The sequence below is a fragment of the Novispirillum itersonii subsp. itersonii ATCC 12639 genome (genome assembly GCF_000381985.1).
GTDB classification, from domain to species: Bacteria; Pseudomonadota; Alphaproteobacteria; order Rhodospirillales; family Rhodospirillaceae; genus Novispirillum; species Novispirillum itersonii.
The window spans coordinates 172595-286789 of the sequence record NZ_KB907341.1 but is presented as its reverse complement, the minus strand read 5'-3'; the positions used below and the strand labels follow the sequence as shown (position 1 = coordinate 286789).

The 114195-nt window shown below is 62.9% G+C and carries 101 protein-coding genes and 2 tRNA genes (2 of these 103 only partly in view); 48 read left to right on the top strand and 55 right to left on the bottom strand.

The features are described 5' to 3' along the window. Nucleotides 1–207 carry the 5' end (the start) of a TonB-dependent hemoglobin/transferrin/lactoferrin family receptor gene (locus tag G365_RS0110035; RefSeq protein ID WP_019645393.1) on the bottom strand. Its footprint begins 1881 nt before the window's first position, so the window shows 207 of its 2088 coding nt (coding positions 1–207); it begins with the start codon at nucleotides 205–207; the stop codon falls past the left edge of the window. A 342-nt stretch (nucleotides 208–549) separates the two neighbouring features. On the opposite strand from G365_RS0110035, the gene G365_RS0110025 reads away from it, so the two are divergent. The 5 genes from G365_RS0110025 to G365_RS0110005 are packed head-to-tail and all read left to right on the top strand — an operon-like array spanning nucleotide 550 to nucleotide 5415. Continuing rightward, nucleotides 550–1500, top strand: coding sequence for an energy transducer TonB (locus G365_RS0110025; RefSeq protein WP_019645391.1), 951 nt, complete (start codon nucleotides 550–552; stop codon nucleotides 1498–1500). A gap of 44 nt (nucleotides 1501–1544) precedes the next feature. Further along, a complete protein-coding gene (locus G365_RS0110020; RefSeq protein WP_019645390.1) occupies nucleotides 1545–2636 on the top strand; it encodes a hemin-degrading factor in 1092 nt (363 codons plus the stop codon). A gap of 11 nt (nucleotides 2637–2647) precedes the next feature. Beyond that, a complete protein-coding gene (locus G365_RS21060; RefSeq protein WP_019645389.1) occupies nucleotides 2648–3538 on the top strand; it encodes a heme/hemin ABC transporter substrate-binding protein in 891 nt (296 codons plus the stop codon). Next, nucleotides 3535–4626 carry a FecCD family ABC transporter permease gene (locus G365_RS0110010; RefSeq protein ID WP_019645388.1) on the top strand — a complete coding sequence of 364 codons (1092 nt, stop codon included), beginning with the start codon at nucleotides 3535–3537 and terminating at the stop codon, nucleotides 4624–4626. Before G365_RS21060 ends, G365_RS0110010 begins: the two co-directional genes overlap by 4 nt. A gap of 12 nt (nucleotides 4627–4638) precedes the next feature. Further along, nucleotides 4639–5415: a heme ABC transporter ATP-binding protein gene (locus tag G365_RS0110005; RefSeq protein ID WP_019645387.1), complete on the top strand. Its 777-nt coding sequence runs from the start codon at nucleotides 4639–4641 to the stop codon at nucleotides 5413–5415. Nucleotides 5416–5521: 106 nt separating this feature from the next. On the opposite strand, the gene G365_RS0110000 is transcribed toward G365_RS0110005, so the two are convergent. Further along, nucleotides 5522–5794, bottom strand: coding sequence for an HU family DNA-binding protein (locus G365_RS0110000; protein ID WP_019645386.1), 273 nt, complete (start codon nucleotides 5792–5794; stop codon nucleotides 5522–5524). 651 nt (nucleotides 5795–6445) lie between these two features. Here G365_RS0110000 and G365_RS0109995 point away from each other — a divergent pair. The 3 genes from G365_RS0109995 (at nucleotide 6446) to G365_RS22900 (ending at nucleotide 11751) form a co-directional block, all read left to right on the top strand. Then, entirely contained in the window at nucleotides 6446–8221 is a 1776-nt protein-coding gene (locus tag G365_RS0109995) for a flagellar hook-length control protein FliK (protein ID WP_019645385.1), read from the top strand. An 80-nt stretch (nucleotides 8222–8301) separates the two neighbouring features. Further along, complete coding sequence (locus tag G365_RS22905; protein ID WP_019645384.1) at nucleotides 8302–9411, top strand: FlgD immunoglobulin-like domain containing protein; 1110 nt, start codon at nucleotides 8302–8304, stop codon at nucleotides 9409–9411. Nucleotides 9412–9552: 141 nt separating this feature from the next. Next, nucleotides 9553–11751: a flagellar hook-basal body complex protein gene (locus G365_RS22900; protein ID WP_019645383.1), complete on the top strand. Its 2199-nt coding sequence runs from the start codon at nucleotides 9553–9555 to the stop codon at nucleotides 11749–11751. Between the two features lie 117 nt (nucleotides 11752–11868). Here G365_RS22900 and G365_RS0109980 read toward each other — a convergent pair whose 3' ends face one another. Then, nucleotides 11869–12768, bottom strand: coding sequence for a LysR family transcriptional regulator (locus G365_RS0109980; RefSeq protein ID WP_211217677.1), 900 nt, complete (start codon nucleotides 12766–12768; stop codon nucleotides 11869–11871). 106 nt (nucleotides 12769–12874) lie between these two features. Between G365_RS0109980 and G365_RS0109975 the strand changes: the two genes are divergently transcribed. Beyond that, on the top strand, nucleotides 12875–13735 hold the full coding sequence (locus G365_RS0109975) for an urea carboxylase-associated family protein (protein WP_019645381.1): 861 nt from the start codon (nucleotides 12875–12877) through the stop codon (nucleotides 13733–13735). A 157-nt stretch (nucleotides 13736–13892) separates the two neighbouring features. On the opposite strand, the gene G365_RS0109970 is transcribed toward G365_RS0109975, so the two are convergent. Continuing rightward, entirely contained in the window at nucleotides 13893–14525 is a 633-nt protein-coding gene (locus G365_RS0109970) for a ribonuclease HII (RefSeq protein ID WP_019645380.1), read from the bottom strand. Between the two features lie 23 nt (nucleotides 14526–14548). After that, the gene (locus G365_RS0109965; protein WP_019645379.1) at nucleotides 14549–15916 is read right to left on the bottom strand and encodes a cation:proton antiporter; all 1368 of its coding nucleotides are present in this window, start codon (nucleotides 15914–15916) and stop codon (nucleotides 14549–14551) included. Nucleotides 15917–16263: 347 nt separating this feature from the next. Here G365_RS0109965 and G365_RS22895 point away from each other — a divergent pair, with 347 nt between their 5' ends. Further along, complete coding sequence (locus G365_RS22895) at nucleotides 16264–18468, top strand: right-handed parallel beta-helix repeat-containing protein (RefSeq protein WP_019645378.1); 2205 nt, start codon at nucleotides 16264–16266, stop codon at nucleotides 18466–18468. A gap of 44 nt (nucleotides 18469–18512) precedes the next feature. Here G365_RS22895 and G365_RS0109955 read toward each other — a convergent pair whose 3' ends face one another. Together G365_RS0109955 and G365_RS0109950 are read right to left on the bottom strand one after the other, a co-directional pair. Beyond that, nucleotides 18513–20117, bottom strand: a complete 1605-nt coding sequence (locus G365_RS0109955) for a DHA2 family efflux MFS transporter permease subunit (protein ID WP_019645377.1) — start codon at nucleotides 20115–20117, stop codon at nucleotides 18513–18515. A gap of 48 nt (nucleotides 20118–20165) precedes the next feature. After that, entirely contained in the window at nucleotides 20166–21239 is a 1074-nt protein-coding gene (locus tag G365_RS0109950; RefSeq protein WP_019645376.1) for an HlyD family secretion protein, read from the bottom strand. A gap of 405 nt (nucleotides 21240–21644) precedes the next feature. Between G365_RS0109950 and G365_RS0109940 the strand changes: the two genes are divergently transcribed. After that, complete coding sequence (locus G365_RS0109940) at nucleotides 21645–22379, top strand: TetR/AcrR family transcriptional regulator (protein WP_019645374.1); 735 nt, start codon at nucleotides 21645–21647, stop codon at nucleotides 22377–22379. A 175-nt stretch (nucleotides 22380–22554) separates the two neighbouring features. On the opposite strand, the gene G365_RS21040 is transcribed toward G365_RS0109940, so the two are convergent. From G365_RS21040 to G365_RS0109925, 3 genes are read right to left on the bottom strand one after another with little or no spacing between them, the layout of a single operon-like run. Continuing rightward, entirely contained in the window at nucleotides 22555–23979 is a 1425-nt protein-coding gene (locus tag G365_RS21040; RefSeq protein ID WP_043742058.1) for an efflux transporter outer membrane subunit, read from the bottom strand. Nucleotides 23980–24020: 41 nt separating this feature from the next. Next, nucleotides 24021–27155 carry an efflux RND transporter permease subunit gene (locus tag G365_RS0109930; RefSeq protein WP_019645372.1) on the bottom strand — a complete coding sequence of 1045 codons (3135 nt, stop codon included), beginning with the start codon at nucleotides 27153–27155 and terminating at the stop codon, nucleotides 24021–24023. A 12-nt stretch (nucleotides 27156–27167) separates the two neighbouring features. After that, the gene (locus G365_RS0109925; RefSeq protein ID WP_019645371.1) at nucleotides 27168–28331 is read right to left on the bottom strand and encodes an efflux RND transporter periplasmic adaptor subunit; all 1164 of its coding nucleotides are present in this window, start codon (nucleotides 28329–28331) and stop codon (nucleotides 27168–27170) included. Between the two features lie 147 nt (nucleotides 28332–28478). Between G365_RS0109925 and G365_RS21035 the strand changes: the two genes are divergently transcribed. Next, a complete protein-coding gene (locus G365_RS21035; RefSeq protein ID WP_043742055.1) occupies nucleotides 28479–29126 on the top strand; it encodes a TetR/AcrR family transcriptional regulator in 648 nt (215 codons plus the stop codon). Nucleotides 29127–29235: 109 nt separating this feature from the next. On the opposite strand, the gene G365_RS0109915 is transcribed toward G365_RS21035, so the two are convergent. From G365_RS0109915 to G365_RS0109885, 7 genes are read right to left on the bottom strand one after another with little or no spacing between them, the layout of a single operon-like run. Then, a complete protein-coding gene (locus G365_RS0109915) occupies nucleotides 29236–30279 on the bottom strand; it encodes an ABC transporter substrate-binding protein (RefSeq protein WP_019645369.1) in 1044 nt (347 codons plus the stop codon). 46 nt (nucleotides 30280–30325) lie between these two features. Next, nucleotides 30326–31477 carry an NAD(P)/FAD-dependent oxidoreductase gene (locus G365_RS0109910; protein ID WP_019645368.1) on the bottom strand — a complete coding sequence of 384 codons (1152 nt, stop codon included), beginning with the start codon at nucleotides 31475–31477 and terminating at the stop codon, nucleotides 30326–30328. Then, nucleotides 31474–32895, bottom strand: coding sequence for an FAD/NAD(P)-dependent oxidoreductase (locus tag G365_RS0109905; protein ID WP_019645367.1), 1422 nt, complete (start codon nucleotides 32893–32895; stop codon nucleotides 31474–31476). Before G365_RS0109905 ends, G365_RS0109910 begins: the two co-directional genes overlap by 4 nt. Next, complete coding sequence (locus G365_RS21030) at nucleotides 32892–33215, bottom strand: (2Fe-2S)-binding protein (protein WP_019645366.1); 324 nt, start codon at nucleotides 33213–33215, stop codon at nucleotides 32892–32894. The genes G365_RS0109905 and G365_RS21030 overlap by 4 nt, the downstream gene beginning before the upstream one ends. Before the next feature lie 45 nt (nucleotides 33216–33260). Continuing rightward, entirely contained in the window at nucleotides 33261–34055 is a 795-nt protein-coding gene (locus G365_RS0109895) for an ABC transporter permease (protein ID WP_019645365.1), read from the bottom strand. Between the two features lie 6 nt (nucleotides 34056–34061). After that, entirely contained in the window at nucleotides 34062–34925 is an 864-nt protein-coding gene (locus G365_RS0109890; protein ID WP_019645364.1) for an ABC transporter permease, read from the bottom strand. Next, the gene (locus G365_RS0109885) at nucleotides 34922–35905 is read right to left on the bottom strand and encodes an ABC transporter ATP-binding protein (protein WP_019645363.1); all 984 of its coding nucleotides are present in this window, start codon (nucleotides 35903–35905) and stop codon (nucleotides 34922–34924) included. Before G365_RS0109885 ends, G365_RS0109890 begins: the two co-directional genes overlap by 4 nt. A 249-nt stretch (nucleotides 35906–36154) precedes the next feature. On the opposite strand from G365_RS0109885, the gene G365_RS0109880 reads away from it, so the two are divergent. The 3 genes from G365_RS0109880 (at nucleotide 36155) to G365_RS0109870 (ending at nucleotide 38294) form a co-directional block, all read left to right on the top strand. Further along, on the top strand, nucleotides 36155–36982 hold the full coding sequence (locus tag G365_RS0109880) for an IclR family transcriptional regulator (RefSeq protein ID WP_019645362.1): 828 nt from the start codon (nucleotides 36155–36157) through the stop codon (nucleotides 36980–36982). Nucleotides 36983–37212: 230 nt separating this feature from the next. Beyond that, entirely contained in the window at nucleotides 37213–37758 is a 546-nt protein-coding gene (locus tag G365_RS0109875; protein WP_019645361.1) for a chromate transporter, read from the top strand. Continuing rightward, nucleotides 37758–38294 (top strand): chromate transporter, encoded by a 537-nt coding sequence (locus G365_RS0109870; RefSeq protein WP_019645360.1) that lies wholly within the window; start codon nucleotides 37758–37760, stop codon nucleotides 38292–38294. The genes G365_RS0109875 and G365_RS0109870 overlap by 1 nt, the downstream gene beginning before the upstream one ends. Before the next feature lie 6 nt (nucleotides 38295–38300). Here G365_RS0109870 and uvrB read toward each other — a convergent pair whose 3' ends face one another. Further along, the gene (uvrB, locus tag G365_RS21025) at nucleotides 38301–40433 is read right to left on the bottom strand and encodes an excinuclease ABC subunit UvrB (protein ID WP_081628507.1); all 2133 of its coding nucleotides are present in this window, start codon (nucleotides 40431–40433) and stop codon (nucleotides 38301–38303) included. 175 nt (nucleotides 40434–40608) lie between these two features. Then, the gene (gene recA / locus G365_RS0109860) at nucleotides 40609–41691 is read right to left on the bottom strand and encodes a recombinase RecA (RefSeq protein WP_026345239.1); all 1083 of its coding nucleotides are present in this window, start codon (nucleotides 41689–41691) and stop codon (nucleotides 40609–40611) included. A gap of 236 nt (nucleotides 41692–41927) precedes the next feature. Here recA and G365_RS0109855 point away from each other — a divergent pair, with 236 nt between their 5' ends. Continuing rightward, complete coding sequence (locus tag G365_RS0109855) at nucleotides 41928–42815, top strand: DMT family transporter (RefSeq protein WP_019645358.1); 888 nt, start codon at nucleotides 41928–41930, stop codon at nucleotides 42813–42815. Nucleotides 42816–42821: 6 nt separating this feature from the next. Here the strand turns inward: G365_RS0109855 and G365_RS21020 are convergent, their stop codons facing one another. From G365_RS21020 to G365_RS0109820, 7 genes are all read right to left on the bottom strand, one after another. Further along, complete coding sequence (locus G365_RS21020) at nucleotides 42822–45302, bottom strand: PAS domain-containing protein (protein WP_019645357.1); 2481 nt, start codon at nucleotides 45300–45302, stop codon at nucleotides 42822–42824. Between the two features lie 55 nt (nucleotides 45303–45357). After that, nucleotides 45358–46479, bottom strand: a complete 1122-nt coding sequence (gene flhB, locus G365_RS0109845; protein WP_019645356.1) for a flagellar biosynthesis protein FlhB — start codon at nucleotides 46477–46479, stop codon at nucleotides 45358–45360. A 5-nt stretch (nucleotides 46480–46484) separates the two neighbouring features. Continuing rightward, the gene (fliR, locus tag G365_RS0109840) at nucleotides 46485–47246 is read right to left on the bottom strand and encodes a flagellar biosynthetic protein FliR (RefSeq protein WP_019645355.1); all 762 of its coding nucleotides are present in this window, start codon (nucleotides 47244–47246) and stop codon (nucleotides 46485–46487) included. A gap of 11 nt (nucleotides 47247–47257) precedes the next feature. Then, the gene (gene fliQ / locus G365_RS0109835; protein ID WP_026345237.1) at nucleotides 47258–47524 is read right to left on the bottom strand and encodes a flagellar biosynthesis protein FliQ; all 267 of its coding nucleotides are present in this window, start codon (nucleotides 47522–47524) and stop codon (nucleotides 47258–47260) included. Between the two features lie 213 nt (nucleotides 47525–47737). After that, nucleotides 47738–48070, bottom strand: a complete 333-nt coding sequence (locus tag G365_RS0109830; RefSeq protein ID WP_019645353.1) for a flagellar hook-basal body complex protein FliE — start codon at nucleotides 48068–48070, stop codon at nucleotides 47738–47740. A gap of 51 nt (nucleotides 48071–48121) precedes the next feature. Continuing rightward, on the bottom strand, nucleotides 48122–48532 hold the full coding sequence (flgC, locus tag G365_RS0109825) for a flagellar basal body rod protein FlgC (protein ID WP_019645352.1): 411 nt from the start codon (nucleotides 48530–48532) through the stop codon (nucleotides 48122–48124). 53 nt (nucleotides 48533–48585) lie between these two features. After that, complete coding sequence (locus G365_RS0109820) at nucleotides 48586–48996, bottom strand: flagellar basal body rod protein FlgB (RefSeq protein WP_019645351.1); 411 nt, start codon at nucleotides 48994–48996, stop codon at nucleotides 48586–48588. Nucleotides 48997–49208: 212 nt separating this feature from the next. Here G365_RS0109820 and G365_RS21015 point away from each other — a divergent pair, with 212 nt between their 5' ends. The 4 genes from G365_RS21015 to fliP all read left to right on the top strand — a co-directional run bounded on the left by G365_RS21015 (nucleotide 49209) and on the right by fliP (nucleotide 51656). Next, on the top strand, nucleotides 49209–49646 hold the full coding sequence (locus G365_RS21015; RefSeq protein WP_019645350.1) for an EscU/YscU/HrcU family type III secretion system export apparatus switch protein: 438 nt from the start codon (nucleotides 49209–49211) through the stop codon (nucleotides 49644–49646). 177 nt (nucleotides 49647–49823) lie between these two features. Further along, a complete protein-coding gene (locus G365_RS0109810; protein WP_019645349.1) occupies nucleotides 49824–50393 on the top strand; it encodes a hypothetical protein in 570 nt (189 codons plus the stop codon). Nucleotides 50394–50526: 133 nt separating this feature from the next. Continuing rightward, nucleotides 50527–50895: a flagellar biosynthetic protein FliO gene (locus G365_RS21010; protein WP_019645348.1), complete on the top strand. Its 369-nt coding sequence runs from the start codon at nucleotides 50527–50529 to the stop codon at nucleotides 50893–50895. Next, nucleotides 50895–51656, top strand: coding sequence for a flagellar type III secretion system pore protein FliP (fliP, locus tag G365_RS0109800; RefSeq protein ID WP_019645347.1), 762 nt, complete (start codon nucleotides 50895–50897; stop codon nucleotides 51654–51656). The genes G365_RS21010 and fliP overlap by 1 nt, the downstream gene beginning before the upstream one ends. Here the strand turns inward: fliP and G365_RS0109795 are convergent. After that, nucleotides 51646–52128: a DUF4442 domain-containing protein gene (locus G365_RS0109795; protein WP_019645346.1), complete on the bottom strand. Its 483-nt coding sequence runs from the start codon at nucleotides 52126–52128 to the stop codon at nucleotides 51646–51648. The genes fliP and G365_RS0109795 overlap by 11 nt on opposite strands. Before the next feature lie 146 nt (nucleotides 52129–52274). Here G365_RS0109795 and G365_RS0109790 point away from each other — a divergent pair, with 146 nt between their 5' ends. From G365_RS0109790 to G365_RS0109765, 6 genes are all read left to right on the top strand, one after another. Further along, on the top strand, nucleotides 52275–53162 hold the full coding sequence (locus G365_RS0109790; protein ID WP_019645345.1) for an S-methyl-5'-thioadenosine phosphorylase: 888 nt from the start codon (nucleotides 52275–52277) through the stop codon (nucleotides 53160–53162). 5 nt (nucleotides 53163–53167) lie between these two features. Beyond that, nucleotides 53168–54268, top strand: coding sequence for an S-methyl-5-thioribose-1-phosphate isomerase (gene mtnA / locus G365_RS0109785; protein ID WP_019645344.1), 1101 nt, complete (start codon nucleotides 53168–53170; stop codon nucleotides 54266–54268). After that, nucleotides 54268–54918: a class II aldolase/adducin family protein gene (locus G365_RS0109780; RefSeq protein WP_019645343.1), complete on the top strand. Its 651-nt coding sequence runs from the start codon at nucleotides 54268–54270 to the stop codon at nucleotides 54916–54918. Before mtnA ends, G365_RS0109780 begins: the two co-directional genes overlap by 1 nt. A gap of 926 nt (nucleotides 54919–55844) precedes the next feature. Further along, nucleotides 55845–56933 (top strand): methyl-accepting chemotaxis protein, encoded by a 1089-nt coding sequence (locus G365_RS24330; protein WP_245554732.1) that lies wholly within the window; start codon nucleotides 55845–55847, stop codon nucleotides 56931–56933. Between the two features lie 275 nt (nucleotides 56934–57208). Beyond that, nucleotides 57209–58894, top strand: coding sequence for a methyl-accepting chemotaxis protein (locus tag G365_RS0109770; protein WP_026345235.1), 1686 nt, complete (start codon nucleotides 57209–57211; stop codon nucleotides 58892–58894). A 218-nt stretch (nucleotides 58895–59112) separates the two neighbouring features. Beyond that, nucleotides 59113–60798: a methyl-accepting chemotaxis protein gene (locus tag G365_RS0109765; RefSeq protein WP_019645340.1), complete on the top strand. Its 1686-nt coding sequence runs from the start codon at nucleotides 59113–59115 to the stop codon at nucleotides 60796–60798. A gap of 94 nt (nucleotides 60799–60892) precedes the next feature. On the opposite strand, the gene G365_RS22890 is transcribed toward G365_RS0109765, so the two are convergent. Beyond that, nucleotides 60893–61387: a helix-turn-helix domain-containing protein gene (locus G365_RS22890; RefSeq protein ID WP_019645339.1), complete on the bottom strand. Its 495-nt coding sequence runs from the start codon at nucleotides 61385–61387 to the stop codon at nucleotides 60893–60895. A gap of 577 nt (nucleotides 61388–61964) precedes the next feature. On the opposite strand from G365_RS22890, the gene G365_RS0109755 reads away from it, so the two are divergent. After that, nucleotides 61965–63650, top strand: a complete 1686-nt coding sequence (locus tag G365_RS0109755; RefSeq protein ID WP_019645338.1) for a methyl-accepting chemotaxis protein — start codon at nucleotides 61965–61967, stop codon at nucleotides 63648–63650. Nucleotides 63651–63692: 42 nt separating this feature from the next. Beyond that, nucleotides 63693–64829: a PA0069 family radical SAM protein gene (locus tag G365_RS0109750; RefSeq protein ID WP_019645337.1), complete on the top strand. Its 1137-nt coding sequence runs from the start codon at nucleotides 63693–63695 to the stop codon at nucleotides 64827–64829. Nucleotides 64830–65130: 301 nt separating this feature from the next. On the opposite strand, the gene G365_RS0109745 is transcribed toward G365_RS0109750, so the two are convergent. Next, nucleotides 65131–65646 (bottom strand): adenine phosphoribosyltransferase, encoded by a 516-nt coding sequence (locus G365_RS0109745; RefSeq protein WP_019645336.1) that lies wholly within the window; start codon nucleotides 65644–65646, stop codon nucleotides 65131–65133. Between the two features lie 288 nt (nucleotides 65647–65934). On the opposite strand from G365_RS0109745, the gene G365_RS0109740 reads away from it, so the two are divergent. Beyond that, nucleotides 65935–67056 carry a DUF2336 domain-containing protein gene (locus tag G365_RS0109740; protein ID WP_019645335.1) on the top strand — a complete coding sequence of 374 codons (1122 nt, stop codon included), beginning with the start codon at nucleotides 65935–65937 and terminating at the stop codon, nucleotides 67054–67056. A gap of 417 nt (nucleotides 67057–67473) precedes the next feature. Further along, nucleotides 67474–68151 (top strand): class I SAM-dependent methyltransferase, encoded by a 678-nt coding sequence (locus G365_RS0109735; RefSeq protein ID WP_019645334.1) that lies wholly within the window; start codon nucleotides 67474–67476, stop codon nucleotides 68149–68151. A gap of 87 nt (nucleotides 68152–68238) precedes the next feature. Here the strand turns inward: G365_RS0109735 and G365_RS0109730 are convergent, their stop codons facing one another. Continuing rightward, on the bottom strand, nucleotides 68239–68667 hold the full coding sequence (locus G365_RS0109730; RefSeq protein ID WP_019645333.1) for an Lrp/AsnC family transcriptional regulator: 429 nt from the start codon (nucleotides 68665–68667) through the stop codon (nucleotides 68239–68241). A gap of 153 nt (nucleotides 68668–68820) precedes the next feature. On the opposite strand from G365_RS0109730, the gene G365_RS0109725 reads away from it, so the two are divergent. The 4 genes from G365_RS0109725 to G365_RS0109710 all read left to right on the top strand — a co-directional run bounded on the left by G365_RS0109725 (nucleotide 68821) and on the right by G365_RS0109710 (nucleotide 72192). After that, nucleotides 68821–69948, top strand: coding sequence for a saccharopine dehydrogenase family protein (locus tag G365_RS0109725; RefSeq protein WP_019645332.1), 1128 nt, complete (start codon nucleotides 68821–68823; stop codon nucleotides 69946–69948). Nucleotides 69949–70076: 128 nt separating this feature from the next. Continuing rightward, nucleotides 70077–70403, top strand: a complete 327-nt coding sequence (locus tag G365_RS21000; protein ID WP_019645331.1) for a DUF3088 family protein — start codon at nucleotides 70077–70079, stop codon at nucleotides 70401–70403. A gap of 89 nt (nucleotides 70404–70492) precedes the next feature. Further along, the gene (locus G365_RS0109715; RefSeq protein WP_019645330.1) at nucleotides 70493–71635 is read left to right on the top strand and encodes an MFS transporter; all 1143 of its coding nucleotides are present in this window, start codon (nucleotides 70493–70495) and stop codon (nucleotides 71633–71635) included. Nucleotides 71636–71667: 32 nt separating this feature from the next. Beyond that, a complete protein-coding gene (locus G365_RS0109710; RefSeq protein ID WP_019645329.1) occupies nucleotides 71668–72192 on the top strand; it encodes a DUF2867 domain-containing protein in 525 nt (174 codons plus the stop codon). On the opposite strand, the gene meaB is transcribed toward G365_RS0109710, so the two are convergent. Then, a complete protein-coding gene (gene meaB / locus G365_RS0109705) occupies nucleotides 72193–73194 on the bottom strand; it encodes a methylmalonyl Co-A mutase-associated GTPase MeaB (protein WP_019645328.1) in 1002 nt (333 codons plus the stop codon). A gap of 262 nt (nucleotides 73195–73456) precedes the next feature. On the opposite strand from meaB, the gene G365_RS0109700 reads away from it, so the two are divergent. After that, a complete protein-coding gene (locus G365_RS0109700) occupies nucleotides 73457–74233 on the top strand; it encodes a substrate-binding periplasmic protein (RefSeq protein WP_155976214.1) in 777 nt (258 codons plus the stop codon). A 57-nt stretch (nucleotides 74234–74290) separates the two neighbouring features. On the opposite strand, the gene scpA is transcribed toward G365_RS0109700, so the two are convergent. Both scpA and G365_RS0109690 read right to left on the bottom strand, forming a co-directional pair. Then, nucleotides 74291–76483, bottom strand: a complete 2193-nt coding sequence (gene scpA, locus G365_RS0109695) for a methylmalonyl-CoA mutase (protein WP_019645326.1) — start codon at nucleotides 76481–76483, stop codon at nucleotides 74291–74293. Between the two features lie 3 nt (nucleotides 76484–76486). Further along, nucleotides 76487–78559, bottom strand: a complete 2073-nt coding sequence (locus G365_RS0109690) for a methylmalonyl-CoA mutase family protein (protein ID WP_019645325.1) — start codon at nucleotides 78557–78559, stop codon at nucleotides 76487–76489. A gap of 348 nt (nucleotides 78560–78907) precedes the next feature. Here G365_RS0109690 and G365_RS22885 point away from each other — a divergent pair, with 348 nt between their 5' ends. The 3 genes from G365_RS22885 (at nucleotide 78908) to G365_RS0109675 (ending at nucleotide 80520) form a co-directional block, all read left to right on the top strand. After that, a complete protein-coding gene (locus G365_RS22885; protein ID WP_019645324.1) occupies nucleotides 78908–79501 on the top strand; it encodes a TetR/AcrR family transcriptional regulator in 594 nt (197 codons plus the stop codon). Nucleotides 79502–79558: 57 nt separating this feature from the next. Further along, the gene (locus G365_RS0109680; RefSeq protein WP_155976212.1) at nucleotides 79559–80380 is read left to right on the top strand and encodes an SAM-dependent methyltransferase; all 822 of its coding nucleotides are present in this window, start codon (nucleotides 79559–79561) and stop codon (nucleotides 80378–80380) included. Nucleotides 80381–80443: 63 nt separating this feature from the next. After that, a tRNA-His gene (locus G365_RS0109675) sits at nucleotides 80444–80520 on the top strand. Nucleotides 80521–80640: 120 nt separating this feature from the next. Here G365_RS0109675 and G365_RS0109670 read toward each other — a convergent pair. Continuing rightward, a complete protein-coding gene (locus G365_RS0109670; RefSeq protein WP_019645322.1) occupies nucleotides 80641–81477 on the bottom strand; it encodes a sulfite exporter TauE/SafE family protein in 837 nt (278 codons plus the stop codon). 131 nt (nucleotides 81478–81608) lie between these two features. After that, entirely contained in the window at nucleotides 81609–83138 is a 1530-nt protein-coding gene (locus G365_RS0109665) for a malonate--CoA ligase (protein ID WP_019645321.1), read from the bottom strand. Nucleotides 83139–83409: 271 nt separating this feature from the next. Between G365_RS0109665 and dgcA the strand changes: the two genes are divergently transcribed. Continuing rightward, a complete protein-coding gene (dgcA, locus tag G365_RS0109660; RefSeq protein ID WP_019645320.1) occupies nucleotides 83410–84444 on the top strand; it encodes an N-acetyl-D-Glu racemase DgcA in 1035 nt (344 codons plus the stop codon). Between the two features lie 316 nt (nucleotides 84445–84760). Continuing rightward, the gene (locus G365_RS0109655; protein WP_019645319.1) at nucleotides 84761–85882 is read left to right on the top strand and encodes a GGDEF domain-containing protein; all 1122 of its coding nucleotides are present in this window, start codon (nucleotides 84761–84763) and stop codon (nucleotides 85880–85882) included. Nucleotides 85883–85909: 27 nt separating this feature from the next. On the opposite strand, the gene G365_RS0109650 is transcribed toward G365_RS0109655, so the two are convergent. Together G365_RS0109650 and G365_RS0109645 are read right to left on the bottom strand one after the other, a co-directional pair. Continuing rightward, nucleotides 85910–87109, bottom strand: a complete 1200-nt coding sequence (locus G365_RS0109650; RefSeq protein ID WP_019645318.1) for a CaiB/BaiF CoA transferase family protein — start codon at nucleotides 87107–87109, stop codon at nucleotides 85910–85912. Next, nucleotides 87109–87753: a YdcF family protein gene (locus G365_RS0109645; protein ID WP_081628505.1), complete on the bottom strand. Its 645-nt coding sequence runs from the start codon at nucleotides 87751–87753 to the stop codon at nucleotides 87109–87111. The genes G365_RS0109650 and G365_RS0109645 overlap by 1 nt, the downstream gene beginning before the upstream one ends. A gap of 162 nt (nucleotides 87754–87915) precedes the next feature. On the opposite strand from G365_RS0109645, the gene G365_RS0109640 reads away from it, so the two are divergent. Further along, entirely contained in the window at nucleotides 87916–88770 is an 855-nt protein-coding gene (locus G365_RS0109640; protein ID WP_019645316.1) for a hypothetical protein, read from the top strand. 157 nt (nucleotides 88771–88927) lie between these two features. Here the strand turns inward: G365_RS0109640 and G365_RS22880 are convergent, their stop codons facing one another. The 7 genes from G365_RS22880 to efp form a co-directional block, all read right to left on the bottom strand. Beyond that, nucleotides 88928–91048, bottom strand: coding sequence for an adenylate/guanylate cyclase domain-containing protein (locus G365_RS22880; protein WP_019645315.1), 2121 nt, complete (start codon nucleotides 91046–91048; stop codon nucleotides 88928–88930). 205 nt (nucleotides 91049–91253) lie between these two features. Continuing rightward, complete coding sequence (gene rpmE, locus G365_RS0109630; protein ID WP_019645314.1) at nucleotides 91254–91472, bottom strand: 50S ribosomal protein L31; 219 nt, start codon at nucleotides 91470–91472, stop codon at nucleotides 91254–91256. 113 nt (nucleotides 91473–91585) lie between these two features. Then, complete coding sequence (locus G365_RS0109625; protein ID WP_019645313.1) at nucleotides 91586–92668, bottom strand: peptidoglycan -binding protein; 1083 nt, start codon at nucleotides 92666–92668, stop codon at nucleotides 91586–91588. Between the two features lie 45 nt (nucleotides 92669–92713). After that, nucleotides 92714–93877, bottom strand: coding sequence for a hypothetical protein (locus tag G365_RS0109620; protein WP_043742026.1), 1164 nt, complete (start codon nucleotides 93875–93877; stop codon nucleotides 92714–92716). 70 nt (nucleotides 93878–93947) lie between these two features. Next, nucleotides 93948–94889, bottom strand: a complete 942-nt coding sequence (locus G365_RS22875) for an OmpA family protein (protein ID WP_155976210.1) — start codon at nucleotides 94887–94889, stop codon at nucleotides 93948–93950. Nucleotides 94890–95110: 221 nt separating this feature from the next. Then, entirely contained in the window at nucleotides 95111–95956 is an 846-nt protein-coding gene (locus G365_RS0109610; RefSeq protein WP_019645310.1) for an inositol monophosphatase family protein, read from the bottom strand. A gap of 182 nt (nucleotides 95957–96138) precedes the next feature. Continuing rightward, on the bottom strand, nucleotides 96139–96705 hold the full coding sequence (gene efp / locus G365_RS0109600; RefSeq protein ID WP_019645309.1) for an elongation factor P: 567 nt from the start codon (nucleotides 96703–96705) through the stop codon (nucleotides 96139–96141). A 103-nt stretch (nucleotides 96706–96808) separates the two neighbouring features. Between efp and epmA the strand changes: the two genes are divergently transcribed. Beyond that, nucleotides 96809–97852: an EF-P lysine aminoacylase EpmA gene (gene epmA / locus G365_RS0109595; protein ID WP_051089871.1), complete on the top strand. Its 1044-nt coding sequence runs from the start codon at nucleotides 96809–96811 to the stop codon at nucleotides 97850–97852. A gap of 37 nt (nucleotides 97853–97889) precedes the next feature. Here the strand turns inward: epmA and G365_RS0109590 are convergent, their stop codons facing one another. From G365_RS0109590 to G365_RS0109565, 6 genes are all read right to left on the bottom strand, one after another. Next, nucleotides 97890–98231, bottom strand: coding sequence for a helix-turn-helix domain-containing protein (locus G365_RS0109590; RefSeq protein WP_019645307.1), 342 nt, complete (start codon nucleotides 98229–98231; stop codon nucleotides 97890–97892). 46 nt (nucleotides 98232–98277) lie between these two features. Continuing rightward, nucleotides 98278–98532 carry a hypothetical protein gene (locus G365_RS0109585; RefSeq protein ID WP_019645306.1) on the bottom strand — a complete coding sequence of 85 codons (255 nt, stop codon included), beginning with the start codon at nucleotides 98530–98532 and terminating at the stop codon, nucleotides 98278–98280. A gap of 28 nt (nucleotides 98533–98560) precedes the next feature. Further along, entirely contained in the window at nucleotides 98561–99277 is a 717-nt protein-coding gene (locus G365_RS20980; protein ID WP_019645305.1) for a hypothetical protein, read from the bottom strand. An 86-nt stretch (nucleotides 99278–99363) separates the two neighbouring features. Next, the gene (locus G365_RS0109575; RefSeq protein ID WP_019645304.1) at nucleotides 99364–100032 is read right to left on the bottom strand and encodes a hypothetical protein; all 669 of its coding nucleotides are present in this window, start codon (nucleotides 100030–100032) and stop codon (nucleotides 99364–99366) included. 381 nt (nucleotides 100033–100413) lie between these two features. Then, the gene (locus G365_RS0109570) at nucleotides 100414–101571 is read right to left on the bottom strand and encodes a cytochrome-c peroxidase (RefSeq protein ID WP_019645303.1); all 1158 of its coding nucleotides are present in this window, start codon (nucleotides 101569–101571) and stop codon (nucleotides 100414–100416) included. A 90-nt stretch (nucleotides 101572–101661) separates the two neighbouring features. Next, nucleotides 101662–102645: a YbgA family protein gene (locus G365_RS0109565; RefSeq protein WP_019645302.1), complete on the bottom strand. Its 984-nt coding sequence runs from the start codon at nucleotides 102643–102645 to the stop codon at nucleotides 101662–101664. 134 nt (nucleotides 102646–102779) lie between these two features. On the opposite strand from G365_RS0109565, the gene G365_RS20975 reads away from it, so the two are divergent. Continuing rightward, nucleotides 102780–104099 (top strand): diguanylate cyclase, encoded by a 1320-nt coding sequence (locus tag G365_RS20975; RefSeq protein ID WP_081628504.1) that lies wholly within the window; start codon nucleotides 102780–102782, stop codon nucleotides 104097–104099. Here the strand turns inward: G365_RS20975 and thiI are convergent. Both thiI and G365_RS0109550 read right to left on the bottom strand, forming a co-directional pair. After that, the gene (thiI, locus tag G365_RS0109555; protein ID WP_019645300.1) at nucleotides 104079–105590 is read right to left on the bottom strand and encodes a tRNA uracil 4-sulfurtransferase ThiI; all 1512 of its coding nucleotides are present in this window, start codon (nucleotides 105588–105590) and stop codon (nucleotides 104079–104081) included. The genes G365_RS20975 and thiI overlap by 21 nt on opposite strands. Before the next feature lie 110 nt (nucleotides 105591–105700). Next, nucleotides 105701–105774: transfer RNA gene (locus tag G365_RS0109550), tRNA-Gln, on the bottom strand. A 358-nt stretch (nucleotides 105775–106132) separates the two neighbouring features. On the opposite strand from G365_RS0109550, the gene G365_RS20970 reads away from it, so the two are divergent. Together G365_RS20970 and G365_RS0109540 are read left to right on the top strand one after the other, a co-directional pair. Next, nucleotides 106133–107269, top strand: coding sequence for a Ppx/GppA phosphatase family protein (locus G365_RS20970; protein WP_019645299.1), 1137 nt, complete (start codon nucleotides 106133–106135; stop codon nucleotides 107267–107269). A gap of 5 nt (nucleotides 107270–107274) precedes the next feature. Then, the gene (locus G365_RS0109540) at nucleotides 107275–108057 is read left to right on the top strand and encodes an RlmE family RNA methyltransferase (RefSeq protein WP_169545108.1); all 783 of its coding nucleotides are present in this window, start codon (nucleotides 107275–107277) and stop codon (nucleotides 108055–108057) included. Between the two features lie 116 nt (nucleotides 108058–108173). On the opposite strand, the gene G365_RS0109535 is transcribed toward G365_RS0109540, so the two are convergent. From G365_RS0109535 to G365_RS0109525, 3 genes are all read right to left on the bottom strand, one after another. Then, nucleotides 108174–108662, bottom strand: a complete 489-nt coding sequence (locus tag G365_RS0109535; protein WP_019645297.1) for a DnaJ domain-containing protein — start codon at nucleotides 108660–108662, stop codon at nucleotides 108174–108176. Between the two features lie 13 nt (nucleotides 108663–108675). Further along, nucleotides 108676–109488, bottom strand: a complete 813-nt coding sequence (locus G365_RS0109530) for a division plane positioning ATPase MipZ (protein WP_019645296.1) — start codon at nucleotides 109486–109488, stop codon at nucleotides 108676–108678. Nucleotides 109489–109575: 87 nt separating this feature from the next. Continuing rightward, nucleotides 109576–111648: a molybdopterin-dependent oxidoreductase gene (locus G365_RS0109525; protein ID WP_019645295.1), complete on the bottom strand. Its 2073-nt coding sequence runs from the start codon at nucleotides 111646–111648 to the stop codon at nucleotides 109576–109578. A gap of 201 nt (nucleotides 111649–111849) precedes the next feature. Between G365_RS0109525 and G365_RS20965 the strand changes: the two genes are divergently transcribed. The 3 genes from G365_RS20965 to G365_RS0109510 all read left to right on the top strand — a co-directional run. Next, nucleotides 111850–112413, top strand: a complete 564-nt coding sequence (locus G365_RS20965) for a hypothetical protein (RefSeq protein WP_019645294.1) — start codon at nucleotides 111850–111852, stop codon at nucleotides 112411–112413. A 39-nt stretch (nucleotides 112414–112452) separates the two neighbouring features. Continuing rightward, complete coding sequence (locus tag G365_RS0109515; RefSeq protein WP_051089870.1) at nucleotides 112453–113571, top strand: NAD(P)/FAD-dependent oxidoreductase; 1119 nt, start codon at nucleotides 112453–112455, stop codon at nucleotides 113569–113571. A gap of 74 nt (nucleotides 113572–113645) precedes the next feature. Next, nucleotides 113646–114195, top strand: partial view of a hypothetical protein gene (locus tag G365_RS0109510; protein ID WP_019645292.1) — the 5' portion only. The gene runs 500 nt beyond the window's last position; the window shows 550 of its 1050 coding nt (coding positions 1–550); its start codon is at nucleotides 113646–113648; its stop codon lies beyond the right edge, outside the window.

Here is a 114195-nt window from a genome sequence, read left to right as displayed (position 1 = left end):
GGCGGCTTTTTCAGTGCGGTCGGCGGTGGCGGTCACGGCCCCCATGGAATAGGTCGGAACCGCCGCAGGGGCGGCCTGTGTGGTGGCACTCTGCCCTGTGGGGCTTTGTGCAGTGGCACTCTGGGCCAGGGCCGGGGCGGCAGTCAGCAGGGGCGACAGAAGCGCCATGGCGGTTGAGGCACGCAGGAGGCGGGCAGTGCGGGTCATTGCAGATGGATCTCTTGACCAGACAGGAAGACATGCGGGTCTGCGCGGTGCGCATCGGCACGGCAGGCGCGGTGAAGGGGTCTGGAAAGGGGAGGTTGGGGCGGACCGGGTCTCTCCTCCGGTCCGTGGCCTGCCACAGGGATAGCGGCCCAATTCTGTAAATGCAAGTCATTTTCATTTGCAAAGTATGAAAAAGCGTTTTACTCTCCCTTCATCCCAGCCAGCCCGGACCCGATGGTCCTTCCCGCCAGCCCGGATCAGGCCGCCCGATGCGACAGAACGCAGGGCGCCTGAGGGTTCATCCGTCTGCCCCGTTGCCGGGGCGGATCACCTGCGGGGAGAATGGCAGTGGCACAGGCCATGGCGACAGCACAGGGATTTTATGGCGCGGCGGCGTCCGGTCCGCTGTTTGGGTCCGGGGCGGGGCTGCCGCCGCTGACCTGCCCGCTTCCGGGCGAGGCGCGAGGCCGCAATCCACGGATCACCACAGCGACGGCGCTGCTGTCGGTTCTGGTTCATGCCGGGGCGGCGGTTCTGCTGCTGCGGGATCCGTTTCCGGCCCAGCCGGATGCAGCGGCCCCGACCTCGGCAGCCCCGGTGCTGACCCTGACGTGGGAGCAGCCCGCCCCAGTTCCAGCCCCCATCCCGACCCCGGTTACGCCTTCTGTGGCGGCCCCGGTGGACCCTGTGCCCCCGATGCCTGCCGAGCCGGAGTCGGTGGTGGTCCCGTCCGTTGACCCCGCGCCGCCGGTTCTGTCATCGGTGGCGGCAGCAGCCCCTGCGGCGGTTGCGGTGCCTGCTGCCGTGAAGGCAACCCCGCTGGTGCCGCCCCTGCGGCAGAAACCGGCGGTCCCCCGGCCTGCCCCCCGCCCGCATCCTGCCGCTCCGGCGGCGGCGATGGCAGAGGCCCCGGCTTTGGCGGCCTCAGCCCCAACCTCAGCCCCTGTTTCTACTGTTTCTTCTGCTTCTTCTGTTCCCTCTCCAGTCACCCCGGAGCCGTCTCTCCTCCGGGGTGAGGAGGGTATCCCGGTCAGCCGGGATGCCCGGTATCTCGAACCCCCGAAGCCGCCGGAATACCCGCGCCGCGCCGTCCAGCTTGGTCTGGAAGGGACGGTGGTGGTGCAGGCTCTGGTCGAAGGGGGCGGGGTGCCCCGGACAGTCCGTATCGTGACCGGCAGCGGGGTTGACAGCCTTGATGCCGCCGCCGTCAGGGCGGTGTCCGGCTGGAAGTTTGCCGTCTCTGACCGCGGAAGCCTGTGGGTGGAGATTCCGGTGCAGTTCCGCCTGCGCTGACCGTTCAACCAAATCAAAACCGTCTTTCTGAACAGGACACGTCCATGACTGCCTCTGCTTTTATTGCTGCGCCTGATGCGGCGCTGACCGCCACTCTGACCGCCCTGTGGACTGCCGCTGCTGCGGGAACCGGCAATGGCCGCCTGCGCGATGTTGCCGCCCAGCACCATGTGTCGGAAGCGCACATTGTCGCCTGTGGCTGTGCCGACGGGTCGGTGCGCCGCCTGCGCACCGACTGGAAGCCGCTGCTGGAAGGCCTGCCCGCCTGCGGCGATGTGATGGTGCTGACCCGCAATGAATGGGCGGTGCATGAAAAGGTCGGCACCTTTGGCAACATGACCATTTCCCCGGCGATGGGGCTGGTGCTGAACCGTACCATCGACCTGCGGATGTTCCTTGGCAAGTGGGCGGTGGCTTTTGCCGTCACCACCCAGACCAAGACCGGGCCGCGCCACAGCATTCAGGTGTTTGACGCCCACGGGGATTCCATCCTGAAGATTTTTGCCCGTGACACCACCGATCTGGCGGCGTTTCAGGCCCTGACGGCGGCCCACGTGGCTGAGGATCAGACCCCCGGTTTTGTTGCCGATCTGGTGCCCGCGCGGGCCAGTGACCCTGCCGATGACAGCGTGGATGTCGAGACCCTGCTGTCGTCGTGGCGCGGCATGACCGATGTGCATCAGTTCCACGGTATCGTCAAAAAGGCCGGGGTCGGCCGCCATCAGGCCCTGCGTCTGGCCCCGGAATTTGCCGAGGAAGTGCAGACCGATGCCCTGCGGCAGGTGGTGCAGGGCGCGGTGGATGGCGCGGTGCCGATCATGGTGTTTGTCGGCAACCGGGGTAATGTGCAGATCCATACCGGGGCGGTGCAGACGGTCCGTATTATTGATAACTGGTTCAACATCATGGATCCCGGCTTTACCCTGCACCTGCGGGAAGACGGCATCGCCTCGGCCTGGGTCGTGCGTAAGCCCCATGCCGATGGTCATGTGACCTCGCTGGAACTGTACGACGCCAACGGTGACAACTTCTGCATCCTGTTTGGCGAGCGCCGGGAAGGGGAGCCGGAGCGGGACGACTGGCGCGCCCTGCTGGATGCCCTGCCGCGCCGCGCCGTGGCGCAGGCTGCCGAGTAAGGGGGGCGGTGATGGCTGTGTCCGCCGGGCGGGGTCTGTCCCGCCGTCATCTGCTGGGGCTGCTGGCTGCCGGGGGCGTCGTTTTCACCGGCGGGGGGCTGTTTACCCCCCGGGCCGGGGCAGCGGTGCCCGTGCCGCAACGGGTTGTCACACTGGGTGGCCCGGTGTCCGAAATCGCTGAGGCCCTGATCGGCCCGGCACGGATTGTCGGGGTGGATACCACCACCACCACACCGGCGACACTGGCGGACAAGCCACGCACCGGCTATCTGCGTCAGCTGGCGGCGGAAGGTGTGCTGTCGCTGCGGCCCGATCTGATTCTGGCCCAGCATGATGCCGGTCCGCCGGAGGTTCTGGCGCAGGTGCGTGCTGCCGGGGTGCGGGTGGAACAGTTGCCCCCCGCCGTCGATGGCACCGGTCTGATCGCCACCATCCACCGCTGCGGTGCGGCGCTGGGGGCAACGGCGGCGGCTGATGCGCTGGCGGCACGGATGACGGCAGATCTGTTGGCCCTGCCGGGCTCGGGGACGGGGGGGCGGTCCGTGCTGTTCCTGCTGATCGGGCATTCGACCCCGATGGCGGCAGGGGGGCAGACCCCGATTGACGGGTTGATCAGCATGGCCGGGGCCCGCAATGCCTTTGCCGGACAGACCGGCTGGAAGCCGGTCTCGGCGGAAGCCCTGCTGCCTTTGAACCCGGATGTGCTGCTGGTGTCTGATCAGGCGCTGAAGCAGACCGGCGGGATCGCCGGGTTGCAGGCCATGCCGCTGCTGGCGGGCAGTGCCGCCGTGCGCCGGGGCCGGGTGCTGACGGTGGAAGCCAGCCTGCTGCAGGGGCTGGGGCCACGCACCCCCGCCGCCGCGCGGGATCTGGCGGACCGTCTGGCCGAGATTCCGGCATGACGGCGCTGTTGCTGGGCTGGCGGCGGGGCGGCGGCCTGTCGGCGCTGCGATCGCCCCGTGTCTGGGTGACACCGGGCCTGCTGCTGGGGGTGGCCGGGGTCGCGGTGCTGGCGGCGATGACCGGGGCGGTGGCGGTGCCTGCCGCTGCGGTGTTGCAGGTGCTGTTCGGCTGGACCGGCCTGTGGGACGGTGCGCCGCTGGATGAGACAACCGCCACCGTTCTGGCGGTGATCCGTCTGCCCCGGGTGGCGATGGCGGCCCTGATCGGGGCCACGCTGGCGGTGATGGGGGCGGTGATGCAGGCGCTGTTCCGCAATCCGCTGGCGGATCCGGGGCTGATCGGGGTGTCGTCCGGGGCGGCGGTTGCCGCCGCCGGGGCGATTGTGCTGGGCGGCAGTCTGCCGGTGGCGGTTTTTTTGCCCGCCGGGCTGCTGCTGCCGGTGGCGGCTTTTCTGGGTGGGTTGTCGGTCACGGCGTTGGTTTATGCGTTTTCTGTCCGTGACGGCCAGCCGTCGCTGTCGCTGATGCTGCTGGCCGGGATCGCGCTGAATGCGCTGGGCGGGGCGGTGATCGGCCTGTTCGTCTATCTGGCCGATGATGCCCAGATGCGGCAGCTGACGTTCTGGACCATGGGTGGACTGGGGGGGCTGACCCCCGGCACGCTGATTCCGGCGGCAATGCTGATGGTGCTGGCGCTGGGCGGGGTGCTGTTCACCGCCCGGTCCCTGAACCTGCTGCTGCTGGGCGAGGCGGAGGCCTATCACCTTGGGGTGCGGGTCGAGGCCCTGAAGCGCCTGTGCATCGTGCTGGTGGCGCTGGGGGTCGGTGCCGGGGTGGCGGTGGCGGGCACCATTGCCTTTGTCGGGCTGGTGGCACCGCATCTGGTGCGGCTGATGACCGGACCGGATCATCGCCGGGTGCTGCCCGGTTCGGCCTGCATGGGGGCGATGCTGCTGACCGGATCAGACCTGATCGCCCGCACCATCGCCGTCCCGGCGGAAATGCCGGTCGGGCTGGTGATGGCCGGGATCGGCGGTCCGTTCTTTCTGATCATGCTGCTGCGCGTCCGCGCTGCCAGTGCGGTATAGCAGGGGGCAATTATGCTGACAGTACAGGGGGTGACCGTGCGCCGGGGCGGACGGGCGCTGATTGAGGATCATCACTGGACGGTACCGGACGGGGCCGTGACAGTGGTGCTGGGGCCAAACGGCGCGGGAAAAACCACGGCCCTGAAAGTGCTGAGCGGCGATCTGCGGCCCGATGCCGGGCAGGTGTGGCTGAATGACCGCCCCCTGACCGACTGGTCGGCGCAGGATCTGGCCTGCCGCCGGGCGGTGGTGCCGCAGGCCGGGGCGCTGGCCTTTCCCTTTACGGTGGAAGAGGTGGTGGCGATGGGCCGCGCCCCGCACCGGAAACGGTCGTGGGCAGCGCGGGATGCCGCCGTGGTGGCCGATGCCCTGACGGCGACGGATCTGACGGCGCTGGCGCAGCGGCCCTATCCCGGCCTGTCGGGGGGGGAAAAACAGCGGGTCCATCTGGCCCGGGCGCTGGCCCAGCTGGATGGCGCCCCTGACGGTCAGCGTGTGCTGCTGCTCGACGAGCCGACGGCGGCGCTGGACCCGGCCCACCAGCACCAGTGTATGCGACTGGCCCGGCGGATGGCTGATGACGGTGCGGCGGTGGCGGTGATTCTGCACGATCTGGCGCTGGCCCTGCGCTATGCCGACCGGTTGGTGCTGCTGCGGCAGGGGCGGGTGGCGGCAGAAGGCCCGGTGGCGGTGACGGCAACAGCCGAGACGCTGTCGGCGGTTTATGACTGTCCGGTGCGGTTGCTGACCATTCCGGGCGAGGCGATGCCGGTGATCGTCACTGGCTGATGTCTTAGGGGCCCGCAAACAAGCAAAAAGCCCTCCTCCGGGTGCCGGAGGAGGGCTTTTCTGCGTGAGGCGCGTAAGGTTTACCGGATCAAAAGCAGATCCGGTATCAGCCGACAGCGTCCTTCAGGGCCTTGCCGGGCTTGAACTTCGGCTGCTTGGAGGCAGCGATTTCCAGCGGCTCGCCGGTGCGCGGGTTCTTGCCGGTACGGGCAGCGCGCTCGGACACAGCGAAGGTGCCGAAGCCGACCAGACGCACTTCGTCGCCCTTCTTCAGGGCGTCGGTCACAGCGTTGAACACCGCGTCAACGGCCTTGGCGGCATCCGCCTTGGTCAGGCCGGACTCGGCAGCGACGGCATCGACCAGATCGCTCTTGTTCATGCTCAGGGTCTCCTTAGGTTCATCAACCAAATGGAAAAAGAAAAATCTGAAACCCGGAAACGGTCCAGCAGGCTGACGTCCCCTTTGCGGCCAGTGGCTGCCCAGCAGCCCCGTCCGCAGCATCCTGTCCTGCGTGCCCCAAATCCCCGGTGCGGGCGCAGTTTCTTCCGCTTCCCTCGCTAAAGCAAGCGTTTCCGCCATTTTCACATCAGCTTTATTAGCTTGACAGACGCCCGCAAACCCGCACAGCAGGCCGGTTTGCGGGCGGGTGCCCTGTCTTTTCTTTCCTTGGTAGACGCGGATACATGCTGCCGGAAATTAATATGTGCTGATACTGGCGGGGAGCGGGAAAATCCTGAATGAGATCCGTGTATTCGCGCCCGGTGGCAAGGGATTGCGGCAGGGGCGGCGGGTTTCCTTTCTGCGAAACGTACAGGCGGGCATTGATCGTCTGTTTTCGGTGCCGGTGCCGAGATCATGCCAGAACCATCCGCCCGCCCCGGCGATACACGGTGCGGGCCCTGAGCAGTCAGAGTGGCGGGGCCGGGTGTCGGCGGTTGTGGCCCGGTGTTTGCATAAACCACCGGCAATTCTTTTATCCGTGGCACCGGAAGGCCGGTCGCCGCCGAAGCAGACAGCGAGGATACGACCATGACTATTCGTGGCATCCAGCGGGGGCAGCAGGTTATCCCCGGCATCCAGCCGACGGATGCATCCACTGATGCACAGGCTTCTGACGGAGCGGTCACAGACTTTTCTGCCCTGCTGTCACAGATGGCCTCGCAGGTCGGGACCTCGACCTCTGACAGTGCCGGGGTGGCCCTGATCAAGACCCTGAATGCTACGGCTGCCAACCGGCAGGACACGAAGGCGCCTGAACCGACCCGTCCCCGCCCGGAGCGGGACCGTCCGGAGCGGGCGGAACCGGCATCGCGGAGTGGGGAAAAGGCTGACCGTTCCGACGCCCGTGCGGCAGAGGATGACAAGGCTGCCGCAGCTTCTGATGCTGTTGATACCACACAGAAAACCGATCCGTCTGCGGCTGATGCCGCCGTGGCGCAGGCTGTGGCGCAGGTGGCTGTCGCCGCCCCGGTGGTGACCGATGCTGACGCCGCTGCGGCAGCGGCTGATGCTGCGGCAGCCCAGCCGGAGCAGATTGAGGTCGCGGCGGCGGCGCAGGCCCAGAGCCAGACGGTGGCACAGGATGCCCGCCCGGCAGGGCAGGCCCAGCAGGGGGCGACCCAGCAGGGCCGGGTCCAGCGGGACGACGTGCAGACCCAGACCGCGCAGGCGGTGCAGGGGGCCGCTGATGGCCAGCAGGCCCAGTCCGATCTGACGGATCAGGGGGCCGGGCAGCGGGATCAGACCGGCAACCGTCCGCACCTTGCCGAGCATCAGGCCAAGGCGGCAAAAACTGCCTCGGCTGAGGTGCAGGCGGCAACTAATGCCGATGCGGCCGCTGATACTGCCAAGGCATCTGAAGGGCCGCTGACCACGGTCAATGCCGCCCAGTCGAAGGGGCTGGCGAAGGCGATCGGTGATGACCGTCAGGCGTCGGTGCAGGTGCAGGTCGCGGCCCCGTTGCAGCAGGCTGTGTCGCAGCAGGCCGCCCCGGCGGATGACGCCCCGGCTCCGTCGGCCTGGTATGATCTGGCCAAAGCCTCGGCCCAGGCCCCGTCCGGCGGTGCGTCTGCTGCCGGGCAGGTCGCCGATGCAACCCAGCCGCAGCCCCTGACCGGGCTGGGGGCGGTGGCGGCGGCAATGGCCCCCGGGGGGGCGGCAAATTCTGCCGCGACATCCTCGGCCGCTGCGTCGGGTGGTGTTGATGGCGTTGAGGGGGTAAAGGCCACCTCCGGCACCTCGCAGACCTCTTCTTCCTCCGCCCCGGCTTCGGCAGGGTCGGCGACGGCCCAGCAGCAGGCCCAGCATGCGGGCAAAGCCCAGCAGGCCAAGGCCGCCGCCCGGGCGCAGCAGGCGGAAGAGCCGGACCCGGTGGAACAGATCCGCGTGCGGATTCAACAGGATGCCACCAAGGGCGAGACCATCAAGATTGCTCTGCGGCCCGATAACCTCGGCAAGGTCGAGGTCAAACTCGACATCCGCGAGGGCAAAGTCAACGCGCAGGTGGTCGCCGAGACCTCTGAAGCGCTGGAAATGATGAAGACCGACGCGCGTGGGCTGGAAAAAGCCCTCAACGATGCCGGTCTGAAGGCTGATCCCGGCAGTGTCACCTTCTCGCTGAAGGACAACGGCACCCAGCAGCAGATGGCCCAGCAGGATCAGGGTCAGGGCAGCCGTCAGGGCGGGACCCCGTATGACCGGGTCGGTCATTCGCTGGAAGATGATCTGGCCCCGGAAGTTGGCACGATTGATGCATTAAGATCTATGCAGGCTGCGGCCCGCGGTGGGGTGGACGTCAAGATCTGACGTCCTTCCGGCTTCCGTCCCGATGGGGGTTTCCCGGTGGGGCGGTGTTTCAGGTCTGCTGTCTTTAAGGAATTCGCCCGATGCCTTCAGTCAACGCATCCGCAAACGACAAGGCCCTGTACGATCAGGTCACCAATGCCAATGGCGGGACCTCCAGCACGTCGCGTAACAAGCTGGCGAAAGACCTCAATACCTTCCTGACGCTGCTGACCAATCAGCTGAAGAATCAGGACCCGACCTCGCCGATGGACTCCTCGCAGTTCACCCAGCAGCTGGTGCAGTACGCACAGGTCGAACAGCAGATCAGCCAGAACGAAAAACTCGATAAGATCCTGACCGCCAACAACAACACTCTGTCGGCGATGGGCGTTAACTACATCGGCAAGTATGTCGAGGCGGAAAGCTCCTCGGTGCCGCTGCAGGATGGGACGGCCCGCTTTGCTTACGGGGTTGCCTCCAACGCTAAAACCGTCGGGATCCTGATTAAGGACTCCACCGGCAAGGTGGTGCGCGGTATTGACGGTGACCCGTCTGCGGGCGTGCATGAGTTCCGTTGGGACGGCAAGGACGACAGCGGCAATCAGCTGCCGGACGGCTCTTACGCTCTGTCGGTCACCGCCATCGGTGATAACGGGACCATTGAGACCTACACCACCGCCTTCGGCCGCGTCACCGGCGTGACCAATAAGGATGGTGAGGTCAACCTGATCATGGACAAGCTGGCCGCGCCGATGTCGAAGATCCTGTCGGCCTCTGACAGTGTGGCGGCCAACACCCAGACCCTCGCCAATTCGGCGATCCAGTATCTGGGCAAGACGGTTGAGACCAAGACCAATACGCTGGCGTTGCAGGATAAGGTTGCGACCTTCCGCTACACCATGCCGGACCGTACCGACAAGACCACCATTGTCATCAAGAATGCCGCTGGCAATACCGTCCGCACCATTGACGGCGCGACCACCAAGGGCGAGGCCAATGTCACCTGGGACGGCAAGGATGATGCCGGGAACCAGCTGCCCGACGGCGCCTATTCGGTGGCGGTGTCCGGCAAGCTCGGCACCCAGACGGTTACCCCCAGTGTCCTGACCACCTTCGGCAAGGTGACCGGTGTGGTGACCCGCAACGGTATCGCCACCCTGCAGATGGGCAAGGCTGAGTCTGCTGTTTCCACCGTCGTCGGCGCCACCTGAGGCCCCCCCCGGCGGGATAATCGATTAAAACGATAATAAGCTGCGGTATCTGCAGAAGACAGGCGTCCCCGGAGAAACCGGCCCCCAACGGGTCAGACGCAGCCGCAAAACCAAAGAATTCCTTGAGCAAGGAGTCACACGATGTCGCTTTACGGAGCCTTGTTTGCTGGCGTTTCCGGTCTTGCCGCGCAGTCCAGCGCCATGGGGGCCATTTCCGATAACGTGACCAACGTCAACACCATCGGGTACAAGGGGTCGAAGGTTAACTTCCAGACCCTGGTGACCAAGCAGGTGTCGTCCACCGCCTACAGCGCCGGCGGTGTGCAGTCCCGCCCGCGGGCCGGGGTTGACGTGCAGGGTCTGTTGCAGGCCACCACATCGTCCACCGACGTCGGCATTTCCGGCAGCGGGTTCTTCATCGTGTCGGAACAGGCAACCAGCCCGGTTGGCTATGCCTATTCCCGCGCCGGGTCCTTCAAGGTTGATAAGGACGGCTATCTGCAGAACGTCGGGGGCTCTTACCTGCAGGGGTGGCCGCTGGATAACTGGGATGGCACCGCCACCGCCTCCACCGTCACCAAAGACGGCAGCATCTATATGAAGTCATATAAGAATGCGGCGGGTGAAACCTATTACATGAACGACAATGCGGTTGACAGCATCAACCTGCAGCCGCTCAACCTGACCAACATCGGCGGTACCGCGCGCGCCACCTCCACGCTGGGCATCGCCGCCAACCTGCCGTCCGGTGCGCTGGTCGGGGCGACGGAAAAGACCAACGCGCTGATTTATGACAGCCTTGGCAACGCCCATAACCTGAACTACACGTGGTCGAAGCGCGCTGCCAACTCGTGGGATTACGAAGTGATGCCCCCGGCAGGCTCCACCTATGTGGCGCTGGATGATCAGACCTCGGCCCGGCAGACCTCTTTCGCCGCCGGTCGTCTGGATTTCAACAGCGTGCCGCAGGCCGGGACCAACATGTCCCTGACCCTCGGTGGCCAGTCTTATACCTTTAACTTCGTCAATACCGACGACAGCAACAACAACTTCCTGCAGAACGGCGGCACCAACGCCAGCACCGTCGGCAGCACCGGTGCGGCCGGTGATACCGTGGTGATCGGCGGGGTGACCTTTACGCTGGTGTCGGGCGCAGCCTCCAACACCACCGAAATCGACATCACCGGCGTCACCACTGCCGCTGACCTTGCCAGCCGTGTCTCGCAGACCGCTGAGTCCTACTTCGATACCCGCCTCGGTGCAGGCAACTGGGTGAAGGCCAGCGGCGCGACCATCCAGAGCTCGCTGCCGCTGACGGCTGTCACCGGCACCACCTTCGGCGCCCCGGCGACTGATGCCACCATCAACGACAACGGCACCAACACCCCCGGCGCCCGCGTCTTTAACATCAACGTCACCGCCAAGTCGCTGAGCCAGGTTCTGGATCAGCTGGGGGCGCAGATCAACACCGCCTTCGCCTTTGAGTCGATCAACGGCGGTTATGGTCTGCCGCCGAGCCCGCCGTCCAACCTGGGTGGCCGTGTTGCCGGTGAAAACGCGATCTGGTTCCGCCAGTTCTCGTCCAACAGCAGCCAGGGGATTCAGGTCAACGCCTCCGGCCTGACCAATGTCAACGGTGCCAAGTCGGTGCAGCAGAACGCCATCTACACGGTGCCGCCGCTGTCGAGCAACGTCGCCTGGAACCGTACCAGCGCTACCGGCAACAACACCCTGAAGTTCAACGGTGACGGTACCATCGATAAGATCCATGGCTACGATGAGACCTCGGCCAACGATCCGCGCCTGCGGGTCCGGATCGGCTGGTCGAACGGTGCGCTGAACATGGATGGCTCGACCGTCACCTCCGGCGGCAGCCCGGCGATCAGCCTGTTCCTCGGCAACTACAACTCCACCGCCGGCGGGATGCAGCAGAAGGCCGGTGATTACCAGCTGACCAGCCTGACCCAGAACGGGAACAAGTTCGGTAACTTCGCCGGTGTCACCATCGGGGAAGACGGTATCGTCATCGCCCGCTTCGACAACGGTGTGACCACCCCGATCTTCATGATCCCGGTTGCCACCTTCGTGAACCCGAACGGCATGTCGTCCTCGACCGGCAACGTCTTCAACCAGACCAGCCTGTCCGGCCTGCCGACCGTGCGTGAAGCGGGCTCCGGCGGGTCCGGCAAGATTGCCGGTGGCTCGCTGGAAAGCTCCACCGTCGATCTGGGGGAAGAGTTCACCAACATGATCACCACCCAGCGCGCCTATTCGGCGGCGGCGAAGATCATCACCACCTCTGACCAGATGCTGGAAGAGCTGGTGAACATCAAGCGGTAAGGTTTTCCGCTGCTTTCAACAGTGTATGATTTCTTTGCTCAAGCACAGACTGACCCCGGAAGGCAACTTCCGGGGTTCTTTTTTGTCTGAAGGGGCAGGGGGATAAAGGGTGCGGCGTTACCGTCCGGCTTCGTCCATCAGCCATCGTCGCATCAGCTCGGCTTCCGGCGAGGGGCGGGGGCGGCTGATCAGCCAGTAGTCTTTGGCGGTATCACTGGCATGGTCAGAGACCACCGACAGCGCGCCGCTGCGCAGCTGGTCTTCCACCAGTGCCACCGGGCACAGGCCGACCCCCAGACCGGCAACGACCGAGCTGACCAGCAGGCTGAAGTCAGCAAAAATGGGCCCGGTGCCCTGTGGCATCACCAGACGGTGGTCGGCAAACCACCCCCGCCAGGCGTCTTCGGTGGCATCATGCAGCAGCTCTGCCCGCAGCAGCGCTTCCGGTGTGGTAAGGGGGCCGGAGCGGGCCAGATAGGCCGGGGCGGCGATTGGCCGGGTGGCGGCGCTGAGGATGGCATCCGCCGGGCGGTCCGGGCGCAGGCCGTGGCCGATCAGCAGATCTGATCCGGCATCCTCGGGGGTTCTGGCCCCCAGCGGATAGACGATTGACACCTGAATATCCGGGTTGGCCGCCCGGAAGCGGGGCAGCCGGTGCGCCAGCCACAGGCTGACGATCGACGGCTGACAGGCCAGACTGACCCGGCGGCCCCGGCTGCGGCCGGTCAGGCGGGCGGCGGCCCGGGCGATTTCCTCCAGTCCGCGCTGGCAGGCCGCCCCGAAATCCTGCCCGGCGGCGGTCAGGGTCACGCCACGGGGATGGCGGTCGAAAAGGGCAAGCCCCATCCACGCCTCCAGCGCTTTAACATGCTGGCTGACGGCGGCGGGGGTCATCCCGAGTTCGGCGGCGGCCCGCAGAAAACTGCCGTGGCGGGCGGCAGCCTCAAAGGCACGCAGGTGGGTCAAAGGGGGGATCGTCATCACACTATGGCTAAGCCTGACTTGGTCTTCGGTCAAGAAGAAACCCGGTTGTCAGCCGGGGGGTGTGCAGGCAGGCTGATGGCAGGAAGCGACCCCCGCCCGTGACAGACTCCCCAGCTGCACGTAACCCCGGAGAGAGAGAATGACGGTTTCATCCCGCGTGACCCCGCCCGCCGATGCCGCTGCCCGCCGGGCGGTCAAGCCGGTGGTGGTTTACCCCAACGGGACCCTGCCGCAGCCGGATATGGCCCGGCTGGAAACGGTGCGGGCGACACTGGAAAAGACGGACGAGGTGATCGTACCGCCGCGCAGCGGGCGGACTTTCCGGGTCCCGAAGGGCCACTTCTTCCGGATTGTCAGCATCGAAGGGCCGCAGGTCGGCGACCTGAACCTGTGGAATGCCGATAACCTGTCAGAACGGTTTTTCAGCGGCAAGACCCGGGCCCTGCACGCCACCCACGTCACCACCGGCGACCGCCTGTGGAGCACGATGCCCAGCCTGCGCCCGATGGCGACCATCACCCATGATACCCTCGGCTGGTATGGCTTTGATGAAGACGGCGGCGGTGTGCATGATGTGATCGGCACCCGCTGCGACCCCTATACGCACCGCCTGCTGTCGGGGGGCACCTATGACCACTGCTGTCATTCCAACCTGACGGATGCACTGGCGGAAACCACCGGCCTGCCGTTCCGGGAGGCGGAGCCCTATGTGCATGACGTGCTGAACGTTTTCATGTGTACCGGGTTCACCAAAGACACCAAGCAGTATTTCATGAAGGCCAGCCCGGTGCGGCCGGGGGATTTTCTGGAGTTTTTTGCCGAGATCGACCTGCTGGGTGGTCTGTCGGCCTGTCCGGGCGGCGATTGCAGCGCCACCCATTCCAGCGATGTCGCGGCCTGCTACCCGCTGAAGGTCGAGATTTTCCGCCCCGACCTGTCGCTGCTGGCTGACTGGCCGTTCCCCGGGGTTAACGGTTATCAGCCGCCGTCCTGCCGCTAAGCCTTTCCTGCTCCGGTTCCGGCGGCCCCTGTGGCTGTCCTGCCCCTGTGGCTGTCCTGAGTGCGTGTGGCAAAACCGTATCAGACCGGATCAGACAGGACCGGCAGAAGGCAGCTTCTGCCGGTCCGGCTTTGTGGCCACAGCTGCGGGCGGGGTGTCAGAACAGCTCCCGCTGACCGCCGAAGCTCAGGCGGTGATGCGGGCTCAGGCCATGGCTGCGCATGGCGGCCCGGTGTTCGGCAGTGCCGTACCCCATGTTTTTTGCCCAGTTGTAAACCGGGAAGGCGGCGTGCAGATCCAGCATCAGCCGGTCGCGGTGGACCTTGGCGATCACCGATGCGGCGGCGATGGACAGGCTGATGCCGTCGCCTTTCACCACCGCCTGCATCGCACAGGGAAAGCTGCGCGGCATCTGGTTGCCGTCGATCAGGGCCAGCGCCGGGGCAACCGGCAGGGCCTCCACCGCCCGCTGCATGGCCAGATGGGTGGCCCGCAGAATGTTCAGGCTGTCGATTTCGGCGACGCTGGCAAGGCCCAGCCCCCACAGAACGCCGGGGGTGCCGGGGTCAGTCAGCAGCGCAAACAGGGTGTCGCGCTTTTTGGCTGACAGCTTTTTAGAATCATCAAGCCCGTCCCGCAGGGCCACGGGCAGGGTGGCGGGATCAAGAATGGCGGCCCCGGCCACCACCGGCCCGGCCAGCGGGCCGCGCCCGGCTTCATCGACCCCGCAGACCACCACGGGTCCGGCGGCGGTGGTCCGGCAGGCATCTTCCAGCGAAAAATCAGGCATCAGGGGTCCGTCGCTCCGGCGTGTCAGCAGGGGGGGGAAGGCGCCGCACTGTCGTCAGAACCGGCCCGGCTGTCCAGTGTTTCCGGTGCGGCGTCTGCCGGGGCGCTGAACCGCCGTGGCCCGCGCCAGCGCTGACGCAGCCGCACCAGCAGGCGGCAGGATCCGCCCCACATCAGGCCAACCCGGCGGGCTTCCGGCCCATAGACCGCCCCCAGCAACTGCCCGAGGGTGGAGAACCCGTTGCCGGAGGCTTCCAGCCGTCGTGCGCTGGCCAGCCACAGCGGGCTGATCATCAGCGACATCACCGTCACCGCCACCACCAGCTGGGCTTCGTGCCCGGTGATCACCTTGCGGGCAACGCCGGTGCTGGCCAGCAGGAAGGAAAATTCCCCGATCTGGGCCAGCGCCACCCCGACCAGAAAGGCCTGACTCCAGCCGATCCTCTGGATCCGCAGGGCGGCGATGTTCAGTACGGTCTTGAACAGGGTGACCGCCGCCAGCATCAGCAGCACGGTGCCAAGGTTGTTCCACAGGAAGCTGAGATCCAGCAGCAGGCCGACGGACAGGAAAAACACCATCAGCAACAGGGCCTGAATCGGGTGGGCGTGATGGCGCAGGCGTTTGCCGTCCCCGGAATTGCCCAGCACCATTCCTGCCAGAAAGGCCCCGTATCCGGGGGACAGGTCCAGCAGACCGGCCAGTGTCGCCGCGCCGAAACAGGCGGCAAAGGCCGCCAGCGGCCCAAGGTCGGAATGGGTGGAAATCATATGCATGAACGGCAGGCGCACCGTGCGTTTCAGCAGAAGGAACACCACGGCGGCCAGAATCAGCACCGATCCGGCGACGCGCAGGCCGTCCAGCGGGTCCATCCCCTTGCCGGACAGGGCTGACAGCGACAGCAGCATCGGCACCACCGCCATATCCTGCGCGATCAGGATGCCAACGGTCATCCGCCCGGCCGGGCTGTTGCTTTCCCCCAGCTGTTCCAGCAGCTTGATCACCACGGCGGTGGAAGACAGGGCGACGGCAAAGCCCAGCAGAATGGCGGCGCCGGGGCTCCAGCCCAACCACTGGCGCACCAGCAGCATCAGGCCGACGCTGCCACCGATCTGCAGCAGGGTGGTGGTCAGGGCAATCCGCCAGACCTTGGAAAAGCGCTGGACCGACAGTTCCAGCCCGATCACGAACAGCAGCATGATCACGCCAAGCTCGGCCAGCAGCGAAATACTTTTGCGGTCAGAGACCAGACCCAGCAACGATGGCCCCAGCAGCACCCCGGCGAGAATATAGCCGACGATTGCCGGTTGCTTCAGGCGGACAAACAGAATGCCGCAGCTCATCGCCGCCAGGGCAACCGTGGCGATGCCGGTGAAATCGTGATGAACGTCCATGGGCCCCTTAATCCTGCCGGTCTGGCCTGCCGGTTATTCTTACGGGTGGGTGACAGTCTGACGCAAAACGGTGTGATGCAAAAGGGTGCGGCGCAAAAGAATGTGACACAACAGGCCGGGCCGGAAAGGTCTGGCCGGTAAAACCCGTTCCGGCCGTACACCACCCGATAAAGGTGGCGGCAGTGTGGCGTTTTTCACGCCGGTGTCTGTGACGGCGGTATCAGCGGGGCCGGATTTATTCTGAATGACCGTTGATTTCCACAAAATTCTATTACCGGTAGAGTGCTGTCCTCGGCCCTTCTCTCCGAAGTGTTTTTCCCCTCGCGACAGGTCAGGTCTGATCCCCGATGCGTCCTTATCCTTTCCGTCATGCCCTGCTGGCCGCCACGGCTCTTCCGTTCCTGCTGTCTGCCGCAGCGCTGGCGGCAGAAGACAAGTGGGGGCCGTCTGTCGAGGCCGGAGCCAAGATCGGCAGCAAGCGCAAAATCGGGGAGAGCGACCTGTTCCTGCCACTGGCGCAGGATGAACAGCGGCTTCTGTTTGCCGATATCCGTGGCAGTATCGATGAGGACAGTCAGCGCGAGGGCAATTTTGGCCTTGGCTACCGGCAGATGCTGGACAGCGGCTGGAACCTTGGCGGCTACGGTTATTTCGACCGCCGCCGGTCAGAGACCGGGCACTATTACAGTCAGGCCACCGTTGGCCTTGAGGCCTTGGGCACGGATTTCGATGTCCGCCTGAACGGCTATCTGCCGCTGGGCACCAAGGAGCGGGACGTGCCGGGCAGCACGGCGGTGGAGCTGACCGACACCTCGATCCGTATGAGCAACGCGGTTGAACGGTCCTATCATGGCGGGGATGCTGAGATCGGCTGGCGGGTGCCAGTGTTCGCGGCGGAAGAAGATCGGGAGCTGCGGCTGTACGGCGGTGGCTACTGGTTTGATGCCGCTGACAGCAAAGAGGTGGCCGGGCCGCGCCTGCGGATGGAGCTGCGCCTGTATGACCTGACCGAAGACCTGCCGGGGTCCCGCCTGACCCTGAGCGGGGAAGTGCAGCATGACAGGCCGCGTGGCACCCAGGAATTCTTTGGCTTCCGGCTGCGGCTGCCCCTGCAGGCGGAGGCATCTGACCGCCGCCTGACCGCGCAGGAACGGCGGATGACGGATCCGGTGGTGCGCGATGTTGACATCGTCACGCAGGCGGCCCGGGTCGAGGAAGCGGTGACCATGGACGGTCAGGCCATTGATCAGGTCCGGCAACTGAGCGGCAGCACTCTTCAGGCCCAGCTGAACAGCGCCCCGGCCGGAACCCTGCTGCTGCTGAACGGCAACGCCACCGTGTCCGCCCCGGTGACGCTGGTTGCCGGGCAGGTCGTGCGCGGGGGTGGGGCGACCCTGACGCTGACCGGGGCCTCCTCCGGCCGGACGGTGCAGTACGTAATTCCGGGCAGCAGCGGCACCATCCGGGGGGCGGTGGCCGGGGATGCGGTGGTCAAGATGGGGACAGACAGCACGCTGCGCGATGTACGGGTGGAAAACACATCCGCCGCCGCCGGGTCGTGGGCGGTCAGCGCCAGCAATACCAGCGGGGCCGCCCTGCGCAATGTCACCATGGTTTCCTCAGGCGGGGGCCTGCAGGCCAGCAATGCCACCAACCTGACCGTCACCGGCAGCCGGATCACCGCCGCGCAGGACAGTGCCGCCCGCATCACCGGGGGCAGCGGCCTGAGTTTCACCGATAACACCCTGACCCAGAACGGGGCCAGCAGTATGGGGTTCCGGGCGGATAACGCTGCCGGAACCCTGCGCGGTAACACCATCACCACCAACGGCAACGGCAACGGGCTGGAGGATACCAACGGCTCTGCCCTGCCGTCCCATGCGGTGCAGCTGAACAACAGCGCCGGTCTGACGGTCTCGGGCAATACCATCACCACCAATGGCACGCAGGCCAATGGTCTTCATGTGACCAACAGCGGCGGCATCACCCTGTCGGGCAACACCATCACCACCAATAACTACATGAGCCGGGGCATCCATCTGCAAAACAGCAACGGCTCGACCCTGTCGGGCAACACCATTACCACCAACACCACCGATGACAGCAACTGGTCGATCCTGACCATTTCCTTCGGGATCCTGAGTTCTGACAGCACCAACCTGACCATCAGCGATAATACCATTTCAACCCAGATGCGTGGCGCCTACGGCATTAACCTGCGCTCTGGCGACAACAGCACTTTGTCAGGGAACACGGTGACGGTGCGCGGCACCGACACCGCCGCCGTCAACGTGCTGCGGTCAGAGACTGTCACGGTGCGTAACAACACCCTGACCGCCAATGGCACCGGGGCATCCAGCGGTCTGCTGTTTGGCGTCAACAGCCATAACGGGCTGGTGGAAAACAACACCATCACCGCCACCGGGGCTAAATCGGTGGCCACCAATGCCGCCAACGGACTGGTGGTGCGCAACAACCGGCTGGTCGGGCAGGGCAACAGCGGGGTCTATGACAGCGTCGGGGATGCCACCGTCACCGGTAACACCCCCTGATCACAGCCGGAAGGGGCGATCACAGCGGGAAGGGACCCGGGCGGTCAGTGGGCATCCTTGCCCGCTGACCCCAGATCGACTTTGCGCATCACCGGCAGGAACAGAAGCCCGGCAACAAACGGGATCGCCATCAGCTGGAACACATCGCCGAACGACAGCACCCAGGCTTCCCGCTCGGCCAGGCGGCCAAGGGTTTTGACCGCCATCTGATGGGCATCGCTGCCCATCACCGGGCCAAGCATGGCTGTCATGCCGTTCAGGGCATTGGTCACGCTGTCGCGGGCGGCGGTCAGGTTTTCCTTCAGGTGCCACAGGTGCAGATCATGGCGGTTGGTCAGCAGGGTGTTGATCACCGCCAGCCCGATGGCTCCGCCCAGATTGCGCATCAGATTGTACAGCCCGGCCCCGCCTTTCAGCAGGTGTGGCGGCAGGGTGCCCAGGGCCAGCGCGTTGACCGGAATGAAGATGAACATCAGCGAAATGCCGCGCACCGCCTGCGGCAGGAAAAATTCCCAGTAGCTCCAGTCAGCGGTCAGCGTATGCGACAGGTACAAACCCAGCCCGAAGAACACCAGCCCCAGCCCCAGCATCAGCCGGGGATCAAGCTTTTTCGACAGTGCCCCCGCCAGCGGCGCGGACAGGAACTGGAACCCCCCGGTGACCATCAGCACCCAGCCGATTTCCAGCGCGTTGTAGCCGCGCACCATCGACAGGAACAGCGGCATCACATAGACCGATCCGTACAGGCCGATGCCGACAATAAAGCTGAACAGGCACCCCAGCGCAAAGTTAGGATTGGCAAAGGCGCGCAGATCCACCACCGGGTGGGGGGTGGTCAGCTCCCGCCAGAAGAACAGGATGGCGGAAACGGCGCAGACCACGCACAGCAGGGCAATTTCATCAGACTGCAGCCAGTCATCGCCGGGCCCTTCCTCCAGCACATATTGCAGACAGCCGAGGAACAGCGCGACAAACAGGATGCCGGGCAGGTCAAAGCCTTTCAGCAGGTTCAGGTTGGGGCGGTCAACATCCAGCTGGGTCCAGACCACGATGGTGACGATGATCCCCGGCAGCACGTTCATCAGGAACAGCCAGTGCCATGAGAAGGTATCGGTCAGGTATCCGCCCAGCGTCGGGCCGATGGTCGGGGCCATGGTCGCGACCAGCCCGATGAACACGGTGACCATGCCCTGTTTAGGCCCCCGGAACAGCAGATAGGATGTGGCGAACACCGTCGGGATCATCGCCCCGCCAAGAAACCCCTGCAACACGCGGAACAGGATCATGCTTTCCAGATTCCACGCCACCGCGCAGGCCATCGAGGCGATGGTGAACATGCCCGCCGACACCGCGAACAGCACCCGGGTTGACAGCACATGCGACAGCCAGCCCGACAGCGGGATCATCACCACTTCAGCAATCAGATAACTGGTCTGCACCCACGAGATTTCCTCGCGGCTGGCCGAGATCCCGGCCTGAATTTCCGACAGGGAGCTGGCGACGATCTGAATGTCGAGGATCGCCATAAACATCCCGACCACCATGGCGACAAAACCGATGGTGTTGGAAGATTTCACTTCCGGGTGATCGACAAGGATGGTGCCCTCGTCATCGGTGTGGGTGGCCGCGCCGCTGTCGATGGCGGTCATGACGGATGCTCCTGTGCCCCGTAAACCGGGTGAGGGAAAAGGGGACGGTTAGCGTTCGGCGGCGTTGGCGCTGCCGGTGCCCCCGGCGCCGGTCTGCACATCAACCACCACCGACAGCCCGGGGCGGAGCTGACCGCGCAGCGGGTTATCGGCTGACAGGCTGATCCGCACCGGAATGCGCTGCACCACTTTGGTAAAGTTGCCGGTGGCATTTTCCGGCGGCAACAGGCTGAACTGGGCCCCCGAGGCCGGGGAGAAACTGGCGACCGCGCCGGTCAGCCGCAGGTCGGGGTAGGCATCGACGGTGACGGTCACCGGCTGGCCGGGGCGCATGGCACCGATCTGGGTTTCCTTAAAGTTGGCCTCAATCCACACGGTGTCCAGCGGCACCACGCTCAGCAGATGGCTGCCGGCGGTGATGAACTGACCAAGCTGAACCGCCCGGTTGCCGACAACCCCGTCAACCGGGCTGGTGACTTCGGTATTGGCCAGATTGATTGTGGCGGCATCCAGTTTGGCGCGGGCTTCAGCCACCGCCGCCTGCTGGCGGACCCGGTCCGCCTCCAGCACCGCACTCTGGGCGCGGGATGATTCGACTTTGGCGCGGGCCTGATCCAGCCCGGCCCGGGCCTTTGACAGCGCGGCCTGATTGCTGTCCAGCCGCTGGCGGGATGCGGCCTCTTCTTTGACCAGACTGGCGGTCCGTCCCAGTTCCCGCTGGGCGAGGTCAAGTTCGGCCTGCCAGGTGCGGATTCCGGCCTCGGCTTCCTCGATGACGGTTTTCTGGGCGTCAATGCGTCTGTCGATGCCAAGGATGGCGGCTTCGGCCCCCTGCAGGGCCGCCGCGGCTTCGTCCACCTTCACCTGAAAGTCGCGGGCGTCGATGCGCAGCAGGACCTGCCCGGCCCGGACCGGCTGGTTATCTTCCACCGCCAGATCGACCACATGGCCGCTGATCTTCGGGCTGATGACGGTCAGGTCGCCGTGGACATAGGCGTTGTCGGTATGCTCATGCCCCTGCCGGGATTTCCAGAACCATGCCGCCCCGCCGACAAGGCCGGTCAGCACGCCGGTTAACACCAACACTCGGAGAACACGCTTGGCCATCTGTTTGCTCGTCATGACATCCGGTCAGGGCCGGGGATGTGGGGCGTCCGGTTTCCGGTCCGTGTCAGCCCGTTCTGTGCCGGGGGTCCGTACCACTGCGGACCGGGCGAGAAGGAGATTGACAGGTGAAACTGAACGGTTCAGTTTTGTGAACAGTGCCGACTTGCATGTCAGCCGTCAAGAAGAATGCTGAACTTGAGAGTTCAGTTAGGCAAAAAAAGAGACCGGACAGCCGGTCCGGCCCGGCCACCGTTGCCTGTCCCTGCTGCGTATAGGGTGGATCAGCGGCGGGGCAGATGTCATAACAGGGGCAGATCCATCAGCGGACTGCCGTTTTTGTCCGGCTTTCCATCAGGTCCCGGTCTGCCCGTCAGGGAAAAGGCCGGTGCATCCCCCAGACAGAAAAGGAAACCTCCGATCATGGCGGAGACCACGCCGACCCCCGACTCCTCTGTTGCCACCTGTGAACCGGATCAGGTGCATGGGGACTGTTGCGGTGATGACGCCGGGGCAACCGGCGCCGGGCCCGCTGCGGGGCTGGACTGTGGCGGGGCCCGTCCGGCCCGGCGGTCGAAAAAGCGCGAGGCGATTCTCGATGCCGCCCGGTCCCTGTTCTGTCAGGAAGGGGTGACCAACACCAGCATGGATGCGGTTGCCGCCCGGGCCGGGGTGTCTAAGGCAACGCTGTACGCGCACTTCCCGTCGAAGGTTGATCTGTTTGGCGAGGTGCTGCGCCAGTTTGCCGCGGCCCGGATGCCGGTGTCGGAAGATCTGGTGGTGCTGCCGGTGGAAGAGGCCCTGCGCCGTCTGGCGTGGCGGTTCCTTGATCTGGTGCTGACGCCCGAGGCTCTGGCGACCTACCGCACCCTGATGGTGCAGGGTCAGCATTTCCCCGAACTGGTCGCCGCCTTCCGCGCTGCCGGGCCGGAAATCGTCTGCGCCTCGGTTGGCCGTTTCTTCGACACGCTGGCCCGGCGGGGTGATCTGGTGCTGGAGAATCCGGTGCTGGCGGCGGAAATCTTCCTGCATCTGGTCAAGGGCGACCCGCATGCCCATGCCCTGATCGGCGCCCCCCTTAGCCGGGAGCAGACCGCCTGCTGGGTGGAGGAAGCCATTACGGTGTTCCTGCGGGCCTATGCGCCCAAATCCGCCTGAAGGATGCGCCTTTAAGACGCCGTGCACGTGGGGGGCCCTCCAGCCGGGAAAATGCCCTTATCGCAGACTGAATTTCCAAAAAACAAACCCCGCTGAAAAACAACGGGGTTTGTCACCACTCTGGGCGGAGACTTTGCGGTCTCCGCCCTTTTTCCTGAACAGGACAGGGTGGGTGTTACTTCACCCCGCCGCCCAGAGTCTTATACAGGGTGACCATGGTGGACAGACGCGCCACCTCGGTCGAGACCTGTTCCTGCTGGGCCGAGAACAGCGACCGCTGGGCATCCAGAACGTTCAGATAGCTGTCGATCCCGCGGTCATAGCGGGCCTGTGACAGTTGCAGGCTGCTGGCATAAGCATCGACCAGTGCATTCTGGGCCTGAAGCTGCTCGCCATAGGTACCACGGGCTGCCAGAGAGTCCGCCACTTCCCGGAAGGCGGTCTGAATTGCCTTCTCATAACGGGCAACGGCGATATCCTTGCTGGCTTTGGCGCTGTCGAGCTCGGCCTCGTTTTTACCGTTGTCAAAGATCGGCAGGCTGATCGACGGGGCAAAGGCCCAGGCCCCAGAGCCGGACTGGAACAGGTTCTGCAGGGTGCTGCTCGACAGACCGAAGGACCCGGTCAGCGAGATGGTCGGGAAGAACGCCGCCCGGGCCGCGCCGATGTTGGCATTGGCTGACTTCAGGGTGTGTTCGGCCTGTGCGATATCCGGGCGGCGCAGCAGCACGTCAGACGACAGCCCGACCGGAATGTCTTCCATCAGTTTCACGGTGCGCAGGTCGCCTGGCACCGAGACATCGACCGGCTGCCCGACCAGCAGGGCCAGTGCGTTACGGTCCTGCTCCACCTGACGCAGGTAACGCAGGCGGCTGGCGCGGGCGGTCTCGACCGAAGACCGCGCCTGCGACACATCCAGCTGTGACCCGACACCCAGCTGGAAGCTGCGCTCGATCAGTTGCAGCGACTGCTGGCGGCTTTGCAGGGTTTCCTCGGTCAGGGCCAGCAGTTTGCGGTCCCCGAGCAGGGTCAGGTAAGCATTGGCGACCTCGGCGATCAGCGAGATCTGGGCCGAGGTGCGGGCTTCCTCAGTGGCGAGGTAGCTTTCCAGCGCCGCATCCTCAAGGCTGCGGACCCGCCCGAACAGATCCAGCTCGAACGAGGTCACCGCCAGATTGGCCGAATAGCGGCGGGTGATGGTGTCCCGTGCCGGGCTGGCGGTGCTGGCGTTACGCGGGGTGCGCTGGGCGCTTTCCCCGGCGGTGGCGTTCACCTCCGGCAGGGTATCGGCTTCCCGCACGCGGTAGGTGGCGCGTGCCACCTCCACGTTCAGGGCGGCCACCCGCAGGTCGCGGTTATGCTCCAGCGCCTGACGGATCAGGCCCTGCAGCGTGCTGTCGGTGAAAAACTGCTGCCACGGGATATCGGCCCACACCGGGGCATCCGCCGCCACCGGACCGACCCCGGCAAGGGTCGATCCGGCCTGTGGCAGGGCGGCCGGAACCGGCGCCTGCGGGCGCTCGTAATCCGGGGTAAAGGAGCAGCCCGCCAGCAGCAGGGCCGCCGCCGCGGTCATCAGCGGCAAACGCAAAGAGGTCATGGTCGTCTCACGGACTGGGGACTGAAGGGAACGGGCGGCCATTATTCAGCCTCCGCGACCAGATGCAGGCGCTTCGGCTTTTTACCGAACCAGCGCTGCACGACAACGTAAAACACCGGCACAAAGAAGATGGCAAGGAAGGTGGAGGCAATCATCCCGCCCATCACCCCGATGCCGATGGCGTTCTGCGCCCCTGATCCGGCACCGTTGGCAATCGCCAGCGGCATCACGCCAAGGATGAAGGCCAGCGAGGTCATCAGGATCGGGCGCAGACGCTGCTGGGCCGCTTCGATGATCGCGCCGCGCAGGGCCCGGCCGTTGTCATACAGGTGCTTGGCAAATTCCACGATCAGGATGGCGTTTTTGGCGGCCAGACCGATGGTGGTCAGCAGACCGACCTGAAAATAGATGTCGTTGGTCAGTCCGCGTACGGTGACGGCTGCCACCGCCCCCAGCACGCCCAGCGGCACCACCAGCATGACCGCGAACGGCACCGACCAGCTTTCATACAGGGCGGCAAGACACAGGAACACCACCAGAATGGACAGGGCATACAGCGCCGGGGCCTGCGACCCCGCCAGCCGTTCTTCATACGACAGGCCGTTCCACGCGAAGCTGATGCCGGGCGGCAGTTTCGCAGCCAGTTCTTCCATCACCTTCATGGCCTCGCCGGAGCTGTGGCCCGGAGCGGCGGCACCGTTGATGTTGCGCGACGGCACACCGTTGAAGCGTTCCAGCTGCGGTGATCCATAGCTCCATGAGCCGGTGGCGAAGGTGGCGAACGGGATCATCTCGCCGCTCTTGTTCCGCACTTCCCAGCGGTTCAGGTCATCCGGTGACATGCGGTACGGCGCGTCGGCCTGCAGGTACACTTTCTTGACGCGGCCCTTGTCGATGAAGTCGTTGACATAGGCCGACCCCCACGCCGCTGTCAGCGTGCTGTTGATGTCAGACAGCGACAGGCCCAGCGCCTGGGCTTTTTCCCGGTCCACTGACACCCGGTACTGCGGGGTGTCTTCCAGACCGTTGGGGCGCACCGCCATCAGTGCCGGGTTCTGTGCTGCCATGCCAAGCAGCTGGTTGCGCGCGGCCATCAGGGCCTGATGACCAACCCCGCCACGGTCCTGCAGCTGGAAGTCAAAGCCGCTGGCGTTGCCGAGTTCGATCACCGACGGCGGCACAAAGGCAAACACCATCGCTTCCTTGATCTGCGACAGAGCCCCCATCGCCCGCCCGGCGACGGCCTTCACCTTTTGCGACGGATCTTTGCGCAGGGACCAGTCCTTCATGCGGACGAAGGCCATCCCGGCGTTCTGACCCCGGCCGGAGAAGTTGAAGCCCGACAGGGTGAACACGCTTTCCACCGTGTCCGTTTCTTTCTCCTGGAAGTATTTCTGTACCCGGGTCATCACCTCGGCGGTCTGTTCGCGGGTGGTTGAGGCCGGGGTGGACACCTGCACGAACATGATGCCCTGATCTTCGTCCGGCAGGAACGCGGTCGGCATCCGCACGAACAGGAAGCCCAGCAGCGCGACAAAGGCGACATAGATCAGCAGCATGCGCCCGGCGCGGTACACCACATAGCGGACCGAGCTGGTGTAGGCACGGCGGCTGCGTTCGAAGCCACGGTTGAACCAGCCGAAGAAGCCTTTCTCCGACCAGCCGTGTCCTTTATGCACCGGCTTGAGCATGGTGGCGCACAGGGCCGGGGTCAGCACCAGTGCCACCACCACCGACAGCGCCATCGCCGACACCAGTGTCAGCGAGAACTGACGGTAGATCGCCCCGGTTGAGCCGGTGAAGAACGCCATCGGCACAAACACCGCCGACAGCACCAGCGCGATACCGATCAGCGCGCCGGTGATCTGCTCCATGGACCGCCGGGTGGCTTCCTTCGGTGGCAGCCCGGTTTCCGACATCACACGTTCAACGTTTTCCACCACCACGATGGCGTCATCGACCAGCAGGCCGATTGCCAGCACCATGGCGAACATGGTCAGGGTATTGATGGTAAAGCCGCAGGCCGCAAGCACGCCAAAGGTTCCCAGCAGCACCACCGGCACGGCAATGGTCGGGATCAGCGTGGCGCGGAAGTTCTGCAGGAACACAAACATCACCACAAACACCAGCACGATGGCTTCGGCCAGTGTCTTCACCACTTCCTCAATCGACAGGCGGACGAAGGGGGTGGTGTCATAAGGGTAGACCACCTCAACGCCTTCCGGGAAGAAGGATTTCATGGCCTCAAATTCCTGCCGCACCAGATCGGCGGTGGTCAGCGCGTTGGCCCCGGTCGCCAGCTTGACCGCCAGCGCCCCGGCAGGCATCCCGTTGTAGCGGGCGTCGATTTCATAGCTTTCCGAGCCCAGCTCAATCCGGGCGACATCGCGCAGGCGGACCTGTGATCCGTCAGCGTTGACACGCAGCAGGATCGCGCCGAACTGATCGACCGTCTGCAGACGGCTCTGGGCCATGATGGTGGCGTTCAGGCGCTGACCGGGCATGGCGGGCTGCCCGCCGAGCTGCCCGACCGAGACTTCGGCGTTTTCGGCCTTAACGGCGGCAACCACGTCGGCGGTGGACAGTTTATAGCTGATCAGCCGGTCAGGGTTGAGCCACAGGCGCATGGCGCGCTGGGCCCCGAACACCGTGACTTCACCGACGCCGGAAACACGGCTGAGCTGATCCTGCACCTTGGAGACCAGAAGGTCCGCCAGATAGGCCTGATCATAACGCCCGTCTTTTGAGACCAGCGCCGCGACGACCAGAAAGTTCTTGGTTGCCTTGGCGACACGGACGCCCTGCGCCTGCACTTCCTGCGGCAGCAGCGGCATCGCCAGCTGCAGTTTGTTCTGCACCTGCACCTGTGCGATGTCGGGGTTCGCCTTGGACTCAAAGGTCAGGGTGATCGAGATGTTCCCCGCCGAGTCACTGGTGGAGGACATGTAGCGCAGATAATCGAGGCCGTTCATCTTCTGCTCGATCACCTGCGTCACGGTGTTTTCCACCGTCTGCGCCGATGCGCCGGGGTAAGACGCGCTGATCTGGATGGTCGGCGGAGCAATCCGCGGATACTGCTCGATCGGCAGGGCCAGAATCGACAGCCCCCCCGCCAGCATGATGACGATGGCGATCACCCACGCAAAGATCGGGCGATCAATGAAAAAGCGTGACATTGTGGTCCCCGCTTACTGCTGCTGCGCCGGGGCGGCAACGCGGACCGTCGCGCCGGGCTTGATTTTCTGGAGACCGGCGGTGACGACCTTGTCCCCGGCGGTCAGGCCACCGGTAACAATCCAGGCGTCGCCGGCGGCCTGTGCGGTTTCCACCGGGCGGGGGGCCACGGTGTTGTCGGCATTGACCACCCACACCTGTGTTGCCCCGGCCGGGGTACGGACCACCGCCTGCTGCGGGATCAGGAAGACATTGTCGCGGACACCCTGCTCAACGCGGGCCCGCACGAACAGGCCGGGGAACAGATCGCGGTCCGGGTTGGGGAACACGGCGCGCACCTGTACTGATCCGGTGCTTTCATCAACGGTAACGTCAGAAAACTTCAGTTCACCGGTATGGGCATAGGGTTTGGCCACGCCATCGAGCAGCAGGGTCACCGGGGCGGCGTCCTTCCGCTGCACCGATCCGGCAGCGGCGGCCTGCTTCATCCGCAGCAGGTCGGCGCTGGACTGGTTAAGATCGACATAGATCGGGTCAAGCTGGGTGATCAGCGCCATCGAGATGGTCTGATTGGCGGTGACCAGTGCCCCTTCGGTGACGGTGGATTTGCCGATCCGCCCGGCGATCGGGGCGTAGACTTTGGTGTAGTCCAGATTGATGCGGGCGGTATCAATCGCGGCCTGCGCCACCTGAATCTGGGCTTTGGCCTGATCGAGGCTGGCGATCACGTCGTCATAGTCCTGACGTGAGACGGCGTTGATCTTCACCAGCTCGGCATAACGGGCGGCCTTGGCTTCCACCGATTTCAGCGTGGCGCGGGCCTTGACCAGATCGGCCTGGGCGCTTTGCACCACTGCCTGATAGGGAGCGGGATCAATCTGATAGAGCTGCTGCCCGGCCTGTACGTCGCTGCCTTCCTCAAACAGGCGCTTCAGGACAATGCCGGTGACCTGCGGGCGGACTTCGGCCACCCGGAAGGCGGTGGTGCGCCCGGGCAGATCGGTTGTGACAGGCACATTCGACGGGGTGGCAGCAATCACCGTCACTTCCGGCGGTGGCATCCCGGCGCCGGGGGCAGCGGCCTGCTGCTTGGGGGCGTCGTCGCAGGCGGCCAGAAACAGGGCCGAGGCAACAGCGAGAGGGAGGGCGAGGGGCAGAGAGGGGCGTTTGGCAAACATCGGGGTGTCAGCTCCGGAGGGAGAGGCCCACGGGTGACTCGGGGCCCCGGGGCGAAAGTGCTGTACTGTACTGTACTGTACAGTTTGATACAATCGCAAGCACGAGATGAACGTCGTCTGAGATTTTAGGAACCGACCGTGACCGAAATGCCGCAACAGCCCGAAAAACCAAGCCGGGGAGAAGCCCGGCGACAGGCCATTCTGGAGGCGGCAATGGAGCTGTTTCTTGAACAGGGATTTGAACGCACCAGTCTGTCGGATATTCTGCGGCGGTCGAAAGGGTCACGCAGCACATTGTATGATGCCTTCGGGAACAAGGAAGGATTGCTTCTTGCGATGGTGCAGGAGGCCTGTCATCGCGTCTGGAGTACGGTGGATCCCGGAGATGACAGGAGTGACGGCCCCGGGCTGCAGGCGACGGCAGAAGGCCTGACGGCTTTTGGTCTGCATTTCCTGAAGACTGTAACGGGCCAGCGCTCAATTTCCGTCTACCGAATTATGGTGGCGGAAGGGCATCGGTTCCCCGAGATTGCCCGGCAGTTCTATGGTGAAGGGCCAAAACTGCTGACCGATCGCCTGACGGCGGTTTTTCTGCGTGGGCAGGCTGACGGGCTGCTGATCGACGGGGATGCCCGGCGGCTTGCTCAGATTTTTATCGGCACTCTTGTCAGCGACTTCCATATCCGCCGCACGCTGGGGCTGGTGCCGGTCATTGCCGATGAGGACATGGAGACGCATGTCCGGGCGGCGGTGGGGGTGTTCCTGAACGGGGCGGGAAAGCAGTCCGGGGGCTGAAAGCCAAAGGGCCGGGCACCCCCCTCCGGCAGGGGATGCCCGACCCTTTCAGCCCGACCCTCTCAGTCTGGGCCTTCAGACAGCCGTCAGGCCATCAGGACAGCGATGCTTACCGTTCGATTTCGCGGTTCCAGCGGTCGTTCCATTCCGGGCGCTTTTCGTTGATCACGTCCCAGTTGACCAGCGTGGCGTTCGCCATGTTGGCCTGGAAGGTTTCCAGCTCGGCCTGCTTGTCCGGGGTTGCCTTGGCCTGACGGTTGGACGGAATCTGGCTGCCGTACTGCATGGCGGCTTCCTGCGCCGGGACCGACAGCAGGAAGGCGGCCAGCTTCTGGGTCAGTTCCGGTTCGCTATTGTTCTTGATCGCGCATTCGCCGACCATCAGCACGACGGAGCCTTCCTTCGGCTGGGCGTATTCGACATCGATGCCCTTTTCCTTCAGGGCGCCGACACCGGTCGGGGTCAGCGGGAACATGGCGGCTTCGCCGGTCTGGACCATTTCCGAGATCTTCGACGAGCTGGGGATGTATTCCAGCACGTTGGTGCCGACCTTGGTCTTCCAGTTCTTGAAGCCCGGCTCGACATCCGTCTCGCTGCCGCCCTGGGTGCGGTTGAACATCAGGAAGGCATGCAGGCCGAAGCTGGACGACGGGGCGGACTGCACCACCAGCTTACCCTTGAACTTCGGGTCGGTCATGTCCAGCCACGACGACGGCGGGGCCCACTTGTTTTCGGCAAACATCTTCTTGTTATAGGCCAGACCGACCATGCCCATGTTCACCCCGGCAGCCATGCCGCCTTTGATCTGGGCCACGGGGTACAGCTGACGGTAGGCGTCGGACGGCTGCAGACGTTCGCACAGGTCCATGCCGATGGCGCGGAACATCAGGCCATCGTCAAGGAAGGCGATGTGCATCTGCGGCGCTTCTTTCTGCGCCTGCATCTTGGCAAGAATATCGGTGGAGGTGCCGGGCACGACCACGACCTTCACCCCGGTTTCCTTTTCAAACAGCGGAAACACCTTTTCGGTGTAGGTCTTTTCCATGGTGCCGCCGTTCATGCCGACATACAGGGTCTTGTCGGCAGCATTGGCAACGCCGGCCGACAGGGCCAGCAGGCTGGTGGCGGCGATCAGGGACTTCATCAGGGTCATCGTCACATATCCTTCCTGTTATCAGATTATGGTTAGACCGGAATGGTCAGGCAGGGGAGGAAAAGCGGTCGGGGCGGAACGCATCGAGAGGCGTCACGCTGCGGCCGGTGGTCACAAGGTCGGCAAGAACCGCGCCGACAGCGGGACCGATCTGGAACCCGGCCCCGGAAAACCCGCAGGCATGGAACAGACCGGGATGGATGCGGCTGGGCCCGATGATCGGGGCATGGTCGGGGGTTTCGGCTTCAACCCCGCTCCAGCTGCGGATGATGGTGCAGCCCTGCAGGGCCGGGAACAGGCCGGTCCCCTGTGCCAGCAGCCGCAGGGCGGCATGCCGTTCCGGGCGGGCATAATCGGGCGGCGTGCTGTCGGTGGCGGCACCTGCTTTCGGGTGGGCGAACCCCCGGCCACCGCCGAACACGAAATTGCCGCGCTCGACCTGTCGTCCGTAGATGCCACCGCCTTCGACGCCGATGCTGACGTCAAGAAAGTGCGGCAACGGTTCGGTCACCGCCATCAGCGGATGGATCACCGCAATCGGCAGTGTTTCGCCCATACGGGCGGCCAGCTCCCCGGCCCAGGCCCCGGCGCAGTTGATCATCACCGGGGCTGACACGGTGACATCGGCCTGCGCACTGGTGATATGGAAGCCTTCCGTTGTGATACGGACGTCACTGACCGGCGACTGATCAAGGATGGTGGCCCCGGCAGCGGCAGCGGCCCGTGAAAAGGCAGGCGAGACCAGACGCGGGTTGGCGTGGCCGTCTTCGGGGCACAGGGATCCGCCGACGGCACTGTCGCCGACCATCGGGTACAGGCGGCGCAGGTCTGCGGCATCCAGCAGCCGCAGACCCAGCCCGAAGTTTTCCACCCGCGCCGCATAGGCTTCCAGAGACGCCATATCGGTAGCGGAGCGGGCCAGCTTCAGGTGCCCGGAGCGGACATACTCTCCGTCCTCACCAATCAGGGATTCCAGACTGGCCCACAGGGCATGGGCCCGCTGCGACAGAGGCAGGTGCTCAGGCGGGCGGCCCTGACGGCGTACACCGCCATAATTGACACCACTGGCCCGGCTGCCGGGGCGGTCCCGTTCCATCAGGATCACGGATGCTCCGGCCTGCCGCAGAAACAGCGCGGCGGATCCGCCGACGATGCCCCCGCCGACAATCACCACATCGGCACGAAGATGACGGGTCATGGGGTGGCCTCCCCGGCGGTATCAGCAGGAATGGTGGCGGCAGGCAGCGGCTTGATCGGCGGCTGCGGGCGCAGCCGGGCGATGGCGGAAACCGGACGGCCGGTTTCGTGCGCCAGCACCTCGGCGGCGGCGACACCGCACATCCGGCCCTGACAGCGGCCCATGCCGATGCGGGACAGCGCTTTCAGGCGGTTCAGTTCAGTCGGGGCATCGGCCTGCACGGTGCGGCGCAGGGTGCCGACGGTGATTTCCTCACAACGGCACAGGGTCATGCTGTCGGGCAGATCCTGCGCCCACCCGGCAGGCACCGGAAAGGCGGTCCACAGGGCGGCGCTGAACCGGCGGAACCGGGCGATGCGGCGGTCAAGCACAGTGATACGGGCAGTGTCCACGCTCAGACCCCGGTCCTGTAACAGGGCAAGGGCGGCGCGTTCTCCGGCAGCTTCGGCGGCGTCGGCCCCGGCAATTCCGGCACCGTCCCCGGCGACATAGACCCCGGTGACGGAGGTCCGGCCCGCCGCATCCCGGTCCGGCAGCCAGACGCGGTGCAGATCGTTGAAGCTGAAGCTGCATCCGGCCAGATCGGCCAGCTGGGTTTCTGACCGCAGGCCATAGCCGAGGCCGATTCCGTCGCAGGCGGTTTCCCGGTCCTGACCGTGAGAATCCCGCCAGTGGAGGGCAGAGACCGCCCCTTCCGGCCCGGCGACCTCCCGCAGGATGACGCCGCTGTGCAGCGGCACCCCGTGCAGGGTCAGCCATGCGGTGTAGTACAGGCCTTTCAGCAGGGTATCCGGGCAGTTCAGCAGACCGGGCAGGGCGCGGATGCGGTTGGCAAAGGGGGCGGTATCCAGTACGGCGGCAACAGTAGCCCCGGCCTTGGCGTACTGATAGGCGATCAGGTACAGCAGCGGCCCGGTTCCGGCGAACACCACCCGCTGGCCGATGCCACAGCCCTGTGCCTTCAGGGCAATCTGTGCCCCGCCGAGGGTATAGACGCCCGGGCGGGTCCAGCCCGGCAGCGGCAGAATACGGTCGGTGGCTCCGGTGGCCAGAATAAGACTGTCGTAGGGCAGAACGGTGCTGACCGGCTGGCCGTCAGCAGTCCGGTGCATCAGATCCAGCGCACCGCGTTCGATATTCCAGACCAGTGTGTCCGTCCGGTGCTCAATCTGCCCGGCGTAGGGGGCAAGGGCGGTGTGAATTGCCCGGGCCTTTGCCGCCTCAAACCCGTACAGGGCTTCCGGCGGGCGGGTCATTCCGGCTGGGGGCTGGCGGTAAATCTGACCGCCGGGGCGGGCTGCCTCGTCGATCAGGATCGGCCGCAGCCCGGCGGCGGCAAGGGTGACGGCAGCGCGGACGCCGGCGGGACCGGCCCCGATGATGACCGGGCGCAGCGGGGTGCTGACGGGGCTGTTCATGGCAGATCCCCCGTCATGACCGGCGGTGCGGCAGGCGAGGTTGACAGGCTCATACCATCTTCCAGCAGGGTGGAGCAGGCCCGCAGCCGTTCCACCGGCCCGTTGCCACGGCGCACCTGTACCCAGCAGTCCTGACAGGCGCCCATCAGGCAGAATCCGGCCCGGTTTTCACCGGTGAACTCGCTCTGACGCAGGCGGTTGGCGCAGGTGAGGATGGCGGTCAGCAGCGTGTCCCCGGACAGGGCCGTCTGCGGCTGGCCATCCAGAAAAAAGCGCAGCGGGGGGCGGGACTGCTCCGCGTAGCGGACGAGCAGACTCATGACAGACCTTTCAGAAAGGAACGTACCGGGCCGTGGGGCGGGGGGTCAGCGTTGGCCGACCAGCACCCGGTCAAGGCCGTAGATACGGTCCAGCAGCAGGGCGGTTGCGGCGGTAAGGCCGACGACCAGCGCCGAAACGGCGGCCATCATCGGATCAATCGATTCCGTCGCGTACATGTACATCTTCACCGGCAGGGTGATGGTGGACGGGGCGGTGATGAAGATCGACATCGTCACTTCATCGAAGCTGTTGATGAAGCACAGCAGCCAGCCGCCGCTGACGCCGGGCAGGATCATCGGCAGGGTGATCCGCCGGAAGACGGTCAGCCGGCTGGCCCCCAGCGACAGGGCCGCATGTTCCACCGACCGGTCATAGCCGGTCATGGCGGCAATCAGCAGGCGCATGGCATAGGGGGTGATGACCACCACATGGGCCAGCGACAGCCAGACGAAGCTGCCGGTAGCCCCGATGCGGGCGAACATCTGCAGCAGCGCCACGCCCAGCACCAGATGCGGGATCACCAGCGGCGACAGGAACAGCCCTTCCAGAGCCTGACGGCCCGGGAAGTTGCCCCGGGTGATCGCCAGCGACGCGGGAACCGCCAGCCCGACCGCGATAGAGGCCGAGACGGTGGCCAGCCACAGGCTGTTGATGAACGAGGTGACAAAGTCCGGGTGTTCAAAGACTTTTCTGAACCAGCGCAGCGACCAGTTCCAGCCCGGCAGCGACAGGGTGTTTTCCGGGGTGAAGGCCACCAGACAGACGATCACCAGCGGGGCCAGCATGAACATGACCACCAGCGTGTTGAACAGGATGGCAAAGGATCCGTTACGGGGCATGGCGGCTTATCCCAGTCGGCGGCGATACTGGCGTTCCACCACGCGGTGGCAGGTCAGCATCACGATCAGGTTGGCGATCAGCAGAATGACAGCGATGGCAGCGCCCATCGGCCAGTTCAGCTCGTGCAGGTACTGGTCATAGACGGTGGTGGCCACCATCTTCAGGCGGCGTCCGCCCAGCAGACCGGGGATGGCGAAGGAACTGGCGGCCAGACCGAACACGATCAGCCCGCCGGACAGGATGCCCGGCATGATCTGCGGCAGCACCACCCGCACGATGGCGGTCAGGCGCGATGCCCCGAATGACAGGGCGGCCTGTTCCACCTGCGGGTCCAGCTTCTGCAGGGCGGTCCATACCGGGATCACCATAAACGGCAGCATGACGTGAACCAGCGCGGTGATCACCGCCCCTTCGGTGTAAAGCATACGGGTCTTGCCGATCCCGAGGGCCTGAAACAGCATGTTCACCGGGCCTTCGATCCCCAGCAGCATCGACCAGCCGAAGGTGCGGACCACCACTGACACCAGCAGCGGGGTCAGAACGATCATCAGGAACACCGACCGCCACGGCGCGGCCATGCGCGACAGGATGTAGGCCTCGGGGACGCCGATCAGCACGCACAGAAAGGTGGTGATCAGGCCGATGCGCAGGGTGCGCAGAAAGATCTCAAGATAATAGCCATCGCTGACGATGGCGGCGTAGTGGCTGAAGGTGAACCCGCCGGTGGCGCCCCGGGCGGCGTCGTATTCATTGAACGACAGCAGCAGGGTCAGCGACAGCGGTGTCAGCAGCACAACGGTAAACAGCAGCAGCGACGGCAGGGTCAGCCAGACCGCTGACCGTGCCCGGGGGGTGGAGGTGTCGCTCATCGGCTGCCCTCCGGCAGGGTGCGCAGGGTGGCGTCATCCCAGTCCAGCGCCACGACGGTGCCGGGGGCATGGGCCGGGCTGCCGTCGTTGACCTGCACCACAACCATCGGGCCGAGCGGGCTTTCCAGATGATAGAGCCACTGGCTGCCGAGGAAGAAGCGGTCAACGACGGTGGCATCGCTGCGGCCCTGTCCGGCGGGCTTCAGGGTCAGTTTTTCCGGGCGGATGTGGCGCTGCGGCCCGTTGGCCGTGGCCGGGGGCAGCAGGTTGGTCTTTCCGACGAAGCGGGAGATGAATTCCGAGGCCGGATGCTCATACACCTCATACGGGGTATCGATCTGGGTGATCCGGCCGCTCTGCATCACCACAACCCGGTCTGACACCGAGAAGGCTTCCGCCTGATCATGGGTGACCATGATGGTGGTGGTGCCGACCTGCTGCTGGATGGTCCGCAGTTCGAACTGCATCGCTTCGCGCAGCTTGGCATCAAGGTTAGACAGCGGCTCGTCCAGCAGCAGCAGCGGTGGCCGGATGACGATGGCGCGGGCCAGAGCCACGCGCTGACGCTGGCCGCCGGACAGCTCCCGCGGGTAGCGCCCGGCATGGGCATCCAGATGCACCAGTGCCAGTGCCTGTTCGACCCGGCGGGCCCGCTCGGCGCGGTCAACCTTCTGCATTTCCAGCCCGAACGCGACGTTGTCGGCCACGGTCATGTGCGGGAACAGCGCATAGCTCTGAAAAACGATGCCAAGGCCACGGGTGTTGGCCGGGGCGTGGGTGATGTCGCGGCCCTGCAGGCGGATCCGCCCGGCGGTGGCATCAACAAACCCGGCAATCATCTGCAGGGTGGTGGTCTTGCCGCAGCCCGACGGCCCCAGCAGCGAAATGAACTCACCCTGTTCAACGCTGAGGGACACGTCATCAACGGCTTTCACCGGACCGTAGTGTTTGCTCAGGGCGTCCAGTTCAAGAAAGGGCACAGCTGGGTCTCCCGTTTTTCATTCCGCTATGCGGAAAGAAATTGCCTGTCTGTCCAAGGGGGAGGCCGGGGCGGAAAGGGGGATCCGCACCCGGCCCTGAGGCCGTTGGGGCCTGTTAGAACCAGAGTTTTCCGAACCGGCGGCAGCGTCAATGTCAGTTTTCATATGGTTGAAAAAAATTTCAAAAAATTCCAACATGCGGAATATTGAGAAATGGTATGGCCTATTCCTTTGCCGGAGAAGAAAACGATGTCTGACCCCGCCGATCTGCAGCGCGCCCCCACGGGCGACGCGGGCAACAAGACCAGTCTGCAGCGGGGGATCGCGATTCTGCGGGCGATTGCGGCCCATGGTGGCAGTGGTGTCCGTCTGACCGATCTGGCCCGTGATCTGGAGATGACCCCGCCGACCGTGCACCGTCTGCTGAAGGCCCTGGTGGCGGAAGGGATGATTGATCACGATACGCAGGGCAAACGGTACCGGCTGGGGCTCGACCTGTTTGTGCTGGCCGCGCAGGCGGGATCCTGCGGCACCCTGCGCGATCTGGCCCGCCCGATTTTGCTGCGGCTGTCGGCCACCCTGCGCGAAACGGTGTTTCTGCTGGTCCGGAACGGATTTGATGCGATCTGTCTGGACCGGGCGGAGGGGCCGTTTCCGATCCGCTCGTTTACCGGGGATATCGGTGGGCGGGTGATGCTGGGGATCGGGCAGGGCAGCCTGACCATTCTGGCCCACCTGCCGGAAGATGAGCAGCAGGAGGTGATCCGCTTCAATCTGCCGCGTATGCAGGGGATGGGGTTTCTGGATGAGGTCTATCTGCGTACCGCCATCGCCAAAGTAAAGGCGCAGGGTTATGCCAGCCAGCATTCCGGGTTGCTGCCGGGGATGTCAGGGGTGGCGGTGCCGGTGTTTGACCGGCAGGGCCGGGCGGTGGCGGCACTGTCGATCGGCACCCCGACGGACCGACTGACCGATGAACGCCTGACGGTGGTGGTGGACATCCTGCGGCGTGAGGCGGCGGGGATCAGCCGTCAGCTTAACCCGTTCGATCCGGCGCTGTCGCGTCCGGGGGTCTGAGAACCGGGGGGAGCTGCGGGCAGGACAGGCGTGCAAAAATAAGAGGGCTCCGGGGGTTCCGGTCCGATGACGGATTGGTTACACAGAGTATCTCCCCTGACCTCCCCATTCCGGCCCCCCTGCCGGGAGAGTGCGCCGTGCCCCTTGATCAGACTCCTCCCCCGCCTCCTGACTCTGATGGGGGCGAGCCCTCCACACGGTTGGGCCTCCCCGACGGTGTCCCGCTAACGATGTCTCCGCCGATTTCTCCGGGGCGACTGTTCCTGCTGTTCTCCTCGCTGGCGATGATCGGCTTCGGGGGTGTCCTGCCGTGGGTACACCGCAGTCTGGTCGATCGCCGCCGCATCCTGACGCAGGCCGAATTTGCGGAGATCTTCGCCTTTTCTCAGCTTCTGCCCGGCCCGACCATCTGTAATCTGGCGATTATCGTCGGGTATCGCCGTTGTGGTCTGGCCGGGGGGCTGGCGGCGCTGTCGGGGATGGTGGTGCCCCCGGCGATCGGTGTGCTGGGGATTGCCGTGCTGTATGACCGCTACGGCGGGACCGGACTGGTCAGCGATGTGCTGCGGGGGATGTCGGTGGTGGCGGTGGCCTTGATCTGTTCGATGGCGATTAAAATGGCCCGGGCGATGCCGCGGACCCTGCGGGCGGGAGTGTTCGCGCTGGCGATGTTTGCCGCGATTGCCCTGCTGAAATGGCCGCTGGTCGCGGTGATGCTCGGTCTGGGGACGTTCGCGGTGGTGGTGCAGAAAAATCCGGACGGAGGGGCGCGGTGATGGACAGCCCGTGGTCAATCGGCGGGCAGATCCTGCTGCACTTTACCCTGTTGTCACTGATGGCGATCGGCGGCGGAGTGGTGGCCCTGTCGCCGGAGATGATGCGGTTTATGACCGAGACCCACCAGTGGGTCAGTCATCAGGTGTTTGTTGAAGCCTTTACGCTGGCACAGGTGGCCCCGGGGCCGAACTTTCTGTTTGCCACCATTGTCGGCTATCGTGCCGCCGGGGTGATCGGGGCGGCGGCGGCGACCGTGGCGCTGGTCGGTCCGCCATCGTTGCTGGCGGTGCTGGCGCTGCGCTATGGCAACCGGCTGGTCGACCAGAGTTTCGGCACCCGCGTGCGGCTGGCCGTTCTGCCGCTGTCGATCGGGATGATGGCGGCAACCTCATGGTCGCTGACCCTGATGGCCGTGCAGACGGTCACGCAGATCGGGCTGTTTGCCGCCGCCGTGGCCGTTCTGGTCTGGACCCGCCTGAACCCGCTGTGGTTGATCGCCGTCGGCGGCGTGCTGGGGGCGCTGAAGATCGTCTGAGGTCCTTTATCCCCGTTTCCGCCCCCCGCCGCGCCGGGCCTGTTTGGCGGCGCGGGCGGTGCCGGAGGCGGTCGAGGCGCTCGGGCGCGGCTTATAGGTGACGTCCGGCATTTCCAGCTCGGCGGCTTCCAGACGGCGGATTTCGTCGCGCAGCCGGGCTGCTTCCTCGAACTCCAGATCAGCAGCGGCTTTGCGCATTTTTTTATCGAGATCCTCGATCACGCTGCGCAGGTTGTGGCCGACCAGTTCAGTGGCTCCGCTGACGCCGGTATCGACGGTCATGTAATCGTGTTCCGCCACATCGCCCAGCACGTCGGCAATCCGCGACCGCACGCTTTCGGGCGTGATGCCGTTGGCGATGTTGTAGGCCTGCTGCTTTTCGCGGCGGCGGGCGGTTTCCTCCATCGCCTTTTTCAGGCTGTCGGTCATCTTGTCGGCGTACAGGATCACCCGGCCTTCGACATTCCGGGCGGCGCGGCCGATGGTCTGGATCAGCGAACGTTCTGAACGCAGGAACCCTTCTTTGTCGGCGTCCAGAATGGCAACCAGAGAACACTCGGGGATATCAAGGCCTTCACGCAGCAGGTTGATGCCAACCAGCACGTCGAAGGCCCCCAGACGCAGGTCGCGGATGATCTCGATCCGCTCCAGTGTTTCAATGTCGGAATGCATGTAGCGCACCCGCACCCCGTGTTCATTCAGGTATTCGGTCAGGTCCTCGGCCATCCGCTTGGTCAGCACCGTGACCAGTGCCCGCTGCCCTTTGGCGGCGACCTGCTTGACCTCGCCCAGCAGGTCATCGACCTGATGTTCGACCGGGCGGATGATACAGGTGGGATCAATCAGGCCGGTCGGGCGGATCACCTGTTCGGCAAAGACGCCGCCGGTGCGCTGCATTTCCCAGTCGCCGGGGGTGGCGGAGACGAAGACGGTGGTGGGACGCATGGTGTCCCATTCCTCGAACTTCAGGGGCCGGTTATCGACGCACGAAGGTAGCCGGAACCCGTAATCAGCCAGCGTCATCTTGCGGTTGAAGTCGCCACGGAACATGCCGCCGACCTGCGGCACGGTCACATGGCTTTCATCGACGATCAGGATGGCGTCTTCAGGCAGGTATTCAAACAGGGTCGGCGGCGGCTCGCCGGGGCTGCGGCCGGTCAGCCAGCGGGAATAGTTTTCGATCCCCTTACAGAAGCCGGTCGATTCCAGCATTTCCAGATCAAACAGGGTGCGTTCCCGCAGGCGCTGCTCTTCCAGCAGTTTGCCCTGTTCAATCAGTTCGGCCAGCCGGACCTTCAGTTCATCCTTGATGCCTTTGATCGCCTGTGACAGTGCCGGGCGGGGGGTGACGTGGTGGCTGTTGGGATAAAAGGTCAGTTCGGTGAAGGACAGCATCTTCTCCCCGGTCAGGGGGTCAAATTCCGTCAGGGAGTCGATTTCGTCACCGAACAGATCAATCCGCCAGGCCCGGTCTTCCTGGTGGGCGGGGAAAACTTCGATCACATCGCCGCGCACCCGGAAGGCCCCGCGCTGAAAGGCTGCCTCGTTCCGGCGGTATTGCAGATCAACCAGCTGCCGCAGGAAGGTGTCGCGGTCCAGCCGCTCCCCCTGCTTTACGGTCAGGCGCATGGCGGAATAGCTTTCCACCGAGCCAAGCCCGTACAGACAGGAGACGGAGGCAACGATGATCACATCCCGACGTTCCAGAATGGCGCGGGTGGCGGCATGGCGCATCCGGTCAATCTGTTCGTTGATGCTGGCGTCTTTCTCGATATAGGTGTCGGTCTTGGGGACGTAGGCTTCCGGCTGGTAATAGTCGTAGTAGGAGACGAAGTATTCGACCGCATTCTCGGGGAAGAATGACTTCATTTCCGCATACAGCTGCGCGGCAAGGGTTTTGTTTGGGGCCATCACCAGGGCCGGGCGGCCCAGTGTTTCAATCACTTTGGCAGCAGTGAAGGTTTTGCCCGATCCGGTGACGCCGAGAAGGACCTGATCGCGCTCGCCGCTCTGGATGCCCTCCACCAGTGTGGCGATGGCGGTGGGCTGATCCCCGGCGGGGGTATAGTCAGAGGCCAGTTTAAAGTCCGCCCGCGGACCGGCGGGGGGCTTCTGGTACATCGGGAGCAGGACCGACATGGCGGTATCCTCTGACTGAAGGGGACTATCCCTAACCTAGAGCGTTTTCGACAGAAGGGGAGGCCCCTTTTGCTGCCGGAACCACGCCGGTCTGTCTGTTGCAGGCCCCGGAACGGCGACGGGGCCTTCAGGGCATTCCTGAAGGCCCCGCGTGACCTTATCCGGGATGGGACGCTTATGCCTCGTCGGTGTCGGCGTCTTCCATTTCCGCCGGGCTGGCGGTCATGGCTTCCTTGATCAGGCCGGCGTTCGCGCGGATGGTGTTCTCAATCTCGGCGGCCATGGTCGGATTTTCCCGCAGGAAGTTCTTGGCGTTTTCACGGCCCTGACCGATGCGGGTCGAGTTGTAGGAGAACCACGAGCCCGACTTTTCGACGATCCCTGCTTTGACGCCGAGGTCGATCAGTTCGCCCATCTTAGAGACGCCTTCGCCATACATGATGTCAAAGTCGACCACCTTGAACGGCGGGGCCACCTTGTTTTTCACGACCTTGACGCGGGTCTGGTTGCCGACCACTTCGTCACGGTCCTTGATCTGGCCGACGCGGCGGATGTCCATACGCACCGAGGCGTAGAACTTCAGCGCGTTCCCGCCGGTGGTGGTCTCCGGGTTGCCGAACATCACGCCGATCTTCATGCGGATCTGGTTGATGAAGATGATCAGGGTGTTGGAGCGGGCGGTGGAGGCGGTCAGCTTGCGCAGCGCCTGACTCATCAGGCGGGCCTGCAGGCCGACGTGGCTGTCGCCCATCTCGCCTTCCAGTTCGGCACGCGGCACCAGCGCGGCGACGGAGTCGATGATCAGCACATCAACCGCGCCGGAGCGCACCAGCGTATCGGCGATTTCCAGCGCCTGTTCCCCGGCGTCGGGCTGAGAGATCAGCAGGTCGTCGAGGTTGACGCCCAGCTTGCGGGCATAGGACGGGTCGAGGGCATGTTCGGCATCGACGAAGGCGCAGGTCCCGCCTTTGCGCTGGGCTTCAGCAATCACATGCAGGGCCAGCGTCGTCTTACCGGAGCTTTCCGGCCCGTAGATTTCGACGATACGGCCACGGGGCAGGCCACCGATGCCGAGGGCAAGGTCCAGACCGAGGGAGCCGGTGCTGACGGCCTCGATATCCACCGCCTGTTCGCGCTGGCCGAGCCGCATGATGGAGCCTTTGCCGAAGGCGCGTTCAATCTGGCCGAGGGCAGCGTCCAGAGCTTTCTGCTTGTCCATGGTGTCCTTGTCAACGAGTCGTAAGGCGGTCTGAGTCATTCGATGCCCCCGTTATTCCATAGCTGGTGCAGACCTGCAACCGGCACAACAGTACATGATTTGTTCTCTGGCGCAAGGGGATTGGAACATAGGGGGAACAAATCCTGTATCCAATTGTGCCGATCGGTGATTGTCAGCCGGGGTGCCCTGTGGTCCAATCCCGCCCGCTCCGGGACCGGGCCGTGTACGCCGGGCCGGTCATGGCGACTCCCCCTCTCTCTGCGTACATCCGGTGAATGATGAAACCCAAGGATCTGGCGTCTTATGTCTTTCTGGCCTTTGCATGGGGCCTGTCCTTTCTGGTGCTGCTGCGGGTGCTGAACACCTTCGGGCTGGCGGGGACCATTTCGTACCGCTCGTTGATTGCGGCCCTGACCCTGTTGCTGCTGGCGGCAGTCACCCGGCGGCGTCTGCGGTTCGGGGGGCGCTGGCTGCCGTTTGTGGTGGTCGGGGCAACCACCGTGGCCGGGCAGCTGATCGGGCTGTCCTATGCCACCCCGCTGATCGGTACGGCGATGACGGCGATTCTGGTGGCTTCAATTCCGCTGCTGTCGATGGTGATGGGCCGGATCGCCGGGATTGAGCGGATTTCTCCCAATGGGGTGATCGGGTTGGTTTTGGGGGTGACCGGCATTGTCATGCTGGTCGGTTTCCCCTCGCAGCCGGTCGATGCCAGTTTCCTGACCGGCTGCGTGGCGGCGATGTTCGGCTGTGTCTGTGCGGCGGGGGGCAGTCTGTATGCCAGCCGCCACCTGAAAGGGGTCGGCAGCTGGGAATCGACGATCGGCGCATTCCTGTCCGGCGGGCTGATGACGCTGCCGCTGGGGCTGGTCTCACCGCTGCCGGAGGTGATCACCGCCCCGGATATTGCCTATCTTCTGGTGCTTGGCTGCGTGATGAGCGCAACGACCTACGTGCTGTACTTCCGGCTTGTCTCAACCATCGGCCCGACCCGGGCCATCAGCGTGGAGTTTGCCGTGACGGTGGTGGCGGTGCTGGTCGGTGCGCTGTATCTGGACGAGACCCTGTCATGGGTGCAGGTGGCCGGGGCAGCGGTGATTGTGTCGGGCTGTGCGCTGGTGCTGGGGCTGGTGCGGATTCCCTCCCGGCTGCTGCGGTGGTAAGGGCGGTCAGCCTTCACCTCCGCTGCTTCCGCCGCTTCCGCCACTTCCGTTCTGGGCCAGCAGGGCTTTGACCCTTGCGGCAAGCTGGGTCAGGCTGAATGGCTTGGGCAGGAAGTGAAAATCGGTCGAGTCGGCGATTTCTCCCCGTGCGGCCTCTTCCGAGTATCCTGAAATCAGGATCACCTGAAGGCCCGGTCGGTCGGCCCGTACGGTGCGGGCCAGTGTTGCCCCGTCAATTCCCGGCATCACCATGTCGGTGATCAGCAGATCAATCGCCGGATTTTCTGCCAGCAGGTCAAGGGCCTGTTCCCCGGTGCGGGCCTCGGTCACCGTATAGCCTTTGTTCCGCAGGGCGCGGGCGGCGAAGACCCGGACCGGATCCTCATCCTCCACCAGCAGGATGGTGCCGCCCCCGGTCAGGTCGGCACTGTCCGACGGTGGCGGCACCAGCGCGGCGGTCAGCACCGGATCATCGGTTGCCCGTACCACCGGCTCCGACGCGTCGGCCATGTCATCCAGACGCGGCAGATAAATGGTGAAGGTGGTACCGTCGTTCAGGCGGGAATCGACAAAAATGAAACCGCCGGTCTGGCGGATGATGCCGTAAACGGTGGACAGGCCAAGGCCGGTGCCAGCCCCGATGCTGCCGGTTTTGGTCGAGAAAAACGGCTCAAAGATCCGGCCCAGATTTTCACGCGGGATGCCGACACCGGTATCGGTGACGGTGATGACGGCATAGGGGCCGGGAGGGATCACTTCCGCTCCGCGTTCCAGCGGGGTTTCCAGCTGTTCCTGCCGGGTGGAGATGGTCAGGCAGCCGCCGCCGCTCATGGCATCGCGGGCGTTGACCGCCAGATTGATGATCACCTGATCGAACTGACCGGGGTCGACCCGCACGTTGCCGACGTCACGGCCGTGACGCAGATCCAGCCGCACGCTTTCGCCCAGCAGGCGGCGCAGGAGGTGGCTGAGTTCCGACAGGGCATCGGTGACGGTCAGGCGGCGGGGTTTCAGGGGCTGCTTGCGGGAAAAGGCCAGAAGCTGACGGACAAGATTGGCCGCACGATTGGCATTCTGCTTAACCTGCATGATGTCGGCGAAGGAAGGATCCCCGGCGCCGTGCCGCTGTAGCAGCAGGTCGCAGTAGCCGATCATCGCGGTCAGCAGATTGTTGAAGTCGTGGGCAACCCCACCGGCCAGCTGGCCCATCGCCTGCATTTTCTGGGCCTGTGCAAACTGGGCCTCAAGATTGCGCTGGGCGGTGGTGTCAATCAGATAGGCGACCACGGCATCGCCTTCCAGCAGATGGAACCGCAGCATGGCGGCATTATCCGGGTTGGCGGCAAAGCGCACCTCCCGCTGGGCCGGGGGGCCCTGTTCCATCAGGGTTTTGTCAAACAGCTCCTGTCCGTCGGCGCGGTCTTCCTCGGTCAGCAGATCGGTCAGGGTGCCGTCGATCAGGTCGGCGCGGCTGTGGCCGCACAGGGCCTCGAAGGCAGTATTGCAGTCGGTGATCACGCCGTCGGGGTCCAGCACGCACAGCCCGACCGGGGCGTTGTCGAACAGGCTGCGGTAGCGGTGATCTTCCGCCGGGGCACTTTGCGCCGGGCTCAGGGCCTCACGCACGACCACGCTGCGGGTCAGGGTTTCGCCCCCGTCGTCATAGGTGGTCTGGAACACCAGTGCCGGAAACGGGCGGCCGTGACTGTCAACAAAGCTCAGTTCGCCCCGCCACGCCCCTTCGATATCAGGGACCTCGCCGTCATTGAGCAGGGCAGACAGCGGCTGTCCGGTCAGGTCTTTGGGGGTATAGCCCAGCCATTCAGAAAAGCGCTGGTTGACGCTGCGCAGGCGGCCCCCGGAATCGGCGGAGTAGACCCCGACCGGCAGCAGGTACAGGAACTCTGCCAGATCGTCGCGTTCCTGCCGCAGGATGTCATCAATGATGCGGCGGGCGGAAATATCGGTGGCAGTCCAGAGACGGCCGGCAGCACCGTCCCCGCCATCGGTCGGCCGGGTCTCGACCAGCAGCCATTCGGCACCGCTTTCCCCCTGTACCGGCAGTTCGACCTTTTCGGTGGTGCCGGAATGAACGGCGGCCAGCAGGCGGGCCAGCGCATCGGCGGCGGTTTCCGGCACCGGGCCGGTCTCGTCGCTGTCATCCAGATCCGCCGTCAGCGGGGCCGTGGTCTGGGTCAGATGTTCGAGATAGGTCAGGGGCGATGCGTTGGGCCAGCGTTGCAGGGCCGCAGCATTGGCGGCAAGAACGCTGCCATCGCTGCCGGTGATGGCCCGGGCGGTGTCATCCTGTGCGGTCAGTGCCAGCGCCAGCGTCGCCTTGCGCTGCAGCGTCCGGGTCCGCAGCCGGGCATACAGGTATCCGCCGCCTGCCGCCAGCGCCACGCCACTGCCAAACGCGGCTGTCAGGGCCTCCGGCAGGGTCAGAATGATCCCGTTCAGGGCGACAAAGCCATCAGCGAAGAGCATGGGCAGGGGTTCCTCAGGGGCAGTGATGGCAGGCGGAGGGGGCTGTCAGGCGCGGTCAGGGAGCCGGGGGGGCGGGCGGTGTTTCTTCCCACCGGCGGGGTTTGGGGATCCTCCCGCCGGATTTTTTCATCCGCATCACAAAGCCGATGACCTCGGCCACCGCCTTGTAATGATCCGGGGGAATTTCTCGGTCCAGCTCCACCGTTGCATAGAGGGCCCGGGCCAGCGGCGGGTTTTCAACAATCGGGATGTCGTGCTGTTCCGCCACTTCCCTGATTTTGCGGGCCAGACTGTCCACCCCCTTGGCCACCAGCTTGGGGGCCGCCATGTCATCCATGTCATATTGCAGGGCGATGGCGTAGTGGGTCGGGTTGGTGACGATCACACTGGCTTTCGGCACGTTTTGCATCATGCGCTGGCGGGATTTCTGAATGCGCAGGCTGCGGATCTTGGCTTTGATCTCCGGGTTGCCTTCGCTGTCCTTGTGTTCGTCCTTCACTTCCTGCTTGGTCATTTTCAGCTGGCTGCGGTGCCGGTGCCGCTGCCACCACCAGTCCGCCGCCGCCACCGCACCAAAGCTGAGCAGGGTGCCGAACAGCACCAGCAGCACCAGATCGTACAGATCTTTCAGCGTGGAGCGGAAATCCAGTTCGGAATACACCTCAGGATGCTGAAGCTTGGGGACGACCAGAAAACTCAGCACCACGCCGACGACGATGATCTTCACCAGCCCTTTGACCATTTCGATCAGCTGGTTTTTTGAGAAAATCCGCTTAAACCCGCTGAGGGGGCTGATATTGCTGAGTTTGGGTTCCAGCTTTTTCGGGGTAAAGGCCAGACCGGCCTGAATGATGCCGCTGGTCAGTGCGAAAATGTACAGCAGGGCCGCCAGAGGCAGCAGGATCAGGCCGACATCGACCATCAGCTTGACCAGAACACCGCGGAACCCGTCCACATCCAGCCGCACGGCATGGACATTGCCAAGGAACCCGCCGAGCAGGGTGGTCATCCGCCCCATGATCCACGGGGTCAGCATCATCACCGATGCCAGAATCCCGGTGATCATCATCAGGCTTTTGACTTCCTGTGACATCGGGATCTGACCGTCTTCGCGCGCTTTTTCTAGTTTTCGCTCAGACGGTTCTTCTGTCTTGGAGTCCTGGTCCTCGTCCGCCATCTGCGCTACCCGAAAATGAAGGCGGTCAGGGTGCCCTCGAAGTATCTCAGGAATATCAGAATCAGGCCGGGCAGCGCCACCCACAACATTGCCAGACCGAGCAGGATCTGCAGGGGCAGGGCGACAAAGAACACGTTCATCTGCGGTGACAGGCGGGCCATCAGGCCCAGCGCCACCTGAAACAGGATTCCGGCGACGATGAAGGGGGCCGACATCTGCAGGCCGATGGCAAAACTGCGGGCAAAGATATCAAGAAAACTGACCAGATGGTCTTCCACCAGCGGGGTCGATCCAACCGGAAACAGCGCGTAACTGGCAACAACGCCCTGAATCATCAGGTGGTGCAGGTCCATCACGAACAGGCTGACCAAAATGATGTTGGACAGGGCGCCGACCACCATCGCCCCCTGCTGTTCCGTGATCGGGTCAAACACCATCGCATTCATCAGGCCGGTCATCTGGCCGATCGAGGTGCCGGCCAGATGCATTGCCCCCATCACGGCCTGCGTCACCAGCCCGAAGAAGGCCCCGTAGAAGGTTTCCAGCACGATCAGCAGCACCAGCACCGACATCTGCGACGGGGCCGCAGGCAGCTGTGGCGACACGATCGGGGTGATGATCAGGGTGATCGCCACCGCCAGCAGCAGGCGGGACTTCATGTTGATGTAATGGGCCGAAAAGCCCGGCAGCAGCATGAAAGCCGCGCTGAGGCGGACGAACACCAGCAGCACGTGGAAGATATTGAGATTGAGGATTTCTGAGAGCATCGCCGGGCCGCCTATGGCAGGCCGATGATGGTGTCCATGATCTGCCGGGTGAAGTCGGTCAGATGGCGCAGCATGAACGGCAGCAGCAGAATGATGGAGGCAAAGGTGATCAGCATCTTTGGCACGAACACCAGCGTTGCTTCCTGAATTGAGGTCAGGGCCTGAAACAGCGATACCACGACCCCGATCACCAGCCCGATGATCAGGATCGGGGCCGAGATGATGATCATCACCATAATGCTGTCGCGGGCGACATCCAGGATCTGTGCTTCTTCCATCGGGGCCATATCTCGGATCGGGGGACGGCTGGCTGCCGGTGCCCTGTTGTGGTCCGCCAGACCCGAAGGGTCAACAGGCTTTTAAGAATCCCCGAAGGGTCAACAGGCTTTTAAGAATCCCCGAAGGGTCAACAGGCTTTTAGGGTCCAGCCTGCCGTTCAGGGCCCCGGCGGGTCAGCCGGGGTGTCCGGTCATGGTAGGAATGCAGGATCCTCAGATCGGCATCTTCAGGATTTCCTGATAGGCATTCAGGACCTTGTCGCGGATGGCGACCACGGTGTTCAGGGTGTTTTCGGCATTGTTGACCGCCAGCACCACATCCCGCATGTCGGCATCACCGGCGATGCCCTTCAGGCTGATTTCTTCGGCATTGCGCTGAACCGCAACCGCTTCTTTCAGCGAGTCCTTGATCAGGTCGCTGAAGCCGGTGCCGCCCGATTGGGTGGTGCCTGCCAGTTTCGGCGAGGAAGACGACTGCATCGACTCCGTCGCAGAGGCGGCGGCACTGCGGTAGGCATTGATGGCACTGCTAACATTAATCGCCATGGCGGGGAACTCCGTTAGGCATCAGGGGAAGGCGCGGACCGCAACAGGGGATCAGCGCAGCATTTCGATGGTTTTGCTCATCAGGTCGCGGGATGTGCTGATGACCTGAAGGTTGGCTTCGTAAGACCGCTGGGCCTCGCGCATGTCCATCATTTCGATCAGCGGGTTGACGTTGGGCGTCGTCACATAGCCCGCCTCATCGGCGCCGGGATGGCCCGGCATGAATTTGCGGCCGAAGTCGGTCATGTCGCGGGTGGTGCGGTCGGCCCGCACGGTTTTGGCGTCCAGCTCCCGGCTCAGCTGATTGCGGAAGACCACCAGCTTGCGGCGGTAGGGTTCGCCGCCCGGGGTTTTGGCAATGGAGTCGGCGTTGGCCATGTTTTCAGAGATGACACGGACACGCTTGGCCTGTGCCTTCAGGCCGCTGGAGGCAATGCTTGTCGCCTTGGAAAGATCATCCATCTGTCAGCGTTCCCATCTCGTCATCTCTCTGCCGGTCCTGTGGCTGTCAGCGGTCAGCCGCGGCTGCCAAGGGCCAGTTTGATCATGGCCATGTTCTTGCGGATCAGGCTCAGCGCCAGATCATACTGAGACCGGCCCCGGGCCATTTTTTCCACCTGTTCTTCCAGCACCACCGGGTTCTGGTCGATGGAGGTTTCCCACGTCTTGCGGGTGGTATCCTCGCGGAACGGCCCGGCATAGGGCAGGGTGGTGGTCTGGTGGCCGGACTGCGTGACCGTGGGGCGGACCGGGCGCTCGATGGCATCAGTGGCCATCCGGCTGAAATTCAGCTCCCGCAGGTCTTTGGCGCGGTAATTCGGGGTGTCGGCGTTGGCAATATTCTCCGACAGCACCTTCTGGCGCTGTGCGATCCAGTCCATTTTGGTCTTCGCCATCTGAAACAGGGTCAGATTGCTGGTGTCCATCGGGGTGGGTCCTGTCGGTTGAAGGGCCTGCCGTGCCACTGCAGATAAAATCCGCTTTGGCACAAGCCTATCATGGGGGTGTAGGGCTTAAAAATCAGTAAAACCCGGCAGGGCGGCTGCCTTAAACATTCTTAAATCCACTGTCAGGCAAAGTTGAGAGGAAATAATTGCCGGGTAGCATCGTCTGAGCAGGCAGGGCGGAGGGCGGAAGGATGAAACAGCCGGGGAAACCACCGGCAGAAAAAGCCAGCGCTGATCCTCCGGGCGGGGGTGGTCCCGGCAGGCCTGCCGGTGGCCGGGCCGTTGCGGTGGCGATCCATCACGACCGGCAGGACGGCGGAGCCCCCAAAGTGGTGGCCTCAGGCCGTGGGTTTGTGGCGGAGCAGATTCTGGAACTGGCGTTTGCCCACGGGATCAAGGTCCGGCAGGATGCCGATCTGGCGCAGATTCTGGCGGTGCTGGATCTGGACAGCGATATTCCGGCGGAAGCCTTTGCCGCCGTTGCCGAAATTCTGGTCTACGTCTACCGCGCCAATGCCACTGCCCCGGCGGTTGATCCCGGCGGGCCCCTGACTCCGCCGCTTGCCGGTCAGAATGTGCCACCATCCGGTCACAGTCCGCCGTTACCGTTGCTGCCGGGGAAGACATGACTCATCCCGAAGAAGGCGACCGCGGGAAAGTCCGCCTGACCGGGGCTGTCCGGCACGTTACTTGCTAAGTCCGGTGATAGATTTGAAAAACACTGCGGGACCCGAAAACGGGACAACCGGTTCCGCAGGCAGGGGGTGGCAGCGCCGCAGGGTGCGGCACCACGGAGACTGTGTAAGATGAACGACATCCTGAGTGGGGGCCGCCCACGCCCGCTGGCAGGACGGCGCGCCCCGGTGGAAGACAGCAGCGTCAGCCTGTCTGATCTGCTGGGCCCTGATCCCGACGTGCCGGTGCCGCCGCCGACGACGGTCGCGCAGGTCCGGCAGGCCATGCGCGAGGTGGCAACGGTGATCGTACAGGCCCGCCGGGCCCTGAATGAAGACCGGATGCCCAGCCTGCACGATCTGGATCAGGTGGTGCGGCGTGCCTGTCGCATTGCGCAGGATCTGCCGGTGGAGTACCGGCATGAAGCCGCCAATGATCTGGAAACCGTGCTGTATGATCTGGATGTGCTGACGGTGGATCTGACCACCCGCTTCGGCGGGCTTGCCCTGCGGCCGGAAGCGGCGCTGGCCTGCGCCCCGTCAGGGGAGGATGCCGCCGATGACGGACTGCTGGAAACATTTTCAGCCCCCGATCCGCTGCTGCTGTCACCGGTGACGGAGGATGAGGCCCCGCCGCGCAGTACCGACCCATACCGCCGCCCGCCGCCGCGCCGCCCGCCGGTGACCAGCGACGAGGTATAGGTCCCGCCGGTGCCTCAGCGGTTGCGGGGGCGGCGGCAACGTGGCAAGTATGCGGGGCTGCTGCCCGGCATTGTCCGGCGGCAGCCGGTTTCAGGGGTCTCCGGTCTCGGGGGACAGCGGTTTCAGGGGTGCCATGGAAGTCGATACCTATCTGCGCCTGTTTCTGTCATTGGCGTTGGTGCTGGGGCTGATTTTTGGCACGGCGGCCCTGCTGCGCAAGGTCGGGGGGCGTCTGATGACGGCCCGTGGCCCGCGTGGGGTCGCCCCGCGCCTGTCGGTGCAGGAGGTGATGCAGATTGATCCCCGCCGCAAGCTGCTGCTGATCCGGCAGGATGATCAGGAACATCTGCTGCTGCTGGGCGGCACGCAGGATCTGGTGATCAGTTCCGGTCGTCCGGTTGCCCGCTTTACCCTGCCCCCGGAAGAGGACAGCCCGCCGCCGGTGCGGATGGCTGATGCCCCGCCGCCGTCCACCCCGTCCGCCACCGGAGCGACTGTCTGATGATCCGCACCCTCAGCCGCCGCCTGCTGCCCGCCGTCAGCCTTGGCAGTCTGCTTCTGCTGACCGCGTCAGCGGCCTCTGCCCAGCAGTTTTCGCTGGATCTCGGGCCGGGCAACAGCGGATCGACCACCTCGACCATCATTCAGCTGATCGTGCTGATGACGGTGCTGACGCTGGCGCCGTCCTTTATTCTGATGGTGACCAGCTTCACCCGGCTGCTGATCGTGTTTTCCGTGCTGCGCAACGCGCTGGGCACCGGCACGACCCCGCCGAATCAGGTGGTGGTCAGTCTGGCACTGTTCATGACCATCTTCATCATGCAGCCGACGATGGAGGCCTCGTGGAAACAGGGGGTCGAGCCGCTGATCAACGAGCAGATTGATGAGATGGAAGCGTTTGAACGGGGGATGATGCCGTTCCGCATGTTCATGCTGGAACATACCCGCCCGAAGGATCTGCAGCTGTTTATGGATATGGCCAAGCTTCCGGCGGTTGATACCCCGGAGGAAACTCCGCTGCGGGCCCTGATCCCGGCTTTTATGATTTCTGAACTGCTGCGGGCGTTTGAGATCGGTTTTCTGATCTACCTGCCGTTCATCATCATCGACATGACCATCGCCAGCGTGCTGATGAGCATGGGGATGATGATGCTGCCGCCAATGATGCTGGCCCTGCCGTTCAAGCTGATTTTCTTTGTGCTGGTTGACGGCTGGCACCTGCTGGTCGGGTCGCTGGTGCAGAGTTACGGCATTATCCAGTAGCGGCACTCAGAGTTTCGGTCGCCAGCGGGATCCGCCGCCGGATGTAGACGGTGTTGCGGACCTTCGCCACCACCGTTCCGGCGGCGTCGGTGATGTCGATATCAAAGGGATGGACCAGTTTATCTTCCCGTGACAGGTGTTCCCGTGCTGTGGCCAGAAGGGACTCCGTCAGGTCAAAGCGGGCGCGGACCACCCCGCGCCCGGGGCTGAGGTAGTCGATGCTGGCGTCTTTGGTCCAGACCATAAACTCCTTTTCCCCCAGCACTTTCAACAGCATCAGCCCGTACCACGGGTCGGTCATCGAAAACAGGCTGCCCCCATAGTGGGCGCCGTTGATGTTGCGGTTGAACCAGCGCAGGGTCAGGCTGACATCCACCCGCCGGAAGTCATCGCTGATGTGATCAGCCCTGATCCCGGCGCACAGCAGGGGCGGCCACAGGTTGATCAGGCGGCGGAAAGTAGCGGCATTCATTCTCTGCGTCCGTATTCGTTATGATGGTGACGTATGCGTCAGAGAGTGCCAGAGGCGACGGGCGGCGGCAATCCTCTCCTTGATCCGTCCGGTGTCCTCCCGTATTGATCGGGCAGAGTTATCGACCATCCGGCGGAGAGGACATCATGGCGGACGGGCACGCGACCCCGGTTCTGGGGATTATCGGCGGCAGCGGCATTTATGGCATCGACGGCCTGACCAAGACCGAATGGCGGACCGTGGAGAGCCCGTTCGGTGAGCCGTCGGACCAACTGTTGTTCGGCGAGCTGGACGGACAGAAGCTGGTGTTTCTGCCCCGGCATGGCCGTGGCCACCGTATCCCGCCGAGCGAGCTGAACTACCGCGCCAACATTGACGCCCTGAAGCGGGCCGGTGTCACCGAGATTCTGTCGGTGTCGGCTGTCGGATCGCTGAAGGAAGAACTGCCGCCGGGTACCTTTGTGATTGTCGATCAGTTCATCGACCGCACCTTTGCCCGCACCAAAAGCTTTTTCACCACCGGCTGCGTTGCCCATGTGGCGTTGGGGCACCCGGTCTGCTCCCGCCTTGGCGATGCCTGTGAGGCGGCCCTGAAGGAGCTGAGCATCCCCTATCAGCGCGGCGGCACCTATCTGGTGATGGAAGGGCCGCAGTTTTCCACGCAGGCGGAAAGCAAGCTGTACCGCTCGTGGGGCTGTGATGTGATCGGCATGACCAACATGCCGGAGGCCAAATTGGCCCGCGAGGCCGAGATGTGCTACGCCACCGTGGCCATGGTCACCGATTACGACTGCTGGCACCCGGATCATGACCATGTCACCGTCGATGCGGTGATCAAGGTGCTGCTGGAAAATGCCGACAAGGGCCGGGCGCTGGTCAAGGCGGTGGCCCCGAAGGTGCGGGACCGCGCCGCCCCCTGCGGGGATGGCTGCCATACCGCGCTGGAACACGCGATCATCACCGCGCCCGAGGCCCGGGATCCGGCGGTGCTGGCCCGTCTGCGGGCCGTTGCCGGCCGCGTTCTGGGGGGCTGACGGTCATGAAGGTCAACGGGACTCCGACCCGCACCATCTGGCTGGCCGATGATGGTGTGTCTGTGCAGATCATCGACCAGACCAAGCTGCCGCATGCGTTTGAGGTCATCACCCTGTCCAGCTGGCAGCAGGCTGCGACAGCGATCAAGGAAATGTGGGTCCGTGGGGCGCCGCTGATCGGTGCGACGGCAGCATACGGGCTGGCGCTGGCGATGCAGACCGATGCGTCCGATGCCGGGCTGGAATTGGCGGCGGCGGTGCTGCGCGGGACCCGCCCGACAGCCGTTAACCTGATGTGGGCGCTGGACCGCATGCTGGCGGTGCTGCGCCCCCTGCCGCAGGCCCAGCGGCGGGCGGCGGCCTATGCTGAGGCTGCGGCCCTGTGTGATGAAGACGTGGCGATGAACTACGCCATCGGCGGTCATGGGGTGGAGGTGTTTAAGGCCCTGTGGGATCAGCGCCGGGCGGCTGGGGCTGAACGCCTGAACGTGCTGACCCATTGCAATGCCGGATGGCTGGCGACGGTGGACTGGGGCACCGCGCTGGCCCCGATCTATCGCTTCCACGATCTTGGGCTGCCGGTTCATGTCTGGGTTGATGAGACCCGCCCGCGCAATCAGGGGGCCAGCCTGACGGCGTGGGAGCTGAACAGCCATGGCGTTGCCCACACCGTGATCCCCGACAATGTCGGCGGGCATCTGATGCAGCACGGCATGGTCGATGTCTGTATTGTCGGCACCGACCGCACCACCCGGCAGGGTGATGTCTGCAATAAGATCGGCACCTATCTGAAGGCGCTGGCCGCCCATGACAACGGCGTGCCGTTTTACGTGGCTCTGCCCGGCCCGACAATCGACTGGGCGCTGGCTGACGGCGTGACAGAGATCCCGATTGAAGAACGGTCGGCGCTGGAAGTGACGCAGATGACCGGCCGCACCGCGGACGGGCGGATTGAGACCGTGACGGTGACCCCGGCAGGCAGTGCTGCCGGGAACTGGGGCTTTGATGTCACCCCGGCCCGTCTGGTGACCGGCCTGATCACCGAGCGGGGTGTCTGCCCGGCCTCGGAAGCCGGGCTGCGTGGCCTCTATCCGCAGGAGGGGTGATGGAAAGCGAAGTGCATCTGCGGGCGGAAGTGATCAAGACCGCCCGGTCCCTGACCGATCTTGGCCTGAACAAGGGCACCGCCGGGAATGTGTCGGTCCGGTGCGGTGACGGTTTTCTGGTCACCCCATCGGGGATGCCTGCCGCCGCGCTGGCGCCACAGGATATCGTCTGGATGGGGTTTGACGGGCAGGTGGAAGGCACCCGTGCCCCGTCATCAGAGTGGCGCTTTCATCATGATCTGCTGCTCAGCCGGGCGGATCTGGGGGCGGTGATCCATACCCATGCCCCGTTCTGCACCACGCTGGCGGTGATGGGGCGGGGGATCCCGGCCTTTCACTACATGATTGCGGTAGCCGGAGGCACTGATATCCGGTGCGCCCCCTATGCCACGTTTGGCACGCCGGAGCTGTCTGCGGCAGCGGTTGAGGCCATGCATGACCGCAAAGCCTGTCTGCTGGGGCAGCATGGGATGATTGCTGCCGGGGAAACCCTTGCCAAGGCCCTGAAGCTGACGGTGGAAGTGGAGGAGCTGGCGCAGGTCTACTGGCAGGCGTTGCAGATTGGGGAGCCGCCGTGCCTGCCGGGGGACGAGATGGCGCGGGTGCTGGAGAAGTTTAAGACCTATGGCACGGCCCGGCCCGTCGTGTGATTTTATTAAGTATTAAAATTAATAAAGCAGCAGTGCCTTAGGTCTGCTGCTTTATTTTTTTGACCACCAAAAGTCTCACTGTTTGAGTGATTACGGTTTATTCCAGTACGCGGGAAATAGGGTCGGATGATGGTTCGATTATTTCATTTTAATTTTGCAATTTCTAATTGTTGCTCGTATCTCTTTGAGAATAAAGTCGATATAGTTCCTTGTGATTATTGTTTTTGTCGCTTGAAAGCGGCACAGTCCTGTTCACTCAAATGGTGCCATAGCTCACTGCCTGCTGGCAGAGAGGGCGCTTCCTGAGCGAATTTTTGCGGGGTAGGGGCATGTCTTTCGTTAATCTTCGGATTAGTTTCAAAATTTTATCTGTCTTGATGTTGTTTGCCGTCATATCGATGGGTATCGCCCTGTATCTGACGTCACGCATTGCACAGGTGGATCAGAATTATCGTGCTTTGATTGAAGGTAATGATGCGGGGCAGCTGGCAATGGCCCGTGCCAACCGTGCTGTTTCCCAGTTGGGGCAGGTGACATATCGGCTGATCGCGGAGACCGAAGAGGCTGAGATCCGGAAGGTTGATAGCCAGTTCCCGGCGGTGCGTGACAGCTTTAACGGTATGCTTGCGGCTGCTATGCAGGCCATGCCAGACCGACAGGCTGATTTATCAAAGTTACAGGCTGACTTTGATAAGGCTTATAGTATCGGGCGGGAAGTTGCAGCCCCTGCTCTGATAAATAATAATGATACTGCGGTTAAAATTGCCCGGGATAAATTCATCCCTGCGATGGACGCTTTGCAGAGGGACTTTATCGCAAAAACCAATGATGTCTCTGGGGAGACAGAGCAGGAAACAAAGACCTTGAAGGCGTCAGTGTCATCTATGCGCATTGAAAGTCTTGTTTTTAGCAGTTTTGGAATTGTATTGGCTTTGATTCTTGGTTTTGTTGTCGCCAGTCGTTTTATTGCAACACCGCTGCGTGGGCTGAGTGCGGTGATGGGGCAGCTGTCCAGCAATAATCTGGATGTGGCGGTTGGGGGGACGAACCGTCAGGACGAAGTCGGGATCATGGCCCGCAGTGTCGATGTGTTTAAGGCCAATGCCCTGCGGACCCGCGAGATGGAGGCCGAGCAGGAACGGCAGCAGCAGCGGGCGGAGGAAGAAAAACGCCGGATGATGCACCAGATGGCCGATTCCTTTGAACACAAAGTGAAATCGGTGGTGCAGTCGGTCTCGGCGGCGGCAACGCAGATGCAGTCCAACGCCCATTCCATGACCTCGGTCTCCACCGAGGCCAGCCGTCAGGGGGTGGAGGCCTCCAGTGCCGCCGGTCAGGCCACCGCCAATGTGCAGACCGTGGCGGCGGCGTCGGAAGAGCTGTCGTCCTCGATTCTGGAAATTTCCCGTCAGGTGACGCAGGCGACCGATATTACCGGCCGGGCGGTGGAGCAGGCGGAACGGACCGGGGGGGTGGTGCAAAGCCTGTCCGGGGCGGTTCAGAAGATCGGTGATGTGGTCGGGCTGATTTCTGACATCGCCAGCCAGACCAACCTGCTGGCCCTGAATGCCACCATCGAGGCGGCACGGGCCGGGGACGCAGGCAAGGGCTTTGCAGTGGTGGCGAACGAGGTGAAAAGCCTTGCCACCCAGACCGCCCGTGCGACGGGGGAAATCACCAGCCAGATTGGCATGGTGCAGTCCGCGACGCGGGAGGCCGTGCAGGCCCTGGGGGAAATCAGCGGCACGATTGTGCAGATGAATGAGATTTCCACCACCATTGCCAGCGCGATTGAGGAACAGGGGGCGGCAACGCAGGAGATTGCCCGCAATGCCGAGCAGGCCGCGACCGGAACCGAGCAGGTGACCGCCAGCGTCAGCATTATCGCCCAGACGTCGCAGGAGGCGAACGGCATTGCCTCGCAGGTGCTTGATGCATCCTCAGAGCTGGCGCGGCAGGCGGCTTATCTCAGCACGGAGGTGGATACCTTCATCGCGGAGATCCGTGCCGGATAATGCCTGATTTTTATTTTGCGTCCTGATCAGCCCCGCCGAAACAGTCACTGGCGGGGCTGTTTGCATTCTGCATTTCAGTAGCCTGTAATTAATGTGTCAACAAAACTATGTTTTGTTTAAAATCAATAAGTTGAAATAAGAGCAAGCTGATTACTACGTACTATTGAGGCCTTTGGATTTCCCCTGCACAGTTATTTTTGAAAGGGGCGCCCCGCTTATGGAAACCGGCGCCACGGTGCCTCAGCACCGGTTACAACCATGCAGAGGGCAGGATCATGTCGTTCACGAATCTTCGCATCAGCGTAAAAATATTGTCCGTCCTCGTGCTTCTGGGGGTGATTTCCTTCGGTATTGCGGTGTTTCTGACATCGCGTATTTCGCAGGTGGATGAGGATTACGGAGCCCTGATTTCCGGCAATGGGACCGGGCAGGTTGCCATGGCCCGCGCCAACCGGGCGCTGACCCTGCTGGGGCAACTGACGTACCGGCTGATTGCCGAGACCAGTGAGGCGGAAATGAAGGTGGTCAATGATCAGTTTGAGCCCGCCCGGGACCGCTTTAACACCCTGATGCAGGACGCTGCGACCGCGATGCCGCAGCGGGCGGCGGAGCTGAAAGCCCTGCAGGCAGAGTATGACAGGGTCTACCGTGCGGCCCGTGAGGTGGCGGCGCTGGCTCTGCAGAATAAAAATGATGAGGCGACCAATTTGGCCCGTAAGGATTTTGCGCCGTCGATGGATGCTCTGCAGAAAGGCATGGTCGCCAAAGTGGATGAGGTGGTGGCCGAGACCAAGGGGGCTGCCGCTGAGCTGCGGTCTTCGGTGGGAACAATGCGGTTACAGAGTCTGATTGTCAGCGCTGTCGCTGTCCTTAGCGCTTTGCTCATCGGGTTCTTGGGTGTCGGCAAGTTTGTGGTCCGCCCGCTGGCGGGGCTGACCAACATTATGGACCGTCTTGCCAACGATGATTTCTCGGTGGCTGTGCAGGGGCTGGACCGTAAAGATGAAGTGGGCGTCATGGCCCGCAGTGTTGAGGTGCTGAAGCAGAAGGCGATGCGGTCTGTCGAGCTGGAACGCGAGCAGGAAATCCTGAAGGTTAAGGCTGAAGAAGATAAACGTCATCTGATGCATGGTCTGGCTGACGCCTTTGAGAACAAGGTTAAGGGCGTTGTTCAGTCGGTGTCGGCGGCGGCGACGCAGATGCAGTCCAATGCGCACTCGATGACTTCGGTGTCTGACGAGGCGAGCCGTCAAGGGGTGGATGCCTCCAGTGCTGCCGGTCAGGCGACCTCTAACGTGCAGACGGTTGCGGCGGCCTCAGAAGAACTGTCGTCCTCGATTATCGAAATTTCCCGTCAGGTGACGCAGGCAAGCACCATCACCGGGCAGGCGGTGGAACAGGCGGAACGGACCGGGCAGGTGGTGCAGAGCCTGTCGGGGGCAGTGCAGAAAATCGGTGATGTGGTGGGTCTGATCTCTGATATCGCCAGCCAGACCAACCTGCTGGCCCTGAACGCCACCATCGAGGCGGCGCGGGCGGGGGATGCCGGTAAGGGCTTTGCGGTCGTCGCCAATGAGGTGAAGAGCCTTGCCACCCAGACCGCCCGGGCGACGGGAGAAATCACCACCCAGATCAACACCGTGCAGTCTGCTACCCGCGAAGCGGTTCAGGCCCTGGGCGAAATCAGCAGCACCATCGTGCAGATGAACGAGATTTCCACCACCATCGCCAGCGCGGTGGAAGAGCAGGGGGCGGCGACGCAGGAGATTGCCCGCAACGCCGAGCAGGCCGCGACGGGGACCGAGCAGGTGACCAACAGCGTCAACGTGATTGCCCGCACCTCCCGGGAAGCCAACGATATTGCGTCTCAGGTGCTGGATGCCTCGGCAGAGCTGGCGCGCCAGTCGGCCTATCTCAGTAAGGAAGTGGATAATTTTATCGCTGAAATCCGCGCCGGTTAAAAGAAAGAGAGAGCCAGCCCCCCCCCTTTAAAGGGGGCTGGTTATTTTATCTTTTGCTTTAAAAGATCAGATTCGTTAGTGTGCGTATGTTATGAAATGCTAAAAATATATTTTATGGCTACTTAAAGGCAAAATTTCCCTCTCTATCCTGTGGGGGAATGTGTTCTGGACTGGTGCCGTCGTGGCGAAAGTCCACGGGGCCCCAAGGAAACCCGACAATGGTCTTCACCAATCTGCCCATCAGCACGAAAATACTGGCAGTGCTGATTTTCTTCGGTGTGACCTCGCTCGGGGTTGCCTTTTATTTGACCTCGCGCATTGCGCAGGTTGATGACGCGTACGGTGTGCTGGTCGAAGGGAACGGGGCCGGTCAGGTGGCCGTTGCCCGGGCGAATCGTTCTATCACCTTGCTGGGGCAGCTGACCTACCGTCTGATTGCTGAAACCAGCGAGGCAGAGATCAAGGGTGTTGACGGTCAGTTTGAACCGGCACGGGCTCGTTTTAACGAGCTGATGCAGCAGGCGGCACAGCTTATGCCGGGGCGTCGCAGCGACCTGACCGCTTTGCAGGCTGATTACGAGAAGGCCTATCGTGTGGCCCGGCAGGTTGCGGATCTGGCGTTGCAAAACAAAAATGAACAGGCGACCGATCTGGCCCGGAAAGATTTTGCACCTGCCCTTGAGGCCCTGCAGAAGGCGATGGCCCTTAAGGTTGATGATGTTGTGCAGGAAACCGCAGCCGATGCGGCCACGATCCGTGAGTCCGTTGGGGCTGTCCGGTGGCAAAGCCTGCTGGTGAGCGGGGCTGGTATTCTGGCGGTTCTGCTGATCGGTATCGGTATTGCCGGCCGCTTTATCGTGCGGCCTCTGCAGGGCCTTACCAACATTATGGACCGCTTATCGACCAATGACTTCTCGGTTGCGGTTGAAGGATTGCAGCGCCGGGATGAAATCGGGGTGATGGCCTGTAGTGTTGAGGTCCTGAAAAGCAAAGCGCTGCGGGCTGTCGAGCTGGAACGCGAGCAGGAAATCCTGAAGGTTAAGGCCGAAGAAGATAAACGTCATCTGATGCATGGTCTGGCCGACGCCTTTGAGAACAAGGTTAAGGGCGTCGTTCAGTCGGTGTCGGCGGCGGCCACGCAGATGCAGTCCAACGCCCGGTCGATGACGTCTGTCTCTGACGAGGCCAACCGTCAGGGGGTTGATGCGTCCAGTGCCGCCGGTCAGGCGACCTCTAACGTGCAGACGGTGGCTGCGGCGTCGGAAGAACTGTCGTCCTCAATTAATGAGATCTCCCGTCAGGTAACGCAGGCTTCTGATATCACCGGGCAGGCGGTGGAGCAGGCGGAACGGACCGGGCAGGTGGTGCAGAGCCTGTCGGGGGCGGTGCAGAAAATCGGCGATGTGGTGGGCCTGATTTCTGACATCGCCAGCCAGACCAACCTGCTGGCCCTGAACGCCACCATCGAGGCGGCGCGGGCCGGAGAGGCCGGGAAAGGGTTTGCGGTTGTCGCCAATGAAGTGAAGAGCCTTGCCACCCAGACCGCCCGGGCGACAGGGGAAATCACCGCCCAGATCAACACCGTGCAGTCTGCCACGCGGGAGGCTGTGCAGGCCTTGGGCGAAATCAGCAGCACCATCGCGCAGATGAATGAGATTTCCACCACCATCGCCAGTGCGGTGGAAGAGCAGGGCGCGGCGACGCAGGAGATTGCCCGCAATGCAGAGCAGGCAGCGACGGGGACCGAGCAGGTGACCAACAGTGTCAACGTGATTGCCCGCACCTCGCGGGAGGCCAACGATATCGCGTCTCAGGTGCTGGATGCCTCTGCAGAGCTAGCGCGCCAGTCGGCCTACCTCAGTAAGGAAGTGGACAGTTTTATCGCTGATATCCGTGCCGGTTAACCCCGTTCCGGGCAGAGGCGATGCAGGGGCCGTCCCGATGTGGGTGGCCCCTGTCTTTTGGAAGGGCTGACTGTTTTCAGTCTTCCGATTGCTGTTACTTTCTGCCGGAAGCGCCGTGACCTTCCTGCTCCTGCCGGTGCAGCTCCTGCCGGATCTGTTGCAGGATCAGCCGCAGGCCCAGTGACCGTTCCTGATCGGTGTCGTAGGTCGAGATCAGGTCGGCATAGGCCTGTGCCTGTAGGGTGGCGACCCGGCCAGGGGTGGCATTCTGCTGCTCCGCCTGGAGAAGAAGAGTAATTTCCTCCCCGATCAGGGCGAGAAGCCCGGTATGAATCGGCTGAGGCCGGTCCTGCGCCGGAGTGGCGGCGAGGGGCCGGCTGTTCGGCAAAGTGCCGGTGAGCAGCCAGTTGATGTCAATCCCCAGCAGGGCGAGGCGGGTCAGGACATCGGCTTTCGGTGTCGTCTGTCCACGTTCGTAATTCTCCCACGATTTCCGGTCTTTCAGTCCGACATGTCGGGCCATTTCGGAGGCAGTCAGCCCCGCCTGATGGCGGATCGTGCGCAGGCGTGTTTGCAGGCGTTCGGTCATATCTGACCTCCCGCATGACCTGAGGCCGATGTTACAAAGATATCATTTTTGTGATTAATCATTCCCATTCCTGACTTTTCTGGATGGGAAGGGGCGTTTTCTACGCTTTTTTGGGTAGACTGTGGGTAGAAATATGTACATGATCTTCCTCGTTCTTGATCTGGGCAGGTCTTGAAAAAAATCATCGCTCTTTTGCGCAGACACAGTGTGTGATGTCTGTGATGGCGTGGTTTCGGGGTTTTAAGGGACAGGGCTTGGCAGCGCCCCTTTCTGGTAAAACAGAAAGGGCGGGTATGGCCTGTGTTCTAATGCAGGGCTTCGCCGGTGACTGCCATGTCTTAATCCTGGGGGGCAATGTTTCGGGATCTGATCCTGAGAAAGTGTCTCCTATTGTTTACCTGTGGTGAATGATCTGCGGGGTCTGATCTGTCCGGTCAGTCCAGGACCGCATCATCTTCCATTGGCGTCGCCCCTTCAAGCCGGTGTTCCAGATCAATCCACAGGCGCTGTCCTCTGGCCTGAAAGTTGGATGGTGCGGGTATTCAGCTGATGAAGGTCAGAAGACCGGGATGGGGATATGTCATTCATAAATGTGCGGATCAGCGCAAAAATCGTTATGGTATTGTTTCTTTTAGGCGCAGTTGCGCTTGGTCTTCTGGCTTCGATGATCGGGGCCCTGACCCGGACAGAAACCGCCTACCGGGGCCTGCTGACGGGGGAAGCGAAGGCCGAGGTCTATCTGACACAGGCCAATGTCCGGATCCTGAATCTGGGGATGCTCAGCTTCAGGGCAATCGCCGAACCGGATCTGGATAAGGTCGAGCAGATGCGGGCAGAGTTTCGCTCGGAGGAAGACCGCTTCCGCAAAGGGCTGGAAGAGGCCCTGAATGCCGTACCCCACAAAAAAACTGATATCGACGCGATTGCCGCCGCGTATCAGAAAGCGTATCAGATCGCGGGCCGGATCTTTGAATTTGCCGTCAAAAACCAGAATGAAGAGGCGAATGCGCTTGCCAACAGCGCCCTGTCGCCTGCTGTGGCGGATGTCCGGCAAAAGGTGATCGATATCCGCATGGCGATTGCCGATGCCTCCGGCCGCAGGTCGGCGCAATTGACCGAGGAAGTCCGCTCTGAGACTCACCGCGCAGTGATCGGCGGGGTTCTGGCGGTTCTGATCGGTGTGCTGGGCGGCTATGTCCTGGTCCGGTATTATGTGTCTTCTCCTTTGGTCCGTCTGTCGAAGGCGATGGATGCCCTTGCCGCCGGTGATCTGAAGGTGGTGGTGGATGGCGAGGCGCGTCGCGACGAAGTGGGCGGGATGGCGCGCAGCCTGTCGGTATTTAAGGCCAATGCCCTGCGGACGCAGGAGATGGAAGCTGAGCAGGAAGCGGCCAAGCATCGGGCGGAGCAGGAAAAGCGGGCGCTGATGCACCGGATGGCCGATGACTTTGAAAGCAAGGTCAAAGCGGTGGTGGAATCTGTATCGGCGGCGGCGGTACAGATGCAGGCCAATGCCGAGGCGATGAGCGGCAGCACGGCCGAGGTCACCCGGCAAGGCGGTGATGCGGCCAGTGCCGCCACACAGGCCACCGGCAATGTGCAGACGGTGGCCGCCGCATCGGAAGAGCTGTCGGCCTCAATCTCAGAGATTGCCCGGCAGGTCTCGCAATCCAGTGATGTCAGCGCGCAGGCCGTGGTGCAGGCGGAAGGGACCGGGCGGGTGATTGAGGGGCTGTCAGCGGCGGTGCGGAAAATCGGGGATGTGGCGGGCCTGATCTCTGACATTGCCAGCCAGACTAACCTGTTGGCCCTGAATGCAACCATCGAGGCAGCCCGGGCCGGAGACGCCGGGAAAGGGTTTGCCGTGGTGGCCAATGAGGTGAAGAGTCTGGCGACACAGACCGCGCGGGCCACCAATGAGATTACCGGCCAGATTACATCCGTGCAGCAGGCAACGCAGGACGCGGTGGACGCGATTGCCGCCATCAGCGGCACCATCGGGCGGATCAGCCAGATTTCCACCACCATCGCCAGTGCGGTGGAAGAGCAGAGTGCCGCCACCGGAGAAATTGCCCGCAATGCGGAGCAGGCGGCAGTGGGGACCGAGCGGGTGACGGTCAGTGTATCGGTCATCGCACAGTCCTCGCAGGCGGTCTCTGACGTGGCGCAGCAGGTGCTTTCGGCCTCGGCGGATCTGGCCCGACAGTCATCGGTTCTGAGCGTGGAGGTGGACGCCTTTATTGCCGGGATTCGGGCCGGGTAAAAAGTTCCTGATTTGTTCTTCTTGGTGTGATAGAGTTCCGGGATGGAAGAATTGCCTCCGTCCCGCACCTCTGATCTTTTAAAGGCCCGGCATCGCGGTACGCTGTCGAACCGCAGCGGTCGTTATGAGGCTGCGCAGCGGGTGTTCGCTGATGACGGCTGGGGCAGTCTGGCCGGTGGGTGGTGGTCGGAAGACAGCGCGGCCAACCAGCCCCCCTTACAGACCACGGTTCAGCCGGATGCCAGCCGTAGCATTCTCGCCCGGAATGACAGCCCGGATCTGCCGTTTGAGCGCTCGGTCAATCCGTACCGGGGGTGCGAGCACGGCTGCGCTTACTGCTTTGCCCGCCCCAGTCATGCCTGGCTTGGCCTGTCCCCCGGGCTGGACTTCGAGACCCGGCTGTTTTCCAAGCCTGAGGCGGGGGCACTGCTGGAGCAGGCGTTCCGGGCCCGCACCTATCGTCCGGCTCCGTTGGGATTGGGGACCAATACGGATCCATGGCAGCCGGTGGAGCGGAAGCTGGGGATCACCCGGTCGGTGCTGACAGTGCTGGAGGCGTATCAGCACCCGGTGGCGATTGTCACCAAAGGGGCGATGATTACCCGGGATGTGGATATTCTGGCGCGGATGGCAGTGCGGGGGCTGGTATTGGTCTGTATCTCGATCACCACGCTTGACCCCGACCTGTCGCGGCGGCTGGAGCCCCGGGCCTCAACCCCGGCAGCCCGGCTGAAGGCAGTACGGGTTCTGTCTGAGGCCGGGGTTCCGGTGCGGATCAACGCGGCCCCGATGATCCCCGGCCTGAACGACCATGAGCTGGATGCGATTCTGGGGGCGGGAAAACAGGCTGGTGGTCGTTACGCCGGGGCTATTCTGCTGCGTCTGCCGCAGGAAGTCCGCAGCCTGTTTACAGAATGGCTGGAGACCCATGTGCCGGACCGGGCCGGGCGGGTGTTATCACTGATCCGGCAGTGCCGGGACGGCGATCTCAATTCCGCAGCCTTCGGGGACCGGATGCGTGGGCAGGGGCCGGTAGCGGATCTGCTGTGGCAAAGATTCCGGCTGGCAGCACGGCGGAATGGCCTGTTGCTGACCCCGCCGGCGCTGCGGACTGATCTGTTCGCCTGCCCACTGCAAAAATTACACCTGAAGGTCGGCGATCAGATGGCATTGCTGTAGAGTAAAGATCCGCGCCCGGCATCTGAGGAGCTGAACAGAAGGCGGAAGCCCGGCTTTTCCGGGCTGACTGGCCCATTGAGGGCCCGTCCGCCCATGCGGACGTAAGCCAAGCGGGCGGATGCCCGCGCCCGGCACCTGAGGGGCTGAACAGAAGGCGGAAGCCCGGCTTTTCCGGGCTGACTGGCCCATTGAGGGCCCGTCCGCCCATGCGGACGTAAGCCAAGCGGGCGGATGCCCGCGCCCGGCATCTGAGGGGCTGAACAAAAAAACCCGGCCCAACGGGCCGGGCTTTTCTTTCCTCTTATTCGTCGTAGCTGGCCAGCGTTGCCACCGGAACATCCAGACGGTCGCGTCCGTGCAGGAAGTTCAGCTCGACGATGGCGGCGACACCCACCACCTCGGCCCCGACGTTCCGGAACAACTGGACGGCGGCGTTGGCAGTGCCGCCGGTGGCCAGCAGATCATCCAGCACCACCACGCGCTGACCCGGCTCCACGGCATCAGCCTGAATTTCGATGGAGTCCGAACCATATTCCAGATCGTAATCATAACGCACGGTGGCGCCCGGCAGCTTGTTGCGCTTGCGGACCATCACAAAGCCGCAGCCCAGCTTCAGGGCCAGCGGAGCAGCCGTCAGAAAGCCGCGCGATTCGATCCCGGCCAGCACATCGGGACGCCAGCCACCGACCACTTTGGCCAGACGGCCCATGGTCACCTGCCAGGCATCGGGATGACGCAGCAGGGTGGAGATGTCGTAGAAGTTGATGCCCGGCTTGGGAAAATCGGGAATCGACCGGATATGTTCTTTGATGTCCATCACGGAATCCTGAAGCGTCAATGCGCTGAAGTCATGTGAAAAACGGCCCGGCAGTCCGGGTGGAGGCCGCCATCGGCAGGGCCGAACCGGCGGATCGTACTGATTTGACGTCAATTGGCAACAGGCTTGCGCGCCGTGCCGTTGCAAAGGGGGGACCGGTGATGCCGTTGCCCCTGCTGGCGGTGATACAGCCAACTATACAGAAAGTGTTTTTGCAGTTACCCTTACAGGCGGTAGGGCCCGGATTGGCCCGCCTATCTGGAATGTAAAAAAGAGTCAGGCCAGCCAATGGCGGATACGCAGCTTACAACGGAAGATGTGCAGCGGCTTCTTCAGGAGCCGTCAGCAGGGGTGCGGGCGGAGACGGCAGGCAAGCTGGCGCGTCAGTTCGACGGGCGCAATCTGTCAGAGACGGAACGGCGGATTGCCGAGGATATCTTCCGGCTGATGGTCAAGGACGCTGAGGTCCGGGTCCGTGAGGCGCTGGCGGAGAATCTGAAGGGCAATCCGATGGTGCCCCATGACGTGGCGGTTGCGCTGGCGCGCGATGTCGACAGTGTGGCCCTGCCGGTTCTGGAGTTTTCAGAGGTTCTGACGCCGGGAGATCTGATTGAGATCGTCCGCGCCAAGGATCCGGACCGCCAGATGGCGGTTGCCCGCCGCCGGGTGGTGCAGTCTGATGTGGCCGAGGCCCTGGTGGAAGATGGCAGTGCCGATGTGGCGGCCACGCTGGCCGCCAATCCGGGGGCTGATCTGCAGGAAGCCGCCATGCTGAAGCTGGTGGACCGCTTCGGTGATGATGAGCGGGTGCAGTCGCCCTTGGTGACACGGTCCTATCTGCCGGTGACGGTATCGGAACGGTTGGTCCACCGGGTGTCGGAAGCGCTGCGCGATCATCTGCTGCGCCATCATGAACTGCCGTCGGATCTGGCCGCCGATCTGGTGCTGCAAAGCCGTGAACGGGCGACGATTACCCTGTCCAGCGAATCCAGCGAGGATGAGGTTGACCGGCTGGTCCGGCAGATGGCCGAGCATGACCGTCTGACCCCGTCGATTGTCGTCCGGGCCATCTGCATGGGTGATCTTAAGTTCTTTGAATATGCGATGGCGCTGAAAAGCGGTGTTCCGATCGTCAATACCCGCGAGTTGATTCATGACAGTGGGGCGCTGGGCCTGAAAGGGATCTATGAGCGTGCCGGTTTGCCAATGACCATGTATCCGGCGGTCCGGGCGGCTGTCGATGTGGTGGGGGAAACCGACTATGATGGCGAGACCAATGACCGGGAACGCTACAAACGCCGGGTGCTGGAGCGGGTGCTGACCCAGTACGATGATCTGGGCGTGCAGTTTGAAAGTGCCGATCTGGAATACCTGTTGGGTAAAATGGATAAACTGGCACCGCTGGCGTAAGCGAATGCTGCGATCGGTCCGGTGATGATTGAGAAGGGGGGGAAGTCTGATGACTTCCCCCCCTTCTCATTATTCGTCCGGAGCGGTTCTGTTCAGGGATCTGTCTTGCGCCAGCGCTCTGGCCTGAGGGAGTGTCTGTTGACGGCGGCAGAGCGGACCGTTATAGAAAAGCAGCTCTGGCGGAGCTGAACGGCACAGATAAAAGCAGATGTGCCCGAAAACTACTTGCTCCGAACGCGGGACGGCCCTCTCGCAAGGGGAGCCGTATGTTTAACCGCCGTATTGCTCTCCTGACATTCTGGTTCCGGCTTTCCCCGGTGAAACGGGCTGTACACGCAAGGATGGCGTGTCCTTCCGCGTGTTCAGTATCCGGCAGTTTTTCTGCCGGGGGAGCCGTGATGCCGTGGAGACCTGATAATGACGAATGATTCTCTGCTGCTGCCGGTGGCGACAGCCTACGATCTGTGGTCGGCGACCTATGACAGCTATGACAATCCGATGGTTTTTGGCGCAACCCGGATTATGGAAGATCTGGCCCCGCAGGCGTGCGGTAAGGCGGTCGTGGAGTTTGGCTGTGGAACCGGCCGGAATCTCGCCTGTCTGAAGCGGGCGGGCGCAGTGGCTCTGACCGGGTGCGACCTGTCTCCGGGCATGCTGGAGCGGGCCCGGAACCGGGATGCCACGTTTACCCTGTTGCAGCAGGACATGGCCAGCCCGCTGCCGTTGCCCGACGGCAGCGTGGATCTGGTGATTTTTGTGCTGAGTCTTGAGCATGTCAGTGATCTTACGGGCCCTTTGCGGGAGGCCCGTCGTCTTCTGCGTCCCTCCGGTGACTGTGTGATCATCGAGATTCACCCATTTCTGTCGTTGAATGCAGTCAGTGCCCACTTCCGCGACGGTGAAACAGAGATCCGGATGCCGACGGTTGCCCATCGTTTTTCTGACTACATCAATGCCTGCTCCGGGGTTGGTTTCCGGCTGGCTCAGTGCCGGGAGTGGCGGCCCTGTGATTTCATGGGGGAAATCCCGGATAAAGTGCGCAAGCGGGGGCTGGAGACACCGTTGTTGGTGCAGTTCACCCTTCTGCCGACCTGATCCGGCACGGCAGAGCTGTTTGGCGGGAGAGAGAGGGATCTCCTGAGGGCTGCTGGCCCCGTGTTCTGTCCTTGTGTTCGGGGGCGGTCAGCGTTCAAACCGCGTGGCCATCAGGATTGATGTCTGGGTCCGGTCTACACCGGTCACCGCGCCGATCCGGTCGGTGACGGCATCCATCGCATCCATGGTCTCAGTGGTCACTTCGGCGATCATGTCAAACATGCCGCTGATGGTGTGCAGGGCGCGGACCTCAAGGATCTGCCGGATGGCGTGAGCGACCCGGGCCGCGTGTTTGGGCTGTACGCTCAGCATGACGTGAGCGCGGATCATCCGCTGCGAGAAATCATCGGTCAGGCGGATGGTATATCCGCCGATGACACCCGTTTCTTCCAGCCGCAGGATCCGGCTTTGCACCGTGCTGCGGGAGATCCCCAGCCGCCGGGCCAGCGCGGCGGTTGGCTCCCGCGCATTGGCCCGCAGGGCATCGAGCAGGCGGCGGTCGAGATCATCAATCATTTCGCCAAAATCTCCGTCATTATGACTGGTCTTATGGCGCACTATGGCAGAATGCAGACTTCAGATCGACTGTTTTGCGCTTCAGAATACCTCTTAACAGGTCGGGGTCCTGACGACGGGTCCCGGCTCACAGAACGCAAACAGGAGGTTCTCATGCGTGACATTCTGCTTCTCGGTGGTGGCAAAATCGGTGAAACCATTGTCGATCTGCTGACTGCGACCGGCGATTACGCCGTCACCATCGCCGATCAGAATGGTGACGCGCTGGCGCGTCTGCCGAAGCGTCAGAACATGACGACCCTGGTGCTGAACGCCGCTGATCCTGATGCCCTGCGGGCCGCGATGAAGGGCCGTTTTGCCGTCCTCAGCGCCCTGCCGTACAGCCTGACCATCGACGTGGCCCGCGCTGCCCGCGATCTGGGCGTGCATTACCTTGATCTGACGGAAGACGTTGCCTCGACCCGTGCCGTCAAGCAGTTTGCGGTGGAAGGTACCTCGACCTTCATCCCGCAGTGTGGTCTGGCCCCGGGCTTCATTTCGGTGGTGGCCCATGATGTCGCCAGCCGCTATGACAGCCTCGACAGTGTCAAGATGCGTGTCGGTGCCCTGCCGGTCTACCCGCATAATGCTCTGAAATATAACCTGACCTGGAGCACCGACGGCCTGATCAACGAGTATCTGGAGCCGTGTGAAGCCGTGGTCGATGGCGAAAAAGTGCTGGTGCCGCCGCTGGAAGAGCTGGAACACCTGTCCCTTGACGGCGTGGAATACGAAGCCTTCAACACCTCCGGCGGTCTCGGGACCCTGTGTGATACCCTGTCGGGCAAGGTGCGGACCCTCAACTACCGGTCGATCCGTTATCCGGGTCATCGCGATATCATGAAGGTGCTGCTGCAGGATCTGCGTCTGGGTGAGCGCCGAGACCTGCTGAAGGACATCATGGAACGTTCCATTCCGGCGACCCCGCAGGACGTGATCGTGATTTTCGTCACCGTCAGCGGTTACCGCAATGGCCGCCTGCTGCAGGAAAGCTATGCCAACAAAGTGTATGGCCGTATGGTCGGCGACACCTTCCGCTCCGGCATCCAGATCACCACTGCCGCCGGTATCTGCACCATGCTCGACCTGCTGCATGAGGGCAAACTGCCGTCACGTGGTTTCGTGAAGCAGGAAGATGTCTCTCTGGCGACCTTCCTCGGCAACCGCTTCGGTAAAGTCTATGCCCAGAACGAAGGTGGCTCTGCCGCCGGTGTCGGGGCCGGATCTGTCAAGGCGGCGTAACGCCAGCCTCGCCCTGCGACAGGAAAAGGGGGTGTCCGGGAACGGGCACCCCCTTTTCCTTTGGGGATACCGGCGGTAGAGTTCCTGATAAGAGAGCTTTTAAAAAAGATGAGGGGGAAACCGGTTCCATGGCCCGTGACATTCTGTATCTGCTGCCGCCGTCTTTCCCGTCAGAGGGCGGAAGCCAGCAGTTCTGCCCCGACTGTATGATTGTCGAAGGGATTCTGGCGACGGTGCCGGGGCTGCGCGACAGGCTGGAGATCCGGTATGTTGATTTCCCCCGTCCGCGTCAGGCCATTGTTGATTTCGTCGGGCCGGACAAGCAGGGCTGCCCGTTGCTGATCCGTGAAACCCCTGATGGGCGGACCGTGACCGAGGATATGGTCGAGATTCTGACCTACCTCCATCATGCCCATGCCGTGCCTGCCGGACGGGGTCGGGTCACGGTCCCGTGAGGCGGCATCACCCGAAGCGATCCCCTCAGGGAAGACCCCCTCAGGGAAGACAGGGATTTCTGGCGACGCTCGGCGGGCTGTCGCCGACGGTGTGGCTGGTCGGTTTTGTCAGCCTGCTCAATGATGCGGCCAGTGACATGGTCTATCCCCTGGTGCCTTTGTATCTGGCCACGGTTCTGATGGCCGGGCCGTCGGCGCTGGGGCTGATTGAAGGCGTGGCGGATGCCACCTCCAGCCTGCTGAAACTGGTGTCGGGGATCATCAATGACCGGACCCGACGCAGCAAGGGTATGATTTTACTCGGGTATACTCTGGCCGGTATCTCCCGCCCGCTGATGGTGCTGGCCACCGGCTGGGGTGGGGTGATGGCTTTACGGTTCATGGACCGGCTGGGGAAAGGACTGCGCAGCTCGCCACGGGATGCCCTGCTGGCCGCTTCGGTCAGTGATGATAACCGTGGCATTGCCTATGGTCTGCACCGGGCCATGGATAATGCCGGTGCGGTGATCGGCCCGCTGGTAGCGGCAGGACTTTTGGCGCTGGCTGTTCCGATTGAGACGATTTTCCTGCTGACGATTATTCCGGCGATGGCAGCCATCGCACTTGCCGGGTTTCTGACGGAGCCGAAAGGCTACACCCCGCCGCGCCGGGCAGCCGTTGATTGGTCTCTGGGCTCTATGCCCCTGCGGTTCCGGCGCTTTCTGCTGGTTCTGGGGGTTTTCACGCTTGGTAAGTCATCGACGATGTTTCTGCTGCTGCGGGCGTCTGAGCTGGGGGTGACGCAGGCGCATATCCCGCTGCTGTGGGCCGGTGTGTCCGCGGTGGCGGTGGTTTTTGGCACTCCGCTGTCGGCGCTGTCAGACCGGATTGGCCGTAATCCCGTACTGATTGCCAGCTGGATTCTGTTTGTGGTGATTTATCTGGCTCTGGCGCTGAATGGTGACGGCCCGGTGTTGATTGCCCTGTTCCTTGGCTATGGGCTGTTTATGGCGGCGAACGAGGGGGTTGAGCGGGCACTGGTCGCCGATATGGCGCCGGAGGACCGCAGGGGAACGGCGTTTGGATGGTATAATCTGATCAGCAGCTTTGCTTTGTTGCCGGCCTCGTTCCTGTTTGGAATTATTTATGAGGATCTCGGCCATGTCGCAGCCTTCGGCCTGTCGGCGGCACTTGGCCTGATTGCGTTGCTGCTGTTCTGGGCGTGGGTGCTGCGGACGCCGGACGGAGCGTGATCCGGGTGGCAGAAGACAGGAGGACCGGGGACATGACGGTACACAAAGCCGGGGTGATCAAGACAGCGCCACCGGCAGGACTGCTGATTGAGGCCCTGATGCCACGCTGGAACTTTCGCGACAGTTACCGGCGTCGGCTGTCTGCGCCGGGGCAGGGGGCATCGCCCGTGCAGCTGGCACAGCGCATTTTCAGCCGGACTCCGGCATGGGTTGACCGTCTGATGGATCTTCGCAATGCGGCAATGCGGCGGCTGGGTCTGAAAGATGTCGGCCGTCTGGGGCAGCCGCAGCCGGAACAGCATGCGGTAACCCTTGGTGACCGGATCGGCCCCTTCACCGTCTATGCGCACTCAGACACCGAGGTGGTCTTCGGCGAAAAAGACCGCCATCTGGATGTTTTCATTTCGGTCAGCCGATGGACTGAAGGGGATGAGGCCGCGGTCTACGTCACCACCAGCGTGGTGATCCACAACCTTCTGGGCCGCCTGTATATGCTGGTGGTCGGCCCGGCCCACCGGGTGATTGCCCCGGCGGTGCTGCGGGCCGCCGCACTGTAATCAGACCGTCAGGGCATCCAGCCCGAAGGCACCCAGAAGCCGCTCGGCGGCAACGGTCGGGGTCAGGGTGCCGCCCTGTACCGCCTGTTCCATCTGCGGGATCAGGGCGGCCACCTGCGGATGGGTTTCGAAAGCGTGCAGCAGCCGTTCTTTCAGCATGGCCCACATCCAGGTCTTATGCTGTTCCCGCCGCTTGGTGTCCAGTTCCCCGCTGGTGGTCAGGATGCGGCGGTGTTCCTGAATTTTTTCCCACAGGGTGTTGAGGTTGCGGTTGTTCAGACCCGACATCATCAGCACCAGCGGCGTCCAGTTGCTGCTGGCCGGGGTCAGAATATGCAGCGCGTTCTCATAGTCGCGCTTGGCGGCTTTGGCTTTCAGATCATTCTCGTCATCAACCTTATTGACGGCGATTAGGTCTGCCAGTTCCAGAATGCCTTTTTTGATGCCCTGCAGCTCGTCCCCGGCGTTGGGCAGCATCAGCACCAGAAAGAAATCAACCATGTCAGCGACCATGGTTTCCGACTGACCGGTCCCGACGGTTTCCACCAGCACAACATCATACCCGGCGGCTTCACACAGGATCATGGTTTCCCGCGTTGCCCGCGCCACCCCGCCAAGATGGCCCGAGGTCGGTGATGGCCGGATAAATGCCCGCTCATCGGCGGTCAGACGGGCCATGCGGGTTTTATCGCCCAGAATCGAACCCCCGCTGCGGCTTGAGGTCGGATCCACCGCCAGAACGGCCACTTTCAGGCCTTCTGCGGTCAGATTACAGCCGAATGTCTCGATAAATGTCGATTTTCCGACCCCCGGCACCCCGGAAATGCCAATGCGGTGTGCCTTGCCGGCATGGGGCAGCAGACGGGTCAGCACCTGCTGCGCCATCACCCGATGACGGTCAGCCCGGCTTTCGATCAGGGTGATTGCCCGGCCCATCATCGCCCGGTCCCCGGCGAGAACACCGGATACGTAGTCATCGACGGTCGGCATGGCGATCGGCATGGTGGTTTCCTTCTGTACGAAAAAGGGGAAGAATCCGGTCTCTCGATAGATAAGGTTATAGTATCGTTAACTGTGAAGGCGGTAAGTGCTGGGGTTCCGCTGGGCGTTTCCAGCAAGGGCGGGCACCGGTTTTGTGGTTGAAAATGCTCTCATTCTTTAAAGGTGGAGTATTTTCTGCGATTGACCGGACCCTACTCAACCGGAAAATACTCCAGGGCTTTGCCGCAATGAAAGCCCACCTAAATCCACGGAGGGCCTGTCAGTGTCTGGAAGCTCTCGTCTGCGATCAGCACTTTATCTGGTCCTGACCGTGCTTGGCGTTGTCCTTGGTTCAGGGGGCTGCCGGGCGACGGAGGTCTGGCATGTGCTGATGGATGACCGCTTTCCGCCCTATTCCTGGCTGGATGGGACCCGCCCGGCGGGGCTGGACACCGAAATTGTCGATGCGGTCCTGACCCGGATCGGCGTTACCCCCCGGTACGAGGCGATGCCGTGGAACCGGGTGCTGAAGCGGCTGGATCTGGATGGGTATGATCTGGCCTTCCAGTTTGTGGAGACCCCGGAACGGCGGGAAAAGTACCTGTTGGTCGGGCCGTTCCGTATGGGGCGGACCGTGGTGATGGTCCGGCGCGGCAACCCGATCCGCTTTGAGAGTGTTGCCGATCTGACCGGCCTGCGGGTGGTGACGGTGCAGGGGTATGCCTATACCGCTGATTTTGATGCCGCGACCGGCTTCACCCGGATTCCGGTCAACGATGTGACGCTGGGGGTCAAGATGCTGGCTGCCGGGCGGGCCGATGCGATGATCGGTGATATCTGGAGCCTTTCGGGGGCGGCGGACAGTCAGGGGCTGGCCGGGCAGCTGCTGATCCTGCCGGACAGCCTGAATGAAGTGGGGCGGCATGTGATTTTCCCCAAGGGGCAGGAGGCAAAGGCGGCCCGGTTTGCCGAGGGGCTGGACCGGATCCGGTCAGATGGCACCCTGCAGACCATTGTCAACCGCTGGCTGAATCCGGCCTTGGTGCAGCTTCCGCACTAACGGATCCCGATGCCCGGGGCCTGTCGTTCAGGGTCCGGGCATCGGGCGCCGTGATGGTTATGCCGCTTCGGTATACCCAAGCTGGACATTCAGTTTGGCGATCAGGTCCTGCGCCGCCACGCTGATTTTAGTGCCGGGCGGGAAGATTGCCGCAGCCCCGGCATCGTACAGGGCATCAAAATCCTGCGGCGGGATCACACCGCCGACAACGATCAGGATGTCCTCCCGCCCCAGCTTCTTCAGTTCTTCGCGCAGCTCCGGCACCAGAGTCAGGTGACCGGCTGCCAGTGAGGAAGCCCCGATGACATGCACGTCGTTTTCCACGGCCTGACGGGCGGTTTCCGCCGGAGTCTGGAACAGCGGGCCGATATCGACGTCAAAGCCCAGATCCGCGAACGCCGTGGCGATCACTTTCTGGCCACGGTCATGCCCGTCCTGCCCCATTTTGGCGATCAGTACGCGCGGACGGCGGCCGTCATTCTTTTCGAATTCGGTGACCAGCGCCCGGACCTTCTCAAAGCTTTCGTCCACGCCCTTGACCTCTTTGGAATAAACCCCGGAAATGGCACGGATGGTCGCCTGATGGCGGCCATAGACCGTCTCCAGCGCGTCAGAGATTTCGCCGACGGTGCATTTGTTGCGGGCGGCGTCCACCGCCAGCCCCAGCAGGTTGCCATCGCCGGAGGACGCTGCATTGGTCAGGGCCGTCAGGCAGCTTTCCACCGTCTTCGGGTCGCGTTCTGCCCGCAGGCGCTGCAGCTTTTCAATCTGCCGGGCCCGCACCGCCGAGTTATCGACCTTCAGCACATCAAGGGCGTCTTCGTTTTCCAGCTGGAACTTGTTGACGCCAACCACCGTCTGCACCCCGGCATCAATGCGGGCCTGTGTGCGGGCGGCGGCTTCCTCGATCCGCATCTTGGGGATACCGGCTTCGATGGCCTTGGCCATCCCGCCCTGTTCCTCGACTTCCTGAATATGCTGCCAGGCCAGATCGGCCAGATCGCGGGTCAGGCGCTCGACGTAATAGCTGCCGCCCCACGGATCGATCACCCGGGTGGTGCCGCTTTCCTGCTGCAGAAACAGCTGGGTGTTGCGGGCGATGCGGGCGGAGAAGTCCGTCGGCAGGGCCAGGGCTTCGTCCAGCGCGTTGGTGTGCAGCGACTGGGTGTGACCCTGTGTTGCCGCCATCGCCTCCACACAGGTGCGGGTGACGTTGTTGAACACGTCCTGCGCGGTCAGCGACCAGCCGGAGGTCTGGCAGTGGGTGCGCAGGCTGAGCGACTTGTCGGACTTGGGGTTAAACTGACGGATCAGCTTGGCCCAGATCATCCGGGCGGCCCGCATCTTCGCCACTTCCATATAGAAGTTCATGCCGATCGCCCAGAAGAACGACAGGCGGGGGGCGAACTTGTCAATGTCGAGCCCGGCGGCCATCCCGGCGCGGGCGTATTCCACCCCGTCGGCCAGCGTATAGGCCAGTTCCAGATCCGCCGTCGCCCCGGCTTCCTGCATATGATAGCCGGAGATGGAGATGGAGTTGAACTTCGGCATATGCTGCGAGGTGAACGCGAAGATGTCGGAAATGATCCGCATCGACGGCTGCGGCGGGTAAATGTAGGTGTTGCGGACCATGAACTCTTTCAGAATATCATTCTGAATGGTCCCGGACAGCAGCTCGGGCTTCACGCCCTGTTCCTCGGCGGCGACGATGTACAGGGCCAGTACCGGCAGCACCGCCCCGTTCATGGTCATCGACACGCTCATCTGATCAAGCGGAATGCCGTCGAACAGGGTGCGCATGTCATAGATGCTGTCGATCGCCACCCCGGCCATACCGACGTCGCCCGCAACGCGCGGATGATCGGAGTCGTAGCCGCGGTGGGTGGCAAGGTCGAAGGCCACCGACAGGCCCTTCTGACCGGCGGCAAGATTGCGGCGGTAAAAGGCGTTGGAGTCCTCAGCGGTGGAAAACCCGGCGTACTGGCGCACGGTCCAAGGCTGCTGCACGTACATGGTCGGGTAGGGGCCCCGCAGGAACGGGGCGACGCCCGGATAGGTCTGCAGATGGTCCAGCCCGGCCAGATCGGCAGCGGTATACAGCGGTTTCACCGCCAGTGTCTCCGGGGTCTGCCACAGCAGGGCATTCAGATCTGCGCCGCTTTCGGCACGGGCCTGTGCCTGCCAGTCGGCCAGAGAGCCGCCCGCAGCCGCAGAGAACGGAATGGTGGAAAAATCAGGAATCCGGGTCATGGCTCAGTTCACTCCCAGATGACGGTGGGCGGCGGTCAGGGTGGCAAGGGCATCGCAGCCCATGAAGATGTAGTCGCTGGCTCCGGCAGCGTCATACACGGCCTTGGCCTCGGCAGCCGGGCGGCCTGCCACATACAGGCGGGTGGCGCCGGCGGCCTTCAGGGCGGCCAGCATGGCGGCGGCCCCGCCTTCGTACTGGTCATCCGTTCCGCACAGACAGGCGATTTTCGCCCCGCTCAGGCGGAAGGCGGCGGCAGCGGCCTCCGGGCTGTCAAAACCGTCACTGCTGACCGCTTCGATCCCACCGGCTTCGAAGAAGTTGCGGGCATAGGTGGCGCGGGCGGTGTGCTGGGCCACGCGGCCCATGTTGGCGAGAAACACCGACGGACGGGTGCCGTTGATGGCGGCGACTTCATCCGACGCATCGCGCAGGGCTTCAAAGTCTTCGGCAAAGCGGTGGTTCGGCAGCGGATCAATCCGCAGCGGGGTGCCGCCCAGTGCTGCAGTCAGCCCGCCGAGGGTGCCGGTGCGGGCGGCGTTGTAGAACTGATCAAGGGTGCCGAAGGCCGGGGTGCGGTCGACATGCTTCAGGCGGGCTGCCATTCCCCGGCGCAGCAGGGCGCGGTCGGCCGGGGCGACATCCACCGGGGCTTCAGACAGGTTGGGGAATTCGTTGACCCCGGTCAGCTGGTCTTTGCGGCGGGCAATGTTGGCGCGGCGCTCGTCCCAGGTTTTTGCCAGGGCGGTGGCCAGAGATCCGTCGAGCAGGACGGCGGCGATCCCCCCGGCCTTTTCAATCGCCTGAAACTCTTCCCACGCCCGTTCCGCCAGCTGACGGGTCAGGGTTTCGACAAACCATGATCCACCGGCCGGATCAACCACCTTCGCCAGATGGGATTCTTCCTGAAGGATGATCTGGATATTGCGGGCGACCCGGCGACCGAAGGCGGTCGGCAGGCCGATCGCTGATTCATAGGATGCGGCGGCAACACTGTCAGCCCCGCCGACCCCGGCGGCAAAGCTGCTGACGGTGACACGCAGCATGTTGACCCACGGGTCACGCTGGCTGAGGATCCGTTGGGCGGTCTCAGCGTGGATGACCATCTTTCCGGCGTCGGCAGAGGCTCCACAGGCGGCGGTGACCTGCGCCCACAGCAGGCGGGCGGCGCGCAGCTTGGCGATGCCGCTGAAGAAGTCGGTCCCGACCGGCAGGGTGAAGCCGATCTGACGGCAGGCGGTGTCGATATCGATTCCGGCACCGGTCATCGCCCGCAGATAGGCAACGCCGGTGGCCAGCATGCAGCCGAGTTCCTGCGCTTCCGATGCCCCGGCATTCGACCACGGCGCACCGGATACCCCGACGGCAGTGACCATCGGGAACTCTTCAGCGGTGCGGGCGGCGACTGCGGCCATGTCGTTCAGGGATTTTTCCAGCCCCTGCGGCAGCCAGCCGGTGGCGGCCAGCGTACCGACCGGATCAATATTATAAGCACCCCGGGCCAGATCCGCCCCGACGCCGCGCTTGGTCCACACATCGGCCAGCATGGCGGCGGCAGCGACCGCCCCGGCCCCGGCTTTCAGCGAGACCGGACAGATATCCAGCAGCACACCCGCGAGTGCGGTATCCAGATCATCGGCAGTGGCAACCATGATGCCATCGACCCCGGCCAGCCCTTCGGCGGCATCGGTGTCGGGGTCCAGTCCGGCATGGGCGGCGGCGTCCAGACGCAGAATGACCGAGGAGACGCCCCGCTCCAGATCCTCAAGCGCTTCTTTGGAGACCTGACGCACATCCGGGTGGACAAATTCCTGACGGATGTCCCAGCCTGCCTGCCGTTGCCCAAGGGCGTTGGTGCCACGGGTGTAGGGGGCCTGACCGGGCAACCCGGCTGCATCGGCGGCCGCACCCGGCGCATCCTGCGAGTACAGGGGGGCCAATGTGATGCCATCGTACAGGCGGGTGGTCAGCTTTTTGTCGAAATCCGCCCCTTTCAGGGCCTTTTCGACCACCTGACGCCATGCGGACTCGGTCGCCGGAGGAAATTCAGGGGTCAGGGAAAAGGATGTCTGGCTCATCTGGTCTTACGCTGCCTTCTTGTCGCTCCCTCTGTCAGGGGTGCCCCCGACCCCATAGTTGTATCATATCCGGCAGGGTAAGGCGATGTATGGGGTGATGCTGATTTTCAGGATAAATTCTTATTTACAGGAGTTATCGTCGTAAAAATTACGAAAAATTTGTTCCTGATGGTTATTTCTCTCTTTACCTTCGCCCCATTTGCAAGTGTGAATGCAGGGGGTGAAAAAATTGCGAAGAAGCGAAGGGCGGTTTTGGCTAAATTCTTTTTGCCCTGTTTTCGACACGATGTTGGCGCTATAGAAGGCGGGATTGCCCGGACCCCGATCCGCCGAGGAGTTTTGCTGCCCATGCCCGCCCGTACCGCTGCCCTGAAACCCAAAACCGCCCGTCCGTCCCCCAAGCGGGACGCCTTGGTGGATGTGGCGGAAGGCCTGTTTGACCGTTACGGCTTCCACGGCACCGGCATTGACCGTCTGGTGCAGGATTCCGGTGTTGCCCGGATGACGCTGTATAAACATTTCCCGACGAAGAACGCTCTGGTGCGCGCCGTGCTTGAGCACCGGGATGAGCGCTTCTGGGCCTATATCAATGACGGCGTTGCCGCGCGGGAGCAGGATGGCCCGGCGTGGCTGACCGTCTTCGATGTGCTGGGTGACTGGCTGGAGGCTGACGGGTCGCAGGGCAGCCTGCTGCTGCGGGCTCTTGCTGAGTTTTCCGGCCATGATGTGGCTGTTGCCGGTGATGCGGCCTTCCGCTGCCGCGCCAGTGGTGTCTGGTTTCAGGAGCGTCTGGAGGCGGCGGGGATTCCGCAGGCGACGGAACGGGGCTGGGATCTGGCGCTGCTGTTTGAAGGCGCGGTGGCGATGACGCCGGTGGTCGGCGGCAAGGCTGCCGCCGGTCAGGCCCGCCATGCCGCGATTGCCCTGACGGCCGGATGGTAGGGCTGCTATGATCCGGCGGTAAAACCGTCGGAAGCAGACAGTGTGGGGGATGAGCTGATGGCAGTTGAGAATGTGTCCGGCCCGGTCGTGGCCGGGGCAGCGGGGCTGTCTGCCGCCCCCGGGCCTGAAGATGCATTTTTCAGGGTTTTTCATGACCTGCCGCGACAGGGGCCGGGCAGTGATGCCGTGACCCTGTCGCTGATCAACCGCCTGCGCCCGTTTCTGCCGACAGAACCGGCCTGTGCCGATATGGGCTGTGGCAATGGCCGGTCCGGCCTGCTGCTGGCCGAGCATCTGGGGGCCAGAGTGACGGCGGTGGATACCCATCAGCCGTTTCTCGATGAACTGGCCGATACGGCCCGTCGCCGTGGTCTGGGCGGGCAGGTCGAGATCCGTTGCCGCGATATGCTTGATGCCCGCCTGAAGCGCCATACCCTTGATATGGTGTGGTCGGAAGGGGCCGCCTATGTGGTCGGGCTGGAAGCCGCCCTTAATGCCTGGGCCCTGCTGTTGAAGCCGGGTGGCTTTCTGGTGGTCTCTGACTGCATGTGGTTGCACCCGTCGCCGCCCGCTGCGGCCCTGCGGTTCTGGGAAACGGCCTATCCCGACATGCGGACGGTGGCGGAAAATCTGAGCGTGGCGGAGCAGCTTGGGTACTCTTTCGTCCATGCCGAGGTTTTGCCGGAAAGCGGCTGGTGGGAAGACTATTACCTGCCGCTGGAGCGGCGGCTGGAGACGCTGGCCCCCGTCAGCCGCCATGATCCGGCACTGGCCGGCGTTATGGCCGGGGTGCGGGACGAGATTGCTATGTACCGCGCCCATGCCGATGTTTACGGCTATGTTTTCATGGTTTTACGCTGGCCGGGAGCCTCTTCATAAAAAAATGATTTTTTGTGTTGACGGGGTGGGGGCAGCGGTCTATAAAGCGGCCCTCACCTGATGGCGGGTGTAGCTCAGTTGGTTAGAGCATCTGGTTGTGGTCCAGAGGGTCGTCGGTTCGAATCCGATCACTCGCCCCATCTTTGAAAAGGCCGATACGAAAGTGTCGGCCTTTTCTTTTGTTCTTTTTCCCGACAGACATAAAACAGCCCCGGTCCGGGGGGGACGCGGGGCTGTCGGTCAGCGCTGTGTGCGGGCGATCAGGTCAACAGGGCGTAGATCATCCGCAGACTGGTGATGAACAGGAAAAAGGCGAACACCTGTCGCAGGCGTGGCCCGTTCAGCACGTGGGCCAGTTTCACCCCCCATGGGGCGGCAAGAATGGTGGTCGGCAGAATTAGCAGCAGTCCGGGCAGGCTGATGAAGCCCAGCGACAGCGGCGGGCGGCCGGGGATGTCCAGCCCGTTCAGCAGAAAGCCGATGGTTCCGGGGATGGCAATCACCAGCCCCAGCGCGCTGGCGGTGCCGACGGCGCGGTGAATGGGGTAGGAGCAGGCTGACAGGATCGGTACGCTCAGGGTCCCGCCGCCAATGCCCATTAACGCGGACAGGCCGCCAATCACCGCCCCCATCGCCTGCCGGATCCAGCCGGTGGGCAGATGATCGGTGACTGTCCAGCCTTCCCGCCGGAAGGTCATGTTGGCGGCAACCGCCAGGGCCACGACGGCAAAAATTGCGGTCAGCATCCAGCCTTTGGCCTGTGTCCCCCACAGGGTGGCGATCACCACCCCGATGAAGACGGACGGGATCCATGATTTCAGCAGGGCATCATCAATGCTGCCTTTGCGGCGGTGGGCGCGGGACGATGCAATCGAGGTCGGAATAATGGTCGCCAGCGAGGTGCCGACGGCCACATGCATACGCACGGCTTCATCGACGCCAAGGCCGGTAAACACGTGGTACAGCACCGGCACTATGACGATACCGCCGCCAACCCCCAGCAGGCCGGACAGGATCCCGGCGGCAACGCCGGTGATCAGCAGGCCAAGAGCCAGCAGCAGAAGATCGGGAGTCAGGAGGGACAGCAGGTCTGCCATCGGGGGAGGTTTCCATTGGGAGTGAGGGGGGAACCACTCTGAGCAACCGAATGGGGCAGTGCAAGAGGTGCGCTGCAAAAAAAAGATGGCCCGGTCTGGGCCGGGCCATCCGTCTCCTGCGGCGTGAGTGATTACGACGGCAGGCGGAACAGGTCTTTGTACTGATCACGCAGCAGATTTTTTTGCACCTTGCCCATGGTGTTTCGCGGCAGTTCATCGGTGAAGAACACCCGCTTGGGCACTTTGTAGTTGGCAAGGTGCTGCTTCAGGTGGGCCAGAATAGCGTCTTCTCCGACGCCGTTAGCTTTGGGCAGCAGCTTGACCACCGCCACGCCGACCTCACCGAAATCCGGGTGCTGTACACCGACCACGGCGCTTTCATCGACCCCCGGCAGATCGTCGATCACGCCTTCCACTTCCTTCGGGTAGACATTGTAACCGCCGGAGATGATAAGATCTTTGGCGCGGCCGACGATATGCAGATACCCCTCGGCATCAATCTTGCCGACGTCGCCGGTTTTAAACCAGCCGTCAGAGGTAAATTCTTCCTTGGTTTTCTCCGGCATCCGCCAGTAGCCGAGCATGACGTTATCGCCCTTGACCTGAATGGCACCGACCGACCCGGTGGGCAGGGCGGTGACATCGTCTTCCCCCACCACCCGGACGCTGACGCCGGGGAAGGGGAAGCCGACGGTGCCGGGGCGGCGCTCGGCATCATAGGGGTTGCCGGTGTTCATCCCGGTTTCTGTCATGCCGTAGCGTTCAAGAATCGCGTGGCCGGTGCGGGAGGAAAACTGGGTGTGGGTTTCTGCCAGCAGCGGGGCGGAGCCGGAGGTGAACAGCCGCATGTGCGCGGTGGCCTCACGCCCGAAATCTGCCTTTGACAGCAGGCGGGTGTAGAAGGTCGGCACCCCCATGAAGGCGGTGGCCTGCGGCATCAGGCGGATCACTTCATCGGCGTCGAATTTCGACAGCCAGATCATCCGGGCCCCTGACATCAGCACGCAGTGGCAGGCGACGAACAGGCCGTGGGCGTGGAAAATCGGCAGGGCGTGCAGCAGCACATCATCACTGCTGAAACGCCAGGTCTTCACCAGGGCTTCGGCATTGCTGGCCAGATTACGGTGGGTCAGCATCGCCCCTTTCGGCTTGCCGGTGGTGCCGGAGGTGTACAGCATGGCAGCCAGATCATCCGGCTCGCAGGCCACAATCGGAAACTGCGGGCTGGCGTCAGCGGCGGCATTGGGGAAGCTGCCGTCGTTGCGGGTGCCCAGCGTGTAGACATGTTCCACCCCATGCCGGGCGGCAATGGTGCGGGTGGTGTCTTCGGCATCCGGGCTGCACAGGATCAGCGCCGGTTCGGCATTGCTGACCAGATAATCGACCTCGTCCGGGCGATAGGCGGTGTTCATCGGCAGGAACACGAAGCCGCCCCGCAGGCAGGCCAGATAGACCAGCAGCGCTTCCGGCGATTTCTCGGTCTGTACCGCCACCCGGTCCCCTTTCTGCAGGCCGAGGCTGCTCATGAAGTGGGCATAGCGGCCCGACCATTCGTGAGCCATGCCATAGGTGATGGTGCGGCCACCGGGGGCCTGCAGCAACACGGCCCCTTCCGACGGCGGGAAGTGGGCGTACATCTTGGCGTAAAGCGAGGCGGTCATGTCGTTTCCTGTGTCCCTGATTTTTGCGCCGGAGCGGTCTTGTATACAATTGATGTCTATTTTGAATATTTATTGCCGAAAGCCAAGGAAAAAAGCATCGCTTTCCGCAACGGAAAGGCGATCGTGGAAAGATGTTTTACGACAAGGCATTATCAGACGCGCCGGGGCCGCAGGCGGGGTTGAAGCGGCGCGGGCCCTTCTATAGTCTGTATGACCAAAGTGGAATGGACCGGGCCCACCGTGCCCCGGGCCTGTCAACGGAGCCCCTGCGATGACCCTTACCGAGCTGTCGGTCCGCCCTGCCGGACTCTCCCTGACCGTCCGGACCGAGGCCTGGCCGATTGCCGGGTCTTTCACTATCTCCCGCGGGTCGAAGACGCAGGCGGATGTGGTGGTGGCCGAGGTCAGCGACGGCGTTTATTCCGGCTGGGGGGAGTGCGTTCCCTATGCCCGTTATGGGGAAAGTGTCGCCGGGGTTCTGGCGGATCTGCGGGCGATGACGGAAACGCTGCAGCAGACACGCCTGACGCCGGAAGATCTACAGGCGCTGATGCCGGCGGGGGCTGCCCGCAATGCGCTGGACTGCGCGCTGTGGGATTACCGGGCGAAGGCGGATGGGCAGCCGGTGATGCAGCGCATCGGTATCAGCGATCCCCGTCCGGTGGTGACCGCCTACACTCTGGGGATTGATACCCCGGATGTGATGGCGGCGAAGGCTGCCCGTGCTGCGGCCGAGGGGGTGCCCCTGCTGAAAGTCAAGGTCGGGGCTGACGGCCCGCTGGAGCGGTTGACGGCCATCCACACCGCTGCGCCGCAGTGTCGGCTGATTGTCGATGCCAATGAGGGCTGGACGCTGGAACAGCTGGCGTCCCTGATGCCGGTCTTGCCGGTGCTGGGAGCGGTGCTGGTGGAACAGCCACTGCCTGCCGGGCAGGATGACGGGCTGGAGGATCTGGTCAGGGCCGGGGCAATCACCGTGCCGGTCTGTGCCGATGAGTCTCTGCATACCGCTGCCGATCTGCCGGTTCTGCGCGGGCGCTATCAGGCGATTAATATTAAGCTGGATAAGACCGGTGGCCTGACCGGGGCGCTGGCGCTGAAGGCGGCGGCGCAGGCGCAGGGGTTTAAGGTGATGGTCGGCTGCATGGTCGGCACATCGCTGGCGATGGCCCCGGCGGCTCTGCTGGCGCAGGGTGTGGATTTCGTCGATCTGGACGGGCCTTTGCTGCTCCGCAGTGACCGGTCGCCCGGGTTGCAGTATCAGGGCACCTTGCTGTCTCCCCCGGTGGCGTCGCTGTGGGGATAAGGCTGACGGTCTATTCTTTTAATCATTCCAGAGTCTTGCCGATAATGCTTTGATTCTGGGTTGAAATACAGGATTATGGCCGTTCGCGAGGGGGTTCGCGCCGGATTCGGCAGATATGCCGGATCGCCGGTCTGGCCGTCAGCCGGTTTACCGGCAGGCGGCAGGAGTCTTTTCAACGGGGGCATCTACGGATGGAACCGACTTTTGCGGAAAGGGTTTGGCCTGTTTCAGCAGGGTGAACTTGAGGGGTGGCATGAGTCTGGGTTTGGCTGTTTCAAAGTTTTGGGCGCGTTTTGCCCCTGACATGACACCCGATATGATTCACGGGTTGATTGAGCCGTCGGTGCATTCGCCGCTGGTCCGCCGCCGTCGTGCCCAGCTGATCCTGTCCCGGGTCCGCTGGGTTGCCGGTGTTTTTGCGGTGCTGACCCCGCTCTGGATTGTCGTTGACGTCCTGACTTTCCCGCAGCCGCTGTGCTGGTATCTGGCGGCCCTGCGTCTGGGGGCCAGTCTGTGCTTCGGGGCTGTGGCGCTGGGCTTCCGCCCGTCAGAGAAGATCGACAGCGCTTTAAAGGCTCTGGCATCCCTGCTGGCGATCCCGGTGGTTTTCTTCCTGATCTCCGATCCTTTGCTGATGGGGTATTCGTTTACGCCTTTCCAGCTGGCTCTGGCCGCAGGCTACGCCTTCCTGCCCTTTGTGATGGTTGCCGGGCTGTCGGTCTTTCCGATTACCGCGTTAGAAGGGGCGCTGTTCTCCGCGCCGCTGATTCTGTCGATGGTCGGGGTGGTTATCACCGGCTACGAGCTGTTGCCGTTCTCCAGCTATCTCGGGGCGCTGTGGTTGCTGGGGCTGCTGGCGGTGGTGGCGACCCTGGCCGGGATCAGCCAGCTGCACTTCATGATGGCTCTGGTTCAGCAATCCAGTCATGACGGCCTGACCAAGGTGTACACCCGCCGGGTCGGGGAAGAATTGCTGAGTGTTCAGTTCACCAATGCTGAACGGGCCCGCGATCACCTGACGCTGGTGTTCATCGACCTTGATGACTTCAAGAAGGTCAACGACGGGTACGGGCATGAAGCCGGGGATCATACCCTGCGGGTGGCGGCAGATGCCATGAAGCGGATCCTCCGGCGGGGCGACATTGTCGTCCGCTGGGGTGGCGAAGAGTTTCTGATTATTATGCCGGGTACGGATCTCAGCGGCGCCCTGATCGGCATTGACCGGCTGCGTGAAACCGGGATCGGCCTGCGCCCCGATGGCACACCGCAGACGGCCTCCATCGGGGTGGCGGAACGTATTCTGGATGCCATTCCGAACTGGGAAGATCTGGTTGAGGTCGCTGATCGCCGGATGTACATGGCAAAGAAGAACGGCAAAAACCGCGTGATCTGTGCCGATCGCCTGCCGGAGGCAACGCAGGCACACCCGGCGGAATAACCGCCGGGGTCCCCGTCTTGGGGACAGTCAGATTACGGCCCGCTGACGCAGGGCGGCAATCTGTTCCGGGGTTAGCCCCAGCAGGTCCTGCAACACCTGATCCGTACTTTCCCCCAGCTTTGGTCCAAGGTGGTCGATCCGCCCCGGTGTTGCCGACAGGCGCGGCAGGGTTGCCGGAACGGACACCGGGCCCAGCTCCGGCTGCTCGACCGTGGTGATGGTCTGCCGGGCAGCAAAATGCGGATCAGAGAAAATATCGGCGATTGAGTTGATCGGCCCGCAGGGCACTTCGTGACGCAGGCATTGCTCCAGAATGCTTGCCCGTGGCTGGCTGCGGGCCCAGGCTGCCATTTCTCCGTCGACGATCTGGCGGTCCCGCAGGCGGTCGCTGACGCGGGCAAAACGGCTGGCCAGATCGGGCCGCTGCATAGCCGTGCACAGACGAGCAAACATTTTGTCATTGGTGCAGGCGATGGCCAGCCATTCGCCGTCCGCGCATTGGAAATGGCCGTGCGGGCAGGCATTCAGCGTGCCTGAGCCTTCCCGGTCGCGGATTTTGCCGGTGTGGGCATAGGCCGGGGCCAGTTCATCCAGCATCCGGAAAACACTTTCGAACAGGGCGACATCAATATATTGCCCCTGTCCGGACTGATCGCGGTGGCGCAGGGCCAGCAGGATGCCGACAACCCCATAGAGGCCGCTGATATAGTCCCCCAGAGAGGTTGACCCCGGCGTGACCGGAACCTCTCCCGGCATTCCGGCCAGATAGGACAGCCCCCCGACCGCATGGGCGATACGGGCAAAGCCGGGGCGGTCGCGGTAGGGGCCGGTCTGACCGTAGCCGGACACCCGCAGCATCACTAGCCGGGGATTCAGGGCCTGCAGCACGTCCCAGCCCAAGCCCCAGCGTTCAAGGGTGCCGGGACGGAAATTCTCGATCACCACATCGCTTTTCGTCACCAGATCCCGGAACAGGGCTGCTCCGTCAGCCGCCCGCAGATCCAGTGTGACGGACTTCTTGTTCCGGGCCTCCGAGAGCCACGCCAGAGTATCGCCGCAGGCGGTCATGGTCCCGAAGCGGCGCATCGGGTCACCGTCACCCGGCTGTTCGATTTTGATCACCTCTGCACCGAATTCGGCCAGCAGACCGGCGCTGTAGGGACCGGCGATAAACGTGGCGGTATCGAGAATCCGCAATCCATCCAGAGGGCGGGGGGAACAGGACATTACAGGGATCTCCGGTCTGGTGTCGGGCGGGGCGTGGGAACGGACCAGCTGCGGATCATATCAAGGGCGATCGCGGGAATCTCCCGCAGCGTGGCGACCCAGTATCCTGCCCGGCGCATAGTGGCTGTGGGTGGCAGGCAGGGGCGGATCTTAAAACGCAGGCCGCTATGGCGACCGATGATCCGAAAGACCAGCCAGGCCCGGGGGGCATGGTACAGGTCGGTGACGATAAGGACCGTCTGCGGCGAGGAAGGGGGAGGGGTGCTGTTCAGGCTAGAATGATCGGTCTGTTCGGTGATGTCTTTTGTCTTTGGGATACGGGCCTGCAACAGAAGATTGCAGGCCAGCCGGGCGTTGTCACGGGTGGTCATCGCCTGCGACTCGATCAGAAGATGATCATCCGGCAGGCCCTGCTCCCGGGCGTGGGCGGCCATCTTCTCAGCTTCGGTGCAGACGGCTGAGGTCGGTCCTCCGGTCATCAGCAGGCGGCTGACAACGCCACGGTGGTAAAGATGGCAGGCAAAATCCACCCGACGCCGCATGGCAGCAGACAGGCTGCCGTCCGGATATAGCCGTGCCCCAAGAATTACGGCTGTCGGGCGATTATTTTCCCATTCCCCGTTTGAGATTACTGGTCTGTCCATGTTACGGTGCGCCTCAGCCTGCAAAGTCCGATGCCCATGAAGAACATGGACATATCACGGATTTCCTTTCAAGATCAGGGCGCGGTCGGGACCCGGGGGCAGGGGACACCTGACAGCGGCGAGCGAGCGCAGAAGCACACAGGGCAGAAGTCGAAACGTTAAATGGCCGCCATTCTTACGGGTCTGACACTTTACCGGGAAAAAAGCACCGTCCGCCGCTTTGATCTGGCTGACGAAGGGGACTCCATTGTTTTTCAGATCCGCTCCAACCGTATTTCACTGTCACTGAAATCGGGCCCGATCGATGAAACGGTGGTTGTGCGGGGGCAGAACATTCCGTCTACCCTGCGGATGGCCTCGCTGGTGATTGAGCAATTCAATCGCAATCCCACGATTTTTTCCGATGAATCCACCAGTCATCTGGAATGGTCGGAGATGTGGAAACCCCGCGTCTCCAGCTACGAAAAGCAGTTTATCTCCGAATCGTGGGTTTCGGTGCACTATGAGGGCGGTACCGTCTTCACCACCAATCCGTCTCCGCAGATTGATGAGATGGAGCGGATGGCGATGGGCGGAGACATCAGTGAAGATGTCATCCGCACGGTCTGCAGCAACTTCCATGGTTCGATGGATGACATTGTCGTCCATCATGACAGCCAGACCGCCGTGGTGTTTTCCCCGTTCAAGGAATACCACCGGGCGGCGATTCTCGAGCGGAAAGGCGGAAAGACCGGTTCGTTCGCGGCTTCAGCCTTCCATCCGCCGAAACCCGCCAAGCCGGTACGGTATTCCGGCTTCATCAATTTCTGCGCTGATATCATCGAGGCGCTGACCCTGAAGGTCTTTCTCGAACGCATTCGCGTGATGGTCGAAGAGAACAAGGTTTATGGTTCATCCATTACTCCAGCGCATGTCGCGGGGGCGATGGGGCGTAAGCGCGACCTGATGCAGTTTGTGCAGTCTTATGAACGGGCGAACCGGGTGGCGTATCGTCCTGACCGCCCGGAGTTCTTCTGATCCGGGGGTTGCCTTCGGTTGGCGCGGCGCTCGTTCGCGATCATGGATCCCATTATGACAACACGGCGGAAGACTATCTTCCGCCGTGTTGTTTTTTTGTATGCGTCTGCTGTTGTGAAGAACACCGGGCTGTAGCCCAGAGAATCCGTTCTGATGGTTACGGCTTTTTGACCCCGGTAGAGCGCTGAGATGCGGTCAGGCTGCCGGGCGGAGCAAGCGGCGGGAGCTTCCGCTTCATTGTTGCTCTATCCTGCTGTGCCTTTGTTCCAGCAGCTGCTGCCGCAGGGCTGGCCGGGGCGCCGGGGCGGGCTGCGGCGGCTTCTCCGGCAGCGGCGCGGTCAGCTTCGCGGAACTTGCGGATAGCGTCCAGCTCTGCGGCGCGGTCACCGTTCCACACCACTTCGTGCAGGGTCTGTTCATCGCGCACACCCTTCAGGCGCTGCGCCCCATGGCTGAACAGGCTGATATCGGGGGCGCGGTTCACCTGCTCGTAACTGGTCGGACCGATCCAGATCTGATCCATCCCCGCAGCGGCGCAGACTCTGGCCGCGATCTGAACGGTTGCCCCGAAGTAATCATTTTCTTCAATGATCGGTTCACCGGTGTTCATACCGATCCGCAGGTGCAGGGGTTGCTTGGTCCACTTCTGATTATGAGCCTTGACCGCCCTTTGAATCTGGATCGAGGCCCGGACAGCATCGACCGCTTCGTCAAAGCTGGCCATGATGCCGTCGCCGGTATGCTTCACCTCTTTCCCCCGGTGCTGGGACAGGGCGGTGCGGACAATGGAGTTGTGGGCCCGGATGACGTCCTGTGCCGCCACATCCCCCATCTGGTGGGTCATGTCTGTGGATCCGACCATGTCGGTGAAGAGAATCGTCACCATGCTGTTGGCCAGCTGCCGCGTTTGCGGGGTGTTCCAGTCCTTCATCACTCCGCCAAGGGCGTGGAAGGGGTCTGTATCGCCGGTCAGGTGATGCTGCATCGCGGTCTGCCCGGCATCAATCATCGCCTGATAGCGCGGTTCCGTGCCGTAGGTATCCAGCCGCAGGATCAGGTGGCGGGCCTGTTCCGGCTTGCTGCCAACAACCTCGACGGCTTCACGGACCAGAGCTGACTGTTCATCCTTTGACAGTCCGCGCGTTGATGACAGGGCGGCGCAGGCCCCGGCGAGATAGAGGTTAACGCCAAATTTGTTATAGGCGTCCAGCACCGGCTGCGATGTCTTCAGGGCTGCAACCACTTCCCCCAGAAAGCGCATGATGGTGACGCGGGCCTGCTCATAGGCCTGCGACAGGTCTGCAGCCGGATCCGGCTCTTCCGCGAAGGGGGAGGGGGCCGGATCTGGGGTGGCCTGCATCGCGGCCTCGGCGGCGGCAACGGCGGCGTCCTGTGCGGCTTTCCGTTCAGCCTTGCGTTTTTCGGCTTCTTCCTTCAGGCGCTGGCGTTCGCGCAGGTCGTCGGCGGCCTGCTTTGCCCGCTCCTTACCGGGGTCATGTTCCTCGGGCACGGTTGGGGTCGGCCATGGGCCATCATCCGGCAGCATCGCATCAAGGGGATCAGGCGGGGGCGGAGCAGAAGCTCCCGGTGCCGTCTGTGCGCCGTCTTTGGCCCCCCCTTTCGGCGAGAAATCGTCGGCGTGATAATCACCGGCATGGGCCGGGACGACGTCATGGTGGTGACCGGCAGTACGCCGCCGCATGCCTTCCAGCGGTACATAGGCTGAAACCATTGGCACGACGCTGATCAGGAACAGGGTGATGAAGACCCCGAACAGCAGAAAAGACTGGGTTGAGGACCCCAGAGACAGCCCGCTGCGGGCCAGTTGGGTCAGAATCAGAGAGCAGACGCCGGTACCGCAGATTGCGATCAGCAGCGACAGGATCAGCACCATCAGCAGCCTGAACACAAAGTCACTGGCTCCTTTTCCATTTCCGCTGTTGCCGTAGGTATTCAGGACATCGTGTTCAGAAAACGGGCTGTTCGCTCCGCCGCCGGGGCCACGGCCGCCCGTGGTCCCGCCCCGTCCGTTCCGGCCACCCTGTCCGGGCATTTCCGGCCGGGGCTTGATCTTACCGGTATAGACAATCCGCTCTTCCGAGAAGTTGCTCTCGGAATAATAGGTTTCCCGCACCACTTTGACCGGAGCCTTGGCGTAATGCTCGATGTTCTTGGCTTCTTCGACTGCCCCGGCCTTATCGTCGCCCGGAAACCGCCCCTGCAGGACCCAGCCCTGCTCGGTTTGTGCGTAGACTTCGAAGTTGACGACTGTTGGCATGGCCGCGATCGGATCACTGTTACAAGGGGGAAGGGGAAATCTCTGAGACTGAGATTGTCGATCTTAACCCATTTTGACAGGGCTGACCTGTGACGAAGCGAGAATATTTCTATTCTGGTGAGGGTATCCGTCAGGCAGGCGATAATAAAACAGAACGCCCGGCTTTTGGCCGGGCGTCTGGGAAAACCGAGATCGGATCGGTGAATTACACCTTGAGGCCGAACTTGGCGAACTTGTTGTTAAACTTCGCCAGCTGACCGCCGGTGTCGACCAGACGGTGAACACCAGTCCAAGCCGGATGAGACTTCGGGTCGATATCCAGCCGGAGAGTGTCCGCCTTCATGGTCGAACGGGTCTTAAACTCGGAACCATCCGTCATGATGACGGTGATTTCGCGGTATTCGGGATGGATATCCTTTTTCATAACCCAGCTCTCCAAAAAACGAGCCGCCTATATACTCGGCGGTAGGGGACCGTGCAAGGGGAAAGGCACTGTGACCCGCAAATAATGCGGTTTTGCACCCGTTGTCCCCCCTCTTACCTCTGGTCAAGCTTCAGTTCAATACGTCTGTTGCGGGCGAGAGCCTCGGCTGAGTTGCTTATGTCCAGCGGCTGGAACTCCCCGAACCCGGCAGCAGCCAGTCTTGACGGATCAATTCCCTGTGATATCAAGAAGTTAACAACGGAAATAGCCCGCGCTGAAGACAGATCCCAGTTAGAACGGAATTGCGGTGTGGCAATCGGCCGGTTATCGGTGTGGCCGTCAACGCGCAGAATCCAGTTTACATCCGGCGGGATCGTCTTGGAGATATCCAGCAGAGTCTTGGCCAGCCGCGCCAGCCGCATTTTCCCGGCGGCCTGCAGGTCCGCTGAGCCGGAGGGGAACAGCACTTCTGACTGGAAGACGAAACGGTCGCCTTCAATCCGCACATCTTTGCGGTCTCCCAGTACGGTGCGCAGCCGCCCGAAGAATTCCGAGCGGTACTTCTGAAGCTCCTGCACCTTGGTGGCCAGAGCCCGGTTCAGCTGCTTCCCAAGATCAGAGATCTGCACTTCCTGCGACTTGTTGGCGCGCTCAGAGGCATCCAGCGCATCGGCCAGGCGTGCCATCTCCATCTTCAGGGCCTCAAGCTGTTGCCGCATCATGGCAGCCTGTGCCCGGGCCTGATCGGAGATCCGTTCCTGTTCCTGCAGCTTGCCCTTGCCGTCATCAAGGGCACGGTCTTTTTCGCTGATGGTCTTTTCGAGACTCGTCTTCAGGGCCTGCAGCGCCTCGATATCGGCTGCCAGTTTGGCCGCTTCGGCGGACTTCTGTGCGCTCAGGTCTTCCAGCGCCTTGGCCTTGGTGGTCAGAACGGTGAGTTCACCGCTCAGGCGGTCGGTTTCGGCTGTCAGGCTGGCATTGGATTGCCGTTCCATCTTCAGCAGACTGGCCATTTCTGACATCTGCGCGGTCAGGCGGCCCAGTTCCGCCTCCTGCCCGGACAGGGTGCGGCCCATGAAAAACTGTGCCATCACGAACACCAGCAGCACGAACATCAGGATGATGATCAGGTTGCCGAGGGCATCAACGAAGCCCGGCCAGATATCAACGGTCTGACGGTTACGGCGCAGTGCCATGGGGCGGAAACCTCCGGGTCAGGGGCACGCGGGAAAGGGCGGGGGTCAGGATCGGCTGTCGTCGGCCAGCGCGGCGATGGTCCGGGCCAGAAGCTTGATTTCGCTGCGGATCTCTTTAACCGCATCATCGCGGCCCCGGCTGGCTTCATCCACCAGACGGGTCAGGGCAACATCCATATTGCGCAGGTGAGACCGGCTGGTGTCATCAATGCCACCGCCCGACAGCGGGCGGTTCAGCGTTTCGGTCAGACGGGAGATCAGCCCTTTCAGCTCCATCTGGCTTTCGGCCATCCGCAGCAACACCTGCTGTTCCGCCCGCATCTGATCGGTCAGGGTCGAGAGACGGTCAACCAGATCCCGCTGATAGGTCACCGAGGCACTGCGTGACTCCTCACCACGGGTCAGAACCCGTTGCAATTCGTCGATGCTTTCCGCTGTCTGTTCCAGCAGGGCCTGAATATAGGCCGGGACCGACTGTTCGCCGTCGCCGACCGATCCGCCGGAAGTCAGGCGGGTGATGCCTGACAGCCATTCTTCCAGATCATTGTAAAAGGCGTTCTGGGCCTGTCCGAGCTGAAGATCGAGGAAGCCGAGGATCAGGGATCCGCAGAGACCGAACAGCGAGGCCGAAAACGACGTTCCCATGCCATGCAGTGGCTTTTCCAGCCCCTGCTTGAGCAGAGAGAACATCGCAGCGTTATCCCCCTGTGCCGAGACCTCAAGGGATCCGATCACCTGCGAGATGGTGCCAACCGTCTCCAGCAGGCCCCAGAAGGTACCGACCAGCCCGAGAAAGATGCACAGGCCAACAAAATAGCGGGAGAGGTCGCGGGCTTCATCCAGACGGGCGGCGATGCCATCCAGCAGGGTCCGCATTGCGGGGGCGGACAGGGTGAAGCGCCCGCCACGGCCCTTATGCTCTTCCAGCATGGTGGCCATCGGCGACAGCAGGCGCAGACGCCCGGCGGTCGCGGAGGTCATGGTCTGATCCTTACGGAAGCTTTCCGCCCACGCCACTTCCGGCGCCAGCAGCAGCACCTGCCGCAGGTTAAGCAGTACGCCAACAGCCAGTACGCCGATAATCAGGCCGTTCAGGGCCGGATTGGACATGAAATAGGGGATCACCCCGTGTGACAGAATCCCGGCTGCACCGATCACTGCCGCCAGAAACAGGCCCATGCGCAGCAGAAAACGGGTTGGACGGGTCATACGCATCACTCAGGACCTCTTGCCAGCATCATATGTCGGAGAGCGTACAGGCAGCCGCAGGCGGTGTCCGTTACGATCCGGCGAAAATATCCACACGGTCAGTGCTGCCGCCCTTTACCTGATCACCAAGCGCCCGGACGTCAATCCGGTTCGAGGCAACGCCCTGATCAATCAGATAGGCCCGGACGGCCAGCGCCCGTGACAGCGAGGTCCGGCGCGCCTTGGACGGATTGTCGCGGTCACCGCTGGCATAGGCCAGCACCTGAATGGCGCTGCTGCTGCCCAGCTTTGTCAGTGCGGCATCAAGGGCGGCGCGGGCGTCTGATGACAGATCGGTCTGGCTGCCGTTGAAAGGCAGGGTGGCAAGGGCGTTGCCCGATACCGTCGGTGCTGCCGGGCGGACCGGGGCGGCCGGAGCCGGATCGGTCGCCGGGGCCGAGGCAACCTGCTGGGGTTCCGGTGCCGGTTCTGCGGCGGGCGCGGGTGCCGGGGCGGGCGCGGCTTCGGCGGCAACAGGGGCGGGTGCCGGAGTCGCGGCGGGGGCCGGAGGGGGTGCCACGGCGGCAGGAATGGTTGTTGCCGGGGCGGCAGGGGGGGTGTGATGCTGGCTGGCGGGCGGCTCCGGGACCAGTTCCGGCAGCTCGGTCAGGCCGGGCGGCGGTGTCAGCGCAACCGGGGCGGCTGCCATGCCTTTGGGCGGAATCAGCGGGCCGGTCACCAGCATCCGGCTGTGTACGCCCCGTGACGGATCTGGCTGCAGCAGGGTGCCGCGTTTACCGGCGGCGGCTCCGGCGACCGGGGCGGGCTGACCGGCCCGGCCCAGCAGCAGGTCTGGCAGATTGCTGCCACCACCAAGCTCGTCCAGTGCCCCCATGTCGACCATCACCCCGGATGTATCGGCGCTGTTATAGGCGCCACGGGCGTCTGCCCGGTGCGATGTGGCGACCGACAAAGTCAAGGCCAGAACCAGCACACTGCCACCGCTGGCCATCAACCGGGATACGTGACGCACGAGGCGGTCTCCCCTACTGCCCAAAAAATCACAGGATAAAAACTGAATGGCTGCACGGCTCTGGCCACACAGGTACGCCCGGCAAGGCTGGCGGGCGTACAACCGCCGACACTATACCATTCCTGCCTCTGCCAGCAAGCCGGTTGGCCGGATGCAGACAGCAGAACGCCCGGCCCCTTTTCAAGGGCCGGGCGCGGCAGGAGGCAGACTGTACTGAAAAATCAGCGGGCGGCATCCGGCGCAGCCGGGGCTTCGGCCTTTGCTGCCTCCGGCTTGCGGTCTTTCAGCAGGGCCAGCAGGCCGTAATGCAGCGGCTCGTTGGAAGCGAGAAGCGCCCCGGCGGCCACCGGATCAGCAATCTTGGCATCAAGAGTGGTGACATACCCACCGGCTTCGCGGACCATCAGTACACCGGCGGCGACATCCCACGGGCTGAGGTGAGTTTCCCAGTAAGCGTCATAACGCCCGGCGGCGGTCCAGGCCAGATCCAGCGAGGCGGCGCCCATGCGGCGGACTCCGGCGGTGGAGGCCATGACCTTCTGCAGCTGACGCAGGAAGGCCGGATGTTCGCCACGGCCCTTGTGGGGGATCCCGGTGGCAACCACGCTCTCGTCAATCTTGCGGCGACCGGAGACGCGCATGCGGCGGTCATTCCAGAACGCGCCGCCGCCCTTTTCGGCGGTGAACAGGTCATTGGTGATCGGGTTGAAGATCACCCCGGCGACAATCTCTCCGGCCCGCTCCAGCCCGATGGAAATGGCGAAATGCGGGATGCCGTGCAGGTAGTTGGTGGTGCCGTCCAGCGGATCGATGATCCAGCGGTGCTCGGTGTCGGTGCCTTCAATCACCCCGCCTTCTTCCAGCAGGAAGCTAAAGCCTGGGCGGGCCTTTTCCAGCTCGCGGCGCAGAATCTTCTCGGCGCGGATGTCGGCGGCGCTGACGAAGTCACCAATGCTTTTGACGGAAACCTGAAGCTGTTCGACTTCGCCGAAGTCGCGGATCAGACCTTTGGCGGCCTTTTCAGCGGCCATGACCATGACATTAAGGATGGGAGAGCGCAGAGCCATAGCCGCACAACGTCCTTGCACAAGAGAGATTCACGATGGAGACCCGCGTCCTCCCGCCGGACCGGCAGGGGGGCCTGATAAAAACGGCAGACAGTATGCCGCATCAGGCCGGGGTCTGAAACAGGAAGGCGAGCATTCCTGCCATGCGGAATGCTCGCCCTTCAAAACAGCCTGAAGAGGGATCAGCCCTTGAAGCGCTCGACGTAAGCGCACTCTTCGGTGTTGACCACAATCTTGGTCCCGGCATCGATGTGCGGGGGGATCATCACGCGCATGCCGTTGTCCAGCATCCCCGGCTTGTAGGAGGAGGAGGCGGTCTGCCCCTTCACCACCGGCTCGCACTCGGTCACGGTCAGCACGACGGTGGTCGGCAGCTTCACCGAAACCGGCTTGCCTTCGATCAGATCGATCACCACTTCCATGCCGTCCTGCAGGAAGCCGCCCTTTTCACCGACCAGATCTTCAGCCAGCGGGAACTGGTCGAAGGTTTCCTTGTCCATGAAGTTGAAGCCCGACTCGTCCTGGAACAGATAGGTGCAGTCGATCTGACGCACGTCCAGCTTTTCCACGGTGTCGGCGGTACGCCAGCGGGCGTTGGACTTGTTGCCGGTGTCAACGTCACGGATTTCAACGGTGATGAAGGCGCCGCCCTTGCCCGGCTGCACGATCTGGGTCTTCAGGACACTCCAGCTCCGGCCTTCGTGCTCGATGACCATGCCGGGGCGAATCAGGTTGGCGTTAATCTTCATGGCGTCGTTACTTCTGGAAATGTTCGGGGAATTCTGGCGCGCTTCTTAACAGGTCGCTGGCTGCTTGGCAACAGCATGTCTGGGCCGGTATAACGGCAGCATCATGACTGACTCCCGCGATTCCGCCCCGCTGTCCGCCCTTCCTTCCGTTTCTTCCCGCCGCTGGTGGAGCCGGGACGAGATTATCCGCAAGCGTCCGTTCCTGCTGGAGCGGCAACGGATTGTGGCGGATATCCGCGCGTTCTTCACCCGGCAGGGCCTGCTGGAGGTCGAAACCCCGGTGCTTCAGCTCTCTCCCGGGCTGGAACCGCACCTGCGGGCCTTTTCGACCATCCTTGAGGAGCCGTTCGCCAGCCGGGAGCGGACTTTTTTCCTGCACACCAGCCCCGAATTCGCCATGAAAAAGCTGCTGGCCGGGGGACTCGGGCCGATCTTCCAGATGGCGCGGGTGTTCCGGAACGGAGAACGGTCGGAGCGGCACCATCCGGAATTCACCATGCTGGAATGGTACCGACCGGGGGCGACCTATCGCGATCTGATGGATGACTGCGACGGCCTGTTTGCGGCGGTCGGGTTGCCGGGCCCCTGCGAACGGCTGACGGTGCAGGAAGCGTTCCTGCGGTATGCCGGTGTCGATGTTCTTGCGACAGTGGATGACCCGTACTCCCCTGCACCCGACCCGGCCCGCCTGAAGGCGGAAGCGGCGCGGATCGGTATCTATACCGGGGAGAACGACAGCTGGGATGATGCCTTCTTCCATATCTTTCTGGAAAAGATCGAGCCGCGTCTGGGGGAAGAGCGCCCGGTGATCCTGCACGACTGGCCGGCCTCAATGGCGGCGCTGTCGCGGCGCTCGGCAGCGGATCCGCAGGTCTGTGAACGGTTTGAAATCTATCTGCATGGTGTTGAGCTGGCGAACGCCTTTGGCGAGCTGACCGACCCGGTGGAACAGCGCCGCCGCTTCGATCACGACATGGATCTGAAAGAACAGCTCTATGGGATCCGGTATCCGATTGATGACAGCTTCATCGAAGCGGTCGGACTGCTGCCGGACTGCGCCGGGATTGCGCTGGGGGTTGACCGGCTGGTGATGGCGGTGACCGGAGCAACACGGATTGAGGATGTTCTGTGGGCTGAGGTCGATTAAGCGGCCTGCGCCGGGTCAGGGCCGGGGCTGAAGAGCATCAGGCATCATGGCCAAAGCTGCCGATCAGCTCCACCAGCAGAGATTTGACCTTGGGGGGATAGCGGCGCAGGGAGGTGATGGAACTGAGTTCCTCGGCCGTCACCCGCTCGTCCTGATGCCAGTCAAGGGTCCCTCTGCCGAGCAGCAGCCAGTCAAGGGAAACGTCCAGCGCCCTGGCCAGATTACAGGCGCTGTCGAGAGAAAGATGCCCCCCGTTCTGCCATCGTGATATCGCGGCGACAGAGACGTCCAGTTCCGCGGCAAGGGCATGTGTTTTGGTTTTGTTGCGATAAGCCATTGCAAGGCGGATGCGTTTGCCACGGTGATCGTCAAAGGACATGCCATTTCCTTTCTGATGGGAACGGGGGCCATTGGGGAAAAGAACGTCAGGCAACCCCTTCCCGGACATAGGTGATAGCATTCTGTCCGGCACCGACCGCTACGAGGCGGATTTTACGGCTGATCCCACCGGGCATTGGATCATCCAGCCGGTACACTGAGTTGACGGTCAGATTCAGGGCCTGAGCGACAGGGGCCCACCCGGCCTGAGAAAATTCTTCGAAATTCCCGGTAGGTTGAGGGGCTGCGCCGGTTTGCGACAGTTGCTGGCCGTTGGAGTAGGTGCGCAGAATATAAGGCATTAGAATGCTCCTGCTGACAGGGGTGGGGTTATGCTGTCGGTTGAGTGCAGAATGTTCCGTCGGGATTGTAGGTGACGAGGATGGTGCTGACGCCATTGAGGAACGAGCAGGCAGCCGCTGTCTTGGTGTCGTATAAAATGCGGGTCCCGACTGAATAATTTCCGACCTTTACATAATAAACGGGCTGGACGCTGCAGTAGAGAAACGTATTCGGCGTCGGATCGACATAGCTTGACAGCGTGACGATACCGCTGCTGTCAAGGCAGGCGTTTCCACAGTACAGCTGCGGGACGGCTGACGGCGTGAAGGCCGGAACCTGCACAGAAAAGTACCCCGCATTCTCACCGGGCACATTGACCGGGACAGACAGGCTGAGGGGATACAGACCAAGAGTGGTCTGATTTCGTGACATGCTGTCGCCGGGAAACTGTGAAAGGGTGATTGGCTGATAGGCTTCAGACTGTGTACTGCTGAACAGCGCATCTGACGGACTTGTGGACGTCTCACCCGTCGTCGGGGCTGACGTCATGGTGCTGATCGCTCCCGCGTAAACCTGACTGTCAAAGCTGAAATTCAGCTGTGCCCCTGAACTGCCGTATGGTGCCAGAGACCGGCTGCCAAGGCTGTTGGTCAAGGGGGTGGTAATGGCGCCGGGGTCCAGAAAAACGGCCTGTTTCTGAAACACGTAAAAAGGTTGGGTGGCTGCGGAAAGATTGCGCAAAAGGATGGTGTATTGATTGGTCATCGCACCACCCGGGTCAGAGTTAGGCGGGGAATGTTAACGGCAGTCGGACGGGGCAGCGCAGTATGCCCCGTCCGGTCGGGCCGTAATCAGCCGACGGGCTGGGTCATCCAAGTGCCGTCAGGGTTCAGGGTAACGTTGATGGTGGTATAGCCACCGGTGAAGTCTGCCGTTGCCGCATTAATGCTGGACTGGGTGAAATTCATCACTGTACCCGGCGTGTACTGTCCGGTCTGCACATAATACTTCAGAATCGGCTGACAGTCGGTGTTACTGGCCGGGTTGGCCTCGACAAAGTTTGACAGCACGATGCCGCCGTTGACCTGAACCGCAGACCCGACGTTGTAGATGGCCGGCGGGGAAAAGCTGGGCGTGGTGATGCGGAAGGCGCCGGGCTGTACGCCGACCCCGGCTGTCGGGGCGCTCAGTCCCAGCGGGTTCAGAGTGGCTGTCGTCCAGTCATTGGCACTGCCGCCGTTGGCAGGAGCCAGATCAATAGCGCGGCTGGCCGAGGCAAAGCCGGAAGACTGGCCGACAGCAGGCGGCTGGTTCGACTGCTGAATACCGGCATAGTACTGCATATTGATCTGGAACGTCAGGATTGCCCCAGTGTCATTGTAATTACCGAGCGCCTGTGAGTACAGGCTGTTGCTGTAAACCTGCTGTCCACCGCTATAAATGGACGGTTGCTGGAAAAAGTAAAAATTCTGGGTCTGACGCTCAAGGTTTTTCACATTGATGGTAAGAAAAGTGGACATTTTTTCACCATGGGTAATGCATTGAGGACGATCGCAGGGTGTGGCGTCCGCCGACATTTCCTCAGTCAGTCTGTAGAGCCAACCTTCCCTGCGACCAAGTATCTGGTTCGATGTAATTTTATGCAATTTAAAGTAGTTTTGCAGAGATAGATTTTATTAAAAGGTGTTTCTTTCAGCGTAATGATTATATGTCTGAATGGTAACAATAGCCTTTTGATTTATGAAATGCAGGTCTTTGAGCATTTTGATGGATTATTAAGTTAAAAATTGATCTTTAAAAAAACAGAAAATAAAAAAGATCCCGAGAGAACGTGGATCCAAAATCCACATTCTCTCGGGATGGAGAACTTTCGTCTGAGCGTATTGAGAAAAGATAGATTTCTATAGTGGCGGAAGCAGCGCCTCATATCGTTGATCGGTCAGGGCGCGGAGGAATGCGACAAGGGCATTGATCCGTTTGTCATCCAACGCGGGTCCGCTTTCCAGCTCCTTCAGGGAAACCGTTCCCGGAAATTCAGGAGAGGCAAAGGGTTGCCCGGTTTCTGGATTGATTTTCCGCTTGGGGTTGCGGGTGTTGAACGTGTTGTAAAACAGAATGACCGTGCGAAGGTCTTTGAAGACGCCATTGTGCATATACGGGGCGGTGACCGCGACATTGCGCAGGGTCGGGACTTTGAACTTTCCGGTCTGGGCAGCCTTGTCCTTGACGGCAGGGTTTTCGGCCAACCCTGTATCGCGCTGTCCGGTGCTGTAGCCGAACAGCCTGCGGGCCTGCGGGTTTGCAGGCACACCGATGTTATGGAACTGGTAGTTGCTGAACGTTTCTTCGGCCATTCCGCCCTGTGGCTGAAGCTGGTGGCACAGTCGGCAATTGGTGAACTGATTGGAAAAGAACAGGGTCCGGCCCAGTTCCTCTTCCGGGGTCAGGGTCAGTTCACCGCGCAGGGCTCTGTCGTAACGGGAATCGAAGGTGGCAAAGTCCTTGGTTCTTTCATAAGCCGCAATAGCCCGGGTCATGGCGGTATACGCTGTGTCGGCATTGTCGAGCGTGCCCGGCCCGAACAGGGCGGGGAACGCAGCGGCATAGGCAGGGTTTTCGGCCAGCCGGTCCCGGACGGCGGCTTTGTCAGTCATTCCCATCTCTTTGGGATTTAGCGGCGGGCCACCCGCCTGATCTTCCAGCGTTGCCGCCCGCCCGTCGTGGAACTGGCCACCGCTGTAAACACCGTCCGCAGACCGGCTGAAAGGCGGGCTGTAACGGGCATAGGCGGCGCTGGGGGTGTGCCGGTTGCCAAAAGACTGCCCGTCATCACCAAGGGAGAGCTGTCCCCCTGCTTTTGTTTGCCGGGGGTCGGTGAAGGCTGCTGCCGGGTCATGGCAGGTTGCGCAGGCCTGCGTTCGGTTTTTCGACAGGGCGGTATCAAAAAACAGGGCCTCGCCCAAAGCTTCCGGTGTGGAGTATCCGGCGGCCTGGGCCATGCCGGGCGGGAGGGGCAGCAGCAGAGACAGGCAGAAGAGCGCGCGGCGCAGGGTCACCATGATACAGACCTCCCCGGGGGACTGCCGGTACCTTAGCTGCTCTGGAGTAGTCCTTCAATAAATATGGGAATGAAACGCATTTGCGCCTGCTTACAGCGCATTCCGCAGCATCAGCTCCCGCGGGTGTGGGGACAGGAATGTCTGTTGCGCCAGATACGTGACGTCAAATTTGCGGACATAGTGGCGGATCAGGGTCAGGGGCACCAGCAGGGGCACCAGCCCGTTCCGGTACTCGGTGATGGTGTCGGCCAGTTCCTGCCGGTCGGCGGCATCAAGGTCACGGCGGAAATATCCGGCCATATGATTCAGCACATTGGTCATCCGCCCCGGAGTCGCCAGTTTGCTCAGGGCGGCCATGTACTGGCTGCGGTAGGCGGCGGCAAGGGCGGTACGGTCCTGCCCTTTGGCGGTGGCGACCATCTGCCCCAGTGCCCGGTAGGCCTCCGGGCTGTGGGCCATCAGGGCCAGCTTTTCACGGCTGTGGAAGTCGACCAGATCGCCGGTCCGCCAGTCCTGCCGGAACAGGTCAGTCACCCGGCGGTAGGCGAACAGCCGCTCGACAAAGTTCTCGCGCAGGCGCGGATCGTTCAGGCGGCCGTCTTCTTCCATCGGCAGATCAGGGAAGGCCGCGCGGATTCCGGCGGCAAACAGGCCGGTGCCGGTCCGTTCCGGTGGATGACCGGGGCGGGGGTCGTAAATGCGGATGCGGAACAGGCCACAGCTGGGGCTGTCTTTTTTGAAGACGTAGCCACACAGATCTTCGGCGTACAGCCGCGGTACCGTGTCTGCCGCAAAGGCGGTCATGGCGTCGGTATGGTCGGCAGCGGTGCGGGTTCCCAGCAGGCGGATCGCACCGTCCCGCTGTTCCAGATGGATGGTTTCCCGCGGGGTGCCAAGGCCGATCCCCATTTCCGGGCAGACCGGGACGTAGCGGACATAAGGGCCAAGGCGGTCGCAGAGGAAGCTGTCGCGTTTATGCCCCCGGTCCCAGCGTACATTCTGCCCGAGCAGGCAGGATGAGATGCCGATGGTCAGCGGCGGGGTGTCTGTTGTGGAGAGGGCTGGGTCCGTCATTTTATATGCGCCGATATTAATGTGGCTGAATTGTCTATTTGTCAGACAAAATTACAATAAAAAGGCATGGTCCAAAAGAAGGGGGTGTGGCACTCTTCCCTCAGGCATGACAAGGAAGAGCGGCGGGGATTTGTATGCCTGAGTCTTCTCATATTCTCATTGTTGAAGATACGAAATTCTTCTCCAATATCATCTGTAAAGCAGTGAAGGAGCGCGTGGGGGCCTCAGTTGTTCCTGCGATGTCGCTGGCTGAAACCAAGGCTGCGGTTGCTGCGGCCGAGAAGCCGTTTATGCTGGCTCTGGTGGATGTGGTGCTGCCGGATGCTGAAAATGGCGAAGCCGTTGAATGGCTTCTCAGCCAGTCCGTGCCCTGCATTGTTTTTACCGGTATTTATTCCGAGGCGATGCGGGAGCAGCTGTTCGCGCAGGATATCATTGATTACGTGGTGAAGGATTCTGTCTCCAGCATTGATTACATGATGGATCTGATCAAGCGGATCGAACGGAATCTGACCACCAAAGTACTGGTGGTCGATGATTCCTCGACCGTGCGCCGGTATATGACTGATCTGCTGCGCAGTTACCGTTTTCAGGTGTTTGAGGCGGTCGATGGCCGGGATGGGCTGCGGATGCTGAAAGAGCATCCTGACATCCGGCTGGTGCTGACCGATTACCACATGCCTGAGATGGACGGGGTGGCGATGGTGCGCGAAATGCGGCGCAGCCATGGCCGTGACCGTCTGGCGATCATCGGTCTGTCCGCCGGGGGGGATGGGGCGCTGTCGGCGAAATTCATCAAGTACGGGGCGAATGATTTCATCAACCGTCCGTTTCTGCGCGAAGAGTTTTTCTGCCGCATCACCCAGAACATGCGGGTGCTGGATATGGTTGAGACCCTGACGGAAATGGCGACCAAAGATGCGCTGACAGGCATCCATAACCGTCGTTTCTTCTTTGAGGCCGGCCACACCCTGTTCGCCAGTGCGGCACGCGACCGGCTGACCCTGACGGTTGCCATGGTGGATGTCGATTTCTTCAAGCGCGTCAATGACACCTATGGTCACGATGCCGGGGATGTGGTGCTGAAAGCCGTGGCCGCTGAGTTGCGGTCTTCCTGCCGTCAGACGGATCTGGTGGCCCGTCTGGGTGGCGAGGAATTTGCCATCGCGGCCGTGAATATGAACGATGCGGACAGCGAACCGTTTTTCAACCGTCTGCGGATTGGTTTGCAGTCAATGGTGGTTGAGCATGAGGGGGTGCGGATTCCCATCACAGCCAGCTTTGGCGTCTTCTGCGGTCTGTGTGACAGTCTGGAGGAAATGCTCCGGCAGGCCGATATAGCCCTGTATGCGGCCAAGGAAAACGGCCGCAACCGGGTTGAGGTGATTGCGGCCGTGGCGGAAGAGGCAGAGGCAGAAGAGGCGCGGTGTGTCTCAGAACTCGAACCCGTCTAAGCCCAGTTCCGTCCGCAGGCTGCTCAGCCCGCCCCGGTAGGCGTAGGCGGCATAGCCGCGCTGCTGCATGTGTTCTGCCATGACCGCCGACAGCACCCCCCGGTGGCAGTACAGAATGTAGGTGCCGTCCTTCGGCACTTCCTTATACAGGCGCTTCAGATCTTCGACCGTGTAGTGCAGGGCCCCGGGGGCGTGCCAGTGACGGTAGAATTCCGGCGGCTGGCAGTCAATCAGGCGGGCCCCTTCCGGCAGGCTGTCCGCCCATAGATACGGGGTCCGCAGATCGGCAGCGGTGACGCCGTTGACGTCAATGATCTTGCGGTCACGGACCGCCGCTTCGACCAGTGCCGGGTCCATATTGGCTTCGCCCCGGGCGACCCGCTCAATAGTGCTGGAGGTGGCGGGTTTGGTCGGCGTGATGCCGCAGTATTCCGGCACGTGCTCTGAAATCGGGGCGGTGCCGATATAGCGTGCCTGCGTTATGATGTCTTTTTTGTCCATGCCGATCAGCGGGCGCAGCACCGGCATACTGGTGGCGGCATCAATCGTCACCAGATTGGCAAGGGTCTGTGAAGAGACTTGGCCGAGGGCCTCGCCGGTGACAATCGCCCCGGCATGGATATCGGCGGCAACCCCTTCCGCGACCCGGTACATCAGGCGTTTCAGGGTGATCTGCCAGTACGACTGCTTCTGATGGGTCCGGATATCGGCCAGCAGCGGCTGGAAGTCGATGATATGGAAGCGCGGCTGAAGCCCGGCTGCCCACAGGTCGCAAAGCACCTTGACCGCCTGCAGCACCATCCGCTCAGCGGCTGCCCCGGCCAGATTACACAGTACAAAGTCCATGCGGGCGCCGCGCCGCATCATCTGCCACGAGGCCACCATGGAATCGAAGCCGCCGGATACCAGCGACACCACCTTGCCCTGAGTTCCGGCAGGCAGCCCGCCGGCCCCTTCGACGCGGTCACAGAACAGATAGGTCCCTTCCTCGGTGATATCGACGCGGATCAGCACCTCCGGGGTATCCAGATCCACGGTGGCGCCGGTCAGGTCCTTCAGCATCCCGCCGCCGATATATTGCACCTCGCGGGTGGAGATCACCCGCGGACCGATCCGCTTCGCCAGCACCGCAAAGCGCTTGCCCCGAATGGCATCGGCATACAGCGACACCATGGTGGAGGTGATCGCCTCCATGGTGTTTTCCACCTGCGCATCAATCACAGAAAAGCTGCCGAGGCCGAAGATCTTGGGCAGCAGGTCCCGGGTGCGGGCCCGCATCGTCCGGGGGACATCCAGCATCATGCGGCCATGATAGTGCCGCATGGTGTGGTCGATTCCCTCACGCGTCAGCACGGTCCGGAGATTCCGTCGCAGCGTTTCCTGAAACTGGCGGCGGACCTGCTGTGATTTCAGCAGGATTTCCGGCGACAGGCGCAGCAGGAAGCGCGTGGTGTCCGCAGGCAGGGTGATCGAGGTGGCGGCAGTGGTCATCGCGGGGCAGGGTCCGGGGCTGAGCGGGAAGGCACCCGGCACTGTGCGGCCTGCGGGTGCCCGGAAGGCAGATGCGAAAAACCCCGGCTTGTGGGCCGGGGTTTTTGCTTTGGCTGGGGGACCTGGATTCGAACCAAGACTAACGGAGTCAGAGTCCGCTGTTCTACCGTTAAACTATCCCCCATCAGGGTTCGCTACTCTGTTGCTTCCCTTAGACTTTTACGGTTTCGGCGGTTGCCGTTTTCGCTTCGTCTTCGTTCGCTGCATCGTCGCGAGGCCGGTCTTATAGCGCGACTTTTCGGGTCTGCAAAGCCCTTTTTTCAAAAAATGTGAATTTTTTTGAAAAGCCGTTTTTCCGGGAGGGCCGATGCCCCGGAAAACCGTGTGTGGTCGGGGCTTCCGTCCTGCTCTTGGAAAGGCTACGATAGAGACCTAGATATTTGCAGGAGCGGACTGCTCCGTTGATAAAGGGTCCCGATGGCCGCTCAGGAGTTTCCGGCGGCCGGTGCAGCAGTGACGGAGACAGGTGATAGGTGCAGGGAATGCAGCGAGGCAAAGGACGGACCGCTGGCCGGGCCGGTAACACCGGGGGCGCGTCAGACAAAGGGGCTGACGGTCTGCGGGCCGGGTCTCTGCGTCATCATGCCTGCGGTGAAACCTACGCTGCTGTTGATCTTGGCACCAATAACTGCCGGATGCTGATTGCTCACCCCGATGCCGAAGGGTTCCGGGTGATAGACTCTTTTTCCCGCATTACCCGTCTGGGCGAAGGGCTGGCCGTGACCGGCAGCCTGTCGTCAACGGCGCAGGTCCGTACCATTGATGCCCTGAAGCGCTGTGCCGATAAAATGGACCGCCGTGGCGTGACGGTGTCGCGCAATGTGGCGACCGAGGCCTGCCGCCGTGCGGTCAACGGGCAGGAGTTCATCGCCCGGGCGAAGGAAGAGACCGGAATTTCGCTGGAGTGTATCAGCGCCGACGAAGAAGCCCGGCTGGCGCTGGCGGGCTGTGCTAGCCTGCTGACACGCGATCAGCCCTACGCGCTGGTGTTCGATATCGGCGGCGGCTCCACCGAACTGCTGTGGGTCAAGCTGACGGATTCCCCCTATCCCTGTATTGAAGGCTTCGCCACTCTGCCGCTGGGAGTGGTGACGGTGGCCGAGGCCTGTGGCGGCGGGGATCTGTGCAGCCGCACCTACCGGGCGGTGATGGATCATGTCACCGCCAGTCTCCGTCCGTTCGAGGACCGGCATCAGATCGGCCTGGCGATTGCCCGGGGGGAAGCGCAGATGCTCGGCACGTCCGGGACCTGTACCACGCTGGGCGGCCTGCATCTGGGGCTGGGCCGCTATGACCGGGCGGCGGTTGACGGGATCTGTATTGATTTTTCGGACATTACCCGCCTGACCCGCTCTCTGGCTGGCATGAGCCACCGTCAGCGGGCTGATTCCCCCTGTATCGGGCCGCAGCGGGCTGATCTGGTGCTGGCGGGCTGTGCAATTCTTGAAGCCATCTGTGCGCTGTGGCCAATGGGGCGGCTGACCGTCGCCGACCGGGGCTTGCGCGAAGGGATGCTTTTGGGGCTTATGGGCGAAACTGATCTTCTGGGTCAGTCGCCGACGGTGTCCCGCCGTCCGTTCACACCTGTTTTTCCCACTTCACAACTGATCGCGATTTAACGTTCATGGCGCAGAAGCCTACCCGTCCCGGTGCACCGCGTTCCGGTTCCCGTCCCGCCGGTCGCAGCGGCGGCCCCTCATCATCCGGTTCATCCGGGGAGTCCAGCGCTCTGCCGACCGTGCGGATGAAGTCCGTGCATGTCAAATCGGCCAAGGGGCGCAAACTCTCGTCGACCCTGTGGCTGCAGCGGCAGTTGAATGACCCCTATGTGGCAGAGGCGAAGGCCCGTGGCTATAAGTCCCGTGCTGCCTTTAAGCTGATCGAGCTGGACGAGAAGTTCACCTTCCTGAAGCCGGGGATCAAGGTGGTTGATCTTGGCGCGGCCCCCGGTGGCTGGACCCAGATCGCGGTTGACCGCACCAAAGCCGGGCAGCCCGGTGGCGGTACCGTGGTGGGGATTGATATTCTTGAATGGGGGCCGATACCCGGTGCCCATTGTATCACCCTCGATTTTCTCGATCCCAAGGCCCCTGACCTGCTGAAGCAGGCGCTGGGCGGGCGGGCCGATGTGGTGATGTCTGACATGGCTGCCCCGACCACCGGCCATCCGCAGACCGACCATCTGCGCATCATTGCGCTGCTGGAAGTGGCCTGGGCGTTCGCCGAGGAAGTACTGGCCCCCGGCGGCACCTTCATCTGCAAGGTGTTTAACGGTGGGGCGATCAACGAGCTGCTGACGGAAGTCAAAAAGCGCTGCCCGTCGGTAAAGCACGTCAAGCCGCTGTCCAGCCGTAAGGAAAGCCCGGAACTGTATCTGGTCGCGCAGGGTTTCCGCGCTGACACCTGATCCGGTTTTCGGCGAGAGAAAAGGCGCGCCCCGGTACCGGAGGCGCGCCTTTTTTTGATGTGCAGGGCCAGCGCTTCATCTGACGGCAGCGGGCAGGCGGCCCCGGTGGGGAAGGATCATTTTCCGCCCAGCAGCCGGTCGCGGGCTTCATTGAGCTTGGCGGCCATCCAGTCGGTTCCGCCTTTGTCGGGGTGTAGCTGCGACATCAGGCGGCGATAGGCCGCGTGGATCTCTGCCTCGCCCGATCCCTCCGGCAGGCCGAGAACCCGCAGGGCCTCCTCTCGGCTCATCCGGGCACCGGGTGGGGCGGGGGGGATGCCGGGGCCTTCATCAGGCCGGCGTCGCGTGAACAGATCCCGGATCATTCGCCCGGCCTGCCACATCTGCATGCCGCGCATCACCCACGGTGCCATAGCGGCCAGTGTCGCCAGTGCCAGCCCCAGTCGCCCGGTCAGGGCCAGTCCGGCCACAATCACCAGCAGCAGCGGAATCAGGCCACCGCCCAGACGGCGTTTCAGACTGCCGGGGGGGGATCGCATCAGCCAGTTGCCGAGGATCATCACCCCGATGATCAGGGCGGCGCCGACGAGGAGGGAGAACAGCATGGACCGGCCCGGATCAGGCTGCGCCGGTCAGCTTGGCATGGGCCTTGCCGATGGCGTCGAGCAGGGCGCGCAGCTCCTGTTTGGCGGCAACGTGAGACAGGTTCATTTCCAGCTGCACCCCGTCTTTGTTCAGGTCCAGAAGGGTCAGGCCGGTCAGAAACAGTTCGCGGAAGATCACCCGTTCCCCCAGCCCCTGAATATGCACAAAACGCAGGCGGTCCGACAGTTCAGCCACCAGCCGTTCCATATCCTGCTTATTGCGGGCGGTCAGGTGCGACAGGCGGTTGCGCAGGACCACCCAGGCGATCTGACCGCCGTCACGCACGGCGCGGCGCTTTTTGACCTCGAAGACCATCGCGGCGTAATGGCTGTAGCCCTTGATCTGCATGGTATCGGGATCGACCCGGGCCAGCACGTCAAGGTCGATGAAGCTGTCGTTCAGCGGGGTGATCAGGGTATCGGCGTAGGAGTGCCCGGCCCGCGACAGGTAGGTGTCGGACCCCGGCGTGTCGATGACAATGGTATCGCAGCGGGTCTGCAGGTCGCGGATGATCCCGCGCAGGATCTCTTCATCGCGGGGCTGGTCGCCGGAGGGCAGCAGGGGATAATGTTCCGGCATCGGCAGGGTGATGCCGTGTTTTTCAGCATAGGTTTTGCGGTTTTCAATATACCGGGTCAGGGTGGCCTGCCGGGCATCAAGGTCAATGGTCCCGACCCGCAGGCCCCCGCGCAGCAGACTGACGATCAGATGCATGGAGACAGTGGATTTACCGGATCCGCCTTTCTCGTTGCCGACGACGATCACATGAGCGGAGTTTTGACTCATCGGGACGGTTCCTGCCCTGTTACACCCAGACCAATGGGGCGATCCGTTGCCGGGGGGCGTTCTGCCCCCGCATGCATAACGGTGCCTTTATGACACGGCTTCGGCCCGCAGCCAAACGGCAGTGTCATGAAACACTGCTCCCCCATTTGGCGGGGCCGGTTCTGCCGATACCAGTGTATTGATACCATTCCCATCGGCAAAGTCATCATTTGGCCATATGCCTTCAACGACAACGGTCTGGGCCTGCAGGCCGCTGAAGGCCCGTACCGCCACCACCACGCTGCCCCGGCGGTTGCCGATCCGCACCCGGCCGCCGTCCGTCAGGCCAAGGCGGGCACAGATATCGGGGTGGATCAGGGCGGTCGGCTGACGCTCCTGCTTCCGGCTGGTCGGGGTTTCGCTGAAGGTGGTGTTCAGGAAATTGCGCGACGGGGCCGCCACCAGCCGGAACGGATGATCATCATCGGGCATGTCGATGATCGGCACAAAGTCGGGCAGTTTTGGCAGCTGCTCATGCAAGGGGCCGTAGTTTTCCCAGTGGGGGGCAAAGTGGAACTTGCCATCCTGATGCGGGAAGCCGGACCGGAAACGGGCGTCATCACCGCTGCGGCCCCGGAATTCCCAGCGCTTTTCGATCAGCTCATCCCCACCGGACAGGCCGACGCTGCGGGCCATGTGATCGACATGCTCCCACGCTGACAGGGCAAAACCGGGATGCTCAGCCCCCAGTCTGGCGGCCAGCGCACAGATCACGTCGTGGTTTGACCGGCATTCCCCCGGGGCAGGCATCACCGCGCGGTGGGCCTGCAGGAACGGATGGCCCCCGGCAGCATAGATATCGTCATGCTCGAGGAACATGGTGGCCGGCAGAACGATATCGGCGTAGCGGGCGGTTTCAGTCATGAACTGTTCGTGGACGCAGAGGAACAGGTCCTCCCGCGCCAGCCCCTGCCGCACCAGTGCGGTATGGGGGGCCACAGCGGCGGGGTTGGTGTTCTGGATGATCATTGCCGTCACCGGCGGGCCGTCGCCAAGGTCGCGGCGGTCTCCGGTCAGCACCGGGCCGATCCGGCTCATGTCCAGCGCACGGATGCTGCGGTCAACCGCATCCAGCCCCTGCACCAGAGTGCGGTCAACGCCGAAATCGCCGGACAGGGAATACTGTGCCCCGCCGCCGGGATGGGCCCACGCCCCGGTGACAGAGGGCAGGCAGGCCGCGGCATGCATGCTGACGGCCCCGAGCCGGTTGCGGGTGAAGCCGTAGCCCAGTCGCAGGAAGCTGCGCTTGGTACTGCCGTACAGGGTGGCGAAGGCCTCGATCTGATCAGCCGGAATGCCGGTGATGGCGGCGGCCCATTCCGGTGTGCGGGTCTGCAGATGGGCTTCCAGTTCCGCCGGGACATCGGTGTACTGTGCCATCCACGCACGGTCGGCATGACCGTCACGGAACAGCACGTGCATCACCGCACAGGCCAGTGCCGCATCGGTGCCGGGCATCGGCATCAGGTGCAGGTCGGCCTTTTCGGCCGTGGCCGTACGGTAGGGATCGACCACCACCAGTTTTGCATGACGCGCTTTTCTGGCTTTCTGCACCCAGTTCATCACATGGACCTGCGTGTGGACGGCGTTAGCCCCCCAGATCACGATCAGGTCGGACTCCGCCATGTCCCGCGGGTCTGTGCCGGTACCCTTGCCGACGGCAGCAGCCCAGCCGGGGGTGCTGGTGCCGACACAGATGGTCGAATGCTGACGGGAGTAGCGCAGGGCGTGGCGCAGCCGTTCAATCCCGTCGCGCTGTACCAGCCCCATCGTCCCGGCGTAGAAATATGGCCATACGGCTTCGGGGCCATGCTCTTCCGCTGCACGGCGGAAGGCGGTGGCGACGGTATCCAGTGCTTCGTCCCATGACACCGGGGTGAAGGCGCCCTCACCCTTGCGGCCGGTCCGCTTCAGCGGCGTCATCAGGCGGTCGGGGTGATGCACCCGTTCCTCATAACGGGCGACCTTGGCGCAGATTACCCCATCAGTATAAGGCTGGGGCGCGCCCCGCAGACGGCCGACCCGGTCCGGGGCGACCAGATCGACATCCAGCGCACAGACGCTGGGGCAGTCATGGGGGCAGACGGAATGCCGTGTCGCGTAAAGAGGTTGTTTCGACATAGTGGGGAGTCCGGGCCGAACATCAGAGGAAATAAGTCCTACCCCGCTGCGGCATGCCCCGCAAGCCTGACGGGATCGCGATTGCTCCGGCTGGGGAAACTGGGATAGAACAGCATGAATAGAAAACGTCTGCCTGCCCACAAACTTACAGGAGAGTGGCTGGGAGGCTGTCAACGGGGTGATACGTAATGAGCGACGAGAATGCCTGAGCAGGCCACGATGGTCGCACCGCCCCGCGCCGGGGCCTTCTTTGACCCCGAGCGCGAGAAAATTCTGGGATTTCTGCAAATCCTGCAGACCAAAACCGAAGACCTGAGTGATCTGTCCCGCTGGAGCCGGGGCGGGGCAATGGGGCGGCCGGGGCGCAGCCGGTATGCCGATTTTATGCGCTGCCGGGATGTGGCGGCGGAATGCTGGGCCTTTTCGATCGTTATCGAGCGGCGGATTGATCTTTATCACGGCCCGGAGCGCGATACCCTGCAGGCGCAGTTTGACCGGCTGACGGTGGCGATCTGGTCGGTGCTGCTGGAGACATCCCTGCGTTTTCTGGAGGCGCTGGCCGGAGAAGATCATCTGCCATTGGGATCGCGGGAGATTTTTGTCAGGGAAATCAAAACCCTTTATGATTCTCGCAAGTTTCTGGAGGATCCGCGCTACGACGCCCTGATTGATGCGGCGACCCATCGCCGTCAGGATCAGGCCACGCGTATTCTGGAGGCGATTATCGAGCGTGCCCCGGCTTTGCTGGACTTTTCTGCGGCATAACGACTTTATCCGGGTGCGGACGACAGGATCGGAATGCAGATGGAACAGGTTGATGTTGTGGTCATCGGGGCCGGAGCGGTCGGGCTGGCGGTTGCCGCCATGCTGGCAGAGGCCGGGCGGGATGTGATCATCGTTGAGGCCGGACCGGCGATCGGCATGGTCACCAGTGCCCGTAATTCCGAGGTTATCCACGCCGGGATTTATTATCCGGAAGGCAGCCTGAAGGCCCGCCTGTGTGTCGAAGGCCGACAGGCCCTGTATGCCTGGTGTGCGGCGCGCGGGGTGACAGCCCGGAAAGTCGGAAAGCTGATTGTCGCCACCGATGACGCCGAGGCGGCGGCTCTGGACGGGCTGCACCGTAAGGCGGCTGCCAATGGGGTTGACCTGCTGCGCCTCAGCGGAGCGCAGGCCATGGCGATGGAGCCTGCGCTGTCCTGTGTCGCGGCCCTGCAGTCCCCGGAAACCGGGATCATCGACAGTCACGGGCTGATGCTCAGCTATCTGGGGGTTGCCGAAGATCACGGGGCGATGCTGGCGTTGAATACCCCGGTGCTGTCGGGGGCGGCGGAAGCGGACGGAATCCGCCTTGACTGCGGCGGCGCTGAGCCGATGACGCTGAAAGCGCGGGTGGTCGTCAACTGTGCCGGGCTGTGGGCGCAGCGGGTTTCGCAGTCAATCGCAGGGGTTGATCCGGCCTCGGTGCCGCCGTTGTCGTTGGCCAAGGGCAACTATTTTGATCTGACGACGGCCCCCCCGTTCCGCACGCTTGTCTATCCGGTGCCGGTCAATGGCGGGCTTGGGGTGCATTATACCGTCGATATGGGCGGGCGTGGCCGGTTTGGGCCGGATGTGGAATGGCTGGACCATGCAGACCCTGACCGGGTCGATTATCAGGTCGCGCCCCGTCGTGGCGATGTGTTTTATGATGCGGTGCGCCGGTACTGGCCGGGTCTGCCCGACGGGGCGCTTGCCCCCGGTTATGCCGGATGCCGCCCCAAGCCCCACCCGGTGCGGGCGGCGGCTGAAGATTTCATGGTCCAGACGCCATCACAGACCGGAGTAGACGGTCTGTTTACTCTTTACGGCATAGAGTCGCCGGGATTAACCGCATCTCTGGCGCTGGGGCGTCTGGTGACGGGATATGTGGCGGAAGCCTGAGATGACAGTGAGGGGTTAAGGTGGGCAGACGGACACGGACAGGAAACGCAGGCTTCTGGTGCGGCCGGGGTGCGGTGCTGGCGGCACTCACATCTGTTCTGCTGCTGTCGGCTCCGGTCGGGGCGCAGCAGCCCCCGCCGCGTGGTCCGGGGGCTGATCCGCTGCGAACCAGCCCGGCAGCCCCGCTGGAAGTGCCTGATTACCGCAATGCCCTGCGCCAGACCGTGACGGCGCTTGGGACGTTTGCCCGCAATAAAAACCCCTATTTCTCGATTGTTTCCCGCAGTGGTCTTGGCCTGATCGTCAAGGGCGAGTACGAGGTCAAGCTGGAGGAACTGAAGCGTCTGCGCACCACGGATGGGCTTCAGGTTCCGGTGGAGCCTGCGGGCACGGTGATGCGTCAGTATGCCAAGCTGATTGACGGCGTTATTCTTGACGGCCAGTTCTGCGTGGAAATTCCGACTGCATCGGCGGCTTTTGTCCAGATGCTGCGGGAAACCGGGCTGACGGTCCTGTCTGCAGATCATTGCAGCACCCCGCAGACCTTGCCGGATGCCTATCGCACGGCCCGACGGCAGGGGATTATCCCGCATCTGGATGCCGGGCGCGGGCCGCTGAAAGATC

Bases quoted from the DNA above. Each gene is read 5' to 3' on its own strand.
- G365_RS0110025 (WP_019645391.1), top strand. From the start codon at position 550: ATGGCAGTGGCACAGGCCATGGCGACAGCACAGGGATTTTATGGCGCG.
- G365_RS0110020 (WP_019645390.1), top strand. From the start codon at position 1,545: ATGACTGCCTCTGCTTTTATTGCTGCGCCTGATGCGGCGCTGACCGCC.
- G365_RS21060 (WP_019645389.1), top strand. From the start codon at position 2,648: ATGGCTGTGTCCGCCGGGCGGGGTCTGTCCCGCCGTCATCTGCTGGGG.
- G365_RS0110010 (WP_019645388.1), top strand. From the start codon at position 3,535: ATGACGGCGCTGTTGCTGGGCTGGCGGCGGGGCGGCGGCCTGTCGGCG.
- G365_RS0110005 (WP_019645387.1), top strand. From the start codon at position 4,639: ATGCTGACAGTACAGGGGGTGACCGTGCGCCGGGGCGGACGGGCGCTG.
- G365_RS0110000 (WP_019645386.1), bottom strand. From the start codon at position 5,794: ATGAACAAGAGCGATCTGGTCGATGCCGTCGCTGCCGAGTCCGGCCTG.
- G365_RS0109995 (WP_019645385.1), top strand. From the start codon at position 6,446: ATGACTATTCGTGGCATCCAGCGGGGGCAGCAGGTTATCCCCGGCATC.
- G365_RS22905 (WP_019645384.1), top strand. From the start codon at position 8,302: ATGCCTTCAGTCAACGCATCCGCAAACGACAAGGCCCTGTACGATCAG.
- G365_RS22900 (WP_019645383.1), top strand. From the start codon at position 9,553: ATGTCGCTTTACGGAGCCTTGTTTGCTGGCGTTTCCGGTCTTGCCGCG.
- G365_RS0109975 (WP_019645381.1), top strand. From the start codon at position 12,875: ATGACGGTTTCATCCCGCGTGACCCCGCCCGCCGATGCCGCTGCCCGC.
- G365_RS0109970 (WP_019645380.1), bottom strand. From the start codon at position 14,525: ATGCCTGATTTTTCGCTGGAAGATGCCTGCCGGACCACCGCCGCCGGA.
- G365_RS0109965 (WP_019645379.1), bottom strand. From the start codon at position 15,916: ATGGACGTTCATCACGATTTCACCGGCATCGCCACGGTTGCCCTGGCG.
- G365_RS22895 (WP_019645378.1), top strand. From the start codon at position 16,264: ATGCGTCCTTATCCTTTCCGTCATGCCCTGCTGGCCGCCACGGCTCTT.
- G365_RS0109955 (WP_019645377.1), bottom strand. From the start codon at position 20,117: ATGACCGCCATCGACAGCGGCGCGGCCACCCACACCGATGACGAGGGC.
- G365_RS0109950 (WP_019645376.1), bottom strand. From the start codon at position 21,239: ATGACGAGCAAACAGATGGCCAAGCGTGTTCTCCGAGTGTTGGTGTTA.
- G365_RS0109940 (WP_019645374.1), top strand. From the start codon at position 21,645: ATGGCGGAGACCACGCCGACCCCCGACTCCTCTGTTGCCACCTGTGAA.
- G365_RS21040 (WP_043742058.1), bottom strand. From the start codon at position 23,979: ATGACCTCTTTGCGTTTGCCGCTGATGACCGCGGCGGCGGCCCTGCTG.
- G365_RS0109930 (WP_019645372.1), bottom strand. From the start codon at position 27,155: ATGTCACGCTTTTTCATTGATCGCCCGATCTTTGCGTGGGTGATCGCC.
- G365_RS0109925 (WP_019645371.1), bottom strand. From the start codon at position 28,331: ATGTTTGCCAAACGCCCCTCTCTGCCCCTCGCCCTCCCTCTCGCTGTT.
- G365_RS21035 (WP_043742055.1), top strand. From the start codon at position 28,479: ATGCCGCAACAGCCCGAAAAACCAAGCCGGGGAGAAGCCCGGCGACAG.
- G365_RS0109915 (WP_019645369.1), bottom strand. From the start codon at position 30,279: ATGACCCTGATGAAGTCCCTGATCGCCGCCACCAGCCTGCTGGCCCTG.
- G365_RS0109910 (WP_019645368.1), bottom strand. From the start codon at position 31,477: ATGACCCGTCATCTTCGTGCCGATGTGGTGATTGTCGGCGGGGGCATC.
- G365_RS0109905 (WP_019645367.1), bottom strand. From the start codon at position 32,895: ATGAACAGCCCCGTCAGCACCCCGCTGCGCCCGGTCATCATCGGGGCC.
- G365_RS21030 (WP_019645366.1), bottom strand. From the start codon at position 33,215: ATGAGTCTGCTCGTCCGCTACGCGGAGCAGTCCCGCCCCCCGCTGCGC.
- G365_RS0109895 (WP_019645365.1), bottom strand. From the start codon at position 34,055: ATGCCCCGTAACGGATCCTTTGCCATCCTGTTCAACACGCTGGTGGTC.
- G365_RS0109890 (WP_019645364.1), bottom strand. From the start codon at position 34,925: ATGAGCGACACCTCCACCCCCCGGGCACGGTCAGCGGTCTGGCTGACC.
- G365_RS0109880 (WP_019645362.1), top strand. From the start codon at position 36,155: ATGTCTGACCCCGCCGATCTGCAGCGCGCCCCCACGGGCGACGCGGGC.
- G365_RS0109875 (WP_019645361.1), top strand. From the start codon at position 37,213: ATGTCTCCGCCGATTTCTCCGGGGCGACTGTTCCTGCTGTTCTCCTCG.
- G365_RS0109870 (WP_019645360.1), top strand. From the start codon at position 37,758: ATGGACAGCCCGTGGTCAATCGGCGGGCAGATCCTGCTGCACTTTACC.
- uvrB (WP_081628507.1), bottom strand. From the start codon at position 40,433: ATGTCGGTCCTGCTCCCGATGTACCAGAAGCCCCCCGCCGGTCCGCGG.
- recA (WP_026345239.1), bottom strand. From the start codon at position 41,691: ATGACTCAGACCGCCTTACGACTCGTTGACAAGGACACCATGGACAAG.
- G365_RS0109855 (WP_019645358.1), top strand. From the start codon at position 41,928: ATGATGAAACCCAAGGATCTGGCGTCTTATGTCTTTCTGGCCTTTGCA.
- G365_RS21020 (WP_019645357.1), bottom strand. From the start codon at position 45,302: ATGCTCTTCGCTGATGGCTTTGTCGCCCTGAACGGGATCATTCTGACC.
- flhB (WP_019645356.1), bottom strand. From the start codon at position 46,479: ATGGCGGACGAGGACCAGGACTCCAAGACAGAAGAACCGTCTGAGCGA.
- fliR (WP_019645355.1), bottom strand. From the start codon at position 47,246: ATGCTCTCAGAAATCCTCAATCTCAATATCTTCCACGTGCTGCTGGTG.
- fliQ (WP_026345237.1), bottom strand. From the start codon at position 47,524: ATGGAAGAAGCACAGATCCTGGATGTCGCCCGCGACAGCATTATGGTG.
- G365_RS0109830 (WP_019645353.1), bottom strand. From the start codon at position 48,070: ATGGCGATTAATGTTAGCAGTGCCATCAATGCCTACCGCAGTGCCGCC.
- flgC (WP_019645352.1), bottom strand. From the start codon at position 48,532: ATGGATGATCTTTCCAAGGCGACAAGCATTGCCTCCAGCGGCCTGAAG.
- G365_RS0109820 (WP_019645351.1), bottom strand. From the start codon at position 48,996: ATGGACACCAGCAATCTGACCCTGTTTCAGATGGCGAAGACCAAAATG.
- G365_RS21015 (WP_019645350.1), top strand. From the start codon at position 49,209: ATGAAACAGCCGGGGAAACCACCGGCAGAAAAAGCCAGCGCTGATCCT.
- G365_RS0109810 (WP_019645349.1), top strand. From the start codon at position 49,824: ATGAACGACATCCTGAGTGGGGGCCGCCCACGCCCGCTGGCAGGACGG.
- G365_RS21010 (WP_019645348.1), top strand. From the start codon at position 50,527: ATGGAAGTCGATACCTATCTGCGCCTGTTTCTGTCATTGGCGTTGGTG.
- fliP (WP_019645347.1), top strand. From the start codon at position 50,895: ATGATCCGCACCCTCAGCCGCCGCCTGCTGCCCGCCGTCAGCCTTGGC.
- G365_RS0109795 (WP_019645346.1), bottom strand. From the start codon at position 52,128: ATGAATGCCGCTACTTTCCGCCGCCTGATCAACCTGTGGCCGCCCCTG.
- G365_RS0109790 (WP_019645345.1), top strand. From the start codon at position 52,275: ATGGCGGACGGGCACGCGACCCCGGTTCTGGGGATTATCGGCGGCAGC.
- mtnA (WP_019645344.1), top strand. From the start codon at position 53,168: ATGAAGGTCAACGGGACTCCGACCCGCACCATCTGGCTGGCCGATGAT.
- G365_RS0109780 (WP_019645343.1), top strand. From the start codon at position 54,268: ATGGAAAGCGAAGTGCATCTGCGGGCGGAAGTGATCAAGACCGCCCGG.
- G365_RS0109770 (WP_026345235.1), top strand. From the start codon at position 57,209: ATGTCGTTCACGAATCTTCGCATCAGCGTAAAAATATTGTCCGTCCTC.
- G365_RS0109765 (WP_019645340.1), top strand. From the start codon at position 59,113: ATGGTCTTCACCAATCTGCCCATCAGCACGAAAATACTGGCAGTGCTG.
- G365_RS22890 (WP_019645339.1), bottom strand. From the start codon at position 61,387: ATGACCGAACGCCTGCAAACACGCCTGCGCACGATCCGCCATCAGGCG.
- G365_RS0109755 (WP_019645338.1), top strand. From the start codon at position 61,965: ATGTCATTCATAAATGTGCGGATCAGCGCAAAAATCGTTATGGTATTG.
- G365_RS0109750 (WP_019645337.1), top strand. From the start codon at position 63,693: ATGGAAGAATTGCCTCCGTCCCGCACCTCTGATCTTTTAAAGGCCCGG.
- G365_RS0109745 (WP_019645336.1), bottom strand. From the start codon at position 65,646: ATGGACATCAAAGAACATATCCGGTCGATTCCCGATTTTCCCAAGCCG.
- G365_RS0109740 (WP_019645335.1), top strand. From the start codon at position 65,935: ATGGCGGATACGCAGCTTACAACGGAAGATGTGCAGCGGCTTCTTCAG.
- G365_RS0109735 (WP_019645334.1), top strand. From the start codon at position 67,474: ATGACGAATGATTCTCTGCTGCTGCCGGTGGCGACAGCCTACGATCTG.
- G365_RS0109730 (WP_019645333.1), bottom strand. From the start codon at position 68,667: ATGATTGATGATCTCGACCGCCGCCTGCTCGATGCCCTGCGGGCCAAT.
- G365_RS0109725 (WP_019645332.1), top strand. From the start codon at position 68,821: ATGCGTGACATTCTGCTTCTCGGTGGTGGCAAAATCGGTGAAACCATT.
- G365_RS21000 (WP_019645331.1), top strand. From the start codon at position 70,077: ATGGCCCGTGACATTCTGTATCTGCTGCCGCCGTCTTTCCCGTCAGAG.
- G365_RS0109710 (WP_019645329.1), top strand. From the start codon at position 71,668: ATGACGGTACACAAAGCCGGGGTGATCAAGACAGCGCCACCGGCAGGA.
- meaB (WP_019645328.1), bottom strand. From the start codon at position 73,194: ATGCCGATCGCCATGCCGACCGTCGATGACTACGTATCCGGTGTTCTC.
- scpA (WP_019645326.1), bottom strand. From the start codon at position 76,483: ATGACCCGGATTCCTGATTTTTCCACCATTCCGTTCTCTGCGGCTGCG.
- G365_RS0109690 (WP_019645325.1), bottom strand. From the start codon at position 78,559: ATGAGCCAGACATCCTTTTCCCTGACCCCTGAATTTCCTCCGGCGACC.
- G365_RS22885 (WP_019645324.1), top strand. From the start codon at position 78,908: ATGCCCGCCCGTACCGCTGCCCTGAAACCCAAAACCGCCCGTCCGTCC.
- G365_RS0109680 (WP_155976212.1), top strand. From the start codon at position 79,559: ATGGCAGTTGAGAATGTGTCCGGCCCGGTCGTGGCCGGGGCAGCGGGG.
- G365_RS0109670 (WP_019645322.1), bottom strand. From the start codon at position 81,477: ATGGCAGACCTGCTGTCCCTCCTGACTCCCGATCTTCTGCTGCTGGCT.
- G365_RS0109665 (WP_019645321.1), bottom strand. From the start codon at position 83,138: ATGACCGCCTCGCTTTACGCCAAGATGTACGCCCACTTCCCGCCGTCG.
- dgcA (WP_019645320.1), top strand. From the start codon at position 83,410: ATGACCCTTACCGAGCTGTCGGTCCGCCCTGCCGGACTCTCCCTGACC.
- G365_RS0109655 (WP_019645319.1), top strand. From the start codon at position 84,761: ATGATTCACGGGTTGATTGAGCCGTCGGTGCATTCGCCGCTGGTCCGC.
- G365_RS0109650 (WP_019645318.1), bottom strand. From the start codon at position 87,109: ATGTCCTGTTCCCCCCGCCCTCTGGATGGATTGCGGATTCTCGATACC.
- G365_RS0109645 (WP_081628505.1), bottom strand. From the start codon at position 87,753: ATGGACAGACCAGTAATCTCAAACGGGGAATGGGAAAATAATCGCCCG.
- G365_RS0109640 (WP_019645316.1), top strand. From the start codon at position 87,916: ATGGCCGCCATTCTTACGGGTCTGACACTTTACCGGGAAAAAAGCACC.
- G365_RS22880 (WP_019645315.1), bottom strand. From the start codon at position 91,048: ATGCCAACAGTCGTCAACTTCGAAGTCTACGCACAAACCGAGCAGGGC.
- rpmE (WP_019645314.1), bottom strand. From the start codon at position 91,472: ATGAAAAAGGATATCCATCCCGAATACCGCGAAATCACCGTCATCATG.
- G365_RS0109625 (WP_019645313.1), bottom strand. From the start codon at position 92,668: ATGGCACTGCGCCGTAACCGTCAGACCGTTGATATCTGGCCGGGCTTC.
- G365_RS0109620 (WP_043742026.1), bottom strand. From the start codon at position 93,877: ATGACCCGTCCAACCCGTTTTCTGCTGCGCATGGGCCTGTTTCTGGCG.
- G365_RS0109610 (WP_019645310.1), bottom strand. From the start codon at position 95,956: ATGGCTCTGCGCTCTCCCATCCTTAATGTCATGGTCATGGCCGCTGAA.
- efp (WP_019645309.1), bottom strand. From the start codon at position 96,705: ATGAAGATTAACGCCAACCTGATTCGCCCCGGCATGGTCATCGAGCAC.
- epmA (WP_051089871.1), top strand. From the start codon at position 96,809: ATGACTGACTCCCGCGATTCCGCCCCGCTGTCCGCCCTTCCTTCCGTT.
- G365_RS0109590 (WP_019645307.1), bottom strand. From the start codon at position 98,231: ATGTCCTTTGACGATCACCGTGGCAAACGCATCCGCCTTGCAATGGCT.
- G365_RS0109585 (WP_019645306.1), bottom strand. From the start codon at position 98,532: ATGCCTTATATTCTGCGCACCTACTCCAACGGCCAGCAACTGTCGCAA.
- G365_RS20980 (WP_019645305.1), bottom strand. From the start codon at position 99,277: ATGACCAATCAATACACCATCCTTTTGCGCAATCTTTCCGCAGCCACC.
- G365_RS0109575 (WP_019645304.1), bottom strand. From the start codon at position 100,032: ATGTCCACTTTTCTTACCATCAATGTGAAAAACCTTGAGCGTCAGACC.
- G365_RS0109570 (WP_019645303.1), bottom strand. From the start codon at position 101,571: ATGGTGACCCTGCGCCGCGCGCTCTTCTGCCTGTCTCTGCTGCTGCCC.
- G365_RS0109565 (WP_019645302.1), bottom strand. From the start codon at position 102,645: ATGACGGACCCAGCCCTCTCCACAACAGACACCCCGCCGCTGACCATC.
- G365_RS20975 (WP_081628504.1), top strand. From the start codon at position 102,780: ATGCCTGAGTCTTCTCATATTCTCATTGTTGAAGATACGAAATTCTTC.
- thiI (WP_019645300.1), bottom strand. From the start codon at position 105,590: ATGACCACTGCCGCCACCTCGATCACCCTGCCTGCGGACACCACGCGC.
- G365_RS20970 (WP_019645299.1), top strand. From the start codon at position 106,133: ATGCAGCGAGGCAAAGGACGGACCGCTGGCCGGGCCGGTAACACCGGG.
- G365_RS0109540 (WP_169545108.1), top strand. From the start codon at position 107,275: ATGGCGCAGAAGCCTACCCGTCCCGGTGCACCGCGTTCCGGTTCCCGT.
- G365_RS0109535 (WP_019645297.1), bottom strand. From the start codon at position 108,662: ATGCTGTTCTCCCTCCTCGTCGGCGCCGCCCTGATCATCGGGGTGATG.
- G365_RS0109530 (WP_019645296.1), bottom strand. From the start codon at position 109,488: ATGAGTCAAAACTCCGCTCATGTGATCGTCGTCGGCAACGAGAAAGGC.
- G365_RS0109525 (WP_019645295.1), bottom strand. From the start codon at position 111,648: ATGTCGAAACAACCTCTTTACGCGACACGGCATTCCGTCTGCCCCCAT.
- G365_RS20965 (WP_019645294.1), top strand. From the start codon at position 111,850: ATGCCTGAGCAGGCCACGATGGTCGCACCGCCCCGCGCCGGGGCCTTC.
- G365_RS0109515 (WP_051089870.1), top strand. From the start codon at position 112,453: ATGGAACAGGTTGATGTTGTGGTCATCGGGGCCGGAGCGGTCGGGCTG.